The following is a 112,281-nucleotide window of genomic DNA, read 5'->3' on the forward strand; positions in this document are numbered from 1 at the left end:
CCGAGAAGGCGCGTGAGCAGCTGGCCGACGCCGACCTGCACGGCCGGATCTCGCGCCTGCGCGCGGCTCTCGCAAATGTGTCCGACTGGAGCGTCCCGGGACTCGAGGCGGGACTGCGCCAGTTCGCCGAGTCCGAAGGGGTCGGGATGGGCAAGTTCGGCCCGCAGCTGCGCGCCATTCTCTCGGGCGGCGCGCCGGCGCCGGACCTCGCCGGAGCCATGACGGCGCTGGGCCGCGACGAGAGTCTGGGCCGCATCGACGACGCGCTTTCGCTCTCCGCGTAAAAGGTATAATCGCCCAACAAGTGTTTCATATCGCAGGCGCGAAGGGGGTCTTATGGGCGACACGGCGAAGTTCGAATTCGGCGGAAAATCGGTCGAGCTCCCGGTGCTGACGGGTACCGACGGCCCGCCGGTGATCGACATCCGCAAGCTGTACGGCGCGGCGGACGTCTTCACCTACGATCCGGGCTTCACGTCGACGGCGTCCTGCGAAAGCAAGATCACCTTCATCGACGGCGACAAGGGCGTCCTGCTGCATCGCGGCTACCCGATCGATGAACTGGCCGAGAAGTCCAGCTTCCTCGAGGTCTGCTACCTGCTGCTGCACGGCGAACTGCCCAGCGCCTCGGAGTTTGCCGAGTTCGACAAGAACATCACGTACCACACCATGGTGCATGAGCAGTTCGACCGCTTTTTCCAGGGCTTCCGTCGGGATGCTCACCCGATGGCGATCATGTGCGGCGCGGTCGGCGCGATGTCGGCGTTCTACCACGACAGCACCGATATCGATGATCCGGAACAACGGATGATCTCGGCGCACCGGCTGATCGCCAAGATGCCGACGATCGCGGCGCGGGCCTTCAAGTACTCGCGCGGCCAGCCGTTCGTGTACCCGCGCAACGACCTGTCCTACGCCGAGAACTTCCTGCGCATGTGCTTCTCGGTTCCGGCCGAGGACTGGAAGCCCAACCCGGTCCTGACCAAGGCCATGGACCGCATCTTCATCCTGCACGCCGACCACGAGCAGAACGCGTCGACCTCGACCGTCCGCCTCGCCGGTTCGTCGGGCGCCAACCCGTTCGCCTGCATCGCGGCGGGCATCGCCTCGCTGTGGGGCCCAAAGCACGGCGGCGCGAACGAAGAAGCGCTCAACATGCTGAAGGAGATCGGGACGGTCGATCGGATCCCCGAATTCGTTCAGGGCGTGAAGGACCGCCGCTATCTGCTCATGGGCTTCGGCCACCGGGTCTACAAGAACTACGACCCGCGCGCGAAGGTGATGCAGCAGGCCTGCCACCAGGTGCTGAAGGAAGTGGGCGCCGAGAATGACCCGCTCCTGCAGGTGGCGATGGAGCTGGAGAAGATCGCGCTCAACGACGAGTTCTTCATCGAGCGCAAGCTCTACCCGAACGTCGACTTCTACTCGGGCATCACGCTGCGCGCCCTGGGCTTCCCGCCCGAGATGTTCACCGTGCTGTTCGCCCTGGCCCGGACGGTGGGCTGGATCTCGCAGTGGAAGGAAATGATCGAGGATCCGTCGCAAAAGATCGGCCGTCCGCGCCAGATCTATACGGGCGCGCCGCTGCGCAGCTACACGGCGATCGACAAGCGCTGATCGCCGCAGCCCCTAACGCATCAGGGCCGGACCCAAGGGTCCGGCCCTTTTCGTTTGGCCCGCAGATCGTGCCTTAGCGTGTCGCCATCGCGATCACCGCGTCGGCCGCCGCATCGTTGGGATCGGGGCCGCCGCGGCCCATCTTGAGCAGCGCTTCGGACTGGCGTTCGACCTGCCGGGCGCGCAGCGGGGCGTCGTCGAGACGCAGCGCAACCTCGCGTGCCAGAGCCGGCCCGTTGCAATCCGCCTGGATCATCTCGGGCGCCACGAAATCCTGCGCGGCGATGTTGAACAGCGTCACGTACTTCGTACGGATCAGCAGCTTCAGCACGGCGTAGGTCACCGGCGCCAGGCGGTAGGCGACCACCATCGGACAGCCCGCCAGCGCCAGCTCAGTCGTCACGGTCCCCGAACAGGCCAGCGCGACCGTCGCCGCCTTCATGGCGTCACGCTTGGCGCGCTCGCCCTCCACCACGTGCGCCCGATGGCGCCAGCCCGCGACCTGAGTCTTCACCGTCTCGGCCACCGTGGGTGCGGCCGGGATCACCACCTGCAGGTCCGGCCTCGCGGCCTTCAGGATCGCCACAGCGTCCTCGAAGACGGGCAGGATCCGCTGGATCTCGCTGGGGCGGCTGCCCGGTAGGACCAGCAGGATCGAGTCGTCCGCCCCCGCCCCAATCAAGGCGCGTAGGCGGCCGGGGTCGGCCTCGCTGAAGTCGATGGCGAGTGTCGCGTCGCCCACGAACACCGTCTGCAGGCCTTCTCGTTCAAACAGCGGCGCGTCAAAGGCGTGAATGGTGAGCAGCAGGTCGAACGCCTCCGCCGCGGTCCTGGCCCGCCCGGGTCGCGAGGCCCACACCTGGGGGGCCACGTACTTCACGAGCGGCAGCTTCGGCGCCTGGCGTCGCAGCCGCTGTGCCACCCGCAGGGTGAAGCCCCACGAGTCGATCAGCACCGCCAGGTCAGGCCGCTCGCGCGCCGCCAGCGCCGCGGTCTCGTCGGCGCGCTGCACAACCTTGCGATAGGCCATGAGGCCCTCGGTCAGGCCGAATATCGAGAGCTCGGCGATGTCGAACGGGCTCTCGACGCCCTCGGCCGCCATGCGCGAACCGCCGACGCCCACCAGCCGTACGTTGCCATCGCCCAACTTGCGCTTCAGCGCACGGGCGAGCCCCGCGCCACGGTCGTCGCCCGACGCTTCCGCCGCCACCAGCATCACGGTGAGTGGGCGCGTGTTCATTCGGCGGGACGCTCGACGCCCAGGATGAAGACGCCCAACTCGTCGGCGAGCGCGATGGTCTCTTCCCGATCCAGCACGAGGAGCCGTCCCGCCTCCCCCACGATCCCGGCCAATCCTGCCCGGGCCACGCCGTGGATGGTGGCCAGCCCGATGGTCGGCAGGTCGACCCGCGTCTCCTGGATCGGCTTTGGCGCCTTCGCCAGCACGCCCAGGCCAGCCCCCGGCTTACCGCGCAGGTGGGCCGGCAACTCGGCCACCCGCGACAGCATGGCGTCCGTCCCCTCCTGAGCCTCGACCGCCAGCACTAGGCCCCGAGAGACGACGGCGGCCTGCCCGACGTCCAGCCGTCCGATGGCGCGCGCCACGTCCAGCGCCTTCAGAGCATCGCCCAGGGTCTCCTCGCCGGGCGTGTGGCGGCCCAAAGGCCCCGCACCCAGGGTCAGGTCGTCCATGACGTCGTGCGCGCCTTCGACGGCGAAGCCTTCCTTCTCGAACTCGGTGACCAGCAGGCGCAGCAGAGCGTCATCACCCTTGCGGGCCGTGGCGATCACCTTGGGCAGCAGGGTCAGCCCGCGCAGGTCCGGCACGAGGCTGGTGAAATCGGGACGCGCCACGTTTCCCGCCAGACAGATCGCCTGACAGCCCGCGCGCTTCAGCACCTTGATGCACTTGCCCAGTTCGGCGATGCCGACCTCGGCCCCGGCATAGGGCGCGAGCGCATCGCCGGCGAACCCTTTCAACCGCACCACAAACAGCGGACGGCCGGACCGTTGGCAGTGCTCGGCGATCTCGACCGGCAGCCCCCCGCCCCCGGCGATGAGGCCGAGCTTGAGCATCAGACCTCGCGCTCCGGGAGGCAGAGCGGCCGGCTGGCGTCGGCGCGGATGAAGTCGATGATCTCCATCACCGGCGCGCTCTTGCCGAACGCCGTCTCGGTGTCGTCGATCCGCTCCTGGAACGTGCCTTCCTCGGCGAACATCAGGCGATAGGCCGAGCGCAGCTCGCTGATCGTCTCGCGGCTGAAGTTGCGGCGTTTCAGACCCACGAGGTTCAGCCCCTCGAGATGGGCGTGATTGCCCCAGACCATGCCGTAGGGGATCACGTCCTTGGTCACCGCCGCCAGGCCGCCGATGAACGAGTAGCGGCCCACCCGGCAGTACTGGTGAACGGCGGCCAGGCCGCTCACCATCACGAAGTCGCCCACCACCACGTGACCGCCCAGGGTCGCCGAGTGGGCCAGGATCACGTTGTCGCCGACGATGCAGTCGTGCCCGACGTGGCTGGTGGCCATGTACATGCCGTCGTCGCCCACCCGCGTGACGCCCTCGCCGCCCGGGCCGCCGATGTGCATCGTCACATGCTCCCAGATCTTGTTCCGGTCGCCGATGATGAGTTCGGTGGGCTCGCCCTTGTACCCCGTGTGGTGCGGCGGGCCGCCCAGGTTCGAGAAGTTGCGGATTGAGCAATCCTCGCCGATCCGCGTGCGGTTCTCGATGACGACGTGAGCCAGCACCTGGGTGCGTGCGCCGATCTCGACGTGCTCGCCGATGATGCAGTAGGGGCCGATGCTGACGCCATCGGCCAGCTGGGCCCCTTTGGCGACCAGGGCGGTCGGGTGAACTTCTACGGCCAAGGGATCAGGTCTCCACCACCATGGCGGCGAACTCGCACTCGGCGGCGACCTTGTCGCCCACCAGGCACTGGCCCGCGAACTTGAAAATATCGCCCCGGTGGCGCACCACCTTCACGGCCATCCGCACCACGTCGCCCGGCCGCACGGGCTGGCGGAAGCGGCAGTTGTCGGCGCTCATGAAGAAGATCGCCTTGCCGGCCGTATCCACCTCGAGCGACTTCGACATCAGGATCGCGCCGGTCTGGGCCATGGCCTCGATCAGCAGCACGCCCGGCATCACCGGATAGTTGGGGAAATGCCCCTGGAAGAAGGGCTCGTTCACCGTCACGCACTTGATGCCGACGATGCTCTCGTGCGGCTTGTACTCCTCGCACCGGTCCACGAGCAGCATCGGATAGCGGTGCGGGATCCGCTGAAGGATCTCGGTGATGTCGATGGTAGTGGGGTCGGCCCCCACCGGCGCCTTGCGCGTCATTTGTCCTGTCCCCCCCGGCGGTGCGCCATGCGCGCCAGCCACGCCGTTTCCTTGAACCAGTTTCGGAGCGGGCGCGCCGGCACGCCGCCCCAGGTCTCGCCGTCCGGAATGTCCTTCATGACCCCCGCCGCGCCGGCGACGCGGGCGCCGGTTCCGATGACGATGTGGTCGGCCACGCCGGCCTGGCCGCCAAACTGGGCGCCATCGCCGATCGTCACGCTGCCGGAGATGCCGGTGTGGGCGGCCAGGACGCAGTTGCGTCCCACCCGGACGTTGTGTGCGATCTGCACCAGGTTGTCGATCTTGGTGTTCTCGCCGATCACCGTGTCGTCGAACGCCCCACGATCGATAGTCGTATTGGCCCCGATCGTGACGCCGTCCTGGATGATCACGCGGCCCAGCTGTGGGATGTCGATCAGCCCCTTGGAGCCCACGGTGGCGCCGAAGCCCGGCTCGCCGATGCGGGCGCCGGCCAGGATCTTTACCCGATCGCCGATCAGGGCGAAGCCGACCGTCACATTGGGGGCGATGTCACAGTCGCGTCCGATGGCTACGCCTGGACCGATCACGGCGTTCGCGCCGATCTTCGTGCCGCGCCCGATCTGCGCAGCAGGCCCGACGACGGCTCCTGCCCCCAACACGACGCCTTCTTCGAGCCGTGCGTCCGCGGCCACGGGCTGACTGCCCCCCAGGCGCGGGCGGTGCAGGCGCGCAGCGGCCAGGGCATAGGCGGCCTGCGGATTGGCGACGATGAGCACCACGCAGCCTTCCGGCGCCAAATCCGCCGCGTCGCGCGGCAGGAAACAGGCGCCCGGCCGCGCGCGCGCAAGTTCGGCCGCGTACCTGCGGTCATTCAGGAAGGTGATGCTGTCAGGTCCGGCGTGGGCCAGGACGGCGACGCGGCTGATGAGGCGCTCAGCCTCGCTGGAGAGCTCGGCGCCTGTCAGGCGCGCGAGCTCGCCCAGCGGGACCGGGCCCAGGTCTTCGAAGAAGCGCGGATCGGGCATGACTCGAGCCTTCTAGTCGGACTCGACCCGCGCGTCGTGCTTATCGGCGCGGAGCCGCCGCCGCGGCCGGGGCCGCCGCCGGGGCCGGCTGATCCAGGCGCTCACGCTCGATCGTGAACTGGGTGATCTTGGCGTTCAGCGCCGTGACCAGCTGGGGCGTGAGGTCCATCGCCGGATTGGCGAAGACCACGGCGCCGTCGAGCAGCACCGAGCACTGCTTCTGCTGATAGACCGTACGCAGCAGCGGCGAGACTTCCTGGCCCAGGCGCTCACGCACCTTCTGCTGGGTCACCTGCAGTTCGCGTTCGCGCTGCTGGGCTTTGCGCTGCCACGCATTGTCCCGGACCTGGAGGGTCGCCGCGCGCTGTTCCAGCGTGTTGGCGTCCAGCGTGTTGCGCTGGCCCTCGAGAGCCTTGGCGTCGTTCTGGATCGCGGTGCGCTCACCCTGCAGTTCGGCGTTCACCTGGGTAGCGATCTGCTGCAGACGCTGCTGGGCGTTCTTGCCGACCGTGGAGCTCACGATCGCGGCGTCCACCGAGACCACGCAGACGCCGGGGACGGCGGCCCCGTGGGTCATCGCCGGCTGGGCGGTCGTAGCGGGCGCAGGCGCCGCGCCGGGGGCTTGAGCGAAGGCCGTCGCGCCCGTGAGCGCCAGGGCCACGGCGGTACCGGCCGCGGCAAAAGTCTTGAAGGTCATGTTTCCTAGAACCTGGTTGAGGTGGAGAACCGGAAGGTCTCGGTCTTGTCGTAGTCTTCCTTGGCCAAAACGCGGCTGAAGTCGAAGCGGATCGGACCCATGGGCGACTTCCAGAAGACGCTGACGCCTGCCGAGGCGCGCAGGGAAAGGTCGTCACGGATACAGGTATTGCGGGTGCCTGGCACGGCCAGGTTCGGGATCGTCTGGGTCGGATCCGTCGGGCTGACGATACTGGGGTTCAGGCAATCGACGTCGCCGGCGCGGTAGAGCTTGTCTTCCTTGTCCAGCTTGCCCAGCGTGCCGACGTCCGAGAACAGCGCCGCCTTTATCCCGTACTGCTCGGGCAGGAAGGTCGGAACCGTCAGTTCGACCGTGCTGATGGCGTACAGTTTGCCGCCCAGGGCATCGGCGCGGAAGGCGCTGCTTTCGCGGGGCCCGATGCCGGCCGTTTCGAAGCCGCGGAAGGTCAGACCGCCGCGATAGTAGCGATCGTTGATCCGAACGCTGTCGCCGGCCCAGCCCAGCACGTACCCGGTCGAGCCGGTCACGGACAGGATGAAGTCCTTGGTGAAGCCATGGAACCACGCCGCTTCCAGATCGGTGCGGACGAAGTTCACGTCGCCCCCCAGGCCGGCGAGGTCCTGGTTGAAGTCGATGTAGAAGCCGCGCGTCGGGTTCAGGTAGTCGTTCCGCCGGTCGAGGCGCGCGCCATAGCCGATCAAAGAGGTCACGAACGTGCCGACCTGGTCGCACAACGCCGAGGAGAAGCCGCCGCCCAGGGAGGGATCGCAGAGCGCGTTGTCGATCTCAATGTCGTCGGACCGCAGGGTGTATCGCACGGCCCCGCGGCTATCGATGCTGAGCGGGAAGTTGGCGCGCAGCGTGGTGCCGTAGGTCGTGGTCTTGTAGGCGGAGAACTCCGACAGGTCGTAGCGGTAGCCGTAGAGATCGACGCCGGCTGACACGTCGCGCTGCAGGAAGCGCGGCTCGGTGAACGAGAAGTCCAGCTGCTGGCGCAGCGAGCCCACCGACACGCGGGCGCGGACGTCCTGACCACGGCCGCGGAAGTTGCGCTGTGTGATTCCCAGGTCCAGCACCAGCTGGTCCACCGACGAATAGCCGGCCGAGAACGACAGTTCGCCCGTCGGTTGCTCTTCCACCTTCACCTGCAGGGCGGTGCGGTCGGGCGCCGAGCCCGGCACTTCGGTGATGTCGACTTCCTTGAAGAAGCCCAGCGAGCGGATCTGGCGCTTGGAGCGATCGACCAGAGCGCGGTTGTAGGCGTCGCCCTCGACCACGCTCATCTCGCGGCGGATCACGTAGTCCAGGGTCTGGGTGTTGCCGACGATATCGATGCGGTCGACGTAGACACGCGGGCCCTCGGCGACCTGGAAGGTGACGTCGACGACGCCCTTTTCGCGGTCGGGGGTGTAGCGCGGACGGACATCCACGAAGGCGAAGCCCGCGGCGCCGGCGGCGAACGTCAGCGCATCGGTGGACTGCTCGATGGCCTCGTCCTGGTACGTCCCGCCGCTGCGGATGGGCACCAGCGAGACCAGGACGTCCTTGTCCAGCTTCTGCAGCTCGGTCTCGACGGCGATCTTGCCGAACTTGTACCGGGGACCTTCATCGAGCGTGTAGGTGACGACGAAGCCGTTCTTGTCGGGCGCCAGCTCGGCGACGGCCGACGAGACCCGGAAGTCGTAGTAGCCGCGGTTGCGATAGTGCTTGCGCAGCTGCTCCTTGTCGTACTCGAGCCGGTCGGGATCGTAGTTGGCGTTGTTCGAGAAGAACTTGAACCAACGCGTCTCCTCGGTGACCACGACGTCGCGCAGGTCGTTGTCGCCGAACGCCTTGTTGCCCAGGAAGTTGACCGAGAGGATGCCGCTCTTGGGGCCTTCGTCGATCTTGAAGATCAGGTCGACGCGCTTCTGAGGCAGCTCGATGATCTGCGGCGTCACAGTGGCCGAGATCCGGCCGGAACGGCGGTAGAGCTCGACGATCCGCGATACGTCGCCCTGAACCTTGGCGCGGGTGAAGATGCCGCGCGGGCGCACGGTCACCTCGTCACGCAGCTTGTCTTCCTTGAGGCCCGAGTTGCCCTCGAAAATAACCCGGTTGATGATCGGATTCTCGACCACGGTGATGATCAGGTCGCCGTTCTGGAAGTCGATCTTCACGTCCGAGAACAGGTCGGTCCGGAACAGCGCCTTCAGCGCCAGGTCGGCGCGAGCCGAATCGATCTGCTCGCCCGGAGACACCGGCAGGTACGACACGACGGTCGATTGCTCGATGCGCTCGTTGCCCTGAACCAGGATGCGCTGCACGACGCCGCCCTGGATCTGTTGGGCGGCCGCCACACCGGGCACGGCGACGAGAGCGGTCGAGCCCAACAGGAGGGCAAGGCCGGAGGCGATCGCGGCGCAGGGTACGCGGTTTCTAAGCATCGAATCAGCCGTTTGAGGGACGAGCAGGCCTAGGAGAATAGGCCGCCGAACAGATTGAACACATTCAAGCGCTGCAAATCGTTCCAGGTCGCGAACAACATCAATCCGAGAACGAGCGCAAGGCCCACGCGGTACCCTGCCGCCTGAACCTTGGCGGCAAGAGGGCGCCGGGCCACGGCTTCGTACGCATAGAACATCAGATGGCCGCCATCGAGGACGGGTACGGGCAGCAGGTTCATGAAGCCGATGCTCACCGAGATCAGGGCCGCCAACTGCAGCAGGTTGAGGCTGGCGCGCACAACCGTGTCGAGGGGCCCGCTCGAACCGTCGGCGCCCAGCTGGGCGACGTTCTTGGTCACCGTGGCGATGCCCAGTGGGCCGCGCAGCTCGTCGGCATGGACCTGGCCGGTGATCATCCGGCCCAGGTAGTAGATCGTGGTCTCCAGCGTGCGCCACGTCCTCTCGGTCCCGCGGGCGACCGCCTCGATCGGGTTGTAGCGGACCTGGATGAAGTCGGACGGCTGCTGCGCCGGGCGGATGCCCAGCGAGCCCAGCTTCTGGGTGCCCGCGACGGCATCCTGAGACACCCGCCAGCGCGGCGTCGCCACCAGCGTCACCTGGCGGCCGTCGCGCTCGACGACGAACGGCGTCGGCACATTGGCCCGGACGGCGACCACTTCCTTGATGTCGTCGAAGCGGCTGATCTTGCGGCCTGCGGCGCTGATGATCGTGTCGCCCGGTCTGAAGCCGGCGGCTGCGGCCGCGGTGTTGGGCTCCACCACGGCGATTCGCGCCGGCACCACCCACTCGCCCAGCGCCATCAGCAGGCTGGCGAAGATGGCGATGGCCAGCAGGAAGTTCGCGATCGGCCCGGCCGCCACGATGATCGCCCGCTGCCAGATGGGCTTGAAGTGGAAGTAGCGCGAGATCTCGGCGCCCCTGCCCTGCTCGATCAGGTCACGGCGCATGGTCTTCAAGTCTTCGGCGTCCGGGATGCTGGCGGCGTTGTCGTCGCCGGCGAACCGGACGTAGCCGCCGATCGGCGCCCAGCCCAGCCGCCACTCGACGCCGGACTTGTCGGTCCAGGCCGCGATCGCGCGCCCGAACCCGATCGAGAACCGGTCGATCTTGGTGCCCAGCGCCTTGGCCGCCAGGAAATGCCCCAGCTCGTGAACGGTCACCACCACGCCCAGGACGAGCAGGAACGGTATGACCGCGAGGAAGACGTTCTGGAGAAACTGCATCGGGAGCTTCTACTCCTAGGCTGCGGCGAGGTCGCCCACGACCTCATCCGCAACGCGCCGGGCCGCGGCGTCGGTTTGTCTCGCGCTCTCCACGGCGTCGTTGAGTGTGGAGAGGTCGGCCGTTCGGTCCATTCGCTCGAGAGTTTCCGCGACCACGTTGGGGATATCCAGAAAGCGGATGCGCCGGTCAAGGAAAGCCGAAACGGCGCGCTCGTTGGCCGCATTCATCGCCGCCGGGGCCTGGCCACCCGCTTGCAGCGCCTGCTTGGCGATGGAAAGCGCCGGGAACTTGGCTGGGTCGGGATGCTGGAAGGTCAGCGGGCCGGCCGTCACCAGGTCGAGCTTCGGCGCAGGCCACGACAGTCGGTCGGGCCAGGCGAAGGCGCACGCGATCGGCGGCCGCATGTCGGGCGGCCCCAGCTGGGCCAGCGTCGAGCCGTCGGCGTATTCCACCATGCTGTGGATGATCTGTTGCGGGTGAACCAGGACTTCGATCCGTTCCGGAGGCATGGAGAACAGGTAGGCCGCCTCGATAACCTCCAGGCCCTTGTTCATCATCGTCGCGGAATCGATCGAGATTTTGGCGCCCATCGAGAAATTCGGGTGCGCCAGGGCCTGCTCCAGCGTGGCGTTGGCCATCTCCTCACGCGTGGCGTTGCGGAAGGGGCCGCCTGACGAGGTCAGGATCAGTCGCGACACCGACTCGGCGAGCGCTGGATCCAGCACCTGGAAGATCGCCGAGTGCTCCGAGTCGACCGGAATCACCGCGCCGCCCGCCAGCTTCGCCGTCCGAAGCAGAGACGGCCCGGCGCAGACAAGGCTTTCCTTGTTGGCGAGCGCGACCACCGCGCCGGCCCTGGCCGCCGCCAACGTGGGCGCCAGGCCTGCAAATCCAACGATCGCCGACATCACCCACTGGGCGTCCGCCGCGGCCACGTCGGCGACCGCCTGGTCCCCCGCTTCGCTGCGGATACCCGAGCCCTTCAGCCGTTCACGCAGCTCCGGCAGCAGCGACTCGTCCTGGATCACCGCCACCTGCGGTCGCCAGCGCAGCGCCTGCTCGGCCAGCCGCGCCACGTTGCGCCCGGCGGTCAGGCCGATCACCTCGATGTCGACGCCCGCCTGCTCGAACAGGTCGAGGGTCGACACCCCGATCGATCCCGTGGAGCCCAGGACGCTGACCTTGCGTGGCAGGTTCAATGTCCCCATCCCCAGTGATTGGCGAGCCGCAGCGCGGCCATGACCACGACGGCGAACATCAGGCCGTCGACGCGGTCCAGCAGACCGCCATGCCCCGGGATCAGGTCCCCGGAATCCTTGACGCCGAACCGCCGCTTCAGCGCCGATTCCCAGAGGTCGCCGGCCATGGTCGCAAGGCCGACGGCCAGCCCGATGAAGCCCGCCGCGAAGACGTTGAGCTGGAACGCCGGCAGAGCCGCCATCAGGGCCCCTGCCCCCGTCGCGGCCGCCAGGCCGCCCACGAACCCGGACCAGGTCTTGTTGGGCGAGAAGCGCGGCCACAGCTTGGGCCCCTTGAGCGTGCTGCCGACAGCGAATGCGCCGATATCCGCCGCCCAGGTCGCCGCGAACAGCATCATCGTCCACCAATGCCCCTGGTTCGTGGAACGCAGCCACACGAGGCAGAGCGCGGCGGGCGCGATGTAGAGCACGCCGTAGGCCGTGTCGGCGGGCCGCTCGGCGATGCCGCGCGCGATGATGGCGGCTGCGCCTGCGCTCAGGAGGATCGCGCCCCACGCCCAGATGAAGTCGCCGCGGTAACCCACGAAAACAGCTATAAGAACAGCCGCCGCGACAGCCGCCGCGACCCGCGTGGGCGCTACGGGCGCGCTCATGCCGCCCCACTCAATGGCCAGCAAGGCCACGCCGACCGCGATGACTACGAGATAGGGCCAGCCGCCAAACCAGGCCGCCGCCAGCACGGCCGGTCCCAACACCGCGGCCGACGCGACGCGCAGGCCAAGGTTGGTCCAGTCAAACCGCTTAACCGGCGGCGAGGACGTCATCGGCAACGATTGCGCCATAGCGCCGGTCACGGGCCGCGAATTCGGTCAGGGCGGCTCGGAGGTGCTCTTCGCCATAGTCGGGCCAGAGTACGTCCTGGAAAACCAGTTCCGCGTATGCCGCCTCCCAGAGGAGGAAGTTCGAAAGGCGCTGTTCTCCGCTGGGGCGCACGATGATGTCCGGCGGCGGCGAACCCGCAGTGGCCAGCAGCCCCGCGAACATCCCCTCGTCCAGGTCCTCGGGCTTGCGCCGGCCGGCCGCGACGTCTGCGGCGAAGCGGCGGGCCGCCTCGGCGATGTCGGCCTGGCCGCCGTAGTTGAAGGCGATATCCAGATGGAAGGCGGTGTTGTCCGCCGTCCGGGCCTGGGCGTCCTCGATCAGTCGCACCAGTTCGCGCGACAAACCCTCGCGGCGGCCGATCACCCGCACGCGGACGCCCTCGCGGTTCAGCCGGTCCAGATCGGTCTCGAAGTAGCGCTTCGGCAGCGCCATGAGTTCGGCGACCTCGGCGGCCGGACGGCTCCAATTCTCGGTCGAGAAGCCGAAGACCGTGAGCCAGCCGATCCCGAGCTTGGGCGCCGCAGACACGGTGCGGCGCAGCGCTTCGACGCCGGCGCGGTGGCCCAGGGGCCGCGGCAGACTGCGTTGCTTCGCCCAGCGGCCGTTGCCGTCCATGACGACCGCCACGTGCAGAGGCCGCCCCTCGGGACGGTCCGAAATCGCTGGATTGTCGGCGGCGGCCATCGGGAAACGCGATCCTACGAGATCAAACCTGCATGATCTCTTGTTCTTTGGTTTTCAAGGCTTCGTCCACGCGCTTGATGGCTTCGTCGGTGATCTTCTGCACCTCGGTCTCCATGCGCTTCTCCTCGTCCTGGGAGATGACGCCGTCCTTCTGGGCCTTGCGGCAGTCGTCGTTGGCGTCGCGACGCACGTTGCGGATCGCCACCCGCTGCTGCTCGGCATACTTGCCGGCCAGCTTCACCAGGTCCCTTCGACGATCTTCCGTGAGTGGCGGAATCGGCAGGCGCAGGGTGGTGCCGTCGACCACGGGGTTGAGCCCCAGGTCGGAAGCGCGGATGGCCTTCTCGACCGACACGACCAGTGCGCGGTCCCAGACGTTGATGGTGATCATCCGCGGTTCCGGAACGCTGATCGCGCCCACCTGATTCAGCGGCGTCTGCGATCCGTAGGCGTCGACGCGGATCTGATCCAGGAGGCTGGACGAGGCGCGGCCGGTCCGCAGCGAGCCGAACTCGTCCTGCAGCGCCGCGACCGCCTTATCCATGCGATCCTTGTACTTCGAGATCACGGGCTTCTCGGTGGTGGCCATGGCGGCGTCTCCGTCGTCTTGTCTTGGAATTGGACTGTAGCGGCTAGGCGATCGTCGTGAAGACGCCTTCTCCGTTGAGCACCTTGAGCAGATTGCCCCGTTCGCGGATGTCGAAGACCACGATCGGGATGTGATTGTCGCGCATGAGGCTGACCGCGGACGGGTCCATGACCTTCAGATTCTTGGCCAGGACGTCCTGGTAGCTCAGCGTCTCGTAACGCTGGGCGCTGGGGTCCTTCTTGGGGTCGGCGGTGTAGACGCCATCGACGCTGGTGCCCTTGTAGAGGGCCTCGCAGCCCATCTCGGCGGCGCGCAGGGCGGCGCCCGAGTCGGTCGTGAAGAAGGGCGCGCCAACGCCCGCGGCGAAGATCACCACCCGGCCCTTTTCCAGGTGCCGGACGGCACGGCGACGGATGTAGGGCTCGCAGACCGCCTCCATCGGGATCGCTGACTGCACGCGGGTGAACACGCCCACCTTCTCAAGCGACGACTGCAGCGCCAGCGCGTTCATGATGGTGGCCAGCATGCCCATGTAGTCGGCGCTGGCCCGTTCCATCCCGGCCTCGGCCAGAGCGGCCCCGCGGAAGAAGTTGCCGCCGCCCACGACCACGCAGATCTGCACGCCGGCGCGCGCGACCTGGGCGATTTCGTCGGCCACGGCGGCCAGGGTGGCGGGATCGATCCCGAACTTGTCGCCGCCGACGCCGGCCTCCCCCGACAGCTTCAGGAGGATGCGTTTGTGGCGCGGCTGTACGGGCATGCGGGCGGAATCCTGGCGACGTGTCGGGGGAACATACAGGAAGGGCGCGGTACGTCGAACGTACCGCGCCCTCTTTTGGGTCACGTCAGGCGGTTTAGGCCTGGCCGGTCATCGAGGCCACTTCGGCGGCGAAGTCGTCAGCTTTTTTTTCCACGCCTTCGCCCAGGGCGAGACGCACGAAGCCTTTCACCGTCACCGGCGAGCCGACCTCCTTGGCCGTCTCGGAGACCAGCTGCTCGATGGTCTGGTCCGGGTTCATGACGAAGGGCTGCGCCAGAAGCACGACCTCTTCCTGCCATTTCCGGATCCGGCCCTCGACCATCTTCTCGGCGATTTCCTTCGGCTTGCCCGACTCCATCGCCATCTGCACCTGGATTTCGCGCTCCTTCGAGACGACTTCCGGGTCCAGCTCACTGGCGTTCAGGGCCAGCGGCGGCGTAGGCGTGCCAGCCACGTGGAGCGCGATCTTGCGCGCCACTTCGGCCAGGGTCGCCTGGTCGCCCGCACCTTCCAGCGCCACCAGCACCGCCAGCTTGGCGACATCGTCGCCCTGCTTGTTGTGCAGATAGAGCGAGACGGCGCCCGCATCGACCGACAGCTTGGCCGCGCGGCGCAGCTGCATGTTCTCGCCGATGGTCGCGATCAGGTTGGTGACCACGTCCGAGACCACTTCGCCCTTGGCCGTCTTGGCGGCCGAGATCGCGGCCACATCGCCGCCGACCGCCAGCGCCACGTCCGCGAAGTCGCGGGCGGCTTGTTGGAACTGGTCGTTCTTGGCCACGAAGTCGGTTTCAGCGTTGAACTCGACCAGCACGCCGGTCTTGCCGTCGGCGCCGATCTTGCCGGCCACGAGGCCTTCAGCGGCAGCGCGGTCGGCCTTCTTGGCGGCCTTGGCCAGGCCCTTGGTGCGCAGCCAGTCCATCGACGCTTCGATATCGCCGTTGTTTTCCTGCAAGGCTTTCTTGCAGTCCATCATGCCAACGCCGGATTTTTCGCGCAGGTCCTTGACCAGCGCAGCGGTGATTTCCGCCATGGTCAGCTCCTCTTAGGTCTTTGAATCACGACGGACCCCCATGTGAGGGCCCGTCGTCAGGGTTTTGTGACAGCCAGACGCCCGGAGGCGCCTTAGCCCGCTTGTTCTTCGCTCGCCGCGGGAGCGCCGCCTTCCACCTGGGCGTCGGCCGTCACGGCCTCCGCGGCGGTGGTATCCGGCTCGGCGGCCGCGGTCATCTCGGCTTCGAGAGCCGCCGCTTCCGGCGCCGACACCGCGGGCTCAGCCGCGACTTCCGGCGTCAGTTCACGGGCCAGCGTGGGCTCGATCGGGGCCACCGAGGCGCCCAGGTCGACACCCGCCGCCGACTGGCCGGCCGCGAGGCCGTCCAGGATCGCGTCGGCCATCAGGTCGCAGTACAGCTGGATGGCGCGCGCGGCGTCGTCGTTGCCCGGGATCGGATAGGTGATGCCGTCCGGGTTGCAGTTGGTGTCGAGGATGGCGATGACCGGGATGTTCAGCTTCCGGGCTTCCTGGATCGCGATCGCTTCCTTGTTGGTGTCGATCACGAACATCAGGTCGGGGATGCCGCCCATGTCCTTGATGCCGCCCAGCGACAGCTCCAGCTTGTCGCGCTCGCGCGTCAGCTGCAGCAGCTCCTTCTTCGAGCGGCCCTGGCCGTCGCCGGAAACCAGCGAGTCGGTTTCGCGCAGGCGCGCGATCGAGCCCGACACGGTGCGCCAGTTGGTGAGCGTGCCGCCCAGCCAGCGGTGGTTCACGTAGTACTGGGCGCAACGCTTCGCGGCGGTCGCGATCGGCTCGGACGCCTGACGCTTCGTGCCCACGAACAGGATGCGGCCGCCGCCGGCGGCGACTTCACGCACCTTCACCAGCGCCTGGTGCAGCAGCGGAATCGACTGCGACAGGTCGATAATGTGGATGTTGGAGCGCGAACCGAAGATGTACTTGTCCATCTTCGGGTTCCAGCGGTGCGTCTGGTGGCCGAAGTGGGCGCCGCTCTCGAGCATCTGGCGCATGGAAATTTCAGGCAGAGCCATCGTCTGTATCTCGTCTTTCTTCCGGTTGAACCGCCGCGGGCAAACCCTCCCTGGGGAGGACCGGAACGGACTGAACAGGATGTCTCCCTGCCAGGCCCGCACACCCGCGTGTGGATTGGAGCGGCGCATGTAGGGGGAAAGCGCCAGAAAATCAAGCCGCCCCATCGCGGGCGGGTCGCGCGCAGAAAGTTGATCCGGCGGCCTTCGGACCGCCGACTGCGAAGCTCAGCGGCGCTTGTCGCAGGCGTTGACGTAGACGCTGGTCTCGCAGGGCTTGGCGCCCGACGTCGACGGCTTCGGGCTCGCATAGACCGAGCTCGACTTGTACGGCTCGTACGACTTGAACCCGCCCCCGGCGGACGGCGGGGTCCCATAGGTTCTGGCGCTGCCTGATGGGGGCTGGTGGGCCTCGACGCCATAGGACGGCCGCGGCGCGGAGGACGACGGCGCCCCGAAGCCCGTCGCGGGCTTCCTGCCGCTGTTGAACGTGCCTTGGGCCAGGGTTGGCCCGGCGGCCAGCGCCGCGACGACGGTGACAAGTGCGATCAACTTCACAGCGCGCTCCCCGATTTCTCCCGTCAGAGAAGCACGAGCTTGGCCTTGGCGCGAGCTAAAGATGCCCGGCCATGGCGACGCATCGGCCCCGCAGACCCCGCGCGAGGTTCCGGCGTACGCCTCAGGCCATGATGACCGGGCGCCGCCGCAACGCCATCCCGATCGCGCCGAAGCCCAGGATCAGCAACGCCCAGGTCCCCGGCTCGGGAACGACGCTTTCGGCGACATTGAGCCTGGCCGTGCCGCGTCGCGCCACCGAGTAGCTGTCGTCGCGCAGCATCTCGCCTGTCTCAGGATTGAACGCGTAGTCATCGTGGCTCACGCCGCCCATCACTTCGAAGCCGCCGTTGGCGTCGAGACCGCGCAGCATCACGTAGAGGTCGTTGGTGGTTGTAAGGCCGCCGTACGGCAGAAAGGTCTGTCGCACCGGCAGCGTCGAGAGGGAAAAGTAGTAGCCGTCCTGCCTCACGACGCCCGGATCCGTGTCGAAGACGCGGCCGCCGTTGCTGCTGATGAAGGCCTGGGAGTCACCCCGGTACGGGGGAACGCCGACGTCTACCTGGGTCGCGAACACCCGATACCGGACCTGGTCGCCGTCCACGCCGCTCAGCGCCAGGAGGTCCGCATCCGGCGGCCCCCCCGTGGCCGGGCCCAGCAGCGAAACGATGCGGAGCACCTCGCCTTGGGAGTTGATCGTCGTGTTGTCGAGCCGCCGCGCCGGCGTGAAGTCGATCGTCAGCTTGTGGCTGTAGGGAACGAAGCGATCGTCCGCGATGCAGTCGACCGCGTTGCAGTTCGTCTGCGACGTCATCTGGATATCGAACACGAACTTCGCGGCGTGGGCTGAGGAGCCGCCCATCAGCACAATCGCGGCGGCGACGGAGGCCATGCGGACCACAGTCATCGGAAACTCCCTTCGGAGACCGAAAGCGGCCGGCCTCTCACAGCCTCCAGGGTGACACCCGGGCGTGGCAGCGAAAATTGGCCATAGGTCTTAGGACTAAAGTCGTAGCCGCCGGCCGGATTGACGCGCAAAGGCGGCCCGCGCGATCACAGATCCTCGACGAAGACCACGCCTGGCGCGGTCTTGATTGCACCGCGCACGGCGCCGTCCAGGGTGAAACGGCCAGGCAGCTTCAGCTCGACCTCGCGGCCGGCGCCCAGCTGGGTGGTCAGCAGCACCTCCCCGCCCCGGCTGTTCGTGACGCCCAGGCGCTTCTTGATCGCCTCGATCTCGGCATTGGGCGAGACGTGGACGCGCAGGCCCGCGACCACGTTCTCGATCGCCTTCTCCACGGGTTCGACGTCATCGCCGAAGAAGCGAACCTCGCCGTCGCTGGCCTTGGCCCGCACCCTGAGCGCCACCGCCTTGCCGGGCTCGAGGAAGTCGCGGCACTTCTTCAGGCTCTCGGGCGGAAACAGCACCTCATACTCCCCGGTGGGGTCCGAGAAGGTGACGAAGGCGAACTTCTCGCCCGAGCGCGACGGACGCTCCTGCTTGCGACGCACCACGCCCGCCATCCGCAGCGCCTCGGCGCCGCCGAGGGCCTTGGCGATGGCGTCGGTCAGCAGGTCGGTCCGCTTTCGGCGCAACGCCTCGACCATGTCGTCCAGCGGGTGACCGGACAGGTAGAAGCCTACGGCCGCCAGCTCCTCGTCCAGGCGCTCGGTCGGCGTCCACGGATCGGTGCGCGGCATCTTGTTGCGCTGGGCCTGGATCAGGTCGGCGTTAGAGTCGCCGAACAGGCCGCCCTGGTCTGACTCCCGCTGGGCCGCCACGCTCTGGCTCACGCCCAGCAGGATCTCGGCCGCGGCCATCAGCTGGGCGCGGTTGGGGTGAATGTTGTCGAATGCGCCGGCGCGCGCGAGCGTCTCGAAGGTGCGCTTGTTGACCTGCCGCGGGTCGACCCGCTCGACGAAATCGAAGATGTCGCGGAACGGGCCGCCCTCGCGGCGCACCTGCACCACGTGCTCCATGGCCTGCATGCCGACGTTGCGGATGGCGCCCAGGGCGTAGAGCACCTCGCCGTCCTCCACGTCGAAATCGGCCATCGAGCGGTTCACGCAGGGCGGCCGGATCTTCACGCCGAAGCGCTTGGCGTCCTGATAGAACACCGAGAGCTTGTCGGTGTTCGCGATATCGAGGCTCATCGAGGCGGCGAAGAACTCGACCGGCGCGTTCGCCTTCAACCAGGCGGTCTGGTAGCTGACGACCGCGTAGGCGGCGGCGTGCGACTTGTTGAAGCCGTAGCCGGCGAACTTGTCGACCAGGTCGAAGATCGAGCCGGCCTGCGCGCCCGGCACGCCCTTGGCCTCGGCGCCCGAGACGAAGCGGGCGCGCTGGAGCTCCATCTCCTCCTTCTTCTTCTTGCCCATGGCGCGGCGCAGAAGGTCCGCTTCGCCCAGGCTGTAGCCGGCCAGGATCTGGGCGATCTGCATCACCTGCTCCTGGTAGACGATGATGCCGTAGGTCTCCTTCAGGACCCCCTCCAGCATCGGGTGCAGGTAGTCGATCTCGCGGCGGCCGAACTTGCAGTCGACGAAGGCCGGGATGTTGTCCATCGGCCCCGGGCGGTACAGCGACACGATGGCGGTGACGTCCTCGATCGACCCGGGCCGCAGCTGCCGCAGGGTGTCGCGCATCCCCTGCCCTTCGAGCTGAAAGACCCCGATGGTCTGGGCGTTGCTCATCAGCTCGTAGGCCGGGCCATCGTCCAGCGGCAGCGCGGCCATGTCCACGGCCGAGCCGCGCTTCTCGAGGTACTTCACCGCCCGGTCGATCACGGTGAGCGTCTTCAGCCCGAGGAAGTCGAACTTCACCAGGCCAGCGCTCTCGACCCACTTCATGTTGAACTGGGTCGCGGGCAGCTCGGAACGCGGATCGCGGTAGAGCGGCGTCAGCTGGGTCAGCGGACGGTCGCCGATCACGACGCCGGCGGCGTGGGTCGAGGCGTTGCGGTAGAGGCCCTCAAGCTGCAGCGAAATCTCCAGCAGCCGAGCCACCGCCTCGTCGCGCTTGCGCTCTTCCTTGAGGCGCGGCTCGATCTCGATGGCCTGGGCCAGCGTCACCGGGTTGGCGGGATTGGCCGGCACCATCTTGGCCAGCCGGTCCACCTGGCCCAGCGGCAGCTGAAGCACGCGTCCCACATCCCGCAGCACGGCCCGGGCCTGCAGCGTGCCGAAGGTGATGATCTGGGCGACCCGGTCACGGCCGTAGCGCTGCTGCACGTAGGAGATCACCTCCTCGCGACGCTCCTGGCAGAAGTCGATGTCGAAGTCGGGCATCGACACGCGTTCGGGGTTCAGGAAGCGCTCGAACAGCAGCCCGTACTGCAGCGGATCGAGGTCGGTGATGGTCAGCGAGTAGGCCACCAGGGAGCCGGCGCCCGACCCCCGTCCAGGGCCCACTGGAATGCCGCGGGCCTTCGCCCACTTGATGAAGTCCGACACGATGAGGAAGTAGCCGGGGAACCCCATCTGGGTGATCACCTGGATCTCGCGCTCCAGGCGGGCCTCGTAGTCGGCGACCGGGAAGCAGTTGGCGCGGCCGGCGGCGATCCGCAGCTTCAGGCCTTCCCGCGCCTGGTGCGCCAGTTCCTCGTTTTCCGTGCGCCCGTCGCTGCCCGGGAAGCGCGGCAGCAGCGGGTCGCGCTTGTTGACCATGAAGGCGCAGCGCCTGGCGATATCCAGGGTGTTGTCGCAGGCCTCGGGCAAGTCGGAGAACAGCGCCCGCATTTCGGCTGCCGACTTGAAGCCGTGCTCTGGCGTAACCCGCCGCCGCTCGTCCTGCCCCACGAAGGCGCCATCGGCGATGCAGAGCAGCACATCGTGCGCCGCATAGGCCTGGGCGTTCTTGAAATAGACGTCGTTGGTGGCGACGAGGGGGACGTCCTCCTCATAGGCGAAGCCGACCAGCCCAGCCTCGGCGGCGGGCTCGCTGGGCGAGCCGTGCCGTTGCAGCTCGGCGTAGAAGCGGTCGACGAACACCCGCTTCATCTCGGTCAGCACCGCGCGGCCCTCATCGACCTTGCCCGCGGCGAACAGGTGGTCGACCGGACCGTCGGGCCCGCCCGAGAGCAGGATCAGGCCCTCGCTCAGTTCGCAGACCTTCGCCCAGGGAACATGCGGCTCCTCGCTGGCGTCGATCTCGAGGTACGCGATGGAGGACAGGTCGCAGAGGTTGAGATAGCCGCGCTCGTTCTGCGCGATCAGCATGACCGTGGGGGTCTTGGCCCAGCGCTCGGGCAGCGCCTCGCCGATCCCGCTCACCGGCAGCGCGCAGCCGATGATCGGCTGCACGCCCTCGCCCTTGGTAGCGACAGAGAATTCCAGAGCGCCGAACAGATTGGCCCGATCGGCCAGCCCCACGGCCGGCATCCCATCGCCCTTGGCCAACGCGCCGATCTTGTCGGCCTTGATGGCGCCTTCCAGAAGCGAATAGGCGGACCGGACCCGGAGGTGGACGAACCCTTCGTCGCTTCCCCCTGCCAAGGCCACATCCCCCATCCGCATGGCGGTCAGGTCACAAGACCCGCCACCGAACACACCATCCAGACAAAGCTGGCGACAGAGGCAAAGGCCAGCGATTCCCGAGCCAGACGAACCATCTTCGGCATCCCGTTGTTGAGCGCCTGTGGAGAACCTGTGGGCGCGTTCCGCCTTCGTTCTTATTCCTCTTTTGTTCTCACCGTCAAGCGGTACAATCCCCGGTGGATTTGCGAACGGGGACATACATGTCGGAATCGTGGGCCTCGCTGGCTGTGTCGCTGGCGCTCGCCGCCTATGGCTTGACGCCCACCGACGCCCACGCGGCTGCGCCGTGCGGACCACCCCCGCTCGCCGCCGCATCCGTCGTCCCGCTTCCGGATGAGTTGTCCGAGGACGATCGCCTCGCCGTCTCCGCAGCGATGCATCTGACGGTCGGCGCTGCAGCCGCGGCCACGAAGAACAATCCCGGCGTTGCGGCGTGCCAGGTCGCCAGCTTCGAAGCCGAGGGCATGGTCTGGCAGATCCACACGCGCACGCGGCCCAATCTGGCCTACCACGTGACGTCGTCCGAACGGCCCGACAGCTTCATGGTGACCCAGGGCGTCAACCTGGAAGATGCCCGAGCGTGGGCGGGTTCGCCGTCGCCCGCGGCTCAACTCATCCGGCCCGCGGCCTACTATCTCGTCGCCAAGGCGAACGACGCGAGCGATCTCTTCTTCCTGCGGATCTACGCCGCGGCGCCCGGGTCGAAGCAGGTCGCAGACGACGTCGAAGCGGCTATGAGCGGTCGCCTCCACCCGTTCGGCGCCTACAATGGCGAAGGGCAGGCCGCGAGCGTACTCCTGCCCACGGCGACGGGGATCCAGGCCCAGCTCTATCAGCTGAACGCCCTAAGCGGTCCCGCCAACGCCTACCTCTATGGCCCGGACGGGACCTTCTTCCAGGGGGTCGCGGGCGGCGCGATGAAGCTTCGCGGCTCGCAGGAAGTCTGCCCCGCCGCGGTGGGACAGTTCGAGCTGACTGTCATGAGCATCCTGGAGCCTGGAGACGTCGGGCTCGATCTCGGGTGCCGGTACGACGTCGAGGACAGTCGCATCTCGATGTTCGTGAGCCACATTCCGGACGCCCAGGACGACCGCAAGCGCTTTGCCGCGGCGACGCGCGCGATGCAGCAGGAATCGGGCGTGAAACGGGCCACGCCCGGCTTCCGACCTCTACGAAACGGGATGATCCGTAGCGGCCAGACGTGGATCGACCAGGACGGCGTGGGTCAGGGGCTGTGGTTCACGCGGCGCGGCGCGTATGTGATCGAAATCCGTGCGACCTTCGAGACTTCGCTCTCCGACGACGTCTTCGATCTCGTGGCGACCGTCGCCCAAGAGCGGCCCGCCCCCGGAGCCGAGCCGCGCTGAGATTTCCTCGGCCCCGCCTAGGGTCGCCCAGCCGGTGGGAACGGTTGGCGCTGGCCGCCCAGCTTGTGGACTACGCCGCGGCGCATCACGAACGTCGGACGCTCGAGCTCGGTGACGTCCGCGAGCGGGCTCTTGGTCACGGCGATCAGGTCGGCGTCCTTTCCGGGTTCGAGGGAGCCCAGGGCCTCGCTGCGTCCCAGGAGTTCGGCCGCATCGACGGTGGCGGCCTTGATCGCCTGGGCCGGCGTCATGCCCGCCTGGACCATCAGGGCGAACTCCTTGCCGTTGTCGCCGTGCGACGAGACGCCGGTGTCGGTGCCGAAAGCGATCTTGGCGCCCGAGGCGATCGCCCGCCGGTGGTTGTCCATCGCCGCCTTCGCCGCGATCTCGGCCTTGTCCAGGGTGTTCTTGCTGCGTGACCCGGCCCGCGCCTGCGCCAGCGCCGCCTGGGGGGCCAGCATGGTGGGCACGAACCAGGCGCCGGTCTTCTTGAACAGCGCATCGGTCTCAGGCGTGCCGAAGGTGCCGTGCTCGATGGAGTCGACACCGGCCCGCAGCGCCGCCTCGATCCCGTCGGTCCCGTGCGCGTGGGCGGCCACCTTGCGACCGAACATGTGGGCCGTGTCGACGATGGCCTTCATCTCGTCGTCGAACATCTGGCGGCCCAGCCCGCCGGCGACGTTGGAATTTACCCCGCCGGTGGCCGTGAACTTGATCACCTCGGCGCCCTGGCTGATCTGCGAGCGCACCGCACGGCGGCAGTCGTCGGCGCCGTTGCAGACATTCTCGGCCTTGGCCAGCGCCGCGTCCGCCATGTCGCGGTTCAGGTTGTTCGACGGGTCGGCGTGGCCGGAGCGGATGGCGATGGCGCGGCCGGCCGGCACGATGGTGGGCCCCGCCAGCAGCCCGTTGTTGATCCCGTCGCGCAGCGCCGTGACGCTGCGGATATCGCTGCCGAGGTCGCGAATCGTCGTGAAGCCCGCCTCCAGCGTGCGCCGCGCGTTGTCGACGCCGATGACGAAGTTGTCCTCGATGTCGCGGTTCGCCCCCTCGATCCGCGCCTTCATCTTGTCGTCGTCGCTGAAGATGTGGACGTGCATGTCGATCAGGCCGGGCAGCACGAACTGGTCCTTCAGGTCGACCACCCGCGCGCCGGCGGGTGGATCGGCATAGCCAGCCTGGACCGAGGCCACCTTTCCGTCACGGACGACGATCGTGGACGGCCCCTTGGCCGCCTGCCCCGGCTTGTCCAGCAAGCCCCCGGCATGGATCACGGTGACGGTCTGCGCCATCGCCGGACCGGCAAGGCAGAGCGCGGCGACGGCCGCAGCGGCGAACAGGCGCATGGATGAACTCCCCCGAATTCGGAGCAGCCTAAGTCAGGCCAAGCCTGTGTCCACCCACCATGACGAGCCAGGCGTTGTGGATCAGACCCCGACCGGTCGAGTCCACGGCTCCAAGTGCCCATCCCGCAGGGCCAGGACCCGGTCCATATGGCTCGCGAGTTCCAGGTTGTGGGTTGCCACGACCGCCGCAACGCCCGTCTTGCGGGCCAGGCCGTAGAGGCTGTCGAACACCGCGCCCGAGGTCGTCGGATCAAGGTTGCCCGTCGGCTCGTCGGCCAGCAGCAGGCGCGGCGCATTGGCGAGCGCCCGGGCGATCGCCACCCGCTGCTGTTCGCCGCCCGACAGCTGCGCCGGCTGGTGCTGGACGCGCTCCCGGAGGCCCAGGTCACCCAGGATCGAGCCCGCCCGCTCCCGCGCCGTCTTCTGCGAGACGCCCGCGATCATCATCGGCAGGGCCACGTTATCCAGCGCCGAGAATTCCGGCAGCAGGTGGTGGAACTGGTAGACGAAGCCGATGGCGCCCAGCCGCACGTGACTGCGTTCCCGATCGCTAAGGTCGGTGCAGTCGCGCCCCTGGATCGAGATCCGCCCGTCGTCGGCGTGCTCCAGCAGGCCGGCCGCATGCAGCAGGCTGGACTTGCCCGAGCCCGACGGCCCGATCAGGCCGACGATCTCGCCTGGCTGGACGTCCAGGTCGACACCCTTCAGCACCGGCAGTTCGCCCGCCGCGGTCACATAGGTGCGTCGCAGGCCCCGGATGGAAAGCACCGGCTCACTCATAGCGGAGCGCCTCCACCGGATCGAGGCGCGAGGCCCGCCAGGCCGGCGGCAGGGTGGCCAGGAAGCTCATGCCCAGCGCCCATGACACGATCACCAGCACCTCGAGCCAGTCCACCTTCGCCGGCACGCGCGACAGATAGTAGACGTCGGAAGAGAACACAGCCTGGCCGGTCACGTACTCCACCGCCGTCTGGATCGGGTCGATGTTCAGGCAGAACACGACGCCCACCGCCAGGCCCGCCAGCGTGCCAAAGGCCCCAATGCTGGCGCCGGCCATGAAGAAGATGCGCAGGATGGACCCCTGCCCCGCCCCGATGGTGCGCAGGATCGCGATGTCGCGGCCCTTGTTCTTCACCAGCATCACCAGGCCCGAGATGATGTTCATCGCCGCAATGGCGACCAGCAGCATCAGGATCAGTCGCATCACGCTACGTTCGACCTGCAGCGCGCCCCAGAATGAAGCGTCGCGGGTCGTCCAGTCGTTGACCAACGCCGCCGGTCCGGCCGCCTTGCTGATCTCCACCTTCATCCGCGCGGCGTGATCGGGATCCTTCACCCGCACTTCGATGGCGTCGGCGGTGTCCTCGCGATCGAAGAACAACTGGGCCTGCGTCAGCGGCATGTAGATGTAGGCTTGGTCGAACTGGCTCATGCCCACCTGGAAGGTCGCGCCCACCGTGTAGGTCTTCTGCAACGGCGTGCCGCCGAAGGCCGTGGCGCCGCCGGCCGGCGAGATCAGGGTGACCGTGTCGCCGGGCGCCACGCCCAGCTGCTGCGCCAACCGCGCGCCCAGGATCACGACATCGCCCCCATACTCGCCCTGCCCGAAGCTGCGCAGCGAGCCTGCCGTGATGTTGCCCGAGACCAGCTTGGTGTCGGCCAGGTCCTTGGGCCCGATGCCGCGCACCAGGGCGCCGGTGATCTGACTGGGCCCGATGGCGATGGCCTGGGCCTCGATGATCGCGGCCGCCTGCGTGACGCCCGGCACTTTGAGGATGCGCGCTGCGGCGGCGTCGCGCGCCGGCCCGTCCAGGACCCCGCCGGTGACGAACACATGCCCCTGGAAGCCCAGGATCCGGCCCAGCAGCTCGCTGCGGAAGCCGTTCATCACCGACATCACGATGATCAGCGTCGCCACCGCCAGCATGATCCCGATGAAGGAGATGACGGAAATCAGCGCCACGCCGCCCTGAGTCCGCTTGGCCCGCAGGTAGCGGCTCGCCAGCATGCGTTCCCAGAGCCCGAACGGCGGGGCCCGCCCGCCGGTCACGGCGGCGCGCTCACTCACCCGATGATCGCCTTGAGCGCTGCGTCCAGCGAGACGGTCTGGCGCTCGCCGGTGGCGCGGCGCTTCAGTTCCACCACGCCCTCGGCCACGCTCTTCGGGCCCACGATCAGCTGCCAGGGAATGCCCACGAGGTCGGTGGCGGCGAACTTCGCCCCCGGCCGGTCGTCGCGGTCGTCGTACAGCGGGTCGAGACCCGCATCGCTGAGCGCCTTGTAGGCGGTCTCGCAGACCTCATCGCAGCCGGCGTCGCCGACCCGCAGGTTCAGCACCGCCGCGCCGAAGGGCGCCACGCTGTCGGGCCAGATGATGCCCGAGGCGTCGTGACTGGCCTCGATGATCCCGCCGACCAGGCGCGAAACGCCCACGCCGTACGAACCCATCTGGACAGGCACGTCCTTGCCATCGGGCCCGGTGACCTTGGCGCCCATAGGGGCCGAGTACTTTTCGCCGAAGTAGAAGATGTGGCCCACTTCGATGCCGCGGGCGGTCATCCGCTTGTCTTCGGGCAGCGCCTCGTAGGCCGCCTTGTCGTGCATCTCGTCCGAGGCGGCGTAGAGCGCCGTGCGCTGGTCGACCAGCGGCTGCAGATCGCCGTCCCAGTCGATGTCGGGACCGGGCGCGCCCATCTCGACCAGGTCGCGGTGCGCGAACACCTCGCTCTCGCCGGTGTCAGCCAGGATGATGAACTCGTGGCTCAGGTCGCCGCCGATCGGGCCCGTATCGGCCCGCACCGGGATCGCCTTCAGGCCCAGCCGCGCATAGACGTTCAGATAGGCCAGGAACATCCGGTTGTAGGCCCGGCGCGCCGCCGCCTCGTCGATGTCGAAGCTGTAGGCGTCCTTCATCAGGAACTCGCGGCCGCGCATCACCCCGAACCGCGGCCGGCGCTCGTCGCGGAACTTCCACTGGATGTTGTAAAGATTCTTCGGCAAGTCCTTGTAGGACTTCACATAGCTCCGGAAGATGTCGGTCACGACCTCTTCCGCCGTGGGCCCGTACAACAGGTCGCGCTCGTGGCGGTCCTTGACGCGCAGCATCTCGTCGCCATAGGCCTCGTAGCGGCCGCTCTCGCGCCACAGGTCGGCCAGCTGCAGGGTCGGCATCAGGATCTCGACGGCGCCGGCGCGGTTCATCTCCTCGCGCACGACCTGCTCGATCTTCTTCAGCACCTTCAGGCCCAGCGGCAGCCAGGCGTAGATGCCGGCCGCCTCCTGGCGGATCATCCCGGCCCGCAGCATCAGCTGGTGCGAGACGATCTGCGCGTCGGCAGGCGCCTCGCGAAGCGTGGGCATGAAGTATCGCGAAAGGCGCATGGGATTCCCGTCAGGTCAGCAAGGCGGCCCTGATAGCCTTGCCGGGAGAACCTTGGCAACGATGTGACGGATCAGGTGCGTCCACGGCGTTCGAACGCCGCACTACGGCAGAGGTTCCGTTAGTACCCGCTGGGCAGGCTCGGCAGCTTGATGACGCCGCTCCAGACCACCAGCCAGACGATCCCGAACACCACAATCGAAATGCCGGTCGTGATCAGGAATTTCTGCTTCAGCTTGGGATCCACCGGCGCGCCGGGGTCGCCGCCGTCGCCCTTGTCGATGCCGGCCTCGGCATGCGTGACCGTGCCCCAGGGCAGCACCGCGAACAGCACCGTCCACCAGATGGTGAGGAACATCGCAACCGACGTGAAGGCGCTCATCAGTGGGCCTTTTTCGGAGTTTCCATGAGTTCGACGAGCACGCCGCCCATGTTCTTGGGGTGAACGAAGATCACCGGCGTGCCATGCGCGCCGATCCGCGGCTTGCCGCCGTTCAGCACCGTGGCGCCCTTGGCCTGCATGTCGTCGCGGGCCGCCTCGATGTCCTCGACCTCGAAGCAGATGTGATGCTGGCCGCCGGCCGGGTTCTTCTCGAGGAACCCCTTCAGCGGCGAGGCGTCGCCGTGCGGCTCGATCAGCTCGATCTGGCTGTTGGGCAGGTCGACGAAACAGACCCACACGCCCTGCTCGGGCATAGCGAACTTCTCGCCGATCTTCGTGGCGCCCAGCACGTCGCGGTACAGCGCGACCGACTGCTCGATGGAGGGCGTGGCGACGCCCACGTGGTTCAGTTTCCCGATCATGGGCTGCGTATACGCCGGGCCGGCGCAAACAGCGAGATCACCTTGCGTCACAGGAGCAGGATCATGCGTCGGGCGTAAACACGATCTTGGGCCCCGGGTCGGCCATGACCTCCGCCGCCTCGTCGAAGCCCGCCACCCGGTGGGTCACATGCTCGGGATGCAGTCCGCCGCACGCCAGGCAGGCCAGCACATCCGGAAGCACGTGGCGCGAGCTGACCCGGCTGGTGTGGAACGTGAGCCCCTTGTAGTACGCGCCGCCCAACGGGAACGGGGTCGTCGCACCCAGGTGGATCGAGACGCTGGTGACGACGCCGTTGGGCGCGCACGACTCGACGGCGAACCCCAGGCCCGCGGCATGTCCAGCGGCCTCCACGACGATCTCGAACTGTTCGTCCGGCACACGGCCCTCGCCCAGCCCCAAGGGTTCGGCGACCGCCCCCAGCGCCTCGGCGCGCTTCTGGTTTCCCTCATTGTCGTCGAGATAGAGCACCCGCCCCGCCCCAAGCGCGACAGCGCACCCGGCGGCGTAGAGGCCTACGCTCTGGGCCAGCCCCCCGACCACCAGCACCGAGGCGCCCGGGCGCGTCCTGAGGTGCGAAGCCACGCCGCGCCATCCATCCGCGATGTTGTCGCAGGCGCTTGCCGCGGCCACCGGGTCGAGCCCCGCAGGCAGCGGCACCAGCATGTGGTCCGCGAACGGAACCAGCATCAGATCCGACAGGGCGCCACCGAACTCCTGCGCGCCGTTCCTTGCCAATCCATAGGCCGCATATTTCGGCACGGTGTCGCACGATGCGGTGAAGCCTCGCCGGCAGCTGACACACTGGCCGCACGAAATCTGGAACGGGACCACGACCCGATCTCCGGGTGCGACGCCGGCGGCCTCGCCCGCATCCACCACCTCGGCGATCGCCTCATGACCAAACGCGAAGGGGCCGCGAAAGGGCACCACCCCCGTCGCGATGTAGAGGTCCAGATCGCATCGGGCGACGGCCAGAGGCCGCACCACGGCTTCGCGGGGTCCGGCGACGCGGGGCGCCGGTACGTCGCGCCACTCGAACCGTCCGGGCGCCAGGAACGTCAATTGCCGCATCAGGGCGCGCCGCCGATGTTGGCGCCTTCGATGATCATGGGCGCGTCGTAGTACGACACCGTGGGCTCGCTGCCGTAGGTGGCCTTCGCTCGCGCGCGCCAGGTGTCCGAGAACCACGCCTCGGCGGCGGCCCGGTCCTTCCACAGATAAATGCCGCCGAAGGTGTCGCCGGTGACCGTGAAGTACTTCCGGATGAGGCCCGGGATCTTCTGGTAGGTCGGCGCGGCCTTGCGGAACTCGCCTTCCAGGATCGGCCGGGTGATCGGCGGTGGGGTCTTGATTTCGACGACGACGGCGACGGGCTGGGCGAGCGCTGCGCCGGCCGTCGAGATCGCCAGAACAAGGCTGGCGGCGGCAATGGTCATGCGAAACATGGGGTCTCCTTGAGAAGCCTCCATGAACGCTAGGCCTCGAACCGCCACGCTTGAACTTGCAAGATCGGAAGACGGCTTTCGATTTCTGCAATACAATGAGCCACCATGTTCGACCCGCGCGACCTCGCCGATCTGGTGGCCCTGGGACAGGCCGGCACGCTCAGCGCGGCCGCCAAGCGCCGCGGCGTCGCGGTCTCGACCGTGTCGCGGCGCATCGAGGCGCTGGAGATCGCCACCGGCCTCAGCCTGGTGGATCGCCGCGCCGACGGGGTCCGACTGACGGCACAGGGCGAACGGCTGGCGGCGCTGGGCGTCCCGCTGGCGGACCAGATCGCCCGCGTCTCACGCGCCGCCGAGGCGCTGCGGTCGGGCGACACCGTGATCCCCGTCCGCATCTCCGCGACCGAACTGGTGGTGTCGGACATCCTGGCCCCGGCGCTGCCGCAACTTTGGGCCGGGCACCCCGAGATTCCGGTTCAGTTGCAGTCCCAGGCGGGATTGGTCAGCCTGGCCGGACGGGACGCCGACCTGGCGGTGCGCATGTCGCGGCCGGAAGGGGCCAGCCTCATCGGCCGCCGGCTCCCCGAGATTCGCAGCGGCTTCTACGCCGCGCCGTCCTACCTTGACGGGCGCGACCCGGCCGCCATCGACCTGCGTCGCGAGCGCCTGCTGGGCTACGACGAGAGCTACGGCCGGATCCCGGAGCTGGAATGGCTGCGGGAGCAGGGCCTGTCGGGCGCCCTGGCCCTGCGCACGGCCAGCACGCGCGCCTTGATCACGGCGACCCTGGCGGGCGCGGGCATCGCGACCTTGCCGATGATGTTCGGAGCGCGGGAACCCGGCCTCGTGGAAGTTCCAGGACCGCGGGGCATGCCCACCCGTCAGCCGTGGCTCATCGTCCACCGCGACATCGCCCGCCTGCCCTCGATCCGCGCGGTGCATCGCTGGATCGTCGCGACCATGACGCGGCAGATCCTGTCGTCAGACTGACGGGGTCACAAACGCCGCCCCTGTCGCCAGCAACCCTTCGACGCGCGCCACGGCCACACCGTAGTCCGCCAGCACCTGGCGGGTGTGTTCGCCCAGGTCTGGCGTCGGCAGGGTGAAGCCGGAGGGGGTTCGGCTGAAGTCGCTGTAGGTGCGCGCGCTGACTGCCGGGCCCAGACGCGGATGAGTCCAGGGGGCCATGTGGCCATTGTCCCAGAGCCAGGGGTCCCGCAGGGCCTCCTCGAACCGCCGCACTGGCGCAGCGGCCACGCCTGCGGCCAGGAGGGCGTCAACGGTGGCATCCCGCTTGCGGCTTGCCAGCGCGGCCTCAATCCGTCCCGTTAGGTCCCCGTCGCGCGGCGCAGCCAGCTCGGCCGCCCCGAGTTCCAGGCCCAGCACCCGCCCTACGCCCAGCGCCTCGGCCTCGCTTTCGCAGGCCAGCGCCAGCCAGCCGTCGGCGCAGGGATAGTACCGGTACAGCGCGGTGCGACCCAGGCAGTCCCGGCCGCCCTTGTCGTTCGGCGGACGCCCCGCGAAGTCCACCACCTCGCCCAGTTGATAGAGCAGGCTCTGGGCCAGCAGGCTGGAGACGATCTCCTGCCCCTCCCCCGTCCGTGCGCGGGCGTTCAGCGCCGCCACGACCGAACAGGCGACGACGGCGGCGGTGGCGATATCGTTGACGGCGATGGTGTAGAGGATCGGGTCGTCGTCCCCGCCCTGAGCGGCCATCATCCCGCCTTCGGCCTGCATCAGCGGATCGAACCCCGGTAGCGCCGCCCATGGTCCGGTGTCGCCGTAGGCGTTGATAGAGCACGAGATGATCCGCGGGTTGATCGCTTTCAGCGCTGAATACCCGATGCCCAGCCGGTCGCGCACGCCCAGCCGATAGTTGTCGATCACCACGTCCGCTGAGCGGACCATCTCGAGGAACACCTCGCGCGCGGCGGGCTGCTTGAGGTCCAGGCCCAGCCCCCGGACGCCGCGGTTATAGACCAGGAACTGCGAGCCATCGGATCGGAAGGGATCGGCCTCGGGCCCCTCGATCTTGATCACCTCGGCGCCCAGGTTGGCGAGCAAGGCCCCGGCGTAGGCCCCGGCGATCACGGTGCCCAGGTTCAGCACCTTGATGCCCGCCAGCGGCGCGGCCGTCGGGGCGTCGCCTGTCGCCGCGGGAGTCTTCGCGGGCCAGGCCGGCAGCCCCGGGGCGGGCTTTGGCAGTCCGGCGATCGTGGCGGGCGTCGCGCTCAGCCGCGCCGGCGGCGCGGGCATGGCCACAGGCCCCAGATCGGGATGATCGAAGGTCATCCGCATTCCGGCCTCGGCGACGATCGGGCCGGCGAACCAGGCCTCCCGGCGCCCGACGGGCGCACACGGCACGTCGTGCGCCTTCAGCAGTTCCAGCCATTCGTCGCGGGGCCGCGTCTCGAAGATGCCGATCAGCATCTCGCGGGCGCCCAGCATGTCCTGCTCCAGAATGTCAAACAGGTCGCCCAGTTCCAGGGCCTCAAACGCCTTGCGATAGAAGTTGGTGAACAGGGTGCCCAGGAAGAACCACTCCCCGTCGGCGCACTTGTAGAGGCGGTAGCGCGGGTTGGCGCCCGGAGGGATGCCCCGCGGCAGGGGCTCGAGGTTCTCGAAACGCATCGGCGGCGCGCACTCGGCGGCCCCGTGCAGCCCGCTGACAGTGACCGCCTGGCCTCGCCCGCTCCGGCTCCGCTCCAGCAGCGCCGCGCCGATCGCCGTCGCCCCCAGCACCGCCTGCGACGACCAGGCGATGGGCAGGATCATGTGGACCGGCTGGTCCTCCCAGGCGCCCTGGCGGAACGGCATCCCGGTCAGCGCGGTCAGCAGGCTGTGATGCGGCGGCAGTTCGCTCCACCGGCCCTCGGTCCCATAGGGCGGCATCCACGCATGGATCAGGCCCGGATGCGCCGCCGTCAGGCTCGCGCCATCCAGGCCCAGCGCCGCCATGCGGCTGGGCGCGAAATCGAACAGCGCCACGTCCGCCCCGGCGATCAGCGCCCGCGCCGCCGACATGCCGTCCGGTGTCTCGAGATCCAGGGTCACAAACTGCTTGTTGCGATTCCAGGCCAGATAGCCGGGGTGGTCCTTGCGACGGTCGCCGCCGGGCGGCTCCACCTTGATGACCTCCGCGGCGAAGTCGCCCAGCAGCATGGCCGCCATGGGCCCCGCCATGCCCTGACTGAAGTCGGCGATACGCACACCCTGGTAGGCGGTCATGGTCGGCGTCTCTCCCTGCCCGTCGACGGCGCGGTTTCCGCATCTCGCCACAGGGCATCAAACCGGGTGTTCGAAGACCCCGCAAGGGACGTCGGCCATGCTAGCCTTCGTCAAACACGGGAGAGAGACGATGCACACCGCCACGCTGGGCCCTCTGGGCGACGTCAGCCGGCTGACCCTGGGCGGTGGCGGCATCGGCCAGATCTGGGGCGAAACCAGCCGCGACGAGGCCATCGCCACCCTGCACGCCGCCGTCGAGGCCGGGATCACGGTGATCGACTCAGCCCCGATGTACGGCGCCTGCGAGGACAACATGGGCCTGGCGTTCGAGGGCCGCCCGCCCCAGCACCTGAAGTTCACCACCAAGTGCGCCATCGGATCACCCGAGGCCGCGAAGATCGGGCCCGGCCTGACAGCATCGCTGGACGCCAGTCTCAAGGCCATGCGGCTGGAGCGGGTGGACCTGTTCTTCCTGCACTCCAACATCCACGCCGACGACTTCGTCTACGCCCATGGCAATGACCGTCGCGACCAGATGGGCACGGCGTGGTCGCTCTACGTGAACGAAGTGATCCCGGCCTTCGAGCGGCTCAAGGCGCAGGGGAAGATCGACGCCTGGGGCATCACCGGCATCGGCGTGCCCTCCGACGTGCTACGGGCCATCGGCCACACGCCGCGCCCGGACGCGGTCCAGGCCATCGCCAACCTGATGGACAGCGCGGGCGCCCTGCGCCGCTATGCCGAGCCCGAACGGGCCCGCGAGATCGCGGCCACCGCCAAGGCCGCCGGCTGCGGGATCATGGGCATCCGCGCGGTGCAGGCCGGCGCCCTCACACTGGCCGTTGACCGCGAACTGCGCCCCAACAGCCCGGACAACGCCGACTACGCCCGCGCCGCCCCGTTCCGTGAGCTCTGCGCCCGCTGGGGCCAGGACCCGGCCTATGTGGCGCACCGCTACGCCCTGACGATGCCCAACATCGACACCCTGGTGCTGGGCGTAAAGAACCGCGCCGAACTGGCCATGTGCGTCGCGGCCGAGGCGGATGGTCCGTACAGCGCCGGGGAGATGGCCGAGATCGACGGGCTGGGGTTGGCCTGCCCCCCCAAACATCTCCGCTGATCCCGGCGGAGACGAGTTGGCTAGATCCGCAGCACGGTGGTCTCGACCACGGGGCGCCGGCCCCAGATCCGTTGGCAGGCTTTCTTCACCGCCCGCGTGATCGCCATCTCGACATCGTCGTCCAGCTCGAACTGGTCGCCCTTCAAGCGCTTCAGCGCGGCTTCGGCCTCGTCGGCCAGTTCGTCCAGGATGTCGTCCATCGCATTCTCGTCGTCGGCCGGCAGACCCAGCGCGCGCACCTGCGGCCCGCTGACGATCCGGTTGCGGCCGTCCATCGCGACCGAGACCGCGACGATGCCGTTGAACGCCGCATGCCGCCGCTCGCGCAGGGCGTCGCCGTTCTCGGGCGTCAGCACGCCGGCGTCCACGAACAGGCGCCCAGAATGCACCTCGTCGATGATCTCGGCCCGTCCGGGCGCCAGGCGAACCATGTCGCCGTTGCGCGGCGTCACCTGTTGCGGCACCTGCAGGTCGCGGGCGAACGCGGCGTGCTCCATCAGGTGGCGGCGCTCGCCGTGGGTGGGCACCGCGATCTGCGGACGCGCCCAGCTGTACATCTCCGCCAGTTCGTCGCGGCACGGGTGACCGCTCACGTGAATCCCCGGGTGGTCGCGCTCGGTGTAAAGGCGCACGCCGCGTTCGGTCAGCTTGTTCTGCAGGTTGCGGATCGGGATCTCATTGCCCGGGATCACACGGCTGGAGAACACGACGCTGTCGCCCGCCCCCAGCTTCACGTGAGGGTGGGTGCCGTCGGCGATCCGCGCCAGCGCCGCCCGAGGCTCGCCCTGGCTGCCGGTGCAGAGGTACAGCACGGCGTCCTCCGCCAGATGCTTGGCCTGGGTGTCGTCCAGGAACGGCTGGATATCGGTCATCAGCCCGACCGACTTCGCCGCGGCGGCCATGCGGTGCATCGAGCGCCCGGCCAGGCAGACGCGACGTCCGTTGGCCTCGGCCGCGCGGATCACACTGTCCATGCGCGCCACGTTCGAGGCGAAGCAGGCCACCGCCACCTTGCCTTTCAGCCCGCCGATCAGATTGGTCAGCGCCACCCGCACGTCGGCCTCGGACCCGGCGTGGCCGTCCACGAAGACGTTGGTCGAGTCACAGACCATCGCCAGGACGCCCTCGTCGCCCAGCTTGCGGATGGCGGCCGCATCGGTGACGTCGCCCAGCAGCGGATCGGGATCGATCTTCCAGTCGCCGGTGTGCAGGATCGTGCCCAGCGGGGTCTTGATCGCCAGCCCGTTCGGTTCGGGGATCGAGTGGGTGAGCGTGATCAGCTCCAGCTTGAACGGCCCCAGCTCGATGGTCCCGCCCAACGGCACCTCGGTGATGTCCACCTCGTCCAGCAGGTCGGCCTCGCGCAGCTTCTCGCGCAGGATGAAGGCGGTAAACGGCGTCGCGTAGACGGGCGCCTTCATGCGTGGCCACAGGTGCGCCACCGCGCCGATATGGTCCTCGTGGGCGTGGGTCAACACGATCCCCAGGATGCGGTCGGCATACTCTTCGATGTAGGTCGGGTCGGGCAGAATCACCTCGACGCCCGGCGTCGTCTGGTCCCCGAACGTCACCCCCAGGTCGACGACGATCCACTTTCGGCCGTGCGCCGGCCCGAAGCCGTACAGGTTGAAGTTCATTCCGATCTCGTTCGACCCGCCCAGGGGCAGGAAGACGAGCTCGTCGCTCTTGGATTTCGCCATCAGGCTTTCTTTGCGTTCCGCCGCCAGATTTCCAGCATGCCACGGATAGTGAGGTCAGGGTCGAAGTGGTCGATCGACAGGGTCGCGCCGTGGAACAGCGAGGCCACTCCGCCGGTCGCCACCACGGTGAGTTTCTCAGATCGCTCGGCCTTGATGCGCGAGATCAGGCCTTCGATCAGTCCGATGTACCCCCAGAATACGCCCGATTGCATGGCGCCCACCGTATCGGTGCCCACCACGCGCTGGGGCTTTTGGATGGCGACCCGCGGGAGCTTGGCCGCCGCGCTATGCAACGCCTCCATCGAAAGGTTGATCCCGGGCGCGATCACGCCGCCCTCGAACCCGCCGTCGGCGGAGATGATGTCGAACGTCGTCGCCGTGCCGCTGTCGATCACGATCAGGTCGCCGGGATAGATCGCGTGCGCGCCCACGGCGTTCACCAGGCGGTCGGCGCCCGCCTCGGACGGCTTGTCGATGCGCACGGCGATGCCCAGGTCGACGTTCTCGCCAATCACCAGCGGTTCGACATGCAGGTATCGCCGCGCCAGGTTGCGCAGGTTGAAGATCGACTGCGGCACCACGCTCGATATGATGCAGCCGTCGAAGGCGCCCAGCGCCAGACCGGCCATGCCCAGCAACTGCGAGAGCCACACGGCGTACTCGTCGGCCGTGCGGGTGCTGTCGGTCCCCGCCCGCCATTGCGCCATCCAACGCTCGCCATCGTGCACGGCGAAGAGCGTGTTGGTGTTGCCTTGTTCGATCGCCAGCAGCATCTCACGCCTCTCCGAAGAACACGTCGCCAGCGGTTATCCGCTCCAGCCCGCCGTCGTCCAGCCGTAGCCGCAACGCGCCGTCGGGATCGAGCCCCTCCGCCACGCCGCTGAGCGTGCGTTTGGGCAGCCTGGCCTCGCAGCGTTGGCCGAGGCCCGTCGCCCGCGCGGACCAGCCGGCAGCGATCGGCGGAAAGCCCTGAGTGACCCAGGCGGTCCGCCAGCGCTCGAACGCGGTCGCCAGCACCGGCAGGGCATCCATCGGCTGCGGCGGGGACCCCGGCATGTATTCCGCGAAGGCCGCGGCGGGGCGATCGACGTCCTGCGGCGCATGCGCCAGATTTACGCCAATGCCGACCGCCAGCCACAGGCGCCCATCGGCGCGGCTGCCGGACTCCACCAGTATGCCGACCGCCTTCTTGCCGTGCACCATCACGTCGTTCGGCCACTTCAGGCGCGCCGCCCCGGGACCCAGGCAGGTGTCGGCCAGGTCGCAGGCCGCCAGGGCGGCCACGAACGACAGCTGCGCGGCTTCCGCCGGCGGGCGATCGGTCAGAGTGAGCAAGGTGGCGGCCAAGTTGCCGCGCTGGGTCGACCAGGCCCGACCGCGCCGGCCGCGCCCGGCGGTCTGCAGCGCCGCGGTGATCCAGACCGGACCGCCCTCGCCCGCTTCAGCGCGCCGACGCGCCTCGGCGTTCGTGGAGTCGAGTTCGTCGTAGGCCTCGATCGGTGGGTGGGCCGCCAACCGCTAGGCCAGTCCCAGCGCCTGGGCGGCGCGCGCCGCCAGCGGGTTCAGCCAGGTGATCGCGACCAGCACGACCGGGAAGGCGAACACGGCGGCGGTCAGCCCGATGGCCCTGGCTTCCATCGGCGGCTTGTCGGTGGCGCCGGCGCTGCCGTCGAACCACATGACCTTGATCAGGCGCAGGTAGTAGAACGCGGCCACGACCGAGCCCACGAGGCCGATGACCGCCGGGCCCCAGAGGCCGGCGTCGATGGCGGCCTTGAAGACCACGTACTTGGCCCAGAAGCCCGAGAACGGCGGCAGGCCCAGCGCCGACAGCGAGAACACCGTCATGGCCAGCGCCAGGCCCCGGCGTTCCTTCACCAGGCCCGCCATGTCGTCGATGGTCTCCATGGCCTTGCCCTGGCGCGACAGAGCGGCCAGGCAGGCGAAGAAGCCGGTCACGTCCACCATGTAGAGGATCATGAACACCAGCATCGCCTGCACGCCTTCAGACGTGCCCGACGCCAGGCCCAGCACCGCGTAGCCGATGTTGGCGATCGACGAGTAAGCCCACAGGCGCTTGAGGTTCTTCTGCACTAGGCCGCCGAACGCGCCCACGGCCACCGATATGAGCGCCAGAGCCACCAGCACCTGCTGCCACTGGCCCACCGCGTCGGTGAAGCCGTCGGCCAGCACCCGGGCGAACAGCACCATGGCCGCCAGCTTGGGCGCGGCCGCGAAGAACGCCACGACCGGGGTCGGCGCGCCTTCATAGACGTCGGGCGTCCACATGTGGAACGGCGCGGCCGAAACCTTGAACGCCAGGCCGCAGATCACGAAGATCAGTCCGAACAGCAGCCCGGTATTGGCCTCGGCGCCCGCCGCCTTTGCGATCTCGGTGTACAGCGTCGAGCCGGCGAAGCCGTAGACCAGGCTGGCCCCGTACAACAGCAGGCCCGACGACAGCGCGCCCAGCACGAAGTATTTCAGGCCCGCTTCCGACGCCTTGGCGTTGTCGCGGTGCATCGCCGCCAGCACGTACAGCGCCAGCGAGCTCAGCTCGACGCCGACGTACAGCGAAATCAGGTCGCCGGACGAGGCCATCATGCCCATCCCCAGGGCCGACAGCAGGATCAGCACCGGGAATTCGAAGGTCTTGACGCCACGGCGTTCGAACCAGGGCTGGCCCAGCGGGATCGCGACGGCCGAGGCCACATATATCGCGACCTTGGCGAAGGTCGCCGCCGCATCGGCGATCAGGCCGCCGCCGAAGGCGACGCCGAACGGCTGGGTGGCCGAGGCCACCGCAGCGGCCAGCAGCACCGCGACACCGCCCGTGGCGACGAGGCTCGTCTGCTTCGGCATGAACGCGCCTAGGACCAGGAGCGCCAGCGCCCCCACGGCCAGGATGATCTCAGGATAGGCGAGCGCCAGGTTGGCGGAGATGGTCATCTAAGGCCCCTACCCGCCAATCGCCGCCTGATAGACCCGCACGAGCTGGTCGACCGAGGCGTCAGTCAGGTTGAACACGATATTGGGCTGCACGCCCATCCAGAGGGTGGCGATGATCAGCGGCGTGAAGATCGCCACCTCGCGCCACTCCAGGTCGGTGATGGTCTGAAGCTTGGGGTTCTCGATCGTGCCGAACACCACGCTACGGTACAGCGTCAGCATGTAGACCGCCGAGAGGATCACGCCCGTCGCTGCCAGGATCGCCGTCCAGGTCGACACCTGGTAGACGCCGGTCATCGACAGGATCTCGCCGACGAAGCCGCTGGTTCCCGGCAGGCCGACGTTGCCCATGGTGAACAGCAGGAACACCGCCGCGTACCACGGCATCCGCTGCACCAGCCCCCCGTAGAACTTGATCTCGCGGGTGTGCATGCGGTCGTAGATGACGCCGACACAGAGGAAGAGCGCGCCCGAGATCACCCCGTGGCTCAGCATCTGGTAGATCGCGCCCTGCTCGCCCTCGGCGTTGCCCGAGAAGATGCCCATGGTCACGAGGCCCATGTGCGCCACCGACGAGTAGGCAATCAGCTTCTTCACGTCGGTCTGCCGGAAGGCGACCAGCGAGGTGTAGATCACCGCGATCACCGACAGCGCGAAGATCAGCGGCGTGAACTGGTGCGACGCGTCCGGGAACATCGGCAGCGAGAACCGCATGAAACCATAGCCGCCCATCTTCAGCAGGATGCCGGCCAGGAAGACCGAGCCCGCCGTGGGCGCCTCGACGTGGGCGTCGGGTAGCCAGGTGTGCACCGGCCACATGGGCATCTTCACCGCGAACGAGGCGAAGAAGGCCAGCCACAGCCAGGTCTGGGCTTGCGGCGAGAAGCCGTACTGCATGAGTTCAGGGATCGAGCTGGTGCCCGAAGTCCCGATCATGAACAGGATCGCCGCGAGCATCAGAACCGAGCCCAGCAGCGTGTAGAGGAAGAACTTGAAGGCCGCGTACACCCGCCGCGCGCCGCCCCAGATGCCGATGATCAGGAACATCGGGACCAGGCCGAACTCGAAGAAGATGTAGAAAACCACCAGGTCCAGCGCGCAGAACACGCCGATCACCAGGGTCTCGAGGATCAGGAACGCGACCATGTATTCGTGGACGCGCGTCTCGATCGACTTCCAGGACGCGGCGATGCAGATCGGCATCAGGAACGCGGTCAGCAGCACGAACAGGACCGAGATCCCGTCCACGCCCATCCGGTAGTGCAGGCCGGCGAACCACGGCGCCTCTTCCACGAACTGGAAGCCGGGGTTGCTCGCGTCGAACTGGGCGACCAACAGCACCGAGAGCGCCAGGGTCGCCAGCGTGGTCACGAAGGCGATCCATCGGGTCGCCTCGACGCCCCGGGCCTCGTCGTTGGCGAAGGCGCGCAGGATCAGGATCCCGGCGACCCCGACCAGCGGGGCGTAGGTGATGAGGGAAAGAAGCGGCATAGGTCCCTCAGGCGTTCCAGGCCCAGAGCGCGTAGGTCAGCAGACCCGCGACACCCAGGAGCATGACGAAGGCGTAGTGGTAGACGTAGCCGGACTGCAGCCGGCCGGCGCCCTTGCCCACCTGCACCGAGAGCGCCGAGACCCCATCGGGGCCGAGGCCGTCGATGATCTTCTGGTCGCCGCCCTTCCAAAACAGGTCGCCCAGGAACTTCGCCCCGCGGACGAAGGTGGCCTGGTAGAGCTCGTCGAAGAACCACTTGTTGTAGAAGAAGACGTAGAGAATGCCGTTGTTGGCCGCGAGCTTCGCGCCCAGGCCCTCACGCCAGATGTACATATAGGCCGCGACCAGGAGGCCGGTGACCGACACCACGATCGGCGCCAGGACGACCCAGAGCGGGAAGTCGTGCCCGCCGCCGTGATGCTCGGTGGGCAGGTTGAAGATGGCGCCCTTCCAGAAATCGGCGTTGTGCTCGCCGATGAACTGATGGTGGAACACGAAGCCGGCCGCGATGGCCCCTACCGACAGGACCAGCAGCGGGATCCGCATGGTCCAGGGGCTCTCGTGCGGCTTGTGCTCATGGCCGTGGCCGTGATCCGGCTCGGAGTGGGTCTCGGCATGGGCCGGGGCCGCGGCGTGGGCGTGATCGTCGTGCGCGCCATGGGCATGATCGTCATGCGCATGGTCGCGGTTGTGCCAGTGGTGCTCCAGGTCCTCCGACGTCCAGCGGGCATGGCCGTTGAACGTGAAGAAGGCCACGCGCCAGGAGTAGAAGGCGGTCAGGCCGGCCACCAGGATCCCGATGAAGAAGGCGAAGTAGCCCATCGGATGCCCGGCCCCGCCCGCGGCGTACGCGGCGTGGATGATGGCGTCCTTCGAGTAGAAGCCGGCGAAGCCCAGGTCGAGGAACGGGATGCCCAGGCCCGTGATCGCGATCGTGCCGAACACCATGACCCAGCCGGTAATCGGTAGGTATTTGAACAGCGCCCCGTAACGCCGCATGTCCTGTTCGTGCGCCATGCCGTGGATCACCGAGCCGGCGCCCAAGAACAGCAGCGCCTTGAAGAAGGCGTGCGTGAACAGGTGGAACATCGCCGCCTGGTACGCGCCCACGCCGGCGGCGAAGAACATGTAGCCCAACTGCGAGCAGGTCGAATAGGCGATCACCCGCTTGATGTCGTTCTGGGTCAGGCCGACGGTCGCGGCGAACAGCGCGGTGACCGCCCCGATCACCGTCACGATGTTCTTCGCCACCGGGGCGTACTCGAACATCGGCGACAGCAGGCAGACCATGTAGACGCCGGCGGTCACCATGGTGGCCGCGTGGATCAGCGCCGACACCGGCGTCGGGCCTTCCATGGCGTCGGGCAGCCAGGTGTGCAGGAAGAACTGCGCCGACTTGCCCATGGCGCCCACGAACAGCAGCGCGCACGCCAGGTCGATCAGCGAGAAGTGGCCGCCCGCGAAGTCCCAGCCCTTGCCGACCGAGGCTTGGATCAGCGGGAACAGGTCCTGGAACGTGATCGTCCCGAAGGCCCAGTAGACCGTCATGATCCCCAGCGCGAAGCCGAAGTCGCCCACGCGGTTGACCACGAAGGCCTTGATCGAGGCGGCGTTGGCACTGGCTTTGTGGTGCCAGAAGCCGATCAGCAGATACGACGCCAGGCCCACGCCTTCCCAGCCGAAGAACAGCTGCATGAAGTCGGCGGCGCTGATTAGCGCCAGCATCGCGAAGGTGAACAGCGACAGGTAGGCGAAGAACCGCGGCTTGCTCGGATCCTCGGCCATGTACCCCCAGGAATAGAGGTGCACGAGCGACGAGACGGTGGTCACCACCACCAGCATCACCGCCGACAGGCCGTCGAACCGGAACGCCCAGTTCGAGACGAAGTCACCCACATGGATGAACGGCGCGTAGACGTGCGTGAACGGCTGCAGGCCGCCCCAGGTCCACTGGCTGAACACCACCCACGACAGGATGGCCGACAGGAACAGGAAGCCCGTGGTGACGCCCATCGACAACGTATCGCCGATGCGCTTTCCGAACAGGCCCGCGACGACCGCGCCGATCAGCGGGCCGAACAGGATGATGGTGACGAGGGTTTCTGCGTTCACGGCGCGATCAGCCCTTCATCATCGAGGCGTCGTCCACGGCGATGTCGCCGCGGTTGCGGAAGAAGGTGACGAGGATGGCCAGACCCACGGCCGCCTCGGCGGCGGCGACGGTCAGCACGAACATGGCGAAGATCTGCCCCACCACGTTCCCCAGATAGACCGAGAAGGCCACCAGGTTGATGTTCACGGCGAGCAGGATCAGCTCCACCGACATCAGGATGACGATGATGTTCTTGCGGTTCACGAAGATGCCGAACACCCCGATCGTGAACAGGATCGCGGCGACCGCGAGGTAGTGCTCGAGGCCGATGGTCATTGGTCGATCCCCTGCCCGGGCTTCGGGTTTGCGAGCTTCATGCCGGTCTTCGGCGTGCGCAGCACCTGGTCCATGATGACCTGACGGCGGACGCCCGGCTTGTGGCGCAGGGTCAGCACGATCGCGCCGATCATCGCCACCAGCAGCACCAGGCCGGCCGCCTGGAAGAAGTAGACATAGTCGGTGTAGAGCACCCGCCCGATCGCCTCGGCGTTCGTGACGTCCGGCGTCGCGCCCGAGGCCATCGGCCCGGCGCTGTCCTTGGCCGCCCCGCGGCCCGCCACCGTCGTCGCCACCACCACCATCTCGGCGGCCAGGAAGCCCGCGATCAGCAGGCCCAGCGGCATGTAGCGGGCGAAGCCCTGCCGCAGCGCCGCGAAGTCGACGTCCAGCATCATGACGACGAACAGGAAGAGCACCGCGACGGCGCCCACGTAGACCACCACCAGCAGCATCGCCAGGAATTCCGCACCCATGAGCACGAACAGTCCGGCGGCCGAGAAGAAGGCCAGGATCAGCCAAAGGACCGAGTGCACCGGGTTGCGGGCCGAAACCACGCAGAACCCGGACGCAATGGTCACGGCTGCCATCAGGTAGAATGCGATCGCCTGTAGGGCCATTTCGGCTCTCTGACTTCCCTCGAATTACACGTCAAAACCGGCGCCGGAATCGCGCCGACTGCTTATCGGTACGGCGCGTCCAGTTCCAGATTCTTCGCGATCTCGCGTTCCCAACGGTCGCCGTTATCCAGCAGCCGCGCCTTGTCGTAGTAGAGCTCTTCCCGCGTCTCGACCGCGAACTCCAGGTTCGGGCCTTCCACGATGGCGTCCACTGGGCAGGCCTCCTGGCACAGGCCGCAGTAGATGCACTTCACCATGTCGATGTCGTAGCGGGTCGTCCGGCGGCTGCCGTCGGCCCGGGGCTCGGCCTCGATCGTGATCGCCTGCGCCGGACAGATGGCCTCGCACAGCTTGCAGGCGATGCAGCGCTCTTCCCCGTTGGGATAGCGGCGCAGGGCGTGCTCGCCGCGGAAGCGCGGGCTCTGCGGGTTGCGCTCGTGCGGGTACTGCACGGTCTTCTTCGGCGCGACCATGTACTTCATGCCGAGCCCGAAGGCCCCGATGAAGTCCATCAGCGCCGCGCCTTTGAGCGCCTGTCCGATCCGGTTCAGCATCACTTCTTCTCGCAGGCGTAGTCGTCGAGGAATTGCGGGTCGCCGTTCTTCTGCAGCTTCAGCGAACCCCCCTTGGCGGCGCAGGCCTGCTGCGCCTTCTTGAGGTCGTCATAGGTCGCGATGCCGCCCGCGTTGCCGAAGCCCGCGCCGCTGGCGCAGGCGGTCAGGGCCAGCGCGGCCATGAGGACCAGCGCCTTCACGACGGCAGCCCCGTGTAGACCCGCCAGCCCGCCACCACGACTACGGCCACCAGCGAGGTCGGCAGGAACACCTTCCAGCCCAGGCGCATCAGCTGGTCATAGCGGTAGCGAGGCACGATCGAGCGGACCATCGCGTTCATGAAGAACACGAAGAAGGTCTTCCCGGCGTAGACCAGCAGGCCCACCAGGCTCGCCACCCAGGCCGGCGCCGACGTCGCGAGGAATTCTTCGACGGGCGCGATGCCCGTGTTCCAGCCGCCCAGGAACAGCACCGCCATCAGGCCGCTCATCAGCACGATGTTCGCGGTCTCGGCCAGGTAGAACAGCATGTACGGCGTGGAGCCGTATTCCACGGCATAGCCGGCGACGAGTTCGGATTCCGCCTCGGGAAGGTCGAACGGCGGACGGTTCGTCTCCGCCAGGCCCGAGATGAAGAAGATCACGCCCATGGGGAACATGATCAGGATCAGGGGCAGATTGTGCAGCCCGCCACCGAACATGTACCAGTTCCAGAACCACCCGGACTGCGCCTCGGTGATCTGGTTCAGGTTCATGGTCCCGGCCAGCAGGATCACGGTGATGATCACGAAGCCGATCGAGACTTCGTAGCTGACCATCTGCGCGGCCGAGCGCAGCGAGCCCAGGAACGGGTACTTCGAGTTCGAAGCCCACCCGCCCATAATGATGCCGTAGACGCCCATCGAGCTGACGGCGAACAGGTAGAGGATGCCGACGTTGATGTCCGAGACCGCCCAGCCGGGCGCGATCGGCATCACCGCCCAGGCGCCCAGCGCCAGGGTCACGCTGATCAGGGGGGCCAGCAGATAGACCGCCTTGTCGGCGCCCGCGGGGATGACCAGCTCCTTGATCAGGAACTTGCCCAGGTCGGCGAAGGACTGCAGCAGGCCGAACGGACCCACCACGTTGGGGCCCTTCCGCGCCTGCACGCCCGCGAAGATCTTGCGGTCGCCGTAGATGATGAAAGCGATCGTCAGCAGCAGGACGACGGTGACGGCCAGGATGTGGGCCACCGTGATGATCGTCCAGCCGATCGGGGAGCTCCAGAATTCCGCCACGCCCCTACTCCGCTGCGATCTTGGCCGCGCCGCCCGAGGCGAGCGAGGCGCATTCGGCCATCGTCGTGCTGGCGCGCGCGATGGGGTTCGAAAGGTAGAAGCTCTTCACGGCGCTCACGAACGGCGCGTCCGACAGCGTCCCCTTCTGGCCCAGGGCCGCGTAGTCCACGGCCGGCGGGGCGTCGGGCACATAGTCGATGCGGCCGAAGGTCGGATGATCGGCGAACAGCTTGGCGCGCAGCTGGTCCAGGCTGTCGTACGGCAGCTTGTGGCCCAGGCGTTCCGACAGCGCCCGCAGGATCGCCCAGTCTTCCTTTGCCTCGCCCTTCGGGAACACGGCGCGGAAGCCCATCTGCACCCGGCCCTCGGTGTTCACATAGAGGCCGTTCTTCTCGGTGTAGGCCGCCCCCGGCAGGATGACGTCGGCGCGGTGCGCCCCGGCGTCGCCGTGAGTGCCCAGGTAGACGACGAAGGCGTCGGTCTGCGACAGGTCGATCTCGTCGGCGCCCAGCAGGACCAACACGTCGGCGCCGCCCTTCTGAACCAGCTCGACCGCCGTCTTGCCGCCTTCGCCGGGTACGAAGCCGAGGTCCAGGCCGCCCACCCGGCTCGCGGCCGAGTGCAGGACGTTCCAGGTCATGCCGAAGGTCTTGGCGAGCGACGCTGCCGCCTGCAGCACCGCGGCGCTGTCGGGACGGTTCAAGGCCCCGGCGCCCACGATGATCGCGGGGTTCTTGGCGGCTTTCAGCCCGGTGACGAATTCGCCCTTGGCCTTGGCGATCCCGTTCAGCGCTGAAGCGCCGGACCCGAAATAGGCGTACTCGTAGGTCAGGTCGGCCGCTTCGCCCACGAGACCCACCTGCAGCGCGCCCGCCATCCAGCGCTTGCGCAGCCGGGCGTTCAGCACCGGCGCTTCCAGCCTCGGATTTGCTCCGACGATTAAAACATAGTCGGCGTTTTCAATGCCTTGGATCGACGAGTTGAACAGCCAGCTCTCGCGTGCGCCGCCGCCCAGCACCATGCCGTCCTGACGGCAGTCCAGGCTGGCGACGCCCACGCCGCCGAACAGATCCTTGGCCGCCTTCATCGACTCGGCGTCCTGCAGGTCGCCGGCGATCACGCCGATGCGGTCCGGGGTCGTGGCCTGGATCTTGTACGCCACAGCGTCGAACGCCTCGGCCCACGTCGCGGCGCGCAGCTTTCCGTTCTCGCGGATGAAGGGCCGGTCCAGGCGCTGCCGGCTCAGCCCGTCCACCGCATAGCGGGTCTTGTCCGAGATCCACTCCTCGTTGACCGCCTCGTGGGTGCGCGGCAGCACGCGCAGCACCGCCGGCCCGCGCGCATCGACGCGGATCGCCGAGCCCAGCGCGTCCATCACGTCGACGCTCTCGGTCTTCTTCAGCTCCCATGGCCGCGCGTTGAACGCGTACGGCTTGGACGTCAGCGCACCCACCGGGCACAGGTCGATCACGTTGGCCGACAGTTCCGAGGCCACGGCCTTGTCGAGATAGGTCGTGATTTCAACGTCTTCGCCGCGAGAGATGAGACCGATGTCCGGCACGCCGGCCACTTCGGTGATGAAGCGGACGCAGCGCGTGCACTGGATGCAGCGGGTCATGACCGTCTTGATCAACGGTCCCATGTACTTCTCTTCGACGGCCCGCTTGTTGTCGGCGTAGCGGCTGTCGTCGCGGCCATAGCCCATGGCCTGGTCCTGCAGGTCGCACTCGCCGCCCTGGTCGCAGATCGGGCAATCCAGCGGGTGGTTGATCAGCAGGAATTCCATCACACCGTGGCGCGCCTTCCGCACCATCGGCGTGTCGGTGAAGATCTCCTGGCCTTCGGCGGCCGGCAGCGCGCACGACGCCTGCGGCTTCGGCGGGCCGGGCTTCACCTCGACCAGGCACATGCGGCAGTTGCCGGCGATGCTCAGGCGCTCGTGGTAGCAGAACCGCGGGATCTCCTTGCCGGCGAGCTCAGCCACCTGCAGGACGTTCATCCCGGCTTCGAACTCGACCTCGACCCCGTCGACTTTGGCGATAGGCATGGTCGTCTACTCCGCCGCGATGGTGGCGCCGGCATACGAGCCCTTGCGCGCGCGGTAGGTGTTGATGCGGTCCTCCACCTCGTGGCGGAAGTGTCGGAACAGGCCCTGGATCGGCCACGCGGCGGCGTCGCCGAGGCCGCAGATCGTGTGACCCTCCACCTGGGAGGCCACGTCCAGCAGCAGATCGATCTCGGACATCTCGGCTTCGCCGGTGACCATCCGCTCCATGACCCGCCACATCCAGCCGGTGCCTTCGCGGCACGGCGTGCACTGGCCGCAGCTCTCGTGCTTGTAGAAGTAGGCCGCCCGCGCGATCGCCTTCACCAGGTCGGCGTCCTTGTCGAACACGATCATGGTGCCGGTGCCGAGGCCCGACCCGCGGGACGCCAGGTCCTCGTAGGTCATGACGGCCTCTTCGCACTGGTCGGCGGGGATCATCCGCACCGAGATCCCGCCCGGGATCACGGCCTTCAGGTTGCCCCAGCCGCCCCGCACGCCGCCGAAGTGGTCCTCGATCAGCTGCTTCACGCTGATGCCGACCGCATCCTCCACGACGCAAGGCTTGTTCAGGTGGCCCGAGCCCGCGAACAGCTTGGTGCCGGTCGACTTCTCGGTGCCGAAACCCGCAAACCAGTCGCCGCCGCGGCGCAGGATCGTGCCGACGACCGCGATGGTCTCGACGTTGTTCACCGTCGTCGGGCAGCCGTAGATGCCGGCGCCCGCCGGGAACGGCGGCTTCAGGCGCGGCTGGCCCTTCTTGCCCTCGAAGCTTTCCATGAGCGCGGTCTCGTCGCCGCAGATGTAGGCGCCGCCGCCATGCTGCACGCCGACGTCGACGTCGTAGCCCAGCACACTGCCCTTCCCGAGCAGCTTGGCGTCATAGGCCTGCTTGATGGCGGCCAGCAGGCGCTCGCGCTCGTGCACGTATTCGCCGCGGATGTAGATGTACGCCTGATGCGAGCGCATGGCCTTGCACGCGATCACGCAGCCTTCGATCAGCAGGTGCGGGTCATTGCGCAGGATGTCGCGGTCCTTGCACGCGCCGGGCTCGGACTCGTCGGCGTTGACCAGCAGGTAGTGCGGACGCTCGCTCTCCTGCTTGGGCATGAAGGTCCACTTCAGGCCGGTGGCGAAGCCGGCGCCGCCGCGGCCGCGCAGGCCCGAGGCCTTGATCTGGTCGCAGATCCATTCCGGCGTCTGGGCGACGATGTCGGCCGTCCCGTTCCACGCGCCGCGCGCCTTCGCACCGTCCAGGGTCCAGTCGTGGACGCCGTAGAGGTTCAGGAAGATGCGGTCCTTGTCGGCCAGGATGCCAACCACGTTTAGCTTCCCCTGTTCGCGCGCTCACGCGCGGATGAAACGATAGAAGCCGCCGGACCCATCAGGCCCGCGACAAAGCAGATCTGCGCCGCCGCGCCGTCGGCCAGCGAGACCGGGCGATTGGCCTCGATCAGGGCGAGACTCGGGCTCATGCCGGAGCCTTGGTCTTGGGCGCCTTCGGCGGCAGGTTCGGGATCTTGATCTTCTTGCCCAGCGAGCCGTCGTAGAGCTTTTTGTCAGTCAGGGTCAGCGGCCCACCCTCGGGCGCCGAGCCCTGACGGCCGATGGCCGAGCCGGGCTTGGGCGTCTTGCCCGCCGCGAACTCATCGAGCAGCGCCTCGAACGTCTCGGGCGTCAGGTCCTCGTAGTAGTAGTCGTTGATCGCCGCCATCGGAGCGTTCGAGCAGGCGCCCAGGCACTCGACTTCCTGCCAGTAGAACTTGCCGTCGGCGCTCTTGTGGTTCTGGGCGCCGATCCGGCGCTTGCAGACAGCCATCAGAGCTTCCGAGCCGCGGGTCTGGCACGGCGTCGTGCCGCAGACCTGGACCAGCGCATGCGTGCCGACCGGCTCCAACATGAACATCGTGTAGAAGGTGGCCACCTCCAGCACGCGGATCACCGGCATGCCGAGGAGCTCGGCCACGGCCCGGATCGCGGGCTCGGAAATCCAGCCCTCCTGCTTCTGTACCAGCCACAGGCACGGCACGACCGCCGACTGCTGCTTTCCGGGCGGAAAGTTCGCCATCCACACCTTGGCGGCCTTCAGGGTCGCCGGGGTGAACTCGAAGCTGGCCGGCTGGACCGGCGAAAGACGACGGACGCTCACGCGGGCCTCACTTCACAAAGTCCACGCGGGCGATCTTGCCCCCCGCGAAGGAATAGACGGCGCAAACCTGGAAGGCTTCGCCGCCGGGCGCGCGGCTGACGTCCTCGTGGTCGACCACGTGACCGCCGACGATGGCGCGGTGCACGAGGCGCGCATGGTTCTGCGGGAAATCGGCGAAGAGCTTGCGATGACGCTCGCGGATCGCCGCCAGACCTACCGCGAGCGTGTCGCCGCCATAGGCGCCCAGCACGGCGTCGTCGGCGTAGAAGGCGCAGAAGGCATCCAGGTCCTGGGCGTTGTAGGCCTCAAGCTGGCCCGCCACGAGGTCGGCGTTGGAAAGGGACACGCTGGCGCTCACCGGTCGATCTCCCCGAACACGATGTCCAGCGAGCCCAGGATGGCCGAGACGTCGGCCAGCATGTGCCCGCGGTTCAGCCAATCCATCGCCATCAGGTGCGGATAGCCCGGCGCACGGATCTTGGCCCGATACGGCTTGTTCGTGCCGTCGCTGACCAAATAGACTCCAAACTCGCCCTTAGGCGCCTCGACGGCGGCGTAGACCTCGCCCGGCGGCGTGCGGTAGCCCTCGGTGAACAGCTTGAAGTGATGGATCAGCGCTTCCATCGAGCGCTTCATCTCGCCCCGGCGCGGCGCGGCGATCTTGTTGTCCTCGACCAGCACCGGACCCGGCGTCTTCAGCAGCGCCTCGCAGCACTGCTTCATGATCTTGGTCGACTCGCGCATCTCCTGCATGCGGCAGAGGTAGCGGTCGTAGCAGTCGCCGTTCACGCCGACCGGAACATCGAACTCCATGTCGTTGTAGGCGGCATAGGGCTGGGCGCGCCGCAGGTCCCAAGCGATGCCCGAACCCCGCACCATCACGCCCGAGAACGAGCGCGCGATCGCCTCTCCCTTCGAGACCACGCCGATATCGACGTTGCGGATCTTGAAGATGCGGTTGTTCCCGAACAGGCCTTCCAGATCGTCGCAGACCTTCGGGAAGTGGTCGCACCAGTCCGAGATGTCGCGCACCAGCGCCTCGGGCAGGTCCTGGCGGACGCCGCCCACGCGATAGTAGTTGGCGTGCATCCGGGCGCCCGACGCGCGCTCGTAGAACACCATCAGCTTCTCGCGCTCTTCAAAGCCCCACAGGGGCGGCGTGAGCGCGCCGACGTCCATCGCCTGGGTCGTGACGTTCAGCAGGTGGTTCAGGATGCGGCCGATCTCGTCGTAAAGCGTGCGGATCAGCAGCGCACGACGCGGCGCCTCGATCTGCAGCAGCTTCTCGATCGCCAGGCAGTACGCGTGCTCCTGGTTCATGGGCGCCACGTAGTCGAGGCGGTCCATGTACGGGATCGTCTGCTGATAGGGCCGCGCCTCCATCAGCTTCTCGGTGCCCCGGTGCAGCAGGCCGATGTGCGGGTCGACCCGCTCGACCACTTCGCCGTCCAGCTCCAGCACCAGGCGCAACACGCCGTGCGCCGCGGGGTGCTGCGGCCCGAAGTTGATGTTGAACTTGCGGACGGGCGTCTCGGCGCCGGTTGGGGTCACAGGCGTGTTGTCGTCGGCCATCACTTGCCGCCCTTTTCGTCGCCCGGCAGCATCGCGGCGAAGCCCTTCTCCGCGCCTTCCCACGGGCTCAGGAAGTCCCAATTGCGCCACTCGACCGATTTCACGGGCTCATAGACCACCCGCTTCAGCTCTTCGTCGTAGCGGACCTCGACGTAGCCGGTCATCGGGAAATCCTTCCGCAGCGGATGGCCGTGGAAGCCGTAGTCGGTTAGGATCCGGCGCAGGTCTGGGTGCCCGTCGAAGAAGATGCCGTACATGTCGAACGCCTCGCGCTCGAACCAGTCGGCCGACACGAACACGCCCGTGACCGACGGCACCGGGGTGTCCTCGTCAGTCTGCACGTTGATCCGGACCCGCAGGTTCTTCGTCATCGACAGCAAGTGGTAGACCACGTCGAACCGCAGCGGCCGCTCGGGATAGTCCACGCCGCACAGGTCGATGAGCTGGTGGAAGCCCTGCACGTCGCGCAGGTAGGTCAACGCCTCGACGATCTTTGCCGCCGGCGCCTTCAGGTTCAGTTCGCCGAACGCCACGTTGGCGCCGGTGATGACACCCTTGGCGTCCTTGACGATGGTCTTGCCGAGCTTGCCCAGGTCGGCGTCCGAAGCGGGCCAGCTCATCGGATGATGGTCCCCGTCCGGCGGATCTTCTTCTGCAGCTGCAGGATCCCGTACACCAGCGCCTCGGCGGTCGGCGGGCAGCCGGGCACATAGACGTCCACCGGCACGATCCGGTCGCAGCCGCGCACGGTCGAATAGCTGAAGTAGTAGTAGCCGCCGCCGTTGGCGCAGCTGCCCATCGAGATCACGTACCGCGGATCGGGCATCTGGTCGTAGACCTTGCGCAGCGCGGGCGCCATCTTGTTCACCAGCGTGCCGGCCACGATCATGACGTCGCTCTGTCGCGGGCTGGCGCGCGGCGCGAAGCCATAGCGCTCCAGGTCGTAGCGCGGCATCGAGGCCTGCATCATCTCGACCGCGCAGCAGGCCAGGCCGAAGGTCATCCACATCAGCGAGCCGGTGCGCGCCCAGGTGATCAGGTCATCGACGCTGGCGGTCACGAAGCCCTTGTCGGCCAGGCGCTGCGACACGCCATCGAAGAACGGGTCGTGCTTTTGGGGGTCGTAGCCCTCGACGGTGCTGCGGCCGGCCGACAGCGCCGGAACGGCGCCCGAACCCGCATTGGAACCGGGGGGAACGATCACTCCCATTCCAGGGCTCCCTTCTTCCACTCGTAGATGAAGCCCACGGTCAGGACGCCCAGGAAGGTCATCATCGACCAGAACGAGAAGATCGCCACATCCGCCGGCAGCTTCATCAGCGAAACCGCCCACGGGAACAGGAACGCGACTTCCAGGTCGAAGATGATGAAGAGGATCGAGACCAGGTAGAAGCGGACGTCGAACTTCATCCGCGCGTCGTCGAAGGCGTTGAAGCCGCATTCGTAGGATGAGAGCTTCTCCGGATCGGGAGACTTCGGCGCGAGCACGCTCGCGAACACGATGAAGATAATGCCCAGAACCGCCGCGATCCCCAGGAAGATCACGATCGGCAGGTACTCTTTGAAATAGGCTTCCATGGAGTCTCCGGCGGGAGTCGCGGCGCCCTTCTAGACCGATCGCAATGGCGTTTCAAACAGGCCTTGTGCGACGCGAAATGACGCGCCCCCACGGCGCTGCGAATGCGTCGCATCTACACGCCAGAAGGCGCCTCAGATACGATCGACCAACAGCGGCATTCCGCCTTGAGGCCGCAATGTGACGTCGGCCACGGGCTCCACCCTGCGGCCGGGCGCGGGCCCAAACCGGAACGCCGCCAGCCAGCGCGAGAGAATGATCAGGGCCTCTGTTTGCGCGAAGCCCATGCCGATGCAGATTCGCGGCCCCGCGCCGAACGGGATATACTGATAGCGATGCCGCCCCGCCTTCGCCTCGGGGTCGAAGTTCTCGGGATTGAACAGGTCGGGCTCGTCCCACAGCGTCCTGTGACGGTGCAGCACCCACGGCCAGACGGTGATCATGTCGCCCTTCCGGATCGTCTGACCGCACAGTTCGTCGTCGGCCATCGCCTCGCGGTCGATCCGGTGGATCGGCGAATAGAGTCGCAGCGTCTCTTCCCAGACCATCTTCAGGTAGGGCAGCCGCTCGATCACCTGCGCAGGATCGCCCTCGCGCCAGGCCGCCATGGCCTCGTCCCGCGCCCACCCCTGGGCCTGAGGATCGCCGGCCAGCAGGTAAAGCGCCCACGCGAGTCCGTTGGCCGTGGTCTCGTGCCCGGCCACGAAGAAGGTCATGGCGTTGTCCAGCGTCAGCTGGATCGCCTCCTCCTGCGGATGCTCGGCCGCGAAGGCCCTATAAAGCCGTGTAATGAAGTCGTCCGGCGCATCAGACGCGCTCGCCCGGTTGCGGATGAACTGGCCCATCCGTTCGATCAGGAGGCGCCGGGCGCGCCGGGCCCGGCGCTGGCCCCCGCCCATGTCGAGCTCCTGCAGCCCCAGCAGCATGCTGAGCCGCATCTCGGCTGTTCCGGCCAACAGGTCGCGGACGTGATCCGACGTCTCGCCGAAGGGCATCCCCGTCTGACCCGAGAACAGGGCCTCGTCGATCACCTCCAGGGTCGCGCGCGTCGCCTCGGCCGCCATGTCGACAACGCCCCCGTCGCCGGGCGTACGATCGCAGCTGCGCTCGGCAAGGCGGGCGAACAGCGGCATCGCCGCCTCGACGGCGTGCGGCGCGAAGGTGGGCGCCATGAGACGTCGCTGCGAACGCCACGCGTCCTGCTCGGTGTTCAGCAGGCTGTCGCCGATGATGGGCTGCAGCATCTTCCGGATCATGCTGGGCCGCCGGTAGTTCTGCGCGTTGTCCAGGAACACCCGCTTGATCGCCTCGGGGTCGTTGATCCCGTGATAGGTGAGGTTCAGCACCCTGACCCGCCGATAGGACCGCTCGAACGCTTCCCGAGGCAGGGCTGCCAACATGTTCCGCGAGATGCGCGGGTTGAACAGCATGGGAAGGAGCCCGGGATCGCGCTCGAGCGGCTCCGGCGCATAGGGCCGGAATCTCACAGGCGGGGCGTGAGCGAAGGTCGAACTGGCGTCGGTCATGGGCGAAGGGGCTTCCTTGCGACGCCCGGCAACATCATCGGATTGTCGCGCTCGAGGAAACGATATATCGGCGGTGTTCTTGTGAGCTGAGTTCACAGGAAGCAGACCCTTGGAAAAGCGACATCTGCCCTCGCTGACCGCGCTGCGCGCCTTCGAGGCCTTCGCCCGCCGGGGCCAGATGACGACCGCCGCCGACGAGCTCTGCGTCACGCACGGCGCCATCAGTCGCCAGATCCGCAGCCTGGAAACGGCGTTGGGCCTCGACCTCACGGAAGGGCCTCGTCATCGCCTGAAGCTCACCGAGGCCGGCGCCCGTCTGGCCCACGCGCTCTCCGCCAGCTTCGACCAGATGGAAGCCGCCCTCACCGAGATCCGCGGCGACCAGCACGTCGAGCTGCACTTGTCCTGCGTCGGCACGCTTGCGATCCGCTGGCTGATCCCGCGCCTGTCGGCCTTCCACGCCCGCTATCCGGCCGTCCGCGTGAAGGTCACCGAGTCGTATGCGCCGGTGGACTTCCACCGCGACCGCTTCGACGCCGCCATCCGCGTGAACGAGACCGCCCCCATCGTCGGCGCCGAGGCCGTCCCCTTCCTGGAGAACTTCCACGGCCCCGTCGTGGCGCCCGACCTCGTCGGCGCCGGCCCCACCGGCCTCGAAGGCCTCACCCGCCTCACCACCGGCACCCGCCAGACCGCCTGGGACGAGTGGGAGCACCACTCCGGCGTCCAGCTCCCGACGCCGCCCGACACCCAGGAGTTCGAGCACATCTTCTACACGCTGGAGGCCGCCGCCGCGGGCCTGGGCGTGGGCCTAACCCCCTGGGTCTACGTCGCCGCCGACGTCGCCGCCGGCCGGCTGGCCGCGCCCCTGGGATTCGCCTCCACGCCATCCAGGTTCTGGTTCCTCACCCCGCCCCGCCGATCCAAGCCCGCCGTCGCCCAGTTCCGCGCCTGGCTCCTCGAAGAAGCCGCCAAGGTCCCACCCCCGCCCAAGCTGGTGCGCCGGGCGGCGTGAGCGCTTTCCGGTGCGGCCAACCGCCCGCGCCCCAACTCTCCCGTTGACACGATTCCGGCCCGCCCATATGAGAGCCGCCTTCGCAGCGCCGGACGGCCTTGCGCGGGTGTAGCTCAGTTGGTTAGAGCGCCGGCCTGTCACGCCGGAGGTCGCGGGTTCGAGTCCCGTCACTCGCGCCACGTCCGGTGGCGAATCTCCCACTCCGAACAGACTCCTGACGCCAGGCGCTGTCCGCCGCGCTATTGGACGTCCCTATCATGCCATTTCCCGCCACCCATCCCGCCCTGGCCCGCGCGCTCGCCGCGCACGGCTACAATGAGCCGACGCCGGTCCAGGCCGCCGTGCTCGAAGCCCCCGCCGGCCGCGACCTGCTGGTCTCGGCCCAGACCGGATCGGGCAAGACGGTGGCCTTCGGGCTGGGGGCCGCCGACACCCTATTGGGCGAGGCCGAGGCGTTCGGCCGCGCCGAGGCGCCGCTGGCGCTCTGCATCGCCCCGACCCGCGAGTTGGCCCAACAGGTCGCCCGCGAGCTCACCTGGCTTTACGCCGACGCCCAGGCCCGCATCGCCACCTGTGTGGGCGGCATGGACCCGCGCGCCGAGCAGCGCGCGCTGAACGCCGGCGCCCACATCGTCGTCGGCACGCCCGGGCGACTGCGCGACCACCTGGAGCGCGGCAACCTTGATCTCTCCGCACTCAAGGTCGTCGTCCTCGACGAGGCCGACGAGATGCTCGACATGGGCTTCCGCGAGGACCTCGAGGCGATCCTCGACTCCTCGCCCGCCGAGCGCCGCACCTTCCTGTTCTCGGCCACCATCGCCCGCGAGATCGCCTCGCTGGCCAAGCGCTATCAACGCGACGCCCACCGCATCGACACCCTGCGCCGTGACGAGGCCCACGGCGACATCGCCTACCGCGCCGTCCGCATCGCCCCGACCGAGATGGAAACAGCGATCGTCAACGTGCTGCGCTACTTCGAAAGCCCCGGCGCGCTGATCTTCTGCGCCACCCGCGAGCGCGTCCGCCACATGCACGCCGCCCTGCGTGAGCGCGGCTTCTCGGTCGTGCAGCTGTCGGGCGAGCTGAGCCAGAAGGAGCGTTCCGACGCGCTCCAGGCCCTGCGCGACGGCCATGCGCGCGCCTGCATCGCCACCGACGTCGCCGCCCGCGGCCTCGACCTGCCCGACCTGGGCCTGGTGATCCACGCCGACCTGCCGGCCAACACCGCCGGCCTCCTCCACCGCAGCGGCCGCACCGGCCGGGCGGGCAAGAAGGGCGTGTCCGTCGTCATGGTCCCGCACTCGAAGCGCCGCATCGCCGAGCGCCTGCTGCAGGTGGCCGGCGTCGACGCCGAATGGTCGGGCCCGCCGCTGCCCGAGGAAATCCGCGCCAAGGACCAGGTCCGGATGCTCGAGGATCCGCTACTCAACGAAGCCCCCTCGCCTGAGGACCTTGAGCTGGCCCAGCGCCTGCTGGCCGACCGCAGCCCGGAAGCCGTGGCCGCCGCCCTGGTGCGCCTCTACCGCTCGCGCCTGCCGGCGCCGGAAGAGATGCTGCCCGATCGCGGCGGTGAGCCCCGCCCGCTGCGGCCCGAGCGGCAGGCCCAGATCGAATCCGCCGACGGCGCCTGGTACCGCCTGCCCATCGGCCGCTCCAAGAACGCCGACCCGAAGTGGCTGGTCCCGCTGATCTGCCGCTTGGGCCACGTGACGAAGAAGGAGATCGGGCTGATCCGCATCTTCGATCATGAGACGAAATTCCAGATCTCCAGCGAGGTCGAAGCCCGGTTCGGCGAAGCCATCCGCGCCGCCGCCGACTCCGGCGAACTGCGCATCAACCCCTCGGCGCCTCCTGGCCCCGCCGGCCCCCGTCCCTCGGGTCCGCGTCCTTCGGGCCCGCGCGGCGACGGTCCTCGCCACGACGGTCCCCGACGCGGCCCGCCGCCCGGCGGCGACCGTCGCGGTCCGCCCAAGGGCCGCAAGCCGAACCAACTTCGCGACTAGAGCGCGCTGCGCAACGACGGGCGCGTCAGGGACGGGACTACGCCGCCAGTTCCCTGTCCGCTCGCCCCAGCGCTTCCTCAAGCGCCGCGTAGAGCGCCGCCACATCCAGAGGTTTTGCGATGTGGCCGTCCATGCCGACGGCCAGGTATTGCTCCAGCTGGTGGCTCATCACATTGGCGGTCAGCGCCAGCACAGGCGTTGGCGTTCGCCCCCACTCGGCTTCCAGCCGGCGGATTTCGCGCGTGGCGTCCAGTCCGTTCATCACGGGCATCTGCACATCCATCAGCACCACGTCGAAGCGCTCCGCGGCGAACGCCTGAACCGCCTCGAGCCCGTTGCATGCCAGGGTCAGTTCGGCGTCGAGCGGGTCGATCAGGGCCTTCAGCACCATCCGGTTCGTGACGTTGTCCTCGGCCGCCAGGATGCGCAGCGGCCGGTCCGGCGCAGGCGCAGCCTCGTCCGCTGGCCGGGGGCTCGAAGCCGGAGCGGCGACGCGAATGAGGGGCAGCTCGACCGTGAAGCACGCGCCCTCGCCCGGCCGGCCGCTCGCCGAGATCGTTCCGCCCATCAACTCGACCAGCGCCTGACAGATCGACAGCCCGAGTCCAGTGCCACCGTAACGTCGGGTGGTCGACGCGTCGGCCTGTTCGAACTTTCGGAACAGCTCGTGCGCGCTCGCGGGATCGAAGCCGATCCCCGTATCGCGGACCTGGAATCGTACGCCGCTTGAAGTCGGTTCGGCCGAGACCGTCACGGCTCCGGCCTCGGTGAACTTCACGGCGTTCGCGATGAGGTTGGTCAGGACCTGACGAATTCGGAACGCGTCGCCGGACCAATAGCCGGCCGCCTCTGGGTCCACGCTGCCCCGCAGGTCGAGACCCTTCTCGGTCGCGAGATCGCGGAAGATGTCGGTCACCGCGGTCAGCTCGTCATCCATCCGGAAGGTCGTCGCGGACATCTGCAGCTTGCCGGCTTCCAGCTTCGAAAGGTCCAGCACGTCATTGAGCAGCGCCAACAGGGTGCGCCCCGACTCACGGATCACCCGCAGGCGCCCTCGCTGGTCCGGGCTCAGCTCAAACCCTTCCATCGCCTGGGCCATCCCCAGGACGCCGTTCAGGGGCGTTCGGATCTCGTGACTCATGTTGGCGATGAAATCCGATTTCGCCCGATCCCCGGCCTCGGCCTGGTCGCGCGCCTGCGTCACCTGCCGCGCCATCCGCCACAGACGATGGATCACCAGCGCGACAGCGGCCAGCACCACCAGCCCCAGGCCCAGGATCGCCCACTTCGCCTCGGCATAGACGCCTCGCCCGGGGTGCTCTGGCGTCCAGGCCAACGCTCCGACCGCGCGCCCATCGGCGTCCGCCAACCGCACGGCCGGACGCGCCGCGGTATCTGGCGGGGTCAGCCGGGCCTCACGCAGGCCGAGGTCTTCATCCAGTTCCTGGAGATAGCCCGCATCGACCTCGATGCCGGACAGCACGATCGCTTCGTGGCCCGGCAGCAGCGGCTTTGCATCCTCCACTTCGGGCACGATTGTCGACGCCGCCAGGAGGTAGACCTTGCTGCCGGCCCGCACCGCGGCCTCCGCCGTCGCAGCCCGGGCGAACCCCCGCGACGCGGGCTCCCGCTGGTGGCGCAGCGCCTCTTCCGATCGCACCACGGCCCGCAGCGCTTTGGAGGCGGCCATCAGGTCGCCGAGCGTCCGGGGATCGACCTCCGCGCCGGCGGCCGCGCCATAGACCAACCGGTCCTGCGCATCGACCACCAGCGTCACGTCGTGCCGGAGGTAATCGAAGAAGTAGTCAGTGTAGTTGACCTGGGCGAAGTCGCGGTCGAACCGCCGCGCGGTCTTGTCGTAGGCCTCGGTCCAGACGGCGACTGAGACGACGTCGTCCTTCAGGCGCGCGAGGCGCCGGACGACGGAACGCTCCATCAACCGGGTTTCACGGACCTCGGTGATGCGATCGACCGAAACGCTGGCGTAATAGACCAGCACCCCGCAGGCCGCGAAGACGATCAGGGCGGCGGCGATCGCCAGGCCGAGAACGCCGCTGGAGAACCGCCACTCCAATCTGTCGAGCCATCTGCGCATGGCTGGTCAGGTCCCGCCGGCAAAGCGCCGGGAGGCCCGCTTCCCACGCGCCAGAAATGTCGACAGTTCCAAATACATCGAACATCAACATCGGGCTCAAACGCTGACTTTGTCTTACGCAATCAGTAGAATGGCCTGCGGCTCACAGCCGCACGCAGGGGTCGCCAGCCCCCTGAAGCGAACACTACTCTCCCGGTCGGTACGTCCGCTCGACGTGGCCCCTCAGTTGCTCCGGATAGAAGTAGACGTGGCGGAAGGCGGCCTTCGCGTAGCGTTCGGCCTGGTCGTTGAAGTGCTTCGAGTCCGGGTCGCCGCTTTCGCCGCCGGCGCTGATCGCCATCGCCTTCACCTTCGGCCCGAACTCGACCACGGCCACGAAGCTGTTCCCGCTGGTCCCGTAGTAGCGCTTCGTGCCGGGATAGCGACGCGAGGCGAACGACGCGAGCGAGCCCCAGGTGCCGGCGGTGAACGGCACGGCCACGCTGGGGCCGTCGTCCCGGAACGTTTGCACGATGGCGCCGTCCAGCCGCTGGAAGCGGTTGATCTCGCCCCAAGGAGTCTTCCAGCTGCCGAAGTCGGCCACGAGACGCGCCGAAGCCTCCTCCAGCGCCGCGATCCGATCGGACGCCGGGCTCTTCTCGACCATGTACTCGTACACGGTCATCCCGGCGACCTTCGCCCCCGGCGCAGACTTGGACCAAAGCGCCTCGGCCCAGAACACGGCAAGCGACGTCTCGGTGGAATCCCTGCCCCAGCGCCGGTCCCACGCCTTCAGCGCCGCCATCTGGCCAGCCAACGCGGTCTTCTGGTCCGGCGAGGCCAGGTCGTACGCGGCGGAAAGCTTGGGGATCAGGCGGTCGAAGGCCGGCAGGTCCGGGTCATAGGCCGCCGCCCTCAGTCCCTCCATCGTGAAGCCGCTCTTGCCCTCCAGCACCCGGATCGCATGCAGCCCCCGCGGGGTCTCGCCGGCGGTGTCCATGTACTTCGGGAACGCCTCGCGCTTCGGGCTGTCGGCGCCCGCCGCGGAATAGGGCCAGTTGTTCGAGTTGTAGGCCCACCCCGCCTTGGGATCGATCACCGTCGGCGCCTCGGACAGCGCATGCAGCCCCTGCCAGTCCGTCGCCGGATCTGCGCCGTCCACCACCTTGGTGTAGTCGAACCGGTCGTCGCGCTTCGGGATGAACTGCGGGTGCAGGTAGGCCGTCTGGCCCTGGGCGTCGGCGTACAGCGTATTGTTCGAGGAATTGGCCTTCAGCTCGGCCACCTTCAGGAAGCCCGTCAGGTCGGTGGCCTTGGTCCGCAGGAACGACTGCTGCAGCGCCTCGATGGGCTTGAACATCAGCGCTGTGGCGATCCACTTGTCGCCCTCGGCCCGCACGATGGGCCCGTGATGTGTGCGATAGGTGGTGAAGGTCCGGCTGCCCATGGACCCGTCGGCGCCCCGCACCCGGATCGTCACATCCTTCACCGTCACCGGCCGCGCCTCGCGCCCATAGCGGTACATCAGGCTGCCCGGCGTGCGCACGATCGTCTCGGCGAACTCGTCCACCACGTCGACGCCGCTGGAGGTGTGCATCCAGCCCGCCTTCTCGTTGAAGCCCTGGTAGATGAAGAACTGGCCCCAGGTGACGGCCCCATAGGCGTTCAGCCCCTCGTCGCTCGTCACCTGCAGCTCCGAGCGGAAGAAGAACGAGGTGTGCGGGTTGATCAGCAGCAGCGCGTGGCCGTCCTTGGTCACCTTCGGCGCCAGGGCGATGCCGTTCGACCCCGGCGGGTCCTTGAACGCGAACTCCGGCAGGGCCGCGGTCCGCGTGCCGCCGTAGAAGGCCTCCAACTCGCTCAGCGAGATGCGTTCGATATCGCCGCCGATGCTGCCCTCGGTGAACGACAGCGCCATCCACGGCTCGAACCGGGTCAGCACCTTGGGCTTCGTCTGCGGATGGGTCGCCAGGTAGTAGTTCAGGCCGTCGGCCCAGCTGTCCATCAGCGCGCGCAGCCAGGCCGGGCTCTCGCGGTACTTCGCCTGCAGGTCGGCTGGGTCAATGAACAGCCGCATCCGCAGGTCCTGCCAGACCGCCTTCGCGCCTTCTGCCTCGGCCACCCGGCCCAGGCTGGTCAGGTAGTTCATCTCGACGCGGTTGAAGTCGTCCTCCGCCTGGGCATAGGCCATCCCGAACACCGCGTCGGCGTCCGTCTTGCCCTTGATGTGGGCGATCCCCCAGTCGTCCCGGACGATGCTGATCCGCGCCGCCTGCGCCTTCCAGTCGGCCGTCTCGTCGGCCCACGCTGCGCCCGCCAGCAAAGACAGCGCGAGGGTCAGGGGAATCAGGCGCACGGGCAGGCCTCCAGGCTTCAAGGGCCGCCACCTCGCCCGCCTGTCCACAGCTTGTCCAGCCTGCGACGCGCGGCCACGCTTGGTGTCGTTAAGGACTCACCATCTGTTGCCCGTCCAAGGGGCTAAGTGGGAGTGTTTTGCGATGCCCGAAGCGACGTACGTGGCCTTTGTGCCCAACGGCATGTCCGCCAAACTGCGCTCGGTCCTCCAGGCCGAGGACACCGGCGCCGTCACGTGGCGCGAACGCAAGACCATGTTCGGCAGCGAATTCTACTTCTCGGGCCCGCCGAAGCTGGTCCGGGCCACCCACGCGTACGTCAGCCAATGGGTCGTGAAGCACTAGCTTACGGCGCCGGCGTCACTTCGATCGTCTCGATCCGCCATTCCCTTTGCTCGGGCGTCGCGCCCGGCACATCGTTCACCCGCCGCAGCGTGGCCTTGCCCGAGGCGTGGTACTCGGCCCCGGAGACGAGCCGGCCGTACAGCACGACCGGAACGTCCACGTAGAGCGACCCTGCGGCCCCCTGCACGCGCCGCGGTCCGCCCACCTGGGCGTTCAGCCGCGCGTACGGCCTCACGTCGAACACCTGCCCGTCGCGGCGCAGCCTGGCCGCCTCGGCGCTCCGGCCGCTTTCCACAAGTGCGAAATAGGTCTCGACCACCCGAGCCGCCGCCTGCCCGCTGCCCGTGGCGGCCGGGCCCTCGCTCAGCGGCGTGCGATCATCGGGCAGGCCGCCCGGCGTCCCGGGGGCCGGCGGCTCCACAGGGCCCTTGCCGGGCTCGTAGCAACTGACCCCTGGCGCGCCCGCGATCTTTTCGTCCGGCTCCAGCGTGGCCAGCAGTCCCTCGGGCCCGCGGTTCCACCACTGCAGGCCGTCGCCCGCATAGCGCGCTCCGCTGCCCGACACGGCGATCTTCAGCGTGTGCTCGCGCCCCGCCAGCCGGACCCGCGCCGTGTTGGCGTCCGGGTACAGAGCCTGGAACGTCCGCCCATCCGCGCAGACATAGGTGATCCAGGGAGTCGACCGCTCAGGCGCTGCGGCCGTGGGGGCGGATCCAGGCGAACACCCGGCCAGCGCCAGCGGCAGCAGCAGCGCCACTCGGCGCATACTACTTCTTCATCCAGGGCTTGGATTTCGACTGCGAGCGCGCCGCGGCGGTGCGTTCGCCCTCCAGGGCGCCTCGCCCGGGCGGCCCGCCCCGTCCGGCCTGCGCCGCCTTTTTCAGGCGCAGCGCCTTCTGCATCGGGGTTTCGCCGGGTGGCGCATCGTCAGACTCGGCCATCGTGTCCTCCACTGGGCGCAAACCTACCGCGCCTTCAATTCTGAAACAGCAGCGCAATGACCAGGGGTTAGTTGCGCGTCGAACCGCCGATCGTAAAATCGGTATGCAGCCACGCTGAAGCGCGGCGGGAACTGGGGAGTCGAAACTTGCAACGCGCCGTCATCGCCGCTCTTGGAACTCTGTTGCTGGCCGGCGTCGCCGCCGCTCCGATCACGGCCGCGGCGGCCGAGAAGGCCCCGGCCAAGGCCGCCGCCGCGCCCTACAAGGCCCCGCGCAACGCCTTCAACCAGCCCGACCTCTCCGGCTTCTGGAGCAACGCCACGCTCACCCCGCTGACCCGGCGGCCCCAGTTCAAGGACCAGCTCAACTACACGCCCGAGCAGGTCAAGGAGATGGAGTCCAGCGCCGCCGCCGAGGTGGAGGAAGGCAACGAGGACACCGATCCCAACGCGCCGGCCGAGGCGCCCAAGACGCCCCCCGGCGCCAACATCCGCCCCGAATTCGCCGCCGCCGGCGGCGACGTGGGCGGCTACAACCGCGGCTGGCTCGACCCGGGCAGCCACGTGATGCGCGTGAACGGCGAGCCGCGGACCTCGCTGATCACCACGCCCAACGGGCAGCCTCCGGCCCGCAAGGCCGGCGCGCCGCCGGCGCCGCGCTTCGGCGGGGGCATGGGCTCGTTCGAGAGCTACGAATCCCGTTCGCTGGGCGAGCGCTGCATCATGAGCTTCGGCCGCAACGCCGGCCCGCCGATGTTCCCCAACGGCTTCTACAACAACAACTATCAGATCGTTCAGACCGGCGACTCGGTGCTGATCGAGGTGGAGATGATCCACGACCTGCGGATCGTGCGCCTCAACTCCAAGCACCGCACCGACGACGTCCGCCCCTACATGGGCGACTCCATCGGCTGGTGGGAGGGCGACACCCTGGTGGTCGAGACCACGCACATCCCCGCCAACCAGCACTTCATGGGCGCGTGGAAGGACCTCAAGGTCACAGAACGGTTCACCCGCGCCGGCAAGAACCGCCTCCACTACGCCTTCACGGTCGAAGACCCGACGATCTGGGAAAAGCCGTGGGGCGGAGAGTACGAGTTCTCTCCGATGGGCGTGGGCGTGATCTACGAATACGCCTGCCACGAGGGCAACTACGCCCTGCCCGGCATCCTGGCCGGGGCCCGCGCGGAAGAGCGGCCAAGGCCGAAGCCGCCAAGGCCAAGCCCGCCGCGGCGGGCTCGAGCCAGTGACACTCATCCTCTGAACGTCATCGCGAGGCCTGTCCCGGCGACCCGGACACGAGGCGTTTCCCAAGAGGCCGCGGCGGCGACGCTGCGGTCTCTTCTGTTGAGGATGGTGTTTCTGGTTGGCCGTGGGACAGGCCCGACCATGACGATCTGAGAGGTTGGGCCGCGCGTTACCGCACCGCCACCACCTCGACCTCGCCGCCGCCCACCATGGCGACGTCGCCAACGACCTTGCCCATCAGGGCCCGCGCCAGCGGCGAGACGTAGGACACGCTCCCCTGCGCCGGGTCGGCCTCGTCCTCGCCGACGATGCGGAAGCTCTGGCGCCGCCCGTCCTCGCGCTCGATCTCGACCGTGCGGCCGAACTGCACCACGCCGTCCTGCGGCTCGGGCTCGGTCAGCTGAGCGCTGGCCCGCCGCGAACCCCAGTAGCGCAGGTCCCGCGTCGCCCGGGCCATGGCCGTGCGGTCGGCGCTGATGCCCCCGTCGGTCTGCGCCCGCGCATAGGCCTCGCGCGCCGCCGCCAGCTCGGCCTCGATCGCGGCCAGCCCGGTCGCGGTGACCAGGTTGGCATGCGCCGAGATCGGCCGATCCGGCAGGTCCGCCGCCTGAGCCTCGTAGTCTTCCTCGCGCGTGAATGCGACCGCCATGGGTTGATCATATCTGTCGTCGGACAACGCGGCCACAGCCCGTCGCGTTCACCCCGTGCAGCCCTGCGGCGCCCTGCCGCACCCCCGACCCTGCCACCAAATCGCGCCTTCGGCGTTTGCCCCACGCTGGAAGCCTGACCGGAAAGGCGGCTCACGGGGGTGAGAGACCTGCAACGGAGAAGACAAGCATGGGTGCTCGCAAGAGCCTGCTCATCGGGGTGGCGCTGATCGCGGCGGGGGCCGCAACGACCGGCTGCGCCACCAAAAAGTACGCCCGCGAACAGGCGGGTATCGTGAACGCGCGGGTCGACGCCGTCGAGCCACGCGTCGCCGCCGTCGAAGGCACGGCCAGGGACGCCCTCGACCGCGCCACGGCCGCCGGTAAGCTCGCCGAGGGCAAGTTCCTGTACCAGATGGTCCTGCAGGACGACGCGGTGAAGTTCGCCCTCAATAAGGCCGAGCTGTCGCCGGAGGGTGAGGCCCGCCTCGCCGCCTTCGTCGAAAAGCTGAAGGCCGAGAACCGGAACGTCTACGTCGAGATCCAGGGTCACACCGACGCCAGCGGCGACCCAGACTACAACACCAAGCTGGGCGAGAGCCGGGCCGAGGCGGTGCGGCGCTATCTCAACGTCCACGGCGTCGCCCTGAACCGGCTCAGCACCATCTCGTACGGCGAAGAGAGCCCGGTGGCGCCGAACGAAACGCCGGACGGCCGCGCTCAGAACCGTCGCGTGGTTCTGGTGGTGATGTCCTAGCCGCGGCAAGGACCGCAGGGCGCGGGCAAGCCGCGCGCCCTGCGGCTCCGGACTTGCGGCGCACGCGCTTCTCGCTCATGCCCTGCGCATGAGCACATTTCCCTCCGACGCCGAGCCCGGCGGCGGCTTTGACGCCGACGACTGGGACCGCCTGCCGGCCTTCACCGGTGCCCTGGCCACGCTCGACGACGTCCAGGCCCGCCGGGCCATCTTCTCGCTGGCCGACACCCAGAACGGCCGGCCGATCGACATGCCCCTGCCTCAGCCGGTGATCTGGTGGAGCGAAGACGGCGACCAGGCCGCCATCGCCGTCCAGGCCGAGGCCCACGACAGCGATGAGGGCGAGACGATGGAGGTCCTGGGCCTGATCCTGCCCGACGGCGAGGGCGCCGTTGCGCTGCTGGAAGACGTCGACCTTGTCGATGACACTGACCCCACCTGGCGCGACCTGGTCGCCGCCGCCGTCGGCGACGAGACCGGCGACGAGGGGTAGTCGCGCGCGCGGCGGTCTGTCCGCGCCGCCGCAACTGGTCCCTTCGCCCCCAGGGGCCGACTCCCTGTAGCCGGTCTCCTTCGGAGGACCCCTTGCCCGCCAGCCCCCCCCCGCGCCGCGACGCTCGCCATCCTGCTGCCCATCGCCGCGGTGCTGGTCGCGACAGCCGCATTCCAGGGCGGCGCCTCGATGGCCAAGTCGCTGTTTCCGGTCCTGGGGGCCCAGGGCACGGCGACGCTGCGGATCATCCTGGGCGCGCTGATGCTGCTGGCGGTCACCCGGCCCTGGCGCAGCTGGCCCGCCCGGGCGCCGGTGCTGCCGCTTCTCGGCCTGGGGCTGGCTACCGCCGGCGCGGTCCTCTTCTTCTACCTCGCGCTGGGCCGGCTGCCGCAGGGTGTGGCGATCGCGCTGCAGTTCCTGGGGCCGCTGGGCGTCGCCATCGCCGGCTCGCGCCGCGCGGCCGACCTGATCTGGACGGCGTTGGCCGCCGCTGGCGTCTGGGGCCTGGTCGGCCACGACATGAGCGCCGGGACCGGGCTCGACCTGCTGGGCGTCTTCTGGGCGCTCTGCGCCGCGGCGTCATGGGCCGCCTACATCGTCTGGGGCCAGACGGCGACCCGGGCCTTCGGACGGGGCACGGCGCCGCTTGCCGTGGCCATCGCCGCGCTGGTCATCCTGCCGTTCGGCGTGGCCCAGGCGGGCGCCGAGCTGCTGCGCCTCGACCTCCTGCCCTGGGCGCTGCTGGTGGCTCTGGTCTCTACAGCAATCCCGTTCACGCTCGAGATGTACGCGCTGAACCGGCTGCCCGCGAAAACCTTCGCGGTCCTCACCAGCCTCGAGCCGGCCCACGGCGCCCTCTTCGGCCTGCTGCTGTTGCACGAGACCCTGGCGCTGTCGCAGCTGGGCGGCCTCGCCGCCGTCATCGCCGCGGCCTGCGGGGCCGCCTGGACCAGCCGCCCCCGCACACAGCTGCCTGCGCCGGACTAGGCGTCATGCCGCCGTCAGACGGGTCATCACCAACTCCCGCCGGAACCGGAACCCCAGCCTTTCATAGATCGCGATCGCGCCGGTGTTGGCCGCGTAGGCGTGCAGAAACGGAATCTCTCCCCTTGCCCGGATGCGCCCCATCACCACGCGCATCAACGCTGCGGCGTAGCCGCGCCCGCGATGGTCTGGATCGGTGCAGACGCCGCTCACCTCCGTCATTCCGTCGGGCTTCATCCGCTCGCCGGCCATGGCGACCAGTCGCCCGTCCACCTTCACGCCCACGAAGTCGCCCAGCTCGGCCGTCCGGGCTATGAATGGCCCCGGCCGGGTCAGCGTGGCCAGGGCCAGCATCTCGGCTGCATTGGCCGGCCCCAGGTCCAGTATGTCGGTTTCGGCCGCCGGCGCGGCCGCGACCGGCGCGTCCGCGATCATCTGCCAGGCCATATCCTGCGACACGACCCGCGTCCCTGGGATCGTAGGCGGCGCCTGCGGCTCGACCAGCGCGACATCGCCCATCTCACGCACCATCGCGCCCAGGGCCGCCCGGCTCTCCGGGGTCTCACCGATCAGGACCGCGAAGACCCCATACGCCGGGTCCAGCCGGCGCGCACCGCCGCGCACGATCCCAAGCTGGGCCTGCCGCGCGCCTGTCAGCATGGCCAGAATCGGCCGGTCCAGGGGGTGGGCTGGTTTCACGGCGCGGCCATAGCCCAGCTTCACGCCCAGGTCCCGGGCCAAGGAATGAACCGTTGGCCCGAAAACGAAAAAACAGCCCCCGACCCGGCCGAGGTCGGGGGCTGTGAAACGCCTGCGGTTCAAGGAACCGAGGCCTCGCTGGGATGGTCTGTCCGCCCTGCTGGCCCCCCCGGGCCACCAGAACAGACACACCGTAACGGGCCGAAACCCGCACGGAGCCCCGCGATCAGCTCCTTCCGCCTTCGACCAGGACGTTGTCCGTTTCCGCGCACCCTGCGGGATCGGGACGAGACGCCGGCCGGAGACGCGAGCAGGTTGTCGGGCAACCCACGCCTCGGAAGCAGTCAGAACCGAAGGATAGATCACCACCCAACCGCCGGATTCGACAGGGACCCCACCCGATCTTTCCCCGAGCAGAATCCGATCTTTGGCGCTTGGTTGGCGGGTCAGGCGCAACTAGGTTGAGGGCGCGGCCGAATCCGGGGGCCGTCGCGGCCTGCCGGCTCTCGCCGCGATCATGGGGATCTGACGACGATGCAGCTGGCCCATCAGGCCGCATTCAGGCTGGGCGACATGGAAGTGCGTCCCCCGACGCGCGAGGTCGTGTCGCCGCATGGTCGCGAAGTGCTGCAGCCCCGGGTGATGCAGGTTCTGGTCACGCTCGCGAACGCCGAGGGCGCGGTGGTCAGCCGCGACGATCTCATCGAGAGGTGCTGGGACGGCCGCGTGGTCGGCGAAGACGCCATCACCCTGGTGATGATGAAGCTGCGCAAACTCGCCACCCGCACCGGCGGCGCCTTTGCGGTGGAGACGATCCCCCGCGTCGGCTACCGGCTGGCCGCAGACGGTTTGGGCGTGGGCGCGCCCGTCGCACCCCGCGCGTCTTCGTCCGCCGCGCCCGAGCCGCCGCGCGCCGCCGGCCGCGATCGGCCCCGCATCGTGGTTCTGGAGTTCACCCACCCCCCCGGCGACGAGGAGCAGGCCTGGTTCGCCGAGGCCCTGGCTGACGAGCTGACCGCGGGGCTCGCGAAATCGCCGCTGTTGGCGGTCACGCCCCGTCAGGCGCTGCTGACGTCCGATGTCGTCGGTCATCCGCCGGGCGCCATCTCCGCGCGCTTGGGCGTCGACTACGTCCTCGACGGCAAGGTCCGCAGCCTGGGCGGTCAGGTCCGTGTCTCGGTCGATCTCATCCAGGGCGTCGATGAGACCAGCGCCTGGTCGGCCCGCTTCGACCGGCCCATGGCCGACATGTTCTCGATGCTGGACGAGATCACCAGGTCGATCATCGGCGCCATAGAGCCCGCCGTCCTCGAACGGGAAGAGAGCCATGCGCTGCTCACGCCCGAGCGAAGCCTTCAGTTCTGGCAGCTTTTCGTCCGCGGCCGCCGCCACTTCTGGCGCTCCACCGCCGAGGACGTGCGCAAAGCCGAGGGTTTCCTGGAACAGGCGCTGCAGCTCGAGCCGGACGACGTGTCGGCCCTGGCGATCCTGGCGCACTGCAAGCTCTATGGCGTCTGGGTGGGCGCGTCGGAAGATCCCCCCGCCGCGATCGCGGAGGCGCACCGCATCGCGCTGAAGGCCGTTTCCGCCGGCCAGTCCGACGCCTTCGCCCATTACACGCTGGGCGTCGTCTTCTCGCTGATGAACCGGTTGACCGAGGCCAAGGCCGAGCAGCGCCGCGCGCTCGAGCTCAACCCTTACCTGGCCGCCGCGTCGGGCGAGATGGGCCGTCTGCTGGCCTTCGAAGGCCAGTCGCAGGATGCGATCGCATTCTCCGAGCGGGCCATCGCCGCCAGCCCCAACGATCCTCACAGCTGGCTGTGGTTCCGCAGCAAGGCGATCGCCAACTTCGTGGCCGGCGACTACGAGCGCGCAGCGCAGGACGCGGCCGACGCCTGCGCGCGGGGCGCCGAGCGCTTCCCGCTGCACTACCTTCTCGCGGCGGCATACGCGGGCGCGGGCGACCTGGATCAGGCCCGCCGCGCCGTCGACCACGCCGACCGCCTGGCGAAATCCCGGGCCGGACGCGAGCAGCGGAATACCCCGCCCTACTCGCTCGAAGCCCTGAAGACCGGCCATCCGTTCGCAAGAAGCGAAGATCTGGACCGCCTCGTTAAGCATCTACAAAAGGCTGGGTGGCAAGGTGTCTAGGTCAACAACCTAGGCGGGACCGCGACGGAACGTCGCGGAACACATCATGACCCAATCGACCGCGCCACAGAAGGTGGCGATCCTGGGCGGCGGCATGGGCGCGCTTTCGACAGCGCTCCAGATGACCAGCCTGCCCGACTGGCAGAAGCATTTCGACATCACGGTCTACCAACTCGGCTGGCGCCTTGGCGGCAAGTGCGCGTCCTCGCGAGGCGCCGACGAACGCATCGAGGAGCACGGCATCCACGGCTTCATGGGCAGCTACTTCAACGCCCTGCCGATGATGTCCGAGGTCTACGAGGAGCTCGGCCGCAAGCCCGGGATGCCCCTGGCGACCTTCGAGGAAGCCTTCATCCCCTCGGACTTCACCATGTCTTGGGAGTACCGTGACGGCGGCCTGATCCCGTGGCCCGCGCGCCTGCCCCCGAACGACATCCCGCCCACCGACGGCAGCTACTACCAGGGCGTCCCCACGGCGATCGCGGCGATCATCGAGGAGACGCTGAAGACGCTGGAGTCGACAGCAGACCTCCCCGGCTTCATCGAGGGCGGCATCCAGCGCATCATGAGCCGGGCCAAGGCCTCGCTCGAGGTCCCGCTCAGCGAGGGTCCGGACCACCCGCTGGTCGGGGAACTCACCACCATCCGCAGCCTTGTGGCGGGCGCCGCGCGGCTGGTCGACACCCTCGCGCCCAAGCTGGCCGACAAGCAGACCGACCTGCGCCGGGCCCTGATCACGCTGGACTTCTACGCCACCGTCATCATCGGCGCCCTGACCGACAACGTGCAGGTCAAGGGCTACGACGATCTCGACCGCGAGAACTGGAGCGACTGGCTCACCCGTCACGGCATCGCGCCCGAGACCCTGGCCTCGCCGGTCCCGCTCTCGACGGTCAACATCTGCTACCAGAGCCCCGACGGCGACACCTCGCGCGCCGCGGTCATGGGCGCCGGCTGCTACCTCGACTGGACGCTTCGCGGGGCCGCCTACATGGGTTCGCTGATCTGGAGCTTCGCAGCGGGCACCGGCGAGACCGTCGTCGCCCCGGTCTACGAGGTGCTCAAGCGCCGCGGCGTGAAGTTCGAGTTCTTCCACAAGGTCGAAAACCTGGTGCTCAGCCACGACAAGACCTCGGTCCAGGAGATCGAGTTCACCGTCCAGGCGACGCTCAAGCACCCCGAGCGCGGCTACCAGCCGCTCATCGACGTCAAGGGCCTGCCCTCCTGGCCGCGCCGTCCGCTGTACGACCAGCTGAACGAGGGCGAGTACCTGCGCCTCCTCGATGTCGACCTCGAGTCCTACTGGTGCGGCTGGCCCACGGCCGAATTCCCGTATCTGAAGGAGAAGAAAGTCCTCTCCAAGGGCGAGGGCTTCGACCAGATCGTCTTCGCCATCTCGGTAGGGGCGATCCCGTACCTGTGCAAGGAACTCGTCGACCATTCGCCAGCCTGGAAGGGCATGGTCGACAACCTCCCCGCCCTGACCACCCAGGCCATGCAGATCTGGCTGTCGAAGGACATGTACGAGATGGGCTGGGCCGAGCCGCTGATCGGCAACGAGCTGGCCATCTCGGGCACCTACTTCTGCCCGCCCAACGGCAACGGCAATTTCCCCGGGCTGCTCAAGTGGGAAAGCTGGCCGGCCGACAACCAGCCGCGCGCCATCTGGTATTTCTGCGGGCTGATGGCCGACTACGAGCCGCCGCCGCCCTTCACCGACACGGACTATCCGCGCCGCGCCGCCGAGCGGGTGAAGGCCCAGTCGATCCAGTATCTTCAGACCACGATCGGCACGATGCTGCCCAAGGCCACCGTCCGCGCCGCCAATGGCCTGGGCGACCCGATGGGTCTGGACTTCAGCCTCCTGGTCGACACCCAGAACCCCAACGCTCAGGGCGTCCAGCGCTTCGACAGCCAGTTCTGGCGCGCCAATATCGACCCCACCGAGCGATACGTCTCCTCACCCCCGGGCAGCGTCGACTACCGCCTCGAAGCCTGGGGTTCGGGCTATTCCAACCTCGTCCTTGCGGGCGACTGGATCTACACCGGCCTCAATGTCGGCAGCTTCGAAGGGGCGGCCATGAGCGGCAAGCTCGCCTCGCATGCCCTGACCGCCTACCCGCCGCTGAAGGACATCATCGGCTACCCGACCGTGCCCCGGCCGCAGATATCGGCCGACCGGCCGCACACCCCGCCACCGTCCTTCGAGACCGAAATCCCGGCCATCCGCCTCGTCGGCTGACCCGTTCCACCCGCGATGACTGAGTTCAGACTTGCGGCGCGCCGGCCTCCGGCGCGCCGCGGCTTTGATCGACCAACCGCTCAGGGTGCGAGCCAAACCTCGAAGTGGAGGGCGTTCACATTTGCATAGGCACCGACGTACGAAAGGCGCACGGGGCCACCCAGGCACGCTCGAACCGTCTGCGCCAGTTGCTCGGCCTCGGTCGCTTCGTCCTGATGGAAGTAGCGGACCTCATTCTGCGCCGGACCCCGCTGCACGACTTCGTAGGGCGGTACGCGAGCGCCGCCGGCCCTTAGCACACTTGCGCATCGTCGATAGACCTCCGCCTGCCCGGCCGACCTCACTTGAAAGTAGACCCGCGGCGTGCTCACCCGCTGCGCCTCCGCGAGTGTCTGCTGCGCGCCACGCGTGTCGCCCTTGGCGATCTCCTCATAGGCCTGCTTGGTAACGGCCTTTTCTTCGAGCAGCGCCCGCTTCTGCGCCGCGATGCTCGCCAGCAATTGGGCCTCCTCCTTCCGGAGCGCACCCACGCGCGCGGCCTGCTCCGCTTCGGCCTTCGCGAGGTTCTGAAGCTGCAATGCGCTGCCAGCGAACGCGGCCAGGATCACGGCCCCACCCACGAGGCTGAGCAACGCCGCGCGCCGCGAGTTGCGCCGGATCGCCAGCGCCTGCGGATCGTCGGTCGACATCCTTAGCCCTCCCGGAGCAACTTGGCGGTCTCGGTCCACAGAAAGAGCACCCGCCCCTGCGACACGGCAATCAGGCCGGCCGGCCCGAACATGGAGACCATCGCGTTCAGCGACGTGTCGTTGTCCAACAACTGATAGCCGAACCAGAGCAGCCCAAGGGACGACACAAGGCAGAGGCCGAGATGCACATTGCGTTCGGCGCTGTAGGACTCGTGGAGGAAGCGAGCCGCCTCCATCCGCTGTTCGAATGGCAATGGCATCTGCAGCGCTCCCCTCACCCCCACCACGCTACTATTGCGGGCAAATCTCTCCGCAACAGGCTCGCGTAGTAGCTACTGCAATCCTTGATCGGTCAATCACAGTGGCGTCTTCTTTAGGGGCGCATTGCGCGCCGCCTTCAGTTCGGCGCAGCCCTGCGGCTCCTGGGTCCACATCAGGTGCGCGATGCGCCAGCCGCCGTCGTCCCCCTGTACGAGGTCGAACACATCCACGCCGCAGTGGGTGACCTTGCCGTCCCGCAGGAACTCGTAGGGCGCCCAGACCATCGCGATCCGGCCCCGGCGCATCACCACAGGGTCCCACATCCGTTCCTCGATGTCGGGCGCCTTCACGATATCGGCCGCCCACGCCTGGCCGGGGAAGCGGGCCAGCGTCGTCCCCTCGGGCCGCACCCGCTGTGAGGTCAGCATCGCATCGGGCAGCAGGATCGCCTGCAGGGCGGCGACATCCTTGGCCTTCATCGCCCCGAAGAACCGCTCCACCTGGGCCACGACGGCCGCGTCGTCCGCCGGAGCCGCGAGCGCCGATCCGCTCCACATCGCCGCCGCGCCGGCCAGTCCCGCCAGGAATCGCTTCATCGCCCCGTTCTCCATTTGCCGCCAGCAGACACGCCTTCAGCCCCCGCCGTCCAGGATCTGGGCTTGATGACGATCAAGGCGGCCGCGGGCGACCGGGCGCAGTCAGGACCCCTCGCCCTCGAGGAGGCCACAATGCCGCTCCATCCTTCCGGCGACCGTCGGCGGCCCCTGCGCCTCGCGAAGGTGACCTGGGATCGCCACGACCTGACGGCGCGCCAACGCCTCGCGCGCGAAGCCGCGATCCTGGGCTACCGCCTGGTCATCGTCTCCCAGGACGGCGTGGAGCACGAAACCTCCGACAACTTCGAGGCGTCGTGACCCCGGCGCGTCGCTAGGGCGCGGTGAGCACGGCGGCGGCGATCATGATCAGCCCGGCCAGGCTGACCAGCCAGACCAGCGAGCGCAGGTTGCGCACCCCGAAGGCGTAGAACGGCACATAGGCCACCCGACCCCAGAAATAGATCTGCGCGCCCAGCACGGTCATCGTCGTGCTGATCCCGGCCACATGAGCCACCAGCACGAAGCCGGCGAATAGCGGCAGCGTCTCGAACAGGTTGGCCTGCGCCCGGCTCAGCCGCTCGGCGTGCGCCGACAACGGCGGCATCGCCTCGTCCCGCGGCCCGGTGTTCCACTTCAGCCCGTACTGGCGCGTCCGCGCCACGTCGAACAGCAGGATCTGCACGAAGGCCAGGACCAGCGTCCAGGCCAGCATCTTCAGCTCGATGGTCATCGAAGTCCCCCGACCCGCGCGCGCCTCTCCCGGGCCGCGCCCGCCGCCAGAGAAGGCTTGCGCCGCCCCGCCGTCAATCCGCATCGGGCCGGCCACGGGAACCCAAAGCTATGCCGTCCGCTTTAGCTGCTCCTCGCGACCCCACAGCCAAGGCTCAACACCATGTCCATCCTGATCTTCGCCGTGATCGTTCTGATCGTGGCCGCCCTCATCGCCTGGGCCGTCCAGAAGCTGCCGCTGCCCTCGCCCTTCGGCATGATCATCCAGGCCCTGATCCTGATCATCGCCGCGGTCGTCATCGCCCAGCGCGCGGGGCTGTTCTAGCGGCCGAATGGCTGCGTCCCCCTCCCGTCGGGAGGGGAAACGCGGCCGGAAGGGCTCGCCCCGATTAGCCGCCAGCCGCCACAGCCGGGCGTCTTCGCAGGGGCCAGTCGATCACCCCGCCGGCGAACAGCGCCCACCACACGAACACCGGCTGAAACGCCAGCCGCGGCGCATGATACGGCCACCAGGCGTCGGCCCCGTGCGCCGCGATAGCGTCCAGCGCATGCTTGATGTTGGCCGGATAGACACACACCGCATACAGCGCCAACCCAATCGCAGCGGCCCGCCGCAGCGGCCTCACGCCCACCAGCGCAACCGCGCCCAGCACCTCGGCCACCCCCGTCGCGGCGATCACGAACTCGGGCCAAGGCACCCACGCGGGCGTGATACTCAGGAAGACGCCCGGCGACCGCAGGTGCGCCACACCCGCCGCCAGGTAGACCAACCCAAGCAGAACCCGCAGGACCGCCTGGGCCACGTTTCGTCTCGCCATCTCAGTCCTCGCCAATGCCCGCTTTGCGGCTTTGGGGGCATGGCGCCCCGACACCCAAGCGGTGTCACCCGGCTGTCGCATCCGCAAGAGCCCGCGACCTCTGCGGTGGAAGTCCTCAACTGTGCTGACGGCGTCCGGCGGGCCGCGCCCGCCACAGCCGATCCGTCTTCAGCCCAAAAGCAGAAAGCCCCGGCGCGGAGCCGGGGCTTTCCATTGGATCGCTCTGGGCCGAAATCAGGCCACGACGGCCCGGCGACGCCGCAGCGTGGCGCCGGCTAGGCCGAAGCCGCCGATCATCAGGGCCCACGTGGCCGGCTCGGGCACCGCCGCCGCGGTCGGCCCCGTGACCAGGACGTTGTCGATGATCGGCGAGGCGCCGGAGTCGGAGAACTCGGAGAACGACAGGGTCGTGCTGCTGCCGGTCGCGACGAAGCTGAAGTTGTGCGTCGTTCCGGGGTTCGTGCCCGCGGCCAGGTCGACGCCGGTGATCGAGGCGTAGTTGGCGGCGCCGACGTCGGCGAACAGCGACCAGTCGCCGCCCGTGATGTTGTCGCCCCAGTACAGGAAGCTGACGTTGTAGGTCTCACCCGCGATGAGGTTGGTCAGCGCGTGGCTGATCTTCGAATTGGCGCCCTCGTTGAGCAGAATGGCCTGGTCGCCGTTGGGGTCGTCCAGGTTGCTGGCCACGAAAACGCCGTTGCCGGTCACGGTCCAACCGTTCGCCGAGGCCGCGGGGTAGTGATACTGGGTGTTCTCCCAGCGATCGCTGAAGTGGGGGAACGACCAGCCGGCGCCGAGAAACGCCGAAGAGTTGAAGTCTTCGCTGAGCACGACGCCGGCATTGGCCTGCGTCCCCCCCAGCGCCAGCGCCGCAGCGACTGTCGCAGCGGCCAGAATGGACTTGGTCTTCATTGAGAATATCCCTGCTCAGGCGACGCCGGTCCCCCCGGGTCCTGGATCGAGGTAGGGAGACGTGAGCATCACCGTCAACGATGGCAGGGCACATAATGAGTAATCGAGGCTTAGAAGTTCCCCTATGTGGGGAATTCATCTGATCGAATGCTTAACAGTTCCCCTGGATGGGGAATTCATATTCAATCCTCGCCTTTGCGGGGAGCCTAGATTAATACAAAGCACCGGTCGCAACTCAAACGCGCACGATCGGGGAGCTGTCCCTTTCCGAGTTGCGCCGCCAGGCAAGCGCCCGCGGATAGGTATCGTGTCTCCGACAATCCCACATGGCATCGCCGCCCCGGCGGGAGCCGGGGCGGCTTCTCGAGTCCGTTAGCCTGGCCGCGGAGGGCCCCGCCCTTACGTGGCCAGTTCAAAGGGCCGGTAGTTGCGGCGGTTGCCCTTCCCCTCGCGGATCCGGTCGGCCGCGAGCACCACCATGGCGAGGCCCGCATTGATGAGCGCCAGGCTCAGGTGCGCGCCGCGGTCGCCCTTCAGGCCCATAGCCTCGATCTCTGCGGCCGTACGGCCAGCCGCGAGCGCCTCCATCAGCGGGCCGTAGTTGGGAATGTTCCAGCCCAGCCAAGGCGTCAGATGGGCGACGATGAACACGGTGGAGAGCGTCAGCGCGCCGACGGCGCCCCAGACGCGGGTCTTCGGCACGATGAGCACGATGGCCAGCAGGCCGGCGATGGCGCCCACGACGTAGCGCGCGTTGGGCTCCAGCCATGCGATGCCGGTCTGGGCCTCGGCCCAGCCGAAGATCGGGTGGATGTCCACGCCCACGAACTTGGGCCAGACCCAGAGCGCGACCAGGCTCAGGGCCAGCAGGGTGGCGCCCGCCCAACTCCAGATACGAGAGTGATTGATCATGTCCGTCCTCCGTTTTTCGGTGCGGAGACGGGAGGAATGGCCCAGCTCCGCAGAGCGGCCCGACATCACGGTCAGGAAGGACCGCCAGAGGGGCCCGGGCCAGAAGCTTGACGTTGTGTCGCGCCGAAGGTTTTCAAGAGCTGGCGCCGGGATTTTTGTTTGGCTTTGAGCGGCCCGCCGCCGACACCCCTGGCCGCATGCTGGACATGACCGGCCCCCAGACCGCCACCCTCATTGGAGCCGGCCTCCTGGTCTTCGGATAGCGACCCGCATGGCCGCCGGGGCGTCCTGCGCGCCGCCGAAGCCAGCGCCCGAGGATAGGTATCGTGTCCCAAAATCTCCGGATCCCCTTCCGAAGTCCCCCTACTCCGGCGTGGGAAGGTTCAGGACCTTGCAGCTGGCGGCGTCCCGCTTGTCGCATGCCCGCTTAAACATCAGCTTGGCGATGTCTTCACTCTTGTCGCCGCCCTGACCCGCCACATACATCGTCCCGGCGTACCGGCAGGCCTTTGCGACCAGGTCGCCCGACCCGCCGCAGCCCGCGGTGAACATGCTGCGCGCCCGGACCCAGTCCTTCGTCACGCCCGAGCCGACGTAGTAGATCATCGCCCCTGTCTGGCACGACCAGGAGTCCTGCAGGCCGCAGCCGCGATCGAAGAGCTTGGCCATGCGTGGCCAGTCGGGCGTCGCGCCCGGCGCGGCCAGATTGGCGGCGGCCTTGCCGCACGCCGCGCCGGACATGTGCTCGCAGCCCTGCAGCAGGATCTCCACCGCCCTCTCGCGGGTCTCCGCCGACGGCGCGCCCTCCAGCAGCCTGACCCCCAACGCGAGGCAGCTGTCTCCGTCCTTCTTCCGGCATCCCGTTTCCAGGTCCGCGACCGCCGCGCCGTCGCGCGCGGGCGCCTGCGCCATGGCGGGGAAGGCCGCGACCGACGCGGTCAAGGCTGCGATCGCGGTCGCGGTCGCGCGCCGAAGGATGTTGGCGATCCGGGTCATGGTCATCCCGCGCCTCACTTGCACCGGCGCCGGTCGGCGTTGAGCTCGCGCATCACATCAGCGACCTTGATCAGCGATCCCGCCGCCTTGACCACGTCGGCCGGATGGTCCTCGGCCCTGGCCTTGCCGTAGTAGCCGACGGCCTTCTTCAGTTCGCCGCAGGGGTCCTTGACGAAGGGCGAGCCGGTGAACCCGTCGACGCTGCGGCAGAAGGCGCGATGCCCCTCGGCGGCCCAGATCGGCGCTGAGCCCCCGATCTTGAGCAGCTCGCCGCCAACGCCGCTGCAGGCCTCTTTCATGTTGGCGTTGAACTGGTCCCGCGATGTGACCTGGGACTTGGCCGCCGCAATCAGCCGTGCAGACCGTTCCACCCAAATCGTCGGGCCATCACCGCGGAAGTCGATCGCGAATGCCGGCTGCGCCGCCAGCATTGCGGCGGCGAGAACAGCCAGATGGGCGGCGGGGGCGAGGCGAAGCGCACGGGACAAAGGTGTCATGCCCCTCAGCTACCCGGCCCGCGCGTCCGCCCGCCTCCCCCTTTCGGGGGTCTGCGAAAACCGGAGGAGAGGAGTGTCTGAACGGCGGACGCACCGGGCGTTTCTGGAGACGTTCGAGCGAGCCGCAGCCGAGCGGGTGGCTGTCAGCGGTCTGTCGGCAGGCGCAGTGGTGTGGGAGTCTTGTCGGTTGGACGCCAGGCGCGCCTATCCTCGAAACTCGCCGAAATTCGCAGCTTGGTTCGAGCAATCAGGCGCTCGCCCGCCCCCTACTTCTGCACCGGCCGCAGCATCGTCGTCCGCGGGGGCGCACCAGACGGGTCATGCTCCCCCGCCGCCTCGGCCAGCAGGTCCGCCACAAACCCCGGCAGCCACACATTCCGACCCGGCTTCATGCGCTCCGCGCGGTAGATGTGCTGCAGGTCGGCATAGGCGCGGTCGAAGTTCTTGTTCACGATGACGTAGTCGTAGCTGCCCCAGTGCTGGATCTCGAGCTGACCCAGGCGCAGACGCTGCTCCATGATCTGTTCCGAGTCCTGGGCGCGGGCCTTCAGGCGCCGCTCCAGGTCGCCCCAGGAGGGCGGCAGGATGAAGACGCGGACCGCGTCGTTCGGGGTCTTCTCGGCCACCTGCTGGGCGCCCTGCCAGTCGATGTCGAAGATTACGTCGTGGCCGGCGTCCAGGGCGGCATCCACCGGCGCGCGGGGCGTGCCGTAGTAGTTGCCGTTGACGGTGGCGTACTCCAGCAGCTCGCCGCGCCCGATCATCGCCTCGAACTGCTCGCGCGTCTTGAAGAAGTACTCGCGCCCCTCTTCCTCGCCCGGACGCGGCGCGCGCGTGGTGGCCGAGATCGAGAGGATCAGGCTGTCATAGTCGGCCACCAGGGTGCGCGTCAGCGATGTCTTCCCCGCCCCCGCCGGGCTCGACACCAGCAACAACAGCCCGCGCCGCGTGGTTTCCCACGGCTTCGAATGATCGTCCGACGGACTCACCCACACCCCCAAGTAGAGCCGCCTTGCGGCTCAAGAAAACCACGGAAAACACGGAAAACACAGAAGAAGACTGACTGCAGCAGCGGCCGAACCCTGACCGTGACCATTCCGTGTCTTCCGTGTTTTCCGTGGTTGAATCAAGCGCCTACGGCGCCTCACTCCACATTCTGCACTTGTTCGCGGAACTGCTCGATGGTGGCCTTCAGGTCCAGGCCCACGGTGGTCAGGGCGCCCAGCTGGCTCTTCGAGCACAGCGTGTTGGCCTCGCGCATGAACTCCTGGGTCAGGAAATCCAGCCGGCGGCCGACCGCCGCGTCGCTCGCCAGCAGAGTGCGGGCGGCGTCGACATGCCCGTTCAGCCGGTCGATCTCCTCGCGGACGTCGGCCTTCACGGCCATGGCGGCGGCTTCCTGGACGATGCGCTCCTCGGTGGCCGCCTCGCCCGCCAGCTCCTTCAGCCGCGCCTCAAAGCGGGCCTTGATGGCGGCGGGCTGATCGGCGGCGATGGCGTGGGCCTGGTCCGACAGCTCGCCGATGCGGTCCACCTGCCCGCAGAGCACCGGCAGCAGCGCCGCGCCCTCCTGGCGGCGCGCAGCAAACAGGCCGTCCAGCGCCACGCCGATCGAGGCGGCCATAGCGGCCTCCAGCTCGGCCTGCGCTTCGGGATCCAGCCCCGCGTCGTCGGCCTCGATCACGCCGCGCAGCGCCAGCAGGCCGTCCAGCCGGGCCGGCGCGACACGGCCCGCGGACACGAACGGACTTCCGATCTCCAGGAAGCGCTCCAGCTGCGCGACGTTCACCCGCACCGAGCCGGCGCCCTCGCTGCGCTTGGCCTGCACGCCCACGGTCACCTGTCCGCGCTGGAACCGGCTCTGGGCGCCCTCGCGCGCCGCCCGCTCCAGCCCGTCGAACCCCGGCGGCCCCCGAAACCGGACGTCCATGTTGCGCCCGTTGACGCTGCGCGCCTCGACCGCCCAGGTCCACGCCCCCAGCGCCCCCTCGGCCCGCCCGAACCCCGTCATCCCGGATATCGGCATCAGCGCGCTCCTTCCGATCTCGGCGCGCCGGCGCCGATCCTGTTCGTGTGGTTCGTGTGGTTCGTGGTTGAATCAAAGCGGCGCTGACGCGCCACAGCGCCGGCTCTCATCGCCCGGCCCGTTCGCGTTCGATCTGGCGCCAGCGCGCGACGTTGCGCTGGTGCTCTTCGTAGGTCTCGGCGAAGGCGTGCCCGCCCGTGCCGTCGGCGACGAAGAAGAGCTCGTTGGTCGAGGGCGGGTTCAGCACCGCCTCCAGCGAGGCGCGCCCCGGGTTGGCGATCGGCCCGGGCGGCAGGCCGGCGACCTTGTAGCTGTTCCACGGGCTGTCGGCGGCCAGTTCCGAGGCGCGGATGCCGCGGCCCAGCGGCCGCCCCTTGGTAAGGCCGTAGATGATCGTGGGGTCGGTCTGCAGCAGCATGCCCTTGCGCAGCCGGTTGACGAAGATCGCCGCCACCCGCGGCCGCTCGGACGCCACGCTGGTCTCCTTCTCGACGATTGAGGCCAGGGTCACCGCCTCGGCCTGGGTCGAGTACGGGAGGCCCGGCTGTCGCTTGGGCCACAGCTCGGCCATCACCTCGTCGTGGGCCGCCTGCATGCGCCGGATCACCGCCTCGCGCGTCTCGCCGCGCTGGATCTCGTAGCTGTCGGGCAGGATCGAACCCTCGGGCGGCTCGGCGACGTCTCCGGTCAGCACCACCTCGCGGTTCAGGGCGTCCGCCACCATGCCGCTGGTCCAGCCTTCCGGAATGGTGACCAACCGGCGCACGACGCGCCCGGCGCGCACGTCGGCCAGCACCGAAGCCATCGAGGCGCCCGAGGCGATCTCGTACTCGCCGGCCTTCAACTGGCTCGCCGAGCCGGTCAGCCGGGCGGCCAGGTTGAACAGCCCGGCCGAGGAGATGACGCCCGCGTCCTTCAGGGTCTCGGAGATGCGCCCGACGCCCGCGCCGCGCTCGAGCACGACGGCGGTCACCTCGCCGTCCCTCGCTTTGGGCCCCGGGCCGGCAAAGCTCCACACCGCCGCCAGGGCCAGCAGCAGCGCAACGCCGGCTGCGGCGGCCCCGCCACGGAACGCCACCTTGCGCCGGCGGCTCATCGGCCCCTCCTCCGCCTTGCGATGGCGAGACCGGGGGCCGCGTCCGGCGTCACGCGTACTTCTTGAAGATCACGCAGGCGTTGGTGCCGCCGAAACCGAAGCTGTTCGACATGGCGACGTCGATCTTCATCGGCTTGGCCTTGTGCGGCACGAGGTCGAGGACCGTCTCAACGTCGGGGTTGTCGAGGTTGATCGTCGGCGGCGCGACCTGGTCGCGGATCGCCAGGATCGCAAAGGCCGCCTCCAGCGCGCCGGCGGCGCCCAGCAGGTGGCCCGTCATCGACTTGGTCGACGACATGGTCTTGCCCGGCGCCGAACTGCCCAGCAGCCGCTCGACGGCGCCCAGTTCGATGCCGTCGGCCATGGTCGAAGTGCCGTGCGCGTTGACGTAGTCGATGTCGGCGGCCTTCAGGCCGCTATCCTTGAGCGCCGCGGTCATGGCGCGGAAGCCGCCGTCGCCGTCCTCGCTGGGGGCGGTGATGTGATAGGCGTCGCCCGACAGGCCATAGCCCGCGACTTCGGCGTAGATCTTCGCGCCGCGGGCCTTGGCGTGCTCCAGCTCTTCGAGGACCAGGACGGCCGCGCCCTCGCCCATGACGAAGCCGTCGCGGTCCTTGTCGTAGGGCCGGCTGCCCTTCTCGGGCGTGTCGTTGAAGGCGGTGGCCATGGCGCGGCAGGCGATGAAGCCGGCGATGCCGACCGGGACCACGCTGGCCTCGGCGCCGCCGCAGATCATCACGTCGGCGTCGCCGTACTTGATCAGCCGGGCCGCGTCGCCGATGGCGTGGGCGCCCGTGGCGCACGCCGTCACCACCGCGTGGTTGGGACCCTTGTAGCCGTAGCGGATCGAGACCTGGCCCGAGATCAGGTTGATCAGGGCCGAGGGGATGAAGAACGGGCTGACCTTGCGCGGGCCACGCTCGTGCAGCTCGATGGCCGTCTCGGCGATCGTGCCCAGGCCGCCGATGCCGGAGCCCAGCAGAACGCCGGTGCGCTCGCGCCCTTCGTCGTCCTCGGGCAGCCAGCCGGCGTCCTTCACGGCCTCATCGGCCGCAGCGACGCCGTAGAGGATGAAGTCGTCGACCCGCCGGCGATCCTTGGCCGACATGGTCTGGTCGGGGTCGAAGCTGCCCTCGATATCCGGGCCGCCGCCGCCGCGACCGTCGACCCGCGGCACTTCGCAGGCGATCTTGCAGGCGTAGTCGGTGGTGTCGAACGCGGTGATCGCGTTGGCCCCGGACGTGCCCGCCAGGATCCTCTTCCAGGTCAGTTCCCGGCCCTGCCCCAGCGGGGTCAGGAGACCGATGCCGGTGACGACGACTCGACGCATGTGCTGGCCTCAAAAGCGAACCGCCGCGCCTCGAGGTTCTACCCTAGGGACGCGGCGGCTCTTTGAAACGATTCTAGGTCGCGCGCGGGGGCTGTTAGGCGCCCAGTCGCTCGGCGATGAACTTCACCGCGTCGCCGACCGTCTGGATGTGCTCGGCGGCGTCATCCGGAATCTCGATATCGAACTCTTCCTCGAACGCCATGACCAGCTCGACGTTGTCGAGGCTGTCGGCGCCCAGGTCGTCGATAAAGCTGGCCTTTTCGGTCACCTTTTCGGGATCCGCATCGAGATGCTCAATGACAATCTTGCGGACGCGTTCAAGGACGTCGGACATTCGTAGGGTCCCTCAGGGGTTAGTCAGGTCATTGCATCGGCGACGGCGACGGTGAAGTCAACTGCCGCTTGGGCGTTCAAATCCGCGGGGCGGTTAGCACGTTCCCCGCAACGGGCGAAAGTCAGATCATCACCATGCCGCCGTTCACATGCAGCGTCTGGCCGGTGACATATCCCGCTTCGTCAGACGCCAGATAGGCGCATGCGGCGGCCACGTCACCCCCCGAGCCCAGCCGACCAGAGGGGATCTTGCTCAGGATGGCTTCCTTCTGCGCATCGTTCAGCCCGTCGGTCATGGGGCTCTCGATGAAGCCCGGGGCGACGCAGTTCACGGTGATGCCACGACTGGCGACTTCCTGGGCCAAGGCCTTGGAAAACCCGATCATTCCAGCCTTGGAGGCAGCGTAGTTGGCCTGGCCGGGATTGCCCATGACGCCGACCACCGAGGTGATGCCGATGATGCGGCCGAAGCGGCGCTTCATCATACCGCGCATGGCGGCCCGGCTGAGCCGGAAATAGCTCTCCAGGTTGACCTTGATCACGGTCTCCCAGTCCTCGTCCTTCATGCGCATCAGAAGGCCGTCCTTGGTGATGCCGGCGTTGGCCACCAGGATGTCCAGCGGCGCCCCGGCGGCCTTCTCGGCGGCCTCGATCAGGCCATCCACGGCGGCCGAATCGGAGAGGTTCGCCGGAGCCACGGCCGCACGCGCCTTGAGGCTGGCGGCCAGCTCCTGCAGCACCGCCTCGCGGGTGCCCGAAAGCACCACATTGGCCCCGCGGGCGTGCAGGGTCTTTGCGATCTCGGCCCCGATGCCCCCGGTGGCGCCGGTGACGAGAGCGGTCTTGCCGGTAAGGTCGAACATGCTGCCTCTCAGAACGACTTGGCGAAGGCTTCAAGGTCGGCCGGGCCGTTGAGCGGCACAGCCTCGACGTCGGGAGCGATGCGCTTGGCCATCCCCGACAACACCTTGCCGGCGCCGGCCTCGGCGAACCGCGTGACGCCGCCGGTTTCGGCCATCCAGAGCATGCTCTCGCGCCAACGCACCCGACCCGTGACCTGCTCCACCAGCATCCAGCGGATCGCCTCGGGATCGTTGGTGGCCTGTGCCGTCACATTCGCGACCAACGGGGCCCGCGGGCTGACGATGGTCGCCGACGCGAGCGCCTCGGCCATCTCGTCGGCCGCCGGCTGCATGAGCGGGCAGTGGAACGGCGCGGAGACGTTCAGCGGAATGGCGCGCGCGCCGAGTTCCTTGGCCTTCTCGATAGCGCGGTCGACCGCGGCTCTGTCGCCCGAGATAACGACGTTGCCGTTGTTGTTGTCGTTAGCCACGACGCAGACGCCCACCTCGGAGCCCGCCTTGGCGGCCTCTTCGGCCAGGGCGAGGTCGGTCTTGGGGCCGATCAGCGAGGCCATGGCGCCCTGCCCGACCGGCACGGCGCGCTGCATGGCCTGACCGCGCAGCTTCAGCAGGCGCGCGGTATCCGACAGGCTGATGGCGCCCGCCGACGCCAGCGCCGAATACTCACCCAGGCTGTGACCGGCGACGAAGGCGGCCTTCTCGACGGCGACGCCGAAATCCTTCTCCAGCGTCCGCATCACCGCCACGCTGACGGCCATCAGAGCCGGCTGGGCGTTCTCGGTCAGGGTGAGTTGGTCCTCGGGACCACCCTTCATCAGGGCCGACAGCTTTTGGCCTAGCGCCTCGTCCACTTCCTGGAAGACTTCCCGGGCGGAAGCGAAGGCATCAGCTAAGTCTTGGCCCATGCCGACGGCCTGACTGCCTTGTCCGGGGAAGAGAAAGGCGAGGGTCATGCGATCCCGCTCCTAGTGAGTCCGAGGCGCGAGGGTTAGGGGATAGAGGCAGCGCAGACAAGAATGACGAGTTGGGGAGTTAATTCATGAAAGCTGTGATCCGACGGGATAAGCGCCTCGTCTGCGACGAGATCGCCGACCTCACCCCCGGCGCCGGCCAGGTCCTGGTGAAGACCCTGGCGTGCGGCATCTGCGGGTCCGACCTGCATGCCCTGCATCACATGGAGCACATGATCGACCTGTCGCGTCGCGCCGGCGCGCCCGATAACGGGTTCGATCCGGCCGCCGACACGGTGTTCGGCCACGAGTTCTGCGCCGAGATCCTGGATCATGGTCCTGGCTCGCCCAAGACCCTGAAGGCCGGAACCCGTGTGGTCAGCGTGCCCGTGACCCTGCACGGCGCCGGCATGGAGGCCCTGGGCTTCTCCAACCGTCTGCCCGGCGGCTTCGCGGAGCGGATGCTGCTGACCGAAGCGATGATCCTGGAGGTCCCCAACGGTCTGCCCACTGACAAGGCGGCCCTCACCGAGCCCTTCGCGGTCGGGGCTCACGCGGTCGCCAAGGCGAAACTCGAGCCGAAGTCGGTCTCCCTCGTCGTCGGCTGCGGTCCGGTGGGCCTGGCGGTGATCGCCGGTCTTAAGGCCAAAGGTCACGGTCCGATCATCGCCGCAGACTTCTCCCCGCGCCGCCGCGCCGCCGCCGAGAAGCTGGGCGCCGACATTGTCGTCGACCCCGCAGTCGAGAACCCGCACGAGCGCTGGGACTCCCTGGGCGTGCCGCGCAGCCGCGCCGCCCAGTCCATGATGCGGATGATGGGCAACACCATCGCCCAGCCGGTGGTGTTCGAATGCGTGGGCTCTCCGGGCGTCCTTCAGTCGTTGATCGAGGCCGCGCCGGCCGGCGCGCAGATCGTCGTCGCGGGCGTCTGCATGGAGACCGACAAGATCGAGCCCTCGATCGCCATCACCAAGGAGATCGAACTCACCTTCGTGTTCGGCTACACGCCCGACGAATTCGCTCTGACCCTGCGCCAGTTGGCCGACGGGATCATCGATGTAGAGGGCCTGGTGACCGGATCGGTCGACCTGGGCGGCGTCGCAGGCGCCTTCACCGCGCTCGGCGACCCGGAAGCGCACGTGAAGATCCTGGTAAAGCCCAACGGCTAGCGGACGACGCGACCGTTCGGAAACCTAGGGCCGACGCGCCAGCTCGGGGTGATCGCGAAGGTAGGCAGCCGCGGCGGCTCTGAGCTGCGGCGTCACCACGCCGTCGGCGGGCCCGACATAGTAGCCTTGCCGCGCGAGCAGCGTCTGGGTTTCTGCCAGCGTCGTCGCCGGCGGCACAAGAGGGTCAGGGTCGCGAGCCGCTGCGGGAGCCGGGCCGGGCTGGAACGCGCCGGTGTCCCGATCGAGCCCGGCGCGCTCGGCGGCCGACAGTCGGCCAGCCAGCTCCACCTGCTTCTCTCGGGCGGCCAGATCACCGGCGTTCGCGGCGATGGAGAACCAACGGTAGGCTTCACGCAGATTGCGCGACACGCCCCGCCCGGACTCGTACAGCACGCCGAGATTGAACTGGCTGTCGACCACGCCGCGCTCGGCGGCGCGCCGGAACCAGGCCGCGGCTTCCTCGACGTCGCGGGGTCCACCGTCGCCCTCCGTCAGGAAGAGCCCAAGGTTGTGCATGGCGACGCGACTGCCGCCGCCGGCGGCTCGCCGGGTCCAGAGCCTTGCGGCCGCAAGGTCCCGCGGGAGCCCTGCCTTTGCGGCCTCATAGAGACTGGCCAGATGCAGCTGCGCGTCGGGGTCCCCCGCCTCGGCGAGAGCTGTGAGCCGTGGAAGCGCAGCGGTCTCACCGCGGGCCAGGGCCGCCTGGACGGCTGCGAACGAGTCCTTCGACGCTGGAGCGGCCGTCGGGGCCCTTGGCGCGCCCGAAACCGCTGCGGCCGAGCTGGCCGACCCCTCTTGCGGGGTCAGCCCGGGGCGCAACGGGAGCGCCGGGCGGTGAATCCGAAGTCCTTCGACGACGATCGCGGGCAAGGCCTCAGGCCTGGCCGCGACCACTGCGACAGCGCCGGTCACCGCCAGCGCCGCCAGCGCCGAAGCCGCAACCAGTACGGCGCGCACTGGCCCTGGGTCTCGAACGGCCTGCGCCGCGTCCAGCGCCTCGAGCGCTGCGGCATGACCGGCAGCCTCGGCGTCGAGTCGGGCCGAGAGCGCAGCCAGCGCGGCCAGGAGCTGGTCGATCCGCTCCTGCGACTGGGACTCGGACCGCGCGAGGCGTTGCGCCAGGGCGTTCAGCGCCCCGATCAGCGACTGGACTGTCGAAGCCGGGAGGGTGTCGGCCTCCCCGCCCCCCAGCCGAGCCTCAAGGCGCGCCAGGATCGCGCGCATGTCCTCAAGCGCGCGGACCGTGCGCTCGTCCTCGGGCAGGAACCCGGTCGGGATGGGCCAGCCGCCCTCCGCCATCTCTACTCCGTCAGCCGGCGTCTTTGCGAGACGCACAGGTAGGACCGCGCACGGCGTGGCGCAGGCAACGCCCCCACTCCAGGGGAACGGCAGGTTCCATGCCAAGTCTGCGGTTCGATACTGCGCCGGGATGGCAAGGACAGCCACGGGATTCGCCTGGAGCGGGCGCCATCTCGACCTGCGGCTCTTCTTCGCCAGTCCTTCACGGAATGAATACTCCAGGTCTGAGACCTGAGGCTAGTCAGCCCATAGAGCTCGACAATTGACCGCCCCCGAGTTGGAGCCTCGCCAACTTGACAGTGAATGGACGCGGTTCTACGCACGCCGTATGGCTAACGGATGGTAAAGGCTAGCGCCACAACCTCCGGCGCCATCTCGCTCTACTTTTCCCCGGACAGGGGAATATTTGTCACCTCGGGTTGGCCGGGGCCGCGCATAGAACAAGTCGGGAGTGCCGAATGAAGCTCCGTATCGCCATCTTCGCTCTGGCCGCCGCCAGCGCCGCCGCGCTCTCGGCCAACGCCGCTCCGGTGAGCGGCAACACCACCGCGCAGGCCAACATCGTCTCGCCGAACCAGGTAACCGCCACCCGCGCTCTGCAATTCGGATCAATCGCGAAACCGACCACCGGCTCGAACACGGTCACTGTCGCGTCAGCGGCGTCGAGCGCCGCGACGCCCACGCTGTCGGGCGGTGGCAATGCGTTCATTCCCACCTCGGGACAGGCCGCCGCCGCGACCTTCCGGATCACCGGAACCGCCGGTCAGACCTATACGGTGACCAACAACACGCTGGCCTTCCCGACCGCCGGCGCGAACCTCACGGGTATTGGCTCGGAAAGCCCCGTCGCCGCCAGCGGAACGCTGAACACCCTGCCCGGCTCGGGCCAGGACGACCTGTTCATCGGCGGCCACTTTGACATCTCGCCGACGACGGCCGTTAACACATACAACGGTACGCTGAGCGTCACCGTCGACTTCAACTGATCGGGGGCCGGTCAACCGGCCTGCAGGTTTCCCGGGCATGATCCGAGCCGCCGCCATCGCCGTCGCGTTCGTCGCCGCCACGCCCGCGGTGGCCGCGGACGCGCGCGCGCAGGCCCAGGCGACAATCCTGGATCCGGCCATGCTGCGGCTGATCTGGCCGGCCGCGTTGCCCAGCGTCACGGGCTCCGCCGACGGCGCGCGCTTCGTGGGCCGCATCCCATCCATGGGCATGGCGATGATGATGCCCGCCAATGCGCGCCTGGTGATCCAGCGCCAGGACGAATTGGGCGAGACCGCGCCGACAGGCTTCGAAGTCGTCAGCGCCGGTCCGGGCCGCGGCTACATCGTGCGGACCAGCTACACTCCTGACGCGCTTCAGTCCCTGGACGGCCTGATCGTCGGCGGCGACCTGCCCGGCAGCGCCGCCGCCAGCATCGACGTGGCGCGGAATCCCGCGGTCGCCTCGACGCAGGCGCTCATGGTCGTGGTCCAGTACAACTGATGCGTCCGGCCATCGCCCTGGCTCTCGCGCTGTCGGCGAGCGCCCTGGCCGGTCCCGTGGTCGCCCAGCCCGTCGCGGCTGCGCCCTCGGTCAGCGCCTTCCTCAACATCACACCCAAGCGCCTGACGTTCGACCGCAACCGGCGTAACGGGACCGTCTACCTGCTGAACCAGGGCGTGGGTCCGGTGACCGTGGACATCGCGATCGTCGACCGCGTGATGTTGCCCGATGGCCAGATCGCCCCGGTGACCGAGGCGGAGAGACGAGACGATGTGAAGGCCGCCGCCGCAGCGCTCAAGTCGGCCCGCGAACTCCTGCAGGTCTCGCCCCGCAGGGTGACCCTGCAGCCAGGCCGCCCGCAGACGGTGCGCGTCCGCCTCTCCACCCTCCCGGATTCTGCAGCAGGCGAGCATCGCAGCCACCTGACGGTCACCACACTGCCGCCGTCCGACACCGGTGTGACAGCCGAGTCCGCGGCCGCCGGCGGCGCGCCCAGCGAACTGCGCTTTCAGATTACCGCCGTGTACGGCCTGTCGATCCCGCTGATCGTGCGCCCCGCCGACGCCCAGGTGGGCGCGACGCTGGAAGGCGCGCGGCTGGAATACGGCGATACACCCGGCGACGGGCGTACGCCGGCCCGCAAGTTCGCCGTGGTCGCCCTCGATATCGTCAGGGGCGGCGCCAGTTCTGTGTATGGCAATTTCGAAGTGCGTGTGGCCGGCGCGCCGAAGGGCGCCGAGCCGCTTGGGGTGGCGCGGGGGGTCGGCGTCTATCCTGAAGTCGCACGCCGGGCTGTCCGGATCCCACTTAGCCGAGCGCCGGCTCCCGGCGAGCGGCTGGAGGTGACCTTCACGGACGACGACACGTCACCGGGGAAGGTCCTTGCCAAGGTCGCGCTCTAGCTGCGCGGCGCCCCTGGCGGCCGCTTTCCTTGTGCTCGGACCACCCGCGCTGGCGGCCGAGCCCGCGCCTGCCTCGCCGCCGGCCGCGGTCCGCACCTACGCCACGCTCGATCCAGGCAGCCTGCTGCTGTTCTCGGCGACGATCGACGGCGTCACCCTCACGGAAGGCCTGGGCGCCTATGGCCTCGCCAGCGACCCGCTGATCCCGGTCGGGGAACTCGCGCGCCTGCTTGAGGCCGACATCGACGTGGCGCCGGTCGAGCGACGCATCACCGGCCGCCTGGGCCAGGCGCGCACGCCGCTGCTGGTGGATCTGAACGCGGGCGTCGCCCGCGCCGGCGGCCGCGACGTCACTATCGGCGAACGCGACGCCGCCGTCACGCCGACCGAGATCTATATCCGGACGTCCGTGGTGCAGAAGCTGCTGGGCCTGACCATCGAGGTCGCCGACGACGAGCTGACCCTGCGGATGCGGGCGTCCGAGAAATTCCCCGTCCAGGCCCGACTGGAACGCCAGGCGCGCCGGCCCGACCAGGGACAGCCGGGCCAGAACAACGAGGCGACGCTGCAGGTCGCCGAGCCCTATGCCTTCTTCAGCCCCCCGGGCCTCGACGTCGTACTGGACGGCGGATTCCAATCGGGCGGCAACAGCAGCACGTTCCGCTACGACCTGCGCTTCGCGGGCGACCTCTTCTGGTCGAACCTTCAGGGCTACCTTGGTTCTGACGAGGAAGGGCGCGCCACCAACGCCCGGGTCATGCTCCAGCGACGCTCGCTGGAGGGCGACATGCTGGGGCCGTTTCGGGCCCGCGAGGTTAGCGCCGGCGACGTCTACACACCGGCCCTCACCATGGGCGCGCGCAGCGTGGCCGGGGCCGGCTTCGCCTTCTCGACCGCGCCCCTGGAGCAGACCAGCGTCTTCAACCGGATCGACCTGCGCGGCGAGCTTCCTCCCGGCTATGACGTCGAGCTCTATGTGAACGACGTGCTGCGCAACAGCACCAACCAGGCCATCAACGGCCGCTACGAGTTCCTGGACATCCCGCTCTCGCCCGGCATCAACGTGGTGCGCGTGGTGACCTATGGGCCGCGCGGCGAGCGTCTCGAAGAGATTCAGGTCGTGAATGTCGGCGCCGCCCTGCTGCGGCGCGGCGAGGCGCAGATGGCGTTCGGCATCGTCGAGCAGGATACGCCGCTGCTTCGGCCGCGCCGCACGAGCCGTCCGCTGATCGGCGACCCGGCCCTGTTTGCGAACAACGGCGTCCGCGCTGTGGTGTCTGTGAACTACGGCCTGACCGACCTGATCAGCCTCACGGCCGGCGCCGCGCGCATCCCCCAGCCAGGCGGCGGCGCGCTCGGCGTCTACAGCCTGGGGGGGCGCACGTCGCTCTTCGGATTGGCCACCCAGCTGGACGCCGCCTGGAACGGTGACGGCGGCGCGGGCGTCTCGGTGGGCGCGGCCGGCCAGTTCGGGCCGCTCTCGGCGGTCCTGCGCCACGCCGAGTACCGCGACGGCTTCATCGACGAGACGAACCTGTCCTTCGACGCCCGCTATCGCGTCGAACGCCGCAGCGAGTTGACCGTGGACTCCAACGTCAACCTGCGCGGCCGCATCGTTCCGGTCTCGATGCGCGTGCTGACCAACAACTACGAAGGCCGATCGTACGACATGATCGCCGCCGCGCGGGCCTCGTCGGGCATCGGCGCGGTCCTGCTGTCGGCCGGCCTGGAGTACGAGCGTCGCCACATGCGGCCGGCGGCGACCGACGAGACGCTCAAGGGCTACGTCACCGCCTCGACGTTCCGCAGCTACAAATGGCAGGTGCGAACCTCGCTGGATTACGATGTCCTGCCCGACTTCAAGGCGCGCTTCCTCAGCCTGACGGTCGACCGGCGGCTGTCCGACACATGGTCGCTGCGATTCGGCGTGGGCCAGCCGTTGGACAACACCCATGACTGGAATGTCGTCGCGTCGAGCATCTACGCCACGCGCTATGGCGACTTCGCCCTGACCGGCGAGTACGACAACACCGACGCGGACTGGCGCGTCGCTGCGCAATGGAGCTTTGGCCTGGGCTACGACCCCGAACGCGGCCGATACAATATCCTGCGCACCGGACCGGGCTCGGGCGGCTCGGTGCTGTTCAACGCCTTCCTGGACGAGAACGGCGACGGAATCCGTCAGGCCAGCGAGTCGCCGGCTCCCAACGTCGCCCTGGACGGCGCGGCGCGCGGGGCGGTCACGGGGCGGGATGGTCGCGTCCTCGTCACCGGCCTCGGCGCCGGCCCCACCGCCTACATGGATGTGAACCTGGAGAAGCTGGACAACCCCTCGGTCGCCGCGCCGCCGACAAAGGTCCAACTGCGGCCGCGGCCGGGCCGCACGGCGCGGGTCGACTATCCGATGCGTCCTACGGGCGGCGTGATGGTCAAGGTCGAACTGCTGCGCGACGACGGCCAGCGCGTGGGTCTGGCTTCGGTGCGGGTCCAGTTGGTGCGGCCGGGCTCGCCGCCCATCGACAGCGTCACCGAGTTCGACGGCTCGGCGATGTTCGATGCCGTGCCGGTCGGCGGCTGGCGCGTCCAGCTGGATCCGCTCCAGGCCGCAAAGCTGCGCATGCGGCTGGAAGACGGCGCGACCATCGACATCCAGGGCGACGGGGACATGGCGCCCGACGCGGTCGTCCAGGTGCGGTTCGATCCGCCGCTGGCCGATACGACTGTCGCCGCCGCCGAGGGCGGGCCGCGATGATCCGCCCCCTCCTCGTCGCGCTGATCGCAGCCTGGGCGCTACCCCTCGCGGCGGCCGCCGCGACGTGGACGGTCAACGTCACCGGGCCGATGGAACTGGGCTCGGTCGGCGCCGCCGTCACCGGCGACACCGTCTTCCGCGTCGATCCCGCGTCAGGCGCCGTCAGCGTGGTCAGCGGCGCGGGCCGTCGCCTCACCGGCGGCAGCGCCCGAGTGCAGGTCGATGTGTCGTGCCGTCCGTCCCGTGGGGTCGACAACGCCTGCATCAACAACAACGTCATGATGCGCGTCGGCGTGATCGGGACCTTGTCGGGGCGGGCGCGGGCGTTCACCGCCTTCAACGTCAGCATGGGCACCGCCAGCCTGGTTTCGGGCCCGACAGGCTCCAACCCGCTGCAGTTCACCCTGGCCCCCGTGGGGAACAATACCGTCAGGACGTTCTTCGTGGGCGCCGATTTCCCCGTGGCCGGCGACGACTCCGGCCTGCCTAGCGGCCTGGGTGAGAATGGCTTCTATGTCTACGCGGTCGATCCCGGCGGAGCGACGCTGGCGGGCGACGCCGACAAGGGAAAGGTCACCGCCTACCGCTCCCTGTCGCTGGCCAAGACCGGCGACCTGAACTTCGGCCGCATTCAGCTCCCGACCGGCGGCAGCAGCACGATCAGCCTCAACCCCAGCAACGGGGCCCGCACCGTGAGCGGCAACGCCTTCGCCTATCCGACGCCGGCGCCCACGCGCGGCGCCTTCACGATCTCGGGCGAAGGCGGGCAGCAGGTGTCGCTGACCATTCCCACGACGATCCAGATGACCTCCAACGCGAACACGTTGAGCGTCAACGTCACCAGCAACGCCCAGGCCACGCCCCGTTTGTCGGGAAACCTGGGCGCCGCCGGGACCTACGACTTCGCGGTCGGGGGCAACTTTTCGATCACGCCGACAACCCCCGTGGGATCCTACTCGGGCATCCTCACCGTGAGCGTCGACTACAACTGAGCCTTTCTCTAGAGTAGGTGAGATAGACCTCCCTGCCTGCCGCTACCGAAGGATCTTCGAGCCATGACCCGTCTCGCCTTGCTCGCGGCCGTCGCCGCGCTCGCCGCCACCCCGGCTCTCGCCGCGCTGAAGGAAGGGGCCAAGGCGCCCGACTTCACCCTCCAGGGCTTCCAGGCCGGCAAGGCGCTGACCTTCTCGTTGGCCGAAGCCCGCAAGAAGGGGCCCGTGGTGCTCTACTTCTTCCCGGCCGCCGACACCGCCGGGTGCAACATCGAAGCCAAGATGTTCGCCGACGCGATGCCCCAGTTCGCGGCCAATGGCGCCACGGTGGTCGGCGTCACCGCCGGCAAGCTGGACCAGCTCCAGCGCATCTCGGCCGAAACCGACAAGTGCTCGGGCAAGTTCCCGGTCGCCGCCGACCCGGGCGCCAAGGTCGCCAAGGAGTACGACGCGACCCTCCCGGCGGGCATCTCGAACCGCACCTCGTACGTGATCTCGCCCTCGGGCCAGATCCTGCACGTGCACTCCGAGATGAACCCGACCCAACACGTGAGCGAGACGCTGGGCGCCGTGAAGGCCTGGAAGGCCAAGAAGTAGTCCGCTACTCTTCGCAACCCCCGATTTCGCGGCAGAGGTTCGTTTCGAACGCTTTCTCGATTTCGGGGGTGAGGGCCGTCAGGGTGGGCGCGAGCCGCGCAGTGAAGATTGGCGTCTTTGCCAACAGCGACCGACCAAGCGGGCTCTCGTAGTACTCGATCGCCGCCTGCATTTCGGCCTCGGTGAAGACTTCCGCGATGACCGGGATCATCGCGTCGAGCATCCGCGGAGAGATTTCGCGTGCGGTAGACGCACCGACCTTCCCGATCGCCGCCTTCATTTCCGTTGGTAGCGTCTCCCCCTTCTCACGCAGCTTTTGCTCCACCATCGCGGGCACCATATTGTCCATGATGGCCGCCATCTGCGCCTCGAAGTTGATCGCCCGGGCATAGCGTCTTGCGAGGTCCAAGGCGCGAGGCGAGGGTTCGGCGAGAGCCGGCGTCGCACCGGCCAGAACAAGTCCCGCCAAAGCGACGGCCGGCCAGAAGCGCATTTCGAATCCTCCCACGCACTGTCACGATTGCGGCGCGCCGCTGTTGCAGCAAGTGGCGAAACGCCTTGCTCATTCGGTCCTTTTCCCCTATGAGCGCGCCTCTTCACGGAAGGCGGTCCCTCGCGAAATCACTCGTGGCCTGGGATCCATCGTAGCCGGCGGACTTCCGCTTGCCGGCCGCGCCGCCTTCCACAACGGAAGAAGGAAAACATGGCGCTCTACGAGCACGTCGTTATCTCGCGGCAGGATATCTCGCCGCAACAGGCCGAAGCCCTCAACGATCAGCTGAAGCACCTCATCGAGGAAGGCGGCGGCAACGTCGCGAAGATCGAGTACTGGGGCCTTCGCAACCTCACCTACCGGATCAAGAAGAACCGCAAGGGTCACTATTCCCTGCTCGCGATCGACGCCCCGGCCGACATCGTGAAGGAAATGGAACGCCAGCTGTCGATCAACGAAGACGTGCTGCGCTACATGACCGTTCGCGTCGATGAGCTCGATCTCGAGCTTTCGCCGATCCTCGCCCGCCGCGATCGCGACCGCGAACGCCGCGACGACGCCCCGCAATTCTAAGAAAGGGAGGCTCATCACATGACTGACGAAACCTCCACGGCCCCTGCCGCCGGCGCTTCCGCGGGTGGCGCTCGCCGTCCGTTCTTCCGCCGCCGCAAGGTCTGCCCGTTCTCCGGCGCCAACGCCCCGAAGATCGACTACAAGGACGTGAAGCTGCTCCAGCGCTACGTCTCCGAGCGCGGCAAGATCGTGCCGAGCCGCATCACCGCGGTCTCCGCCAAGAAGCAACGCGAGCTGGCCAAGGCCATCAAGCGCGCCCGCTTCCTGGCGCTGCTCCCCTACGTCGTGAAGTAAGGGAGAGGCTCAGATGAAAGTCATTCTGCTCGAACGGCTCGAAGGCTGGGGCGTCCTGGGTGACGTCGTCACCGTGAAGGACGGCTACGCCCGCAACTTCCTGCTGCCCCGCCAGAAAGCGCTTCGCGCCAACGCGGCGAACCTCAAGGTGTTCGAGGCGCAGCGCGCCGAGATCGAAGTTCGCAACGCGAAGGCCAAGGAAGCCGCCGGCAAGGCCGGCGAAAAGCTGGACGGCACGTCCTACGTCATGATCCGCCAGGCCGGCGAGAGCGGTCAGCTCTACGGTTCGGTTGCGGGTCGCGACGTGGCCGATGCGGTGAACGCCGAAGGCGGCAAGATCGAACGCTCGATGGTCGTGCTGGACAAGCCGATCAAGACGCTCGGCCTGCACGAAGTGAAGGTGCGCCTGCACTCGGAAGTGACGATCACCGTCACTCTGAACATCGCGCGCAGCCAGGACGAAGCCGAGCGCCAGGCGCGCGGCGAGAACGTGATCAACGCCCAGTTCGAGGAAGAGCGGGAGGCCGCCGAACTGGCTGCCGCCGACATGCTCGAAGGCGGTGCTGGCTCGCACGAGATGTCCGGCTACGACTCCTAAGGGGTCCTGACGGCACGAGACGACTGACGGCGCGGAACCCCTGGTTCCGCGCCGTTTGTTTTGCGCTGTTGCAATATTGTCATTTCCGTCAAAACCGAGGCTTCCTAGCTTCACCTGATCGAGGCCCGGGGACTGCACCACCCGGCCGCCACTCCAGGGGAGCTATATGCGCCAACGTCACCTACTCTTTGCCGCGGCCTCCGTCGCGAGCCTGCTGGCCGTCGACACGGCCTACGCCCAGGCCTCCGAGTCCGAGGTCGGCGAAGTCATCGTCACCGGCACCCGCGTCGCCAACCGCTCGGCGCTGCAGACGGCTGCGCCCGTCGATGTCATCGGCGGCGCCGAACTGACCAAGTCCGGGATCACCGAGGTGAACCAGGCGCTCTCGGTCGCCCTGCCCTCGTTCAATTTCCCCCGTCCCGGCCTCGCCGACGGCACCGACACCATCCGCCCGGCGACCCTGCGGGGTCTGGCCCCCGATCAGACCCTGGTCCTGGTCAACTCCAAGCGTCGCCACTCGGCCTCGCTGGTCAACATCAACGGCACGATCGGCCGCGGCTCGTCCGCCGTCGATATGAACACCATCCCCTCGTCCATGGTGCAGTCGATCGAAGTGCTGCGGGACGGCGCCTCGGCCCAGTACGGCTCGGACGCCATCGCCGGCGTGATCAACGTGCGCCTGCGCGAGGCCCGCGAGGGCGGCAATATCACCGCCAGCTACGGCGAACGCCTGACGCGCGTGAAGACTCTGGTGGACGCACCGCCGGCCGGCGCGAACTACACCGTCGCCGACAAGGCCAACTACACCCGCCATGACGGCGAGACGATCAACCTGAACGGCTGGGTCGGCCTGCCGCTCGGCGAAGCCGGCCACTTCACGGTCGGGGCGGAATACCTCGACCAGAAGAAGACGATCCGAACCGCGCCCGACTGGCGCCGGCAGTATTCGGCGACGGGCGCGTTCGACCCGCGCGAGGCCACGTTCAATCGCTACAACGCCTGGTTCGGCGAACCCGACCTCGAGCAGTGGACCATCTTCGCCAACGCCGGCTACGACGTGTCCGACACCACCAAGCTGTACGGCTGGGCCAGCTACCAGAACCGCGACTCGCTCTCGGCCGGCTTCTTCCGTCGCGCCCTTGACGATCGGAACATCACGGCGATCTACCCCGATGGCTTCCTGCCCCTGATCAACCCCGAGGTGACCGATCTGTCGGTGGCCGGCGGCGTCGAATGGAAGTTGGGCGAGTGGGACATGGACACCTCGCTGGTCTACGGCCGCAACAAGATGGACTTCACCATCCGCAACACGCTGAACCGGTCGCTGGGCCCGACCAGCAAGACGGTCTTCGACGCCGGCGGATTCGCGTACGATCAACTGGTCGGCAACATCTCGGCCGTGCGCACCTTCGATGTGGGCCTGTCGTCGCCGCTCAACGTGGCGGCCGGCGTCGAGCTGCGTCGCGAGGGCTATGAGATCTTCGCCGGCGAGCCCGACTCGTACCGCAACGGCGGCGCGCTGCTGAACGGCGCGCCGACCGCGTCGGGCGCCCAGGTCTTCCCGGGTTTCCGTCCGGCCAACGAGGTCGACAAGCACCGCACCTCGGTCGGCGCTTACGTCGATCTGGAAGCCAACGTCACCGAGAAGCTGCTGGCCTCGGGCGCGATCCGCTTCGAGCACTACTCGGACTTCGGTGAGACGGTCACCGGCAAGGTTGCGCTGCGCTACGATGTCAACGACGCCTTCGCCATCCGCGGCTCGATCCAGAACGGCTTCCGCGCACCCTCGCTGCAGCAGCAGTACTTCGCGACCACTTCGACCAACTTCATCAACGGCGTCCCGTTCGACATCACGACCTTCCCGGCCACCGACCCGGTCGCCCGCGCCCTGGGGGCCCAGCCGCTGGACGCCGAAGAGTCGATCAGCTACGCCGCCGGCGTCGTCTTCCGGTCGGGCGCGTTCAGCCTGACCATCGACGGCTACCGGATCGAGGTCGACGACCGCATCGTGCTGTCCGAGAACCTGACCGCGGCGAACGTCCGGGCCTTCCTGACGGCCCAGGGCTTCATCGGCATCGGCGGCGGCCGCTTCTTCATCAACGGCGTCGACACCACCACCAAGGGGGTCGACATCATCGCCAACTACAAGGTGACGACCGAAGAGATGGGGCAGTTCGCCTTCACCCTGGGCGCGAACTTCAACAGCACCAAGGTGACCAAGGTGCCGGCGACGCCCCAGCTTGCGGCCCTCAACCCGGCCCCGATCCTGTTCGACCGCGTGAACGTGCTGACCTTCGAGGAAGGTTCGCCAGACTCGAAGTTCACCGGCTCGATCGACTGGTCGAAGGACGCCTTCGGCGCCACCGTGCGGGCCACCCGCTACGGCAGCGTCCTGGTCCCGGGCACCACCCAGGCCCTCGACATCACGCTCGACTCCGCAGTCCTGATCGACCTGGAAGCCCGTTGGAACGTGGTCGAGAACGTGCGGCTGACGGTGGGGGCGGACAACGTCTTCGACGAGTATCCCACGAAGCTGCCCCCGCTGCTGAACAGCACGTCCAACACGCCGTTCTCCAACTACTCCCCGTTCGGCCGCTCGGGCCGCTACGTCTACGGTCGGGTTTCAGTGAGCTTCTAGTCGGACCTACCGACGTCCGAATCTGACGGCGGCGCGGGCGATGAGTCCGCGCCGTTTTCCGTTGGAGTGCGACCGCATGGCGCAGCTTTATCCACAGGCTGAAAATGTGTGTGGACGGGCATCGAATTGTGCCCGGCCACGCCGTGATCCCGACGCTTGCGACCGCTAACGATACCCCATGGCTCTCGTCCCGGCTCTCGATCTGCGTCCCGTGAATTCCGACGTCCCGATGGCGCGCGCGCCGGCGAACGTCGAGGCTGAGCAGGCGCTGCTGGGGGCGCTGCTGTATGACAACGCCGCGTTCGAGCGTCTGGGCGACCACCTGCAGGCGCGGCACTTCTACGAGCCGTTTCACCAGCGCCTGTACGCCGCGATTGAGACCAACATCCGCAAGGGCCAGCTGGCCGAGCCGATCCTGCTGGCCGAGCAGTTCAGCCGCGATCCCGCGTTCGAGGAACTGGGCGGCGTCCGCTACCTTGCCGACCTCGTCAACCGGGCCCCGCCTGCGGCCAACGCCCCGGACTACGCCAACGCCGTCTACGACCTGGCGCTGCGCCGCGACCTGATCCGGATCGGCGGCGACATTGCGACAACGGCCCAGCAGAGCGACGCCGATCTGGACGCGCGGGACCAGATCGAAGCCGCTGAGCAACAGCTCTATCAGCTGGCGGAGACCGGCGGCGTCTCGTCGGGCTTCGTCAACTTCGCCGACGCGCTGCGTGGCGCGGTGGCCATGGCCGCCGAGGCCCACAGCCGCGACGGCGGTCTGGCCGGCCTCTCCACAGGCCTGGCCGACCTCGACCAGAAGATCGGCGGCATGCACCCGTCGGACCTGATGATCCTGGCCGCCCGCCCCTCGATGGGGAAGACCTCGCTGGCCTGCAACATCGCCTTCGACGTCGCCCGCCACTACGCCTGGGAGCCGCAACCGGACGGCTCGAGAAAGACCGTCTCGGGCGGGGTCGTGGCGTTCTTCTCGCTCGAAATGTCGGCTGAGCAGCTGGCCATGCGCCTGCTGGCCGAGGCCTCGGGCGTGTCGGGCGACCGTCTTCGCAAGGGCGAGATCGACGCCATGGAGTTCGGCCGCATTCGCGACGCGGCGCTCGAGATTCAGGAGGCGCCGCTCTACATCGACGCCACCGGCGGCATCACCCTGGCCAAACTCGTCGCCCGGGCGCGGCGGCTGAAGCGAATGGTGGGCCTGGACCTGATCATCGTCGACTACCTCCAGCTCATCACGACGGGCGCCGGCGGGCCGGAGAACCGGGTGCAGGAAGTCTCGATGATCACCCAAGGTCTCAAGGCCTTGGCCAAGGAACTTGCGGTGCCGGTGCTGGCGCTCTCACAGCTCAGCCGCCAGGTCGAGAACCGCGAGGACAAGAAGCCCCAACTGTCCGACCTGCGGGAGTCCGGTTCGATCGAGCAGGACGCCGACATGGTGATGTTCGTGTACCGCGAGGAGTACTACCTGAGCCGCCTGGAGCCCCGCGAGAACACGCAGGAGCACTTCGACTGGCAGACCAAGATGGACGAGGTGAAGGGCCTGGCCGAACTCATCATCGGCAAGCAGCGTCACGGCCCCATCGGCACGGTGAGACTGTCGTTCAACTCCGATACGACCAAGTTCGGCAATCTGGCGCGTGACACGAGCCGCTACGATCCGCATTAGGCGGAGATGACGTCGCCCGACCGCGCCCGACTCACGATCGACCTCGACGCCCTGGCGCACAACCGTGCGGCCATCGCCCAGGCAGCTGCGGGCGCGGAGGTGGCCGCCGTCGTGAAGGCTGACGGCTATGGACTGGGCGCTGGCCCCCTCGCCCGGCGGCTCTGGACGGAAGGGACGCGCACCTTCTTCGTCGCCCGTCTGAGCGAGGGTGAGGCGTTGCGCGCCGACCTGGGCGATCGGGACGCCACGATCTACGTCCTGGACGGCCTTCTGCCGCGCACGGCCGAGCGCTTCGACGCCGCGCGGTTGACCCCGGTCATCGCCACCCTGCCCCAGGCCCACGCTGCGTTGGCCCTCGCCGCGGCGCGCGGACGCTACGAGGCGGCGCTTCAGGTCGACACGGGCATGAACCGCCAAGGCCTGACGCTGGACGAGACCGCCGCCCTGCTGGGCGCGCCCGGCGGCCTGCGAACCTTAGACGTGCGCCTACTGGTCAGCCACCTAGGTTCCGCCACCGAGCCGGAAGAAGCGCGCAATCCGCAGCAACTGAGGCGCTTCCGCGAGGCCCGGGCGATGTTCTCCGGCGTCCGCGCGAGCCTGGCGGCCTCAGCCGGCGCCTTCATGGGCACGGACTATGCCTGCGACATGGTCCGCGCGGGCATCAGCCTGTTGGGCGGCGGGCCCGAGGAGCGAGCCGATTCAAGGCTCAAGGCGGTGGCGACGCTCACCGCGCCGATCCTCGACATCCGCAACCTGCAGCCGGGAGATCGCGTCAGCTACGCGAACGCCTACACGGCCACCCGCCCGATGCGCATCGCGGTCGTGGGCGCTGGCTACGCCGATGGCGTGATCCGTGGCGCGATGGGCAAGGGGCATGCGTGGGCCGCAGGCGCGCTGCGCCCGCTGCTGGCTGTGAACATGGACCTGCTGGTGATCGACCTGGGCGACGGCCGAGCCGCCGTCGGCGATCCGGTCGAACTCGTGGGCCCGCACGCCCTGCTGGACGATCTGGCCGCCGCCGCCGGGACCGTGGCCCACGAGGTGCTCTGCCGGCTAAGCACCCGGGCCGAGCGGATCTATCTGGGCGCCTAGCCCTTGGTCTTGGCCGCCGCCTCGAGCCGCGAAATTCCCACGGCCTCCACCGCGGCCTTCAGCTCGTCCATGGTCACGCCGTTGCCACTGGCCTCGACCATGAAGCGCTCGCCGACGAGAACGCTGTACTCGCCGCTCTTCGCCTGGCGGTCGTAGCTCTCCTGCGTCATGCGGCCATCGACCACTCCGGTCTTCTCGTATCCGGTGGCCGTCTCCTTGGACGATTTCATGTTCACGGCGCCAGCGATGCTGGCCAACGCGCCGGCCTGGCCGATGTCGGTGACCTGCAGCTTCAGGTTCGACTCGCCGCGGGTGTACTGCGCCTCGGCCTGCGAGCCCTCGATACCCGCGGCGGATGCGCTGGAAGCGCTGACCTCGGTGCGGGTGAAGCCGGCGACGCTGGCGGGCAGATAGGCCTTCAGCGAGTCAGGGTCGGTGGCCGTCACCGCCTCGCTATTCTCGATCGCCTTGGCGGCCGCCTGCAGCTTGCCCAGGTCGACCGAGCCTTCGCCGCCCGGCAGCTTCATGGTGCCACTGACCTGCGCCCCATCCATCACTCCACGGCCGGCGCCGGTCAGCGTCGCGACCGAGCCCAGCACCATCATGACAACGATGCCGATCACGATGGCCACGAGGATCACGACGCCGGTATAAGGCAGCGCCTTGTCCTGGGGCGCCTTCATCAGCTTGGGTAGGCCCACGTAGAGCAGGAACAGGCTGTAAAGGCCCACGAGCCCGAGTATCGAGAGCGCGGGAAAGATCGAGAAGACGCCCGCCACCCAGCCGGCGGTGTAGGAATAGGCCGCGACCTTCAGAGCCTGGTTCTGGTCCTTGGTTCCACCGAACGACGGGGCCAGGCCGTCGATGATCAGCGCCAGCACGTGCACCATCGCCAGCGACAGGACGTACATTAGCAGGCCCTGCACCACGGCGGTGACAGGCGACCATTTCACGACGATGCCGAACGCGCCGGCGCCGAAGACGGTCATGCCGATCACCTGGGCGATGGCCGGGATCGCCGCCAGAGGCATGATGTAGCCCGTGTAGAGGCTGCCGACCGTAGGCCGCTCGCCGTCGATCACATCCCAGGTCGCTGCAGGCTTGAGGAGGATGTCTTTCACCCGCTGCACGAGACCCGCGCCTGCCGAACCCGGCTCCACCACGCTCATTGTTTTCTCTCCCAGACCGACGTTGGCTTCGCGTCCCCGACACCCGACCCTATCTGAGCGACACGCGACCACAAGCCATCGCACAGACCCGCCCCCCGCGGTCGGCTAGACTTAGCTCGCATTCGAATCACCTGGAGACCTCATGGCCCGCGACGGCGCCGTGTATGCCTGTCAGTCCTGCGGCGCCGTGCAGACGCGCTGGTCCGGGCAGTGCCCGGCCTGCGGCGCGTGGAACACGCTGGTCGAGGAGCAGAGCAGCCGTGCGCCCGGCGCGATGAAGCCGACCAAGGCCACCAAGTCGCGCCACCTGGCCTTCGAAGGCCTGGACGAGTCGACGCCCGCTCCGCCCCGCATCGCGACGGGCGTCGAGGAATGGGACCGGGTCTGCGGCGGCGGCGTCGTGCCGGGTTCGGCCATCCTCGTCGGCGGCGACCCGGGCGTGGGCAAGTCGACGCTCCTGCTCCAGGTGGCGGCAAGTGCGGCGCGGCGCGGCGCGCGCTGCGCCTACATCTCGGGCGAAGAGGCGGTCGAGCAGGTGCGCAGCCGCGCCCAGCGCATGGGCCTGGGCGACGCGCGGGTGAAGCTGGCGGCCGAGACCAGCCTGCGCATCATCGTCGATGCGTTGAAGGCTGAGCCCTTCGACCTCGTCGTGATCGATTCCATCCAGACCATGTGGAGCGACGCCCACGAGGCCGGCCCCGGGTCGGTGACCCAGGTGCGCGCCGCGGCCGGCGAACTGGTGCGGCTGGCCAAGAAGCGCGGCGTGGCGGTCATCCTGGTCGGCCACGTGACCAAGGAGGGCACGATCGCGGGTCCTCGGGTGGTGGAGCACATGGTCGATGCGGTCTTCGCCTTCGAGGGAGAGCGCGGCTATCCGTTCCGCATCCTGCGCGGCGCCAAGAACCGGTTCGGCGCCACCGACGAGATCGGCGTGTTCGAGATGGGCGACGCCGGGCTCGCCGAGGTGAAGAATCCCTCCGCGCTGTTCCTCAACACGTCCGGCGAACGGGCCGCCGGCGCGGCCGTCTTCGCGGGCATTGAGGGATCGCGGCCGGTGCTGGTGGAGATCCAGGCGCTTGTCGCGCCGTCGGCCTATGGGACGCCGCGCCGCGCCGTGGTGGGCTGGGACTCGGGCCGCCTGGCGATGATCCTGGCGGTGCTGGAGGCCCGGTGTGGCCTTGGGTTCGGGGACAAGGATGTCTATCTGAACGTCGCAGGGGGCCTGCGCATCTCGGAGCCTGCCGCTGACCTCGCCGCCGCCGCCGCCCTCGCCTCCTCCGCCTTCGACGTGGCGCTGCCGCAGGATTGCGTGGTTTTCGGCGAGATCAGCCTGTCGGGCGAGGTGCGCGCCGTGAGCCGTATGGATTCCCGCATGAAGGAGGCCGCCAAGCTCGGCTTCCGCCGCGCCTTCGGGCCCGCCGACAACGAAGCGACCGGGGGCCTGACCTTCACGGGCGTGGCCCGGCTGGCCGACGCGGTCCAGCGGATCCACGACGGAGACTGGGGCGGCAAGTCGTGACCCAGTTCGACTTCATCGTCGTGGGTCTGCTGCTGATCTCGGCGGCGGTGGGGTTTGTGCGCGGCGCCGTGCGCGAGGTGTTCGCACTGGTGGCCCTGGTCGCCGCGGCCGCGCTGGCGCTGTTCGGACTGCCCGTGTTCGGCCCGATGGTGCGCGAAGTGATCAAGCCGGGTTGGCTGGGCACCGCGGCGTCCCTGGTGCTGGTGTTCGGCGTGGCCTTCGTGGCCCTGCGGCTTATCGGCGCGGCGATCGCCCGCCAGGTCCAGAACACCCAGATGCTGGGCTTCCTCGACCGGTCGCTGGGCCTGCTTATCGGCCTGGGGCGGGGCCTCATCGTTCTGGGCGCGCTTTTCCTCATGTTCACCGCAGCCACCCCGGAAGACCTGCGCCCGCGCTGGATAACCGGCGCCCAGACGTGGCCGCTGGCCTCCAGCATGGGCGGTCTGATCCTGAAGCTCACGCCCCAAGGATTGGATTTCGCAGGGCGCCTGAAACCAGCGCTGGACCGCGCGGTCGGCGAAGCGTCAGGTGACAGAACGACGACAGACAGGTACGAGGCGCGCGAACCCGCAGCTGCCGAGCGTCCGGAGCGATCCCGATGAGCCAGGTGAACGAGCGCTGGCGCCAACCAGCGCGCGATCCCGATGATGATTCTCCGCGCCTCGAATGCGGGGTGTTCGGGATTTATGACACCCCGGAAGCCTCCGGGATCACGGCCCTGGGCCTGCACGCCTTGCAGCACCGAGGCCAGGAGGCCTGCGGCATCGCCTCGTTCGACGGCCAGCGGTACCATACCGAGCGGCACATGGGGTACGTGGGCGACGCCTTCGGCGGCGGCGACCTCAACAAGCGCCTGCCCGGCCGCGTCGCCATCGGCCACACGCGATACTCCACCGCCGGCGGCAGTTTCATCCGCAACGTCCAGCCCATGTTCGCCGATCTCGAGGCGGGCGGCATCGCCCTCGCCCACAACGGCAACCTCACGAACTTCCACACGCTGCGCGAACAGCTGGTCCAGGAAGGTTCGATCTTCCAGTCCACGTCGGACTCCGAAGCAATCCTGCACCTGATCGCCCGCTCCCGGCGGCCGAAATTCCTCGACCGCTTCACCGAGGCGCTGCAGCAGATCGAGGGCGGCTACGCCCTGGTCGCGATGACCAACAAGAAGCTGATCGGCGTCCGCGACCCGCTGGGCATCCGGCCGCTGGTGCTGGGCGACCTGAAGGGCAAGGCCGTCTTCGCGTCCGAGACCTGCGCCCTGGACATGATCGGGGCCACCTTCGTCCGCGACGTCGAGCATGGCGAGATGGTCGTGGCCGACGACAAGGGCCTGCGCAGCTTTCGGCCCTTCCCGGCGCAGCAGGCCCGCCCCTGTATCTTCGAGTACGTCTATTTCGCCCGTCCCGACTCGGTGGTGAATGGCCGCTCGGTCTACGAGGTTCGCAAGCGCATGGGCCGCCGGCTGGCGCAGGAAACGCCCGCCGACGTCGACGTTGTGGTCCCGGTCCCCGACTCGGGCGTGCCCGCGGCCCTCGGCTTCGCCCAGGAGGCCGGCCTGCCCTTCGAGATGGGCATCATCCGCAACCACTATGTCGGCCGCACCTTCATCCAGCCCACCCAGGGCGAACGCGAGCTGGGCGTGCGCATGAAGCTGGCGCCGAACCGCGCCGTGCTGGCGGGCAAGAAGGTGCTGCTGGTGGACGATTCCATCGTTCGCGGCACGAACTCGGTCCGCGTGGTGAAGATGGTTCGCGAGGCCGGGGCCGCCGAGGTCCACCTGCGCTCGGCCTCGCCGCCGATCCAGTGGCCCGACTACTACGGCATCGATATGCCGGACCGCGAGAAGCTGTTGGCCGCGAACCACAGCGTGGAGGAGATCGCGAAGCTGTTGGACGTGGATTCGATGGGCTACCTGTCGGTCGACGGGCTGTACTGGGCCATGGAGGCCGGTGAGCGCAACGCGGCTCATCCGCAGTTCACCGACCACTACTTCACCGGCGACTATCCGACACGTCTGCTGGACAAGGAAATCGCTCAAGGCCGCAACGAGCTGGTCGAGCGACAGCTCTCGTTCCTGGTCGACGCGTGAACCTGATCGGGCGGATCAAGCCCGACTGGTATCTGATCTTCATCATCGGCGCCGGGGTCCTGGCCTCGGTCCTCCCTGCGCGGGGCGAAGCGGCTGTCTGGCTGGGCGGCCTGACCAAGGTGGCCATCGCGGTCGTGTTCTTCCTGCATGGCGCGCGGCTGCCGCGCGAGGCCGTGATCCGCGGGATCGTGCACTGGCGGCTGCACCTGACGATCCTGGCGGCCACCTTCGTCCTCTTCCCGGCGCTGACCGTCGGGATGACTCTCCTGCCGGCGTGGATCACGCCGCCAGAGCTGGCGGCCGGGCTGATCCTGCTGGGCTGCCTGCCGTCCACCATCCAAAGCTCCATCGCCTTCGTCGGCATCGCGCGCGGCAATGTGGCCGCCGCCGTCGCCTCGGCCTCGGCCTCGAACCTGATCGGCGTGTTCCTGACACCGTTGCTGGCCGGACTGCTGATGCACACCGAAGGCGCGGTGAACCCCAGCGCCTTCACGATCATCATCGTGCAGCTGCTCGTCCCGTTCGCCCTGGGCCAGGCGGCGCGGCCGTGGGTCGGCGAGTTCGTGGCGCGGCGGAACAAGCAGCTGGGCCTGCTGGATCGCGGCACGATCGTGCTGATCGTTTACGTGGCCTTCTCCAGCGCCGTCGTGGAGGGCGTGTGGAGCCGGCTGGGCGCGTTGGACCTCGTTCGGCTGCTGGTGTTGTGCTGCGTGTTGCTGGCGGCCGTGCTGGCGATCACCGCGCTCGCGGCGCGGGCGCTGGGCTTCTCCAAGGAAGACCAGATCGCGATCGTTTTCTGCGGCTCGAAGAAGTCGCTGGCCAGCGGCGCGCCCATCGCGGCCGCGCTGCTGACGCCAGCCGTGGCGGGGGTAGCCATGATCCCGCTGATGGTCTTCCACCAGATCCAGCTGATGGCCTGTGCGGCGCTGGCGCAACGCTACGCCCAACGGCCGGACACGCCCCCGCCTGACAATGGCGTCCAGACGGGCTAGAGAGCCCGCCTCATGTCTACGCCGCTCAAAGATCACATCGCCCTCGTCACCGGCGCCAGCCGGGGTATCGGTCGCGCCGCCGCGCTCGCGCTGGCCGAGGCCGGCGCGCACGTTGTCGCCGTGGCCCGCACCCAGGGCGCCCTCGAAGAGCTGGACGACGAGATCCGCAGGCTCACCGGTCAGTCGGCCACGCTGGTCCCCATGGACATCGGCGCCGAAGGCGACGGGCTGGACCAACTGGGCCTGGCGATCCACCAGCGGTTCGGCCGTCTGGACGTGCTGGTGCACGCCGCGGCGATGCTGGGACCGATGACGCCGGTGTTCCATGTGGATCCGAAGCAGTGGGACCGGGTGGTTGCGGTGAACCTTACGGCCACCTTCCGACTGATTCGGTCGTGCGAGCCGCTGCTGCGCGCCTCAGAGCGGCCTCGGGCCATCTTCCTGACCAGTGGCCGGGCGATCCGGCCGAAGGCGTTCTGGGGGCCCTACGGCGTGACCAAGGCCGGCCTGGAGCATCTGGTGCGCACCTGGGCCGACGAGCTGGAGCAGACCAAGGTCCGCGCGGTGCTGCTGGACCCCAGCGTGATGCGCACCCGCATGCGCGCCGAGGCCATGCCCGGCGAGGATCCGAGCGGCCTGCCGGATCCGTCCGAGATCGGCCCGCTGATCGTCGAGTTGGCCCAGGCCGACCTGGGCCTGCCGACCGCTAGCGTGGTTTTCGAGAACTGGAAGCAGGCCGGGACGCTCGCTTCGGCTTGACGCCCGGGCGCAGCAGCTTGGCGGCGCGGCCGCGCGGCGCGCCGTCCTTCACCTTACGCGGCTTCTTCGGACCCTTGGCCTTGCCCTCGGCGCCGGCACGCGCCTTCTCGGCGGCCTCCTTGCGGGCCTTGGCCACCATGCCGGTCTTGCGAGAGGTCGGCGCGGTCTTGGCGGGGCCCGGCCCGCTCTTGGCCTCGCCTTCGGCGTAGGGGTTCTTGTTCGAGCGCACGGTCAGGCGGATCGGCACGCCCGGCAGGTCGAAGCTCTCGCGGATCGAGTTGATCAGATAGCGGCGGTAGTGGTCGGGCAGCTGGTCGGCGCGGCTGGCGAACAGCACGAACGTGGGCGGCCGGGCCTTGATCTGCGCCATGTACTTGGGCTTCACGCGGCGGCCGTTCACGGCCGGCGGCGGGTGGCGTTCGGTGGCCATGCGCAGCCAGTCGTTGAGATCGCGCGTCTTGACCTTGGTCGCCCAGTCGCCGTGCGCCTTGATCACCGCGGGCATCAGCCGGTCCAGGCCCTTGCCCGTCTCGGCGGAGAGCGCCACCACGGGCGAGCCCTTCACCTGGGGCAACAGCCGGGTCGCCTCCTCGATGAACTCGGCCAGCTTGGCGCCAGGGTCCTCGACCAGGTCCCACTTGGCCAGGCAGAACACCAGGGCGCGGCCTTCGCGCTCGACCAGGTCGGCGATCTGCAGGTCCTGGATCTCGAACGGGTGGGTCGCGTCCATCACCAGGATCACCACCTCGGCGAAGGTGATCGCGCGGATGGAGTCGTGCGTGGAGAGTTTCTCCAGCTTTTCCTGAACCCTGGCCTTGCGTCTTAACCCAGCCGTATCGACCAGACGGATGGCGCGATCGTCCCAGGTCCAATCGACGGGGATGGCGTCGCGGGTGATCCCGGCTTCGGGGCCCACGAGCAGCCGGTCCTCGCCGATCAGGGCGTTGACCAGCGTGGACTTGCCTGCGTTCGGCCGCCCGACGATGGCGATGCTGATCGGCTTGTCGGCGGCGTCCGCCTCGTCGTCCTCGTCTTCGATGGCGTAGACGGCGACCGCGGCGTAGAGGTCGGCCATGCCCTCGCCGTGCTCGGCCGAGATCGGGATCGGCTCGCCCAGGCCCAGACCGAAGGCCTCCAGCACGCCGCTCTCCGAGGCCTTGCTCTCGGACTTGTTGGCGGCCAGCACGACCGGCTTGCCCTTCCGGCGCAGAACGTCGGCGAAGATCTCGTCGGCGGGCGTCACACCCTCGCGGGCGTCGACCACGAAGATCGAGATGTCGGCCTCGTCGACCGCGAGCTCGGTCTGGGCGCGCATGCGCGCCTCCAGGCTCTCGTCGGTGACGTCCTCGAAGCCCGCGGTGTCGATCAGGTCCAGGTCGAGGTCGCCGAGGCGGCCCGTCCCGAAGCGGCGGTCACGGGTCACCCCTGGCTGGTCATCCACGATGGCGAGCTTCTTGCCCGCCAGCCGGTTGAACAGCGTGGATTTGCCGACATTCGGTCGCCCGACGATCGCGATCTTAAGCGCCATGGGCCCCTTGTAGCGTCCTGATCAGCGAATCGCGATCAGGTCCGCCTCCTGCGTAATCACATAGACCATGTCGCCCATGGCGATCGGGGCGATGGTCGAAGCACCCTTCAGGCTGAGGCGCTTGATGACCTCGCCGGTCTTGGCGTTCAGGGCGACGAGTTCGCCCGTCTGGCCGACCATCAGCAGGCGCTCGCCGGCCAGCAGCGGGCTGGACCAGATCGGCCGGTTCTGCTTCTGGCCGCCAAGCCCGAAGACCCCGCCCTTCTTCTTGGCCTTGAAGCCCTCGTTGAGGTTCTTCATCCAGTAGATCTGGCCGCTCTCACGGCTGGCGCAGATCACCTCGCCGTTCTTCGAGACCACATAAACCACGTCGCCGGCCGGCATCGGGGCGGTGACGCCCACGACCGGCAGGCTCCAGCGGGCCTGGCCCGTGCGCAGGTCGGTCGCGGCGAAGACGCCCGAGTGGCTGACCGCGAAGACGTCGCCCTGGTAGATCACCGGGCGGCCCGGGATGTCGCGGATCTCGGACAGTGCGCTGGTGCGGCTGGCCCGAGACAGGGCCTCGTTCCAGAGGTCGTTGCCGTTGGACGTGCGCAGGGCCACCAGTTCGCCCGAGCCGAACGCCGCCACTACGGTGTCGCCCGACACGGCCGGGCTCGACGCCGATAGGATGCGGGCCGTCTCCGATAGCGCCTGATAGTTCCACGACGGGGCGCCGGTGGCCGTGTCGAAGGTCAGCAGCGTGTTGTCCAGCGCCACCGCGAACACCCGGCCCCCCGAGACGGTGGGGGCGCCGTGAATGGGCTCGCTGGTCTTGGTGCGCCAGCCGACCGCACCGGTCTTGGCGTCGATCTGGAGAACCTGGCGGTGCCCCGAGGCCGCGTAGATCTTGCCGTCAGCGTAGGCGATGCCGCCGCCGAAGCCCAGCTTGTCACGCTTGTTGTCGCCGGGGTTGGTGCTGGTGCGCCAGATCTGCGAGCCCGTGCGGGCGTCCATGGCCACGACGCGGCCGTCGGCGTCCATGGCGAACACCTTGCCGTCGGCGGCGATCGGCGGGGCGGTCACGTAACGGCCGCGCTTGTTGGCCTGGCCGAAGTTCTTGCGCCACGCGATGTCCAGGTTCGGGGCGGCGTCGACCGAGCCCGCCGACTGTTCAGGCGTACCGCCCGGCAGCGGCCAGGATTCGAGCTTCACCGGCGTGGGCAGGGCGAAATCGACGCCCTTAAGCGCTTCCGCCGGCTCCAGCACCTGGTCGGCGGCGATGATCGAGATGCGCTGGCCTTCGCCGGCCAGCTCCGACGGAGCCTCGTCCTTCTTGTCGAAGGGGTTCAGGCGGCTGACGGTCGAGCAGCCGGCCATGCCCAGCGCGGCCACCGCGACGGCGGCCAGGATCGTGTTGCGACGGATCATTGGGGCGCGCCCGCCTCGGGTTGCGGCCCGGCCGCGCCGGGAGGCGGGCCCAGCAGCGCCGACGGATCCATCGGCAACTGCGGGGGCAGCGCGATGGCCGTGCTGACCACGCTGGCCAGTTGCTTCGCCGACCCGGAGTCGATCAGCGCGATCGCCGCCTGGGCCCGCGCCTGGGCGCCCTGGGCGGCGTCCAGCGACTGCGAGATCAGCACGAAGTCGCCGCGGGCGCCGGCGGTGTCGCCCGCGCGCAGCTTCACGAAGGCCAGCGCTTCGCGCGCCTGGACCCGGTACGGACGACCTTCTTCCATCAGCGGCTTCAAGCGCCCCTCCAGCTCGGTACGAGGAGCCGTGTCCAGGAGCGCCAAGGCGGATTTGAGGCGCGCGGCGTCGGCGATCACCGGGTCGGACGCCACCTTCGCCGCCTCGTCCAGCAGCTTGACGCCTTCGACGGTCTTCTTGGCGTCGAATTCATAGGCCGCCAGATGCATCATCGAGAGCGCCTTGTAGGCCGAGGCCTGCGACTTGGAGATCTCGGTCCACAGCTTGCGGGCGCCGTCGCGGTCGCCCTGACCGAACGATTCCATGGCCGCGGCGTACTGCTCGGAGGCCTTGCTGGTCTGGTTGGTGCGCCAGGTGTCGTAGCCCCAGTAGCCGAGGAACGCCAAAAGCACGGCCGCGACGAGCCCCCCGGCCCAGGGCAGCGCCTTTTGGGCGAGCTGCTTGTAGCGGTCGGAGCGAAGCTGCTCTTCGACCTCTTCGAATAGATCGGTCACGTACGGGGGCTCCGGGCGGCGCAAAGTCTCAAAACGAGGGGCGGAACCTATAGTGCGCGCCGCCCTGCCTCAAGCCTGCGAGCCGTCGAGCCGCAGGGGCGGTCAATTGGGGCGTACGAAAAAGGTTCGAAGCGGGGGTTGAACCGCGGAAAGCACGCGGAGGGGGCTGGGCCGGTGACGCTGTGCGCGCCGCAGGCGCTGTTTGGATTCAACCACGAACCACACGAACCCCACGAACATGCGTCCGCGCGCTCGGAGGTGGACCTGGAGCGTTCGTGTGGTTCGTGTGGTTCGTGGTTCGAAGAAGGCGCTTCGCG

Annotated in this window: 110 protein-coding genes and 1 tRNA gene (1 of these 111 running past the window's edge); 35 read left to right on the plus strand and 76 right to left on the minus strand. The window is 68.4% G+C overall.

Annotation, left to right across the window (positions count from 1 at the left end; all coding sequences use genetic code 11):
* Together gltX and gltA are read left to right on the plus strand one after the other, a co-directional pair.
* Positions 1-284 carry the 3' end of a glutamate--tRNA ligase gene (gltX, locus tag ACQ66R_RS01380; RefSeq protein WP_430418552.1) on the plus strand. It extends 1,126 nt beyond the left edge of the window, so 284 of the gene's 1,410 nt are visible here — the last part of the coding sequence; the start codon falls outside the window, past its left edge; the stop codon is at positions 282-284.
* A gap of 52 nt (positions 285-336) precedes the next feature.
* Positions 337-1,617, plus strand: coding sequence for a citrate synthase (gltA, locus tag ACQ66R_RS01385; RefSeq protein WP_293361745.1), 1,281 nt, complete (start codon positions 337-339; stop codon positions 1,615-1,617).
* A 73-nt stretch (positions 1,618-1,690) separates the two neighbouring features.
* Here gltA and lpxB read toward each other — a convergent pair whose 3' ends face one another.
* The 19 genes from lpxB to sidA form a co-directional block, all read right to left on the minus strand.
* Complete coding sequence (gene lpxB / locus ACQ66R_RS01390; protein ID WP_430418554.1) at positions 1,691-2,857, minus strand: lipid-A-disaccharide synthase; 1,167 nt, start codon at positions 2,855-2,857, stop codon at positions 1,691-1,693.
* The gene (gene lpxI, locus ACQ66R_RS01395; protein ID WP_430418556.1) at positions 2,854-3,693 is read right to left on the minus strand and encodes a UDP-2,3-diacylglucosamine diphosphatase; all 840 of its coding nucleotides are present in this window, start codon (positions 3,691-3,693) and stop codon (positions 2,854-2,856) included. Before lpxI ends, lpxB begins: the two co-directional genes overlap by 4 nt.
* Entirely contained in the window at positions 3,693-4,490 is a 798-nt protein-coding gene (gene lpxA / locus ACQ66R_RS01400) for an acyl-ACP--UDP-N-acetylglucosamine O-acyltransferase (RefSeq protein ID WP_430418558.1), read from the minus strand. The genes lpxI and lpxA overlap by 1 nt, the downstream gene beginning before the upstream one ends.
* Before the next feature lie 4 nt (positions 4,491-4,494).
* Positions 4,495-4,965, minus strand: coding sequence for a 3-hydroxyacyl-ACP dehydratase FabZ (gene fabZ, locus ACQ66R_RS01405; RefSeq protein ID WP_430418560.1), 471 nt, complete (start codon positions 4,963-4,965; stop codon positions 4,495-4,497).
* Complete coding sequence (gene lpxD, locus ACQ66R_RS01410; RefSeq protein ID WP_430418562.1) at positions 4,962-5,972, minus strand: UDP-3-O-(3-hydroxymyristoyl)glucosamine N-acyltransferase; 1,011 nt, start codon at positions 5,970-5,972, stop codon at positions 4,962-4,964. The genes fabZ and lpxD overlap by 4 nt, the downstream gene beginning before the upstream one ends.
* Positions 5,973-6,012: 40 nt before the next feature.
* Positions 6,013-6,669, minus strand: coding sequence for an OmpH family outer membrane protein (locus ACQ66R_RS01415; protein WP_430418564.1), 657 nt, complete (start codon positions 6,667-6,669; stop codon positions 6,013-6,015).
* 5 nt (positions 6,670-6,674) lie between these two features.
* On the minus strand, positions 6,675-9,116 hold the full coding sequence (gene bamA / locus ACQ66R_RS01420) for an outer membrane protein assembly factor BamA (protein WP_430418566.1): 2,442 nt from the start codon (positions 9,114-9,116) through the stop codon (positions 6,675-6,677).
* A 29-nt stretch (positions 9,117-9,145) separates the two neighbouring features.
* Positions 9,146-10,360: an RIP metalloprotease RseP gene (rseP, locus tag ACQ66R_RS01425; RefSeq protein WP_430418568.1), complete on the minus strand. Its 1,215-nt coding sequence runs from the start codon at positions 10,358-10,360 to the stop codon at positions 9,146-9,148.
* A 15-nt stretch (positions 10,361-10,375) separates the two neighbouring features.
* Positions 10,376-11,569 (minus strand): 1-deoxy-D-xylulose-5-phosphate reductoisomerase, encoded by a 1,194-nt coding sequence (gene dxr / locus ACQ66R_RS01430; RefSeq protein WP_430418570.1) that lies wholly within the window; start codon positions 11,567-11,569, stop codon positions 10,376-10,378.
* A complete protein-coding gene (locus ACQ66R_RS01435; protein ID WP_430426182.1) occupies positions 11,557-12,384 on the minus strand; it encodes a phosphatidate cytidylyltransferase in 828 nt (275 codons plus the stop codon). The genes dxr and ACQ66R_RS01435 overlap by 13 nt, the downstream gene beginning before the upstream one ends.
* Positions 12,362-13,126, minus strand: coding sequence for a polyprenyl diphosphate synthase (gene uppS / locus ACQ66R_RS01440; RefSeq protein ID WP_430418572.1), 765 nt, complete (start codon positions 13,124-13,126; stop codon positions 12,362-12,364). Before uppS ends, ACQ66R_RS01435 begins: the two co-directional genes overlap by 23 nt.
* Before the next feature lie 22 nt (positions 13,127-13,148).
* Positions 13,149-13,715 carry a ribosome recycling factor gene (gene frr, locus ACQ66R_RS01445; protein ID WP_430418574.1) on the minus strand — a complete coding sequence of 189 codons (567 nt, stop codon included), beginning with the start codon at positions 13,713-13,715 and terminating at the stop codon, positions 13,149-13,151.
* Positions 13,716-13,758: 43 nt separating this feature from the next.
* Positions 13,759-14,475, minus strand: coding sequence for a UMP kinase (gene pyrH, locus ACQ66R_RS01450; protein WP_430418576.1), 717 nt, complete (start codon positions 14,473-14,475; stop codon positions 13,759-13,761).
* 94 nt (positions 14,476-14,569) lie between these two features.
* A complete protein-coding gene (tsf, locus tag ACQ66R_RS01455) occupies positions 14,570-15,508 on the minus strand; it encodes a translation elongation factor Ts (protein ID WP_430418578.1) in 939 nt (312 codons plus the stop codon).
* A gap of 92 nt (positions 15,509-15,600) precedes the next feature.
* Positions 15,601-16,524 (minus strand): 30S ribosomal protein S2, encoded by a 924-nt coding sequence (gene rpsB, locus ACQ66R_RS01460; RefSeq protein WP_430418580.1) that lies wholly within the window; start codon positions 16,522-16,524, stop codon positions 15,601-15,603.
* A gap of 225 nt (positions 16,525-16,749) precedes the next feature.
* Positions 16,750-17,079, minus strand: coding sequence for a hypothetical protein (locus ACQ66R_RS01465; protein ID WP_430418582.1), 330 nt, complete (start codon positions 17,077-17,079; stop codon positions 16,750-16,752).
* A 121-nt stretch (positions 17,080-17,200) separates the two neighbouring features.
* On the minus strand, positions 17,201-17,983 hold the full coding sequence (locus ACQ66R_RS01470; RefSeq protein ID WP_430418584.1) for a PEPxxWA-CTERM sorting domain-containing protein: 783 nt from the start codon (positions 17,981-17,983) through the stop codon (positions 17,201-17,203).
* A gap of 146 nt (positions 17,984-18,129) precedes the next feature.
* Complete coding sequence (gene dnaE, locus ACQ66R_RS01475) at positions 18,130-21,570, minus strand: DNA polymerase III subunit alpha (RefSeq protein ID WP_430418586.1); 3,441 nt, start codon at positions 21,568-21,570, stop codon at positions 18,130-18,132.
* Positions 21,571-21,596: 26 nt separating this feature from the next.
* The gene (gene sidA / locus ACQ66R_RS01480; protein WP_421935589.1) at positions 21,597-21,695 is read right to left on the minus strand and encodes a cell division inhibitor SidA; all 99 of its coding nucleotides are present in this window, start codon (positions 21,693-21,695) and stop codon (positions 21,597-21,599) included.
* 117 nt (positions 21,696-21,812) lie between these two features.
* Here sidA and ACQ66R_RS01485 point away from each other — a divergent pair, with 117 nt between their 5' ends.
* Positions 21,813-22,979 carry a hypothetical protein gene (locus ACQ66R_RS01485; RefSeq protein WP_430418588.1) on the plus strand — a complete coding sequence of 389 codons (1,167 nt, stop codon included), beginning with the start codon at positions 21,813-21,815 and terminating at the stop codon, positions 22,977-22,979.
* A 17-nt stretch (positions 22,980-22,996) separates the two neighbouring features.
* On the opposite strand, the gene ACQ66R_RS01490 is transcribed toward ACQ66R_RS01485, so the two are convergent.
* From ACQ66R_RS01490 to ACQ66R_RS01525, 8 genes are all read right to left on the minus strand, one after another.
* Entirely contained in the window at positions 22,997-24,325 is a 1,329-nt protein-coding gene (locus ACQ66R_RS01490) for an amidohydrolase family protein (RefSeq protein ID WP_430418590.1), read from the minus strand.
* An 81-nt stretch (positions 24,326-24,406) separates the two neighbouring features.
* The gene (locus ACQ66R_RS01495) at positions 24,407-25,105 is read right to left on the minus strand and encodes an ABC transporter ATP-binding protein (protein WP_430418592.1); all 699 of its coding nucleotides are present in this window, start codon (positions 25,103-25,105) and stop codon (positions 24,407-24,409) included.
* On the minus strand, positions 25,098-26,333 hold the full coding sequence (locus ACQ66R_RS01500) for a lipoprotein-releasing ABC transporter permease subunit (RefSeq protein ID WP_430426184.1): 1,236 nt from the start codon (positions 26,331-26,333) through the stop codon (positions 25,098-25,100). The genes ACQ66R_RS01495 and ACQ66R_RS01500 overlap by 8 nt, the downstream gene beginning before the upstream one ends.
* A gap of 56 nt (positions 26,334-26,389) precedes the next feature.
* Positions 26,390-27,706 (minus strand): proline--tRNA ligase, encoded by a 1,317-nt coding sequence (proS, locus tag ACQ66R_RS01505; RefSeq protein WP_430418594.1) that lies wholly within the window; start codon positions 27,704-27,706, stop codon positions 26,390-26,392.
* Positions 27,707-27,825: 119 nt separating this feature from the next.
* Complete coding sequence (locus ACQ66R_RS01510) at positions 27,826-28,086, minus strand: DUF1467 family protein (protein WP_430418596.1); 261 nt, start codon at positions 28,084-28,086, stop codon at positions 27,826-27,828.
* A complete protein-coding gene (mce, locus tag ACQ66R_RS01515; protein ID WP_430418598.1) occupies positions 28,086-28,508 on the minus strand; it encodes a methylmalonyl-CoA epimerase in 423 nt (140 codons plus the stop codon). Before mce ends, ACQ66R_RS01510 begins: the two co-directional genes overlap by 1 nt.
* A gap of 61 nt (positions 28,509-28,569) precedes the next feature.
* Positions 28,570-29,601 carry a zinc-dependent alcohol dehydrogenase gene (locus ACQ66R_RS01520; protein WP_430418600.1) on the minus strand — a complete coding sequence of 344 codons (1,032 nt, stop codon included), beginning with the start codon at positions 29,599-29,601 and terminating at the stop codon, positions 28,570-28,572.
* Entirely contained in the window at positions 29,601-29,975 is a 375-nt protein-coding gene (locus tag ACQ66R_RS01525) for a hypothetical protein (protein WP_430418602.1), read from the minus strand. The genes ACQ66R_RS01520 and ACQ66R_RS01525 overlap by 1 nt, the downstream gene beginning before the upstream one ends.
* A gap of 105 nt (positions 29,976-30,080) precedes the next feature.
* On the opposite strand from ACQ66R_RS01525, the gene ACQ66R_RS01530 reads away from it, so the two are divergent.
* On the plus strand, positions 30,081-30,965 hold the full coding sequence (locus ACQ66R_RS01530) for a LysR family transcriptional regulator (protein WP_430418604.1): 885 nt from the start codon (positions 30,081-30,083) through the stop codon (positions 30,963-30,965).
* Here the strand turns inward: ACQ66R_RS01530 and ACQ66R_RS01535 are convergent.
* The gene (locus ACQ66R_RS01535) at positions 30,957-33,203 is read right to left on the minus strand and encodes a CaiB/BaiF CoA transferase family protein (protein WP_430418606.1); all 2,247 of its coding nucleotides are present in this window, start codon (positions 33,201-33,203) and stop codon (positions 30,957-30,959) included. The genes ACQ66R_RS01530 and ACQ66R_RS01535 overlap by 9 nt on opposite strands.
* 130 nt (positions 33,204-33,333) lie before the next feature.
* Here ACQ66R_RS01535 and ACQ66R_RS01540 point away from each other — a divergent pair, with 130 nt between their 5' ends.
* The gene (locus ACQ66R_RS01540) at positions 33,334-34,323 is read left to right on the plus strand and encodes an aldo/keto reductase (protein ID WP_430418608.1); all 990 of its coding nucleotides are present in this window, start codon (positions 33,334-33,336) and stop codon (positions 34,321-34,323) included.
* A gap of 20 nt (positions 34,324-34,343) precedes the next feature.
* On the opposite strand, the gene ACQ66R_RS01545 is transcribed toward ACQ66R_RS01540, so the two are convergent.
* The 20 genes from ACQ66R_RS01545 to ACQ66R_RS01640 all read right to left on the minus strand — a co-directional run bounded on the left by ACQ66R_RS01545 (position 34,344) and on the right by ACQ66R_RS01640 (position 54,209).
* Positions 34,344-36,023 carry a ribonuclease J gene (locus ACQ66R_RS01545; protein ID WP_430418610.1) on the minus strand — a complete coding sequence of 560 codons (1,680 nt, stop codon included), beginning with the start codon at positions 36,021-36,023 and terminating at the stop codon, positions 34,344-34,346.
* Positions 36,023-36,796, minus strand: coding sequence for a type III pantothenate kinase (locus ACQ66R_RS01550; RefSeq protein ID WP_430418612.1), 774 nt, complete (start codon positions 36,794-36,796; stop codon positions 36,023-36,025). The genes ACQ66R_RS01545 and ACQ66R_RS01550 overlap by 1 nt, the downstream gene beginning before the upstream one ends.
* 1 nt (position 36,797) lies before the next feature.
* A complete protein-coding gene (locus tag ACQ66R_RS01555) occupies positions 36,798-37,538 on the minus strand; it encodes a biotin--[acetyl-CoA-carboxylase] ligase (RefSeq protein WP_430418614.1) in 741 nt (246 codons plus the stop codon).
* Between the two features lie 3 nt (positions 37,539-37,541).
* Complete coding sequence (gene nuoN, locus ACQ66R_RS01560; protein WP_430418616.1) at positions 37,542-38,972, minus strand: NADH-quinone oxidoreductase subunit NuoN; 1,431 nt, start codon at positions 38,970-38,972, stop codon at positions 37,542-37,544.
* A gap of 9 nt (positions 38,973-38,981) precedes the next feature.
* Positions 38,982-40,463: an NADH-quinone oxidoreductase subunit M gene (locus ACQ66R_RS01565; RefSeq protein WP_430418618.1), complete on the minus strand. Its 1,482-nt coding sequence runs from the start codon at positions 40,461-40,463 to the stop codon at positions 38,982-38,984.
* 7 nt (positions 40,464-40,470) lie between these two features.
* Positions 40,471-42,576, minus strand: coding sequence for an NADH-quinone oxidoreductase subunit L (nuoL, locus tag ACQ66R_RS01570; RefSeq protein WP_430418620.1), 2,106 nt, complete (start codon positions 42,574-42,576; stop codon positions 40,471-40,473).
* A 7-nt stretch (positions 42,577-42,583) separates the two neighbouring features.
* Complete coding sequence (nuoK, locus tag ACQ66R_RS01575) at positions 42,584-42,892, minus strand: NADH-quinone oxidoreductase subunit NuoK (RefSeq protein ID WP_293361967.1); 309 nt, start codon at positions 42,890-42,892, stop codon at positions 42,584-42,586.
* Positions 42,889-43,512 carry an NADH-quinone oxidoreductase subunit J gene (locus ACQ66R_RS01580; RefSeq protein WP_293361965.1) on the minus strand — a complete coding sequence of 208 codons (624 nt, stop codon included), beginning with the start codon at positions 43,510-43,512 and terminating at the stop codon, positions 42,889-42,891. The genes nuoK and ACQ66R_RS01580 overlap by 4 nt, the downstream gene beginning before the upstream one ends.
* Before the next feature lie 62 nt (positions 43,513-43,574).
* On the minus strand, positions 43,575-44,066 hold the full coding sequence (nuoI, locus tag ACQ66R_RS01585) for an NADH-quinone oxidoreductase subunit NuoI (RefSeq protein ID WP_430418623.1): 492 nt from the start codon (positions 44,064-44,066) through the stop codon (positions 43,575-43,577).
* Complete coding sequence (locus ACQ66R_RS01590; protein ID WP_293361961.1) at positions 44,066-44,266, minus strand: hypothetical protein; 201 nt, start codon at positions 44,264-44,266, stop codon at positions 44,066-44,068. The genes nuoI and ACQ66R_RS01590 overlap by 1 nt, the downstream gene beginning before the upstream one ends.
* Positions 44,263-45,342 (minus strand): NADH-quinone oxidoreductase subunit NuoH, encoded by a 1,080-nt coding sequence (gene nuoH, locus ACQ66R_RS01595; protein ID WP_430418625.1) that lies wholly within the window; start codon positions 45,340-45,342, stop codon positions 44,263-44,265. The genes ACQ66R_RS01590 and nuoH overlap by 4 nt, the downstream gene beginning before the upstream one ends.
* Positions 45,343-45,346: 4 nt before the next feature.
* Positions 45,347-47,389, minus strand: a complete 2,043-nt coding sequence (gene nuoG, locus ACQ66R_RS01600; RefSeq protein ID WP_430418627.1) for an NADH-quinone oxidoreductase subunit NuoG — start codon at positions 47,387-47,389, stop codon at positions 45,347-45,349.
* Between the two features lie 6 nt (positions 47,390-47,395).
* A complete protein-coding gene (gene nuoF, locus ACQ66R_RS01605; protein ID WP_430418629.1) occupies positions 47,396-48,709 on the minus strand; it encodes an NADH-quinone oxidoreductase subunit NuoF in 1,314 nt (437 codons plus the stop codon).
* Between the two features lie 148 nt (positions 48,710-48,857).
* A complete protein-coding gene (nuoE, locus tag ACQ66R_RS01610) occupies positions 48,858-49,535 on the minus strand; it encodes an NADH-quinone oxidoreductase subunit NuoE (RefSeq protein ID WP_430418631.1) in 678 nt (225 codons plus the stop codon).
* A 7-nt stretch (positions 49,536-49,542) separates the two neighbouring features.
* Entirely contained in the window at positions 49,543-49,893 is a 351-nt protein-coding gene (locus ACQ66R_RS01615) for a nuclear transport factor 2 family protein (RefSeq protein WP_430418633.1), read from the minus strand.
* Positions 49,890-51,107, minus strand: a complete 1,218-nt coding sequence (locus ACQ66R_RS01620) for an NADH-quinone oxidoreductase subunit D (protein ID WP_430418635.1) — start codon at positions 51,105-51,107, stop codon at positions 49,890-49,892. Before ACQ66R_RS01620 ends, ACQ66R_RS01615 begins: the two co-directional genes overlap by 4 nt.
* Entirely contained in the window at positions 51,107-51,727 is a 621-nt protein-coding gene (locus ACQ66R_RS01625; RefSeq protein ID WP_430418637.1) for an NADH-quinone oxidoreductase subunit C, read from the minus strand. Before ACQ66R_RS01625 ends, ACQ66R_RS01620 begins: the two co-directional genes overlap by 1 nt.
* On the minus strand, positions 51,724-52,338 hold the full coding sequence (locus ACQ66R_RS01630) for a NuoB/complex I 20 kDa subunit family protein (RefSeq protein WP_430418639.1): 615 nt from the start codon (positions 52,336-52,338) through the stop codon (positions 51,724-51,726). The genes ACQ66R_RS01625 and ACQ66R_RS01630 overlap by 4 nt, the downstream gene beginning before the upstream one ends.
* Entirely contained in the window at positions 52,308-52,685 is a 378-nt protein-coding gene (locus ACQ66R_RS01635; RefSeq protein ID WP_430418641.1) for an NADH-quinone oxidoreductase subunit A, read from the minus strand. The genes ACQ66R_RS01630 and ACQ66R_RS01635 overlap by 31 nt, the downstream gene beginning before the upstream one ends.
* A 132-nt stretch (positions 52,686-52,817) precedes the next feature.
* Entirely contained in the window at positions 52,818-54,209 is a 1,392-nt protein-coding gene (locus ACQ66R_RS01640) for a cytochrome P450 (RefSeq protein ID WP_430418643.1), read from the minus strand.
* 109 nt (positions 54,210-54,318) lie between these two features.
* Here ACQ66R_RS01640 and ACQ66R_RS01645 point away from each other — a divergent pair, with 109 nt between their 5' ends.
* The 3 genes from ACQ66R_RS01645 (at position 54,319) to ACQ66R_RS01655 (ending at position 57,227) form a co-directional block, all read left to right on the plus strand.
* Positions 54,319-55,224 carry a LysR substrate-binding domain-containing protein gene (locus tag ACQ66R_RS01645; RefSeq protein ID WP_430418645.1) on the plus strand — a complete coding sequence of 302 codons (906 nt, stop codon included), beginning with the start codon at positions 54,319-54,321 and terminating at the stop codon, positions 55,222-55,224.
* Positions 55,225-55,326: 102 nt separating this feature from the next.
* Positions 55,327-55,403 (plus strand) — tRNA-Asp (locus tag ACQ66R_RS01650).
* 78 nt (positions 55,404-55,481) lie between these two features.
* On the plus strand, positions 55,482-57,227 hold the full coding sequence (locus ACQ66R_RS01655; RefSeq protein WP_430418647.1) for a DEAD/DEAH box helicase: 1,746 nt from the start codon (positions 55,482-55,484) through the stop codon (positions 57,225-57,227).
* Positions 57,228-57,264: 37 nt separating this feature from the next.
* Here the strand turns inward: ACQ66R_RS01655 and ACQ66R_RS01660 are convergent, their stop codons facing one another.
* Entirely contained in the window at positions 57,265-59,322 is a 2,058-nt protein-coding gene (locus ACQ66R_RS01660) for an ATP-binding protein (protein ID WP_430418649.1), read from the minus strand.
* Positions 59,323-59,506: 184 nt separating this feature from the next.
* Positions 59,507-61,657 carry a penicillin acylase family protein gene (locus ACQ66R_RS01665; protein ID WP_430418651.1) on the minus strand — a complete coding sequence of 717 codons (2,151 nt, stop codon included), beginning with the start codon at positions 61,655-61,657 and terminating at the stop codon, positions 59,507-59,509.
* A 142-nt stretch (positions 61,658-61,799) separates the two neighbouring features.
* On the opposite strand from ACQ66R_RS01665, the gene ACQ66R_RS01670 reads away from it, so the two are divergent.
* Positions 61,800-62,000 carry a hypothetical protein gene (locus ACQ66R_RS01670; protein WP_293365099.1) on the plus strand — a complete coding sequence of 67 codons (201 nt, stop codon included), beginning with the start codon at positions 61,800-61,802 and terminating at the stop codon, positions 61,998-62,000.
* A gap of 1 nt (position 62,001) precedes the next feature.
* On the opposite strand, the gene ACQ66R_RS01675 is transcribed toward ACQ66R_RS01670, so the two are convergent.
* Together ACQ66R_RS01675 and ACQ66R_RS01680 are read right to left on the minus strand one after the other, a co-directional pair.
* Complete coding sequence (locus tag ACQ66R_RS01675; protein ID WP_430418653.1) at positions 62,002-62,766, minus strand: MliC family protein; 765 nt, start codon at positions 62,764-62,766, stop codon at positions 62,002-62,004.
* A 1-nt stretch (position 62,767) separates the two neighbouring features.
* Entirely contained in the window at positions 62,768-62,941 is a 174-nt protein-coding gene (locus ACQ66R_RS01680) for a hypothetical protein (RefSeq protein WP_430418655.1), read from the minus strand.
* A gap of 146 nt (positions 62,942-63,087) precedes the next feature.
* Here ACQ66R_RS01680 and ACQ66R_RS01685 point away from each other — a divergent pair, with 146 nt between their 5' ends.
* Complete coding sequence (locus ACQ66R_RS01685; protein WP_430418657.1) at positions 63,088-64,341, plus strand: hypothetical protein; 1,254 nt, start codon at positions 63,088-63,090, stop codon at positions 64,339-64,341.
* A 16-nt stretch (positions 64,342-64,357) separates the two neighbouring features.
* Here ACQ66R_RS01685 and greA read toward each other — a convergent pair whose 3' ends face one another.
* Positions 64,358-64,837, minus strand: a complete 480-nt coding sequence (gene greA, locus ACQ66R_RS01690; protein ID WP_430418659.1) for a transcription elongation factor GreA — start codon at positions 64,835-64,837, stop codon at positions 64,358-64,360.
* A 188-nt stretch (positions 64,838-65,025) separates the two neighbouring features.
* On the opposite strand from greA, the gene ACQ66R_RS01695 reads away from it, so the two are divergent.
* The 3 genes from ACQ66R_RS01695 to ACQ66R_RS01705 all read left to right on the plus strand — a co-directional run bounded on the left by ACQ66R_RS01695 (position 65,026) and on the right by ACQ66R_RS01705 (position 67,072).
* Complete coding sequence (locus ACQ66R_RS01695; protein ID WP_430418661.1) at positions 65,026-65,592, plus strand: OmpA family protein; 567 nt, start codon at positions 65,026-65,028, stop codon at positions 65,590-65,592.
* Between the two features lie 88 nt (positions 65,593-65,680).
* Positions 65,681-66,085 carry a hypothetical protein gene (locus ACQ66R_RS01700; RefSeq protein WP_430418663.1) on the plus strand — a complete coding sequence of 135 codons (405 nt, stop codon included), beginning with the start codon at positions 65,681-65,683 and terminating at the stop codon, positions 66,083-66,085.
* A 189-nt stretch (positions 66,086-66,274) separates the two neighbouring features.
* The gene (locus ACQ66R_RS01705; protein ID WP_430418665.1) at positions 66,275-67,072 is read left to right on the plus strand and encodes an EamA family transporter; all 798 of its coding nucleotides are present in this window, start codon (positions 66,275-66,277) and stop codon (positions 67,070-67,072) included.
* A 3-nt stretch (positions 67,073-67,075) separates the two neighbouring features.
* On the opposite strand, the gene ACQ66R_RS01710 is transcribed toward ACQ66R_RS01705, so the two are convergent.
* Complete coding sequence (locus ACQ66R_RS01710; protein ID WP_430418667.1) at positions 67,076-67,810, minus strand: GNAT family N-acetyltransferase; 735 nt, start codon at positions 67,808-67,810, stop codon at positions 67,076-67,078.
* A gap of 492 nt (positions 67,811-68,302) precedes the next feature.
* Here ACQ66R_RS01710 and ACQ66R_RS01715 point away from each other — a divergent pair, with 492 nt between their 5' ends.
* A complete protein-coding gene (locus tag ACQ66R_RS01715) occupies positions 68,303-69,919 on the plus strand; it encodes a winged helix-turn-helix domain-containing tetratricopeptide repeat protein (RefSeq protein WP_430418669.1) in 1,617 nt (538 codons plus the stop codon).
* A gap of 46 nt (positions 69,920-69,965) precedes the next feature.
* Positions 69,966-72,161, plus strand: a complete 2,196-nt coding sequence (locus ACQ66R_RS01720; RefSeq protein ID WP_430418670.1) for an NAD(P)-binding protein — start codon at positions 69,966-69,968, stop codon at positions 72,159-72,161.
* A gap of 80 nt (positions 72,162-72,241) precedes the next feature.
* Here ACQ66R_RS01720 and ACQ66R_RS01725 read toward each other — a convergent pair whose 3' ends face one another.
* The 3 genes from ACQ66R_RS01725 to ACQ66R_RS01735 form a co-directional block, all read right to left on the minus strand.
* Positions 72,242-72,850, minus strand: a complete 609-nt coding sequence (locus ACQ66R_RS01725) for a hypothetical protein (RefSeq protein ID WP_430418672.1) — start codon at positions 72,848-72,850, stop codon at positions 72,242-72,244.
* Between the two features lie 2 nt (positions 72,851-72,852).
* Positions 72,853-73,110 carry a hypothetical protein gene (locus ACQ66R_RS01730; protein WP_430418673.1) on the minus strand — a complete coding sequence of 86 codons (258 nt, stop codon included), beginning with the start codon at positions 73,108-73,110 and terminating at the stop codon, positions 72,853-72,855.
* A 96-nt stretch (positions 73,111-73,206) separates the two neighbouring features.
* Positions 73,207-73,707 (minus strand): hypothetical protein, encoded by a 501-nt coding sequence (locus ACQ66R_RS01735; protein ID WP_430418675.1) that lies wholly within the window; start codon positions 73,705-73,707, stop codon positions 73,207-73,209.
* Positions 73,708-73,773: 66 nt separating this feature from the next.
* On the opposite strand from ACQ66R_RS01735, the gene ACQ66R_RS01740 reads away from it, so the two are divergent.
* On the plus strand, positions 73,774-74,025 hold the full coding sequence (locus ACQ66R_RS01740) for a hypothetical protein (RefSeq protein WP_430418677.1): 252 nt from the start codon (positions 73,774-73,776) through the stop codon (positions 74,023-74,025).
* Positions 74,026-74,038: 13 nt separating this feature from the next.
* Here ACQ66R_RS01740 and ACQ66R_RS01745 read toward each other — a convergent pair whose 3' ends face one another.
* Positions 74,039-74,437, minus strand: a complete 399-nt coding sequence (locus tag ACQ66R_RS01745) for an MAPEG family protein (RefSeq protein WP_430418679.1) — start codon at positions 74,435-74,437, stop codon at positions 74,039-74,041.
* A 162-nt stretch (positions 74,438-74,599) separates the two neighbouring features.
* On the opposite strand from ACQ66R_RS01745, the gene ACQ66R_RS01750 reads away from it, so the two are divergent.
* Positions 74,600-74,761, plus strand: a complete 162-nt coding sequence (locus ACQ66R_RS01750) for a hypothetical protein (RefSeq protein ID WP_430418681.1) — start codon at positions 74,600-74,602, stop codon at positions 74,759-74,761.
* 64 nt (positions 74,762-74,825) lie between these two features.
* Here ACQ66R_RS01750 and ACQ66R_RS01755 read toward each other — a convergent pair whose 3' ends face one another.
* The 12 genes from ACQ66R_RS01755 to fabD form a co-directional block, all read right to left on the minus strand.
* Entirely contained in the window at positions 74,826-75,254 is a 429-nt protein-coding gene (locus ACQ66R_RS01755; protein WP_430418683.1) for a DoxX family protein, read from the minus strand.
* A 234-nt stretch (positions 75,255-75,488) separates the two neighbouring features.
* Entirely contained in the window at positions 75,489-76,166 is a 678-nt protein-coding gene (locus ACQ66R_RS01760; RefSeq protein ID WP_430418685.1) for a PEPxxWA-CTERM sorting domain-containing protein, read from the minus strand.
* 399 nt (positions 76,167-76,565) lie between these two features.
* On the minus strand, positions 76,566-77,078 hold the full coding sequence (locus tag ACQ66R_RS01765) for a hypothetical protein (protein ID WP_430418687.1): 513 nt from the start codon (positions 77,076-77,078) through the stop codon (positions 76,566-76,568).
* 363 nt (positions 77,079-77,441) lie between these two features.
* On the minus strand, positions 77,442-78,080 hold the full coding sequence (locus ACQ66R_RS01770) for a hypothetical protein (protein ID WP_430418689.1): 639 nt from the start codon (positions 78,078-78,080) through the stop codon (positions 77,442-77,444).
* 8 nt (positions 78,081-78,088) lie between these two features.
* Positions 78,089-78,571, minus strand: coding sequence for a hypothetical protein (locus tag ACQ66R_RS01775; RefSeq protein ID WP_430418690.1), 483 nt, complete (start codon positions 78,569-78,571; stop codon positions 78,089-78,091).
* A 266-nt stretch (positions 78,572-78,837) separates the two neighbouring features.
* On the minus strand, positions 78,838-79,560 hold the full coding sequence (gmk, locus tag ACQ66R_RS01780) for a guanylate kinase (protein WP_430418692.1): 723 nt from the start codon (positions 79,558-79,560) through the stop codon (positions 78,838-78,840).
* 155 nt (positions 79,561-79,715) lie between these two features.
* Positions 79,716-80,597: a YicC/YloC family endoribonuclease gene (locus ACQ66R_RS01785; protein ID WP_430418694.1), complete on the minus strand. Its 882-nt coding sequence runs from the start codon at positions 80,595-80,597 to the stop codon at positions 79,716-79,718.
* Positions 80,598-80,703: 106 nt separating this feature from the next.
* Positions 80,704-81,693 (minus strand): endolytic transglycosylase MltG, encoded by a 990-nt coding sequence (gene mltG, locus ACQ66R_RS01790; protein WP_430418696.1) that lies wholly within the window; start codon positions 81,691-81,693, stop codon positions 80,704-80,706.
* A 49-nt stretch (positions 81,694-81,742) separates the two neighbouring features.
* On the minus strand, positions 81,743-83,023 hold the full coding sequence (fabF, locus tag ACQ66R_RS01795) for a beta-ketoacyl-ACP synthase II (RefSeq protein ID WP_430418698.1): 1,281 nt from the start codon (positions 83,021-83,023) through the stop codon (positions 81,743-81,745).
* Between the two features lie 94 nt (positions 83,024-83,117).
* Positions 83,118-83,357, minus strand: coding sequence for an acyl carrier protein (locus ACQ66R_RS01800; protein WP_293363422.1), 240 nt, complete (start codon positions 83,355-83,357; stop codon positions 83,118-83,120).
* A 121-nt stretch (positions 83,358-83,478) separates the two neighbouring features.
* Positions 83,479-84,219: a 3-oxoacyl-[acyl-carrier-protein] reductase gene (gene fabG, locus ACQ66R_RS01805; protein WP_430418700.1), complete on the minus strand. Its 741-nt coding sequence runs from the start codon at positions 84,217-84,219 to the stop codon at positions 83,479-83,481.
* 8 nt (positions 84,220-84,227) lie between these two features.
* Positions 84,228-85,172 carry an ACP S-malonyltransferase gene (fabD, locus tag ACQ66R_RS01810; protein ID WP_430418701.1) on the minus strand — a complete coding sequence of 315 codons (945 nt, stop codon included), beginning with the start codon at positions 85,170-85,172 and terminating at the stop codon, positions 84,228-84,230.
* A gap of 86 nt (positions 85,173-85,258) precedes the next feature.
* Here fabD and ACQ66R_RS01815 point away from each other — a divergent pair, with 86 nt between their 5' ends.
* Positions 85,259-86,338 (plus strand): zinc-binding dehydrogenase, encoded by a 1,080-nt coding sequence (locus ACQ66R_RS01815; RefSeq protein WP_430418703.1) that lies wholly within the window; start codon positions 85,259-85,261, stop codon positions 86,336-86,338.
* 24 nt (positions 86,339-86,362) lie between these two features.
* Here ACQ66R_RS01815 and ACQ66R_RS01820 read toward each other — a convergent pair whose 3' ends face one another.
* Complete coding sequence (locus ACQ66R_RS01820; protein WP_430418705.1) at positions 86,363-87,637, minus strand: tetratricopeptide repeat protein; 1,275 nt, start codon at positions 87,635-87,637, stop codon at positions 86,363-86,365.
* A gap of 458 nt (positions 87,638-88,095) precedes the next feature.
* On the opposite strand from ACQ66R_RS01820, the gene ACQ66R_RS01825 reads away from it, so the two are divergent.
* The 6 genes from ACQ66R_RS01825 (at position 88,096) to ACQ66R_RS01850 (ending at position 94,368) form a co-directional block, all read left to right on the plus strand.
* Positions 88,096-88,623: a DUF4402 domain-containing protein gene (locus ACQ66R_RS01825; protein ID WP_430418707.1), complete on the plus strand. Its 528-nt coding sequence runs from the start codon at positions 88,096-88,098 to the stop codon at positions 88,621-88,623.
* Positions 88,624-88,660: 37 nt separating this feature from the next.
* Positions 88,661-89,125 (plus strand): hypothetical protein, encoded by a 465-nt coding sequence (locus tag ACQ66R_RS01830; RefSeq protein ID WP_430418709.1) that lies wholly within the window; start codon positions 88,661-88,663, stop codon positions 89,123-89,125.
* Complete coding sequence (locus tag ACQ66R_RS01835) at positions 89,125-90,027, plus strand: hypothetical protein (protein ID WP_430418710.1); 903 nt, start codon at positions 89,125-89,127, stop codon at positions 90,025-90,027. Before ACQ66R_RS01830 ends, ACQ66R_RS01835 begins: the two co-directional genes overlap by 1 nt.
* 31 nt (positions 90,028-90,058) lie before the next feature.
* Positions 90,059-92,779, plus strand: coding sequence for a hypothetical protein (locus ACQ66R_RS01840; RefSeq protein WP_430418712.1), 2,721 nt, complete (start codon positions 90,059-90,061; stop codon positions 92,777-92,779).
* Positions 92,776-93,771 (plus strand): DUF4402 domain-containing protein, encoded by a 996-nt coding sequence (locus ACQ66R_RS01845; RefSeq protein WP_430418714.1) that lies wholly within the window; start codon positions 92,776-92,778, stop codon positions 93,769-93,771. Before ACQ66R_RS01840 ends, ACQ66R_RS01845 begins: the two co-directional genes overlap by 4 nt.
* A gap of 63 nt (positions 93,772-93,834) precedes the next feature.
* A complete protein-coding gene (locus ACQ66R_RS01850) occupies positions 93,835-94,368 on the plus strand; it encodes a peroxiredoxin (protein ID WP_430418716.1) in 534 nt (177 codons plus the stop codon).
* Between the two features lie 4 nt (positions 94,369-94,372).
* Here the strand turns inward: ACQ66R_RS01850 and ACQ66R_RS01855 are convergent, their stop codons facing one another.
* Positions 94,373-94,861 carry a DUF2059 domain-containing protein gene (locus ACQ66R_RS01855; protein WP_430418718.1) on the minus strand — a complete coding sequence of 163 codons (489 nt, stop codon included), beginning with the start codon at positions 94,859-94,861 and terminating at the stop codon, positions 94,373-94,375.
* 210 nt (positions 94,862-95,071) lie between these two features.
* On the opposite strand from ACQ66R_RS01855, the gene rpsF reads away from it, so the two are divergent.
* The 6 genes from rpsF (at position 95,072) to alr (ending at position 101,725) form a co-directional block, all read left to right on the plus strand.
* On the plus strand, positions 95,072-95,434 hold the full coding sequence (gene rpsF / locus ACQ66R_RS01860; RefSeq protein WP_293363437.1) for a 30S ribosomal protein S6: 363 nt from the start codon (positions 95,072-95,074) through the stop codon (positions 95,432-95,434).
* Positions 95,435-95,452: 18 nt separating this feature from the next.
* The gene (gene rpsR / locus ACQ66R_RS01865) at positions 95,453-95,728 is read left to right on the plus strand and encodes a 30S ribosomal protein S18 (RefSeq protein WP_421935634.1); all 276 of its coding nucleotides are present in this window, start codon (positions 95,453-95,455) and stop codon (positions 95,726-95,728) included.
* Between the two features lie 13 nt (positions 95,729-95,741).
* On the plus strand, positions 95,742-96,326 hold the full coding sequence (gene rplI, locus ACQ66R_RS01870; protein ID WP_430418721.1) for a 50S ribosomal protein L9: 585 nt from the start codon (positions 95,742-95,744) through the stop codon (positions 96,324-96,326).
* A gap of 166 nt (positions 96,327-96,492) precedes the next feature.
* Entirely contained in the window at positions 96,493-98,964 is a 2,472-nt protein-coding gene (locus ACQ66R_RS01875) for a TonB-dependent receptor plug domain-containing protein (protein ID WP_430418722.1), read from the plus strand.
* Between the two features lie 178 nt (positions 98,965-99,142).
* Positions 99,143-100,633: a replicative DNA helicase gene (locus tag ACQ66R_RS01880; protein WP_430418724.1), complete on the plus strand. Its 1,491-nt coding sequence runs from the start codon at positions 99,143-99,145 to the stop codon at positions 100,631-100,633.
* 6 nt (positions 100,634-100,639) lie between these two features.
* The gene (gene alr, locus ACQ66R_RS01885; protein WP_430418726.1) at positions 100,640-101,725 is read left to right on the plus strand and encodes an alanine racemase; all 1,086 of its coding nucleotides are present in this window, start codon (positions 100,640-100,642) and stop codon (positions 101,723-101,725) included.
* Here the strand turns inward: alr and ACQ66R_RS01890 are convergent.
* Positions 101,722-102,894, minus strand: a complete 1,173-nt coding sequence (locus ACQ66R_RS01890) for a Yip1 family protein (RefSeq protein ID WP_430418728.1) — start codon at positions 102,892-102,894, stop codon at positions 101,722-101,724. The two genes, alr and ACQ66R_RS01890, sit on opposite strands and share 4 nt — an antisense overlap.
* Before the next feature lie 142 nt (positions 102,895-103,036).
* On the opposite strand from ACQ66R_RS01890, the gene radA reads away from it, so the two are divergent.
* The 5 genes from radA to ACQ66R_RS01915 are packed head-to-tail and all read left to right on the plus strand — an operon-like array spanning position 103,037 to position 108,253.
* A complete protein-coding gene (radA, locus tag ACQ66R_RS01895; RefSeq protein ID WP_430418730.1) occupies positions 103,037-104,413 on the plus strand; it encodes a DNA repair protein RadA in 1,377 nt (458 codons plus the stop codon).
* The gene (locus ACQ66R_RS01900) at positions 104,410-105,015 is read left to right on the plus strand and encodes a CvpA family protein (protein WP_430418732.1); all 606 of its coding nucleotides are present in this window, start codon (positions 104,410-104,412) and stop codon (positions 105,013-105,015) included. Before radA ends, ACQ66R_RS01900 begins: the two co-directional genes overlap by 4 nt.
* Positions 105,012-106,502: an amidophosphoribosyltransferase gene (gene purF / locus ACQ66R_RS01905; protein ID WP_430418734.1), complete on the plus strand. Its 1,491-nt coding sequence runs from the start codon at positions 105,012-105,014 to the stop codon at positions 106,500-106,502. Before ACQ66R_RS01900 ends, purF begins: the two co-directional genes overlap by 4 nt.
* Entirely contained in the window at positions 106,499-107,494 is a 996-nt protein-coding gene (locus ACQ66R_RS01910) for a bile acid:sodium symporter family protein (RefSeq protein WP_430418736.1), read from the plus strand. Before purF ends, ACQ66R_RS01910 begins: the two co-directional genes overlap by 4 nt.
* Positions 107,495-107,506: 12 nt before the next feature.
* A complete protein-coding gene (locus tag ACQ66R_RS01915) occupies positions 107,507-108,253 on the plus strand; it encodes an SDR family NAD(P)-dependent oxidoreductase (RefSeq protein WP_430418738.1) in 747 nt (248 codons plus the stop codon).
* Here ACQ66R_RS01915 and der read toward each other — a convergent pair.
* Genes der through ACQ66R_RS01930 form a run of 3 tightly spaced genes read right to left on the minus strand, consistent with a single transcriptional unit; the run spans position 108,201 to position 111,964 of the window.
* Positions 108,201-109,781 carry a ribosome biogenesis GTPase Der gene (gene der, locus ACQ66R_RS01920; RefSeq protein ID WP_430418740.1) on the minus strand — a complete coding sequence of 527 codons (1,581 nt, stop codon included), beginning with the start codon at positions 109,779-109,781 and terminating at the stop codon, positions 108,201-108,203. The genes ACQ66R_RS01915 and der overlap by 53 nt on opposite strands.
* 21 nt (positions 109,782-109,802) lie before the next feature.
* Positions 109,803-111,191, minus strand: coding sequence for a PQQ-binding-like beta-propeller repeat protein (locus ACQ66R_RS01925; protein WP_430418742.1), 1,389 nt, complete (start codon positions 111,189-111,191; stop codon positions 109,803-109,805).
* On the minus strand, positions 111,188-111,964 hold the full coding sequence (locus ACQ66R_RS01930; RefSeq protein ID WP_430418744.1) for a tetratricopeptide repeat protein: 777 nt from the start codon (positions 111,962-111,964) through the stop codon (positions 111,188-111,190). Before ACQ66R_RS01930 ends, ACQ66R_RS01925 begins: the two co-directional genes overlap by 4 nt.
* Positions 111,965-112,281 lie beyond the last annotated feature (317 nt).

Origin of the sequence: Phenylobacterium sp. (assembly GCF_965284355.1) — a bacterium.
Lineage (GTDB): Bacteria > Pseudomonadota > Alphaproteobacteria > Caulobacterales > Caulobacteraceae > Phenylobacterium.

Coding starts and splice junctions, on each gene's coding strand:
- gltA (WP_293361745.1), top strand. CDS start 337: ATGGGCGACACGGCGAAGTTCGAATTCGGCGGAAAATCGGTCGAGCTC.
- lpxB (WP_430418554.1), bottom strand. CDS start 2,857: ATGAACACGCGCCCACTCACCGTGATGCTGGTGGCGGCGGAAGCGTCG.
- lpxI (WP_430418556.1), bottom strand. CDS start 3,693: ATGCTCAAGCTCGGCCTCATCGCCGGGGGCGGGGGGCTGCCGGTCGAG.
- fabZ (WP_430418560.1), bottom strand. CDS start 4,965: ATGACGCGCAAGGCGCCGGTGGGGGCCGACCCCACTACCATCGACATC.
- lpxD (WP_430418562.1), bottom strand. CDS start 5,972: ATGCCCGATCCGCGCTTCTTCGAAGACCTGGGCCCGGTCCCGCTGGGC.
- ACQ66R_RS01415 (WP_430418564.1), bottom strand. CDS start 6,669: ATGACCTTCAAGACTTTTGCCGCGGCCGGTACCGCCGTGGCCCTGGCG.
- bamA (WP_430418566.1), bottom strand. CDS start 9,116: ATGCTTAGAAACCGCGTACCCTGCGCCGCGATCGCCTCCGGCCTTGCC.
- rseP (WP_430418568.1), bottom strand. CDS start 10,360: ATGCAGTTTCTCCAGAACGTCTTCCTCGCGGTCATACCGTTCCTGCTC.
- dxr (WP_430418570.1), bottom strand. CDS start 11,569: ATGGGGACATTGAACCTGCCACGCAAGGTCAGCGTCCTGGGCTCCACG.
- ACQ66R_RS01435 (WP_430426182.1), bottom strand. CDS start 12,384: ATGACGTCCTCGCCGCCGGTTAAGCGGTTTGACTGGACCAACCTTGGC.
- uppS (WP_430418572.1), bottom strand. CDS start 13,126: ATGGCCGCCGCCGACAATCCAGCGATTTCGGACCGTCCCGAGGGGCGG.
- frr (WP_430418574.1), bottom strand. CDS start 13,715: ATGGCCACCACCGAGAAGCCCGTGATCTCGAAGTACAAGGATCGCATG.
- pyrH (WP_430418576.1), bottom strand. CDS start 14,475: ATGCCCGTACAGCCGCGCCACAAACGCATCCTCCTGAAGCTGTCGGGG.
- tsf (WP_430418578.1), bottom strand. CDS start 15,508: ATGGCGGAAATCACCGCTGCGCTGGTCAAGGACCTGCGCGAAAAATCC.
- rpsB (WP_430418580.1), bottom strand. CDS start 16,524: ATGGCTCTGCCTGAAATTTCCATGCGCCAGATGCTCGAGAGCGGCGCC.
- ACQ66R_RS01470 (WP_430418584.1), bottom strand. CDS start 17,983: ATGACTGTGGTCCGCATGGCCTCCGTCGCCGCCGCGATTGTGCTGATG.
- sidA (WP_421935589.1), bottom strand. CDS start 21,695: ATGCCGAAGATGGTTCGTCTGGCTCGGGAATCGCTGGCCTTTGCCTCT.
- ACQ66R_RS01485 (WP_430418588.1), top strand. CDS start 21,813: ATGTCGGAATCGTGGGCCTCGCTGGCTGTGTCGCTGGCGCTCGCCGCC.
- ACQ66R_RS01490 (WP_430418590.1), bottom strand. CDS start 24,325: ATGCGCCTGTTCGCCGCTGCGGCCGTCGCCGCGCTCTGCCTTGCCGGT.
- ACQ66R_RS01495 (WP_430418592.1), bottom strand. CDS start 25,105: ATGAGTGAGCCGGTGCTTTCCATCCGGGGCCTGCGACGCACCTATGTG.
- ACQ66R_RS01500 (WP_430426184.1), bottom strand. CDS start 26,333: ATGCTGGCGAGCCGCTACCTGCGGGCCAAGCGGACTCAGGGCGGCGTG.
- proS (WP_430418594.1), bottom strand. CDS start 27,706: ATGCGCCTTTCGCGATACTTCATGCCCACGCTTCGCGAGGCGCCTGCC.
- ACQ66R_RS01510 (WP_430418596.1), bottom strand. CDS start 28,086: ATGAGCGCCTTCACGTCGGTTGCGATGTTCCTCACCATCTGGTGGACG.
- mce (WP_430418598.1), bottom strand. CDS start 28,508: ATGATCGGGAAACTGAACCACGTGGGCGTCGCCACGCCCTCCATCGAG.
- ACQ66R_RS01520 (WP_430418600.1), bottom strand. CDS start 29,601: ATGCGGCAATTGACGTTCCTGGCGCCCGGACGGTTCGAGTGGCGCGAC.
- ACQ66R_RS01525 (WP_430418602.1), bottom strand. CDS start 29,975: ATGTTTCGCATGACCATTGCCGCCGCCAGCCTTGTTCTGGCGATCTCG.
- ACQ66R_RS01530 (WP_430418604.1), top strand. CDS start 30,081: ATGTTCGACCCGCGCGACCTCGCCGATCTGGTGGCCCTGGGACAGGCC.
- ACQ66R_RS01535 (WP_430418606.1), bottom strand. CDS start 33,203: ATGACCGCCTACCAGGGTGTGCGTATCGCCGACTTCAGTCAGGGCATG.
- ACQ66R_RS01540 (WP_430418608.1), top strand. CDS start 33,334: ATGCACACCGCCACGCTGGGCCCTCTGGGCGACGTCAGCCGGCTGACC.
- ACQ66R_RS01545 (WP_430418610.1), bottom strand. CDS start 36,023: ATGGCGAAATCCAAGAGCGACGAGCTCGTCTTCCTGCCCCTGGGCGGG.
- ACQ66R_RS01550 (WP_430418612.1), bottom strand. CDS start 36,796: ATGCTGCTGGCGATCGAACAAGGCAACACCAACACGCTCTTCGCCGTG.
- nuoN (WP_430418616.1), bottom strand. CDS start 38,972: ATGACCATCTCCGCCAACCTGGCGCTCGCCTATCCTGAGATCATCCTG.
- ACQ66R_RS01565 (WP_430418618.1), bottom strand. CDS start 40,463: ATGCCGCTTCTTTCCCTCATCACCTACGCCCCGCTGGTCGGGGTCGCC.
- nuoK (WP_293361967.1), bottom strand. CDS start 42,892: ATGACCATCGGCCTCGAGCACTACCTCGCGGTCGCCGCGATCCTGTTC.
- ACQ66R_RS01580 (WP_293361965.1), bottom strand. CDS start 43,512: ATGGCCCTACAGGCGATCGCATTCTACCTGATGGCAGCCGTGACCATT.
- nuoI (WP_430418623.1), bottom strand. CDS start 44,066: ATGCTGAACCGGATCGGACAGGCGCTCAAAGGCGCGGCGCTGATGGAC.
- nuoG (WP_430418627.1), bottom strand. CDS start 47,389: ATGCCTATCGCCAAAGTCGACGGGGTCGAGGTCGAGTTCGAAGCCGGG.
- ACQ66R_RS01620 (WP_430418635.1), bottom strand. CDS start 51,107: ATGGCCGACGACAACACGCCTGTGACCCCAACCGGCGCCGAGACGCCC.
- ACQ66R_RS01625 (WP_430418637.1), bottom strand. CDS start 51,727: ATGAGCTGGCCCGCTTCGGACGCCGACCTGGGCAAGCTCGGCAAGACC.
- ACQ66R_RS01635 (WP_430418641.1), bottom strand. CDS start 52,685: ATGGAAGCCTATTTCAAAGAGTACCTGCCGATCGTGATCTTCCTGGGG.
- ACQ66R_RS01640 (WP_430418643.1), bottom strand. CDS start 54,209: ATGACCGACGCCAGTTCGACCTTCGCTCACGCCCCGCCTGTGAGATTC.
- ACQ66R_RS01655 (WP_430418647.1), top strand. CDS start 55,482: ATGCCATTTCCCGCCACCCATCCCGCCCTGGCCCGCGCGCTCGCCGCG.
- ACQ66R_RS01660 (WP_430418649.1), bottom strand. CDS start 59,322: ATGCGCAGATGGCTCGACAGATTGGAGTGGCGGTTCTCCAGCGGCGTT.
- ACQ66R_RS01670 (WP_293365099.1), top strand. CDS start 61,800: ATGCCCGAAGCGACGTACGTGGCCTTTGTGCCCAACGGCATGTCCGCC.
- ACQ66R_RS01675 (WP_430418653.1), bottom strand. CDS start 62,766: ATGCGCCGAGTGGCGCTGCTGCTGCCGCTGGCGCTGGCCGGGTGTTCG.
- ACQ66R_RS01680 (WP_430418655.1), bottom strand. CDS start 62,941: ATGGCCGAGTCTGACGATGCGCCACCCGGCGAAACCCCGATGCAGAAG.
- greA (WP_430418659.1), bottom strand. CDS start 64,837: ATGGCGGTCGCATTCACGCGCGAGGAAGACTACGAGGCTCAGGCGGCG.
- ACQ66R_RS01695 (WP_430418661.1), top strand. CDS start 65,026: ATGGGTGCTCGCAAGAGCCTGCTCATCGGGGTGGCGCTGATCGCGGCG.
- ACQ66R_RS01700 (WP_430418663.1), top strand. CDS start 65,681: ATGAGCACATTTCCCTCCGACGCCGAGCCCGGCGGCGGCTTTGACGCC.
- ACQ66R_RS01705 (WP_430418665.1), top strand. CDS start 66,275: ATGGCCAAGTCGCTGTTTCCGGTCCTGGGGGCCCAGGGCACGGCGACG.
- ACQ66R_RS01715 (WP_430418669.1), top strand. CDS start 68,303: ATGCAGCTGGCCCATCAGGCCGCATTCAGGCTGGGCGACATGGAAGTG.
- ACQ66R_RS01720 (WP_430418670.1), top strand. CDS start 69,966: ATGACCCAATCGACCGCGCCACAGAAGGTGGCGATCCTGGGCGGCGGC.
- ACQ66R_RS01725 (WP_430418672.1), bottom strand. CDS start 72,850: ATGTCGACCGACGATCCGCAGGCGCTGGCGATCCGGCGCAACTCGCGG.
- ACQ66R_RS01730 (WP_430418673.1), bottom strand. CDS start 73,110: ATGCCATTGCCATTCGAACAGCGGATGGAGGCGGCTCGCTTCCTCCAC.
- ACQ66R_RS01735 (WP_430418675.1), bottom strand. CDS start 73,707: ATGAAGCGATTCCTGGCGGGACTGGCCGGCGCGGCGGCGATGTGGAGC.
- ACQ66R_RS01740 (WP_430418677.1), top strand. CDS start 73,774: ATGACGATCAAGGCGGCCGCGGGCGACCGGGCGCAGTCAGGACCCCTC.
- ACQ66R_RS01745 (WP_430418679.1), bottom strand. CDS start 74,437: ATGACCATCGAGCTGAAGATGCTGGCCTGGACGCTGGTCCTGGCCTTC.
- ACQ66R_RS01750 (WP_430418681.1), top strand. CDS start 74,600: ATGTCCATCCTGATCTTCGCCGTGATCGTTCTGATCGTGGCCGCCCTC.
- ACQ66R_RS01755 (WP_430418683.1), bottom strand. CDS start 75,254: ATGGCGAGACGAAACGTGGCCCAGGCGGTCCTGCGGGTTCTGCTTGGG.
- ACQ66R_RS01760 (WP_430418685.1), bottom strand. CDS start 76,166: ATGAAGACCAAGTCCATTCTGGCCGCTGCGACAGTCGCTGCGGCGCTG.
- ACQ66R_RS01765 (WP_430418687.1), bottom strand. CDS start 77,078: ATGATCAATCACTCTCGTATCTGGAGTTGGGCGGGCGCCACCCTGCTG.
- ACQ66R_RS01770 (WP_430418689.1), bottom strand. CDS start 78,080: ATGACCATGACCCGGATCGCCAACATCCTTCGGCGCGCGACCGCGACC.
- ACQ66R_RS01775 (WP_430418690.1), bottom strand. CDS start 78,571: ATGACACCTTTGTCCCGTGCGCTTCGCCTCGCCCCCGCCGCCCATCTG.
- ACQ66R_RS01785 (WP_430418694.1), bottom strand. CDS start 80,597: ATGCCGATATCCGGGATGACGGGGTTCGGGCGGGCCGAGGGGGCGCTG.
- mltG (WP_430418696.1), bottom strand. CDS start 81,693: ATGAGCCGCCGGCGCAAGGTGGCGTTCCGTGGCGGGGCCGCCGCAGCC.
- fabF (WP_430418698.1), bottom strand. CDS start 83,023: ATGCGTCGAGTCGTCGTCACCGGCATCGGTCTCCTGACCCCGCTGGGG.
- ACQ66R_RS01800 (WP_293363422.1), bottom strand. CDS start 83,357: ATGTCCGACGTCCTTGAACGCGTCCGCAAGATTGTCATTGAGCATCTC.
- fabG (WP_430418700.1), bottom strand. CDS start 84,219: ATGTTCGACCTTACCGGCAAGACCGCTCTCGTCACCGGCGCCACCGGG.
- fabD (WP_430418701.1), bottom strand. CDS start 85,172: ATGACCCTCGCCTTTCTCTTCCCCGGACAAGGCAGTCAGGCCGTCGGC.
- ACQ66R_RS01815 (WP_430418703.1), top strand. CDS start 85,259: ATGAAAGCTGTGATCCGACGGGATAAGCGCCTCGTCTGCGACGAGATC.
- ACQ66R_RS01820 (WP_430418705.1), bottom strand. CDS start 87,637: ATGGCGGAGGGCGGCTGGCCCATCCCGACCGGGTTCCTGCCCGAGGAC.
- ACQ66R_RS01825 (WP_430418707.1), top strand. CDS start 88,096: ATGAAGCTCCGTATCGCCATCTTCGCTCTGGCCGCCGCCAGCGCCGCC.
- ACQ66R_RS01830 (WP_430418709.1), top strand. CDS start 88,661: ATGATCCGAGCCGCCGCCATCGCCGTCGCGTTCGTCGCCGCCACGCCC.
- ACQ66R_RS01835 (WP_430418710.1), top strand. CDS start 89,125: ATGCGTCCGGCCATCGCCCTGGCTCTCGCGCTGTCGGCGAGCGCCCTG.
- ACQ66R_RS01845 (WP_430418714.1), top strand. CDS start 92,776: ATGATCCGCCCCCTCCTCGTCGCGCTGATCGCAGCCTGGGCGCTACCC.
- ACQ66R_RS01850 (WP_430418716.1), top strand. CDS start 93,835: ATGACCCGTCTCGCCTTGCTCGCGGCCGTCGCCGCGCTCGCCGCCACC.
- ACQ66R_RS01855 (WP_430418718.1), bottom strand. CDS start 94,861: ATGCGCTTCTGGCCGGCCGTCGCTTTGGCGGGACTTGTTCTGGCCGGT.
- rpsF (WP_293363437.1), top strand. CDS start 95,072: ATGGCGCTCTACGAGCACGTCGTTATCTCGCGGCAGGATATCTCGCCG.
- rpsR (WP_421935634.1), top strand. CDS start 95,453: ATGACTGACGAAACCTCCACGGCCCCTGCCGCCGGCGCTTCCGCGGGT.
- rplI (WP_430418721.1), top strand. CDS start 95,742: ATGAAAGTCATTCTGCTCGAACGGCTCGAAGGCTGGGGCGTCCTGGGT.
- ACQ66R_RS01875 (WP_430418722.1), top strand. CDS start 96,493: ATGCGCCAACGTCACCTACTCTTTGCCGCGGCCTCCGTCGCGAGCCTG.
- ACQ66R_RS01880 (WP_430418724.1), top strand. CDS start 99,143: ATGGCTCTCGTCCCGGCTCTCGATCTGCGTCCCGTGAATTCCGACGTC.
- alr (WP_430418726.1), top strand. CDS start 100,640: ATGACGTCGCCCGACCGCGCCCGACTCACGATCGACCTCGACGCCCTG.
- ACQ66R_RS01890 (WP_430418728.1), bottom strand. CDS start 102,894: ATGAGCGTGGTGGAGCCGGGTTCGGCAGGCGCGGGTCTCGTGCAGCGG.
- radA (WP_430418730.1), top strand. CDS start 103,037: ATGGCCCGCGACGGCGCCGTGTATGCCTGTCAGTCCTGCGGCGCCGTG.
- purF (WP_430418734.1), top strand. CDS start 105,012: ATGAGCCAGGTGAACGAGCGCTGGCGCCAACCAGCGCGCGATCCCGAT.
- ACQ66R_RS01915 (WP_430418738.1), top strand. CDS start 107,507: ATGTCTACGCCGCTCAAAGATCACATCGCCCTCGTCACCGGCGCCAGC.
- der (WP_430418740.1), bottom strand. CDS start 109,781: ATGGCGCTTAAGATCGCGATCGTCGGGCGACCGAATGTCGGCAAATCC.
- ACQ66R_RS01925 (WP_430418742.1), bottom strand. CDS start 111,191: ATGATCCGTCGCAACACGATCCTGGCCGCCGTCGCGGTGGCCGCGCTG.